This is a genomic window from Arthrobacter sp. 001422645 (genome assembly GCF_059816125.1).
Map to the genome: position 1 here is coordinate 1 of NZ_JCBANT010000006.1, position 115,343 is coordinate 115,343.

Annotated in this window: 100 protein-coding genes and 1 pseudogene (1 of these 101 running past the window's edge); 71 read left to right on the top strand and 30 right to left on the bottom strand. The window is 67.4% G+C overall.

Annotated features, from left to right (window positions below; all coding sequences use genetic code 11):
- A pseudogene (locus AC6EUH_RS08195) lies at window positions 1-352 on the top strand (HNH endonuclease signature motif containing protein); the annotation flags it as partial.
- Window positions 353-530: 178 nt separating this feature from the next.
- Window positions 531-1,877 (top strand): MFS transporter, encoded by a 1,347-nt coding sequence (locus AC6EUH_RS08200; protein ID WP_499738324.1) that lies wholly within the window; start codon window positions 531-533, stop codon window positions 1,875-1,877.
- 94 nt (window positions 1,878-1,971) lie between these two features.
- Here the strand turns inward: AC6EUH_RS08200 and AC6EUH_RS08205 are convergent, their stop codons facing one another.
- Complete coding sequence (locus AC6EUH_RS08205; protein ID WP_499738325.1) at window positions 1,972-2,619, bottom strand: acVLRF1 family peptidyl-tRNA hydrolase; 648 nt, start codon at window positions 2,617-2,619, stop codon at window positions 1,972-1,974.
- Window positions 2,620-2,679: 60 nt separating this feature from the next.
- Between AC6EUH_RS08205 and AC6EUH_RS08210 the strand changes: the two genes are divergently transcribed.
- From AC6EUH_RS08210 to nusB, 15 genes are all read left to right on the top strand, one after another.
- Complete coding sequence (locus tag AC6EUH_RS08210) at window positions 2,680-4,110, top strand: replication-associated recombination protein A (RefSeq protein WP_056429613.1); 1,431 nt, start codon at window positions 2,680-2,682, stop codon at window positions 4,108-4,110.
- 248 nt (window positions 4,111-4,358) lie between these two features.
- Entirely contained in the window at window positions 4,359-4,757 is a 399-nt protein-coding gene (locus AC6EUH_RS08215; protein WP_056429611.1) for a cupin domain-containing protein, read from the top strand.
- 275 nt (window positions 4,758-5,032) lie between these two features.
- Entirely contained in the window at window positions 5,033-5,659 is a 627-nt protein-coding gene (gene rpsD, locus AC6EUH_RS08220) for a 30S ribosomal protein S4 (protein ID WP_024364981.1), read from the top strand.
- A gap of 145 nt (window positions 5,660-5,804) precedes the next feature.
- Window positions 5,805-6,179 (top strand): DUF948 domain-containing protein, encoded by a 375-nt coding sequence (locus AC6EUH_RS08225; RefSeq protein WP_056429609.1) that lies wholly within the window; start codon window positions 5,805-5,807, stop codon window positions 6,177-6,179.
- A gap of 20 nt (window positions 6,180-6,199) precedes the next feature.
- Window positions 6,200-6,466 (top strand): DUF6167 family protein, encoded by a 267-nt coding sequence (locus tag AC6EUH_RS08230; protein ID WP_235500200.1) that lies wholly within the window; start codon window positions 6,200-6,202, stop codon window positions 6,464-6,466.
- Window positions 6,467-6,644: 178 nt separating this feature from the next.
- A complete protein-coding gene (alaS, locus tag AC6EUH_RS08235) occupies window positions 6,645-9,323 on the top strand; it encodes an alanine--tRNA ligase (RefSeq protein WP_499738326.1) in 2,679 nt (892 codons plus the stop codon).
- Window positions 9,324-9,333: 10 nt separating this feature from the next.
- Window positions 9,334-9,945, top strand: a complete 612-nt coding sequence (gene ruvX / locus AC6EUH_RS08240) for a Holliday junction resolvase RuvX (RefSeq protein WP_499738327.1) — start codon at window positions 9,334-9,336, stop codon at window positions 9,943-9,945.
- Window positions 9,929-11,659: an endolytic transglycosylase MltG gene (gene mltG / locus AC6EUH_RS08245; protein WP_499738328.1), complete on the top strand. Its 1,731-nt coding sequence runs from the start codon at window positions 9,929-9,931 to the stop codon at window positions 11,657-11,659. Before ruvX ends, mltG begins: the two co-directional genes overlap by 17 nt.
- Entirely contained in the window at window positions 11,656-12,579 is a 924-nt protein-coding gene (locus tag AC6EUH_RS08250; protein WP_056429601.1) for a shikimate dehydrogenase, read from the top strand. Before mltG ends, AC6EUH_RS08250 begins: the two co-directional genes overlap by 4 nt.
- Before the next feature lie 26 nt (window positions 12,580-12,605).
- Window positions 12,606-13,805 (top strand): chorismate synthase, encoded by a 1,200-nt coding sequence (gene aroC, locus AC6EUH_RS08255; RefSeq protein WP_499738329.1) that lies wholly within the window; start codon window positions 12,606-12,608, stop codon window positions 13,803-13,805.
- A 20-nt stretch (window positions 13,806-13,825) separates the two neighbouring features.
- Complete coding sequence (locus tag AC6EUH_RS08260) at window positions 13,826-14,428, top strand: shikimate kinase (protein ID WP_499738330.1); 603 nt, start codon at window positions 13,826-13,828, stop codon at window positions 14,426-14,428.
- Window positions 14,425-15,516: a 3-dehydroquinate synthase gene (aroB, locus tag AC6EUH_RS08265; protein WP_056429597.1), complete on the top strand. Its 1,092-nt coding sequence runs from the start codon at window positions 14,425-14,427 to the stop codon at window positions 15,514-15,516. The genes AC6EUH_RS08260 and aroB overlap by 4 nt, the downstream gene beginning before the upstream one ends.
- Window positions 15,516-16,034, top strand: a complete 519-nt coding sequence (locus AC6EUH_RS08270; RefSeq protein ID WP_056429595.1) for a tetratricopeptide repeat protein — start codon at window positions 15,516-15,518, stop codon at window positions 16,032-16,034. Before aroB ends, AC6EUH_RS08270 begins: the two co-directional genes overlap by 1 nt.
- Before the next feature lie 180 nt (window positions 16,035-16,214).
- Window positions 16,215-16,778, top strand: coding sequence for an elongation factor P (gene efp / locus AC6EUH_RS08275; RefSeq protein ID WP_056429593.1), 564 nt, complete (start codon window positions 16,215-16,217; stop codon window positions 16,776-16,778).
- A complete protein-coding gene (gene nusB, locus AC6EUH_RS08280) occupies window positions 16,778-17,188 on the top strand; it encodes a transcription antitermination factor NusB (protein ID WP_056429591.1) in 411 nt (136 codons plus the stop codon). Before efp ends, nusB begins: the two co-directional genes overlap by 1 nt.
- A gap of 60 nt (window positions 17,189-17,248) precedes the next feature.
- On the opposite strand, the gene AC6EUH_RS08285 is transcribed toward nusB, so the two are convergent.
- Window positions 17,249-18,514, bottom strand: coding sequence for a PrsW family intramembrane metalloprotease (locus tag AC6EUH_RS08285; protein WP_499738331.1), 1,266 nt, complete (start codon window positions 18,512-18,514; stop codon window positions 17,249-17,251).
- 136 nt (window positions 18,515-18,650) lie between these two features.
- Between AC6EUH_RS08285 and pyrR the strand changes: the two genes are divergently transcribed.
- The 13 genes from pyrR (at window position 18,651) to AC6EUH_RS08350 (ending at window position 34,184) form a co-directional block, all read left to right on the top strand.
- Window positions 18,651-19,250 (top strand): bifunctional pyr operon transcriptional regulator/uracil phosphoribosyltransferase PyrR, encoded by a 600-nt coding sequence (gene pyrR, locus AC6EUH_RS08290; protein WP_056429587.1) that lies wholly within the window; start codon window positions 18,651-18,653, stop codon window positions 19,248-19,250.
- Window positions 19,247-20,290, top strand: a complete 1,044-nt coding sequence (locus tag AC6EUH_RS08295; protein WP_499738332.1) for an aspartate carbamoyltransferase catalytic subunit — start codon at window positions 19,247-19,249, stop codon at window positions 20,288-20,290. The genes pyrR and AC6EUH_RS08295 overlap by 4 nt, the downstream gene beginning before the upstream one ends.
- Window positions 20,290-21,675, top strand: a complete 1,386-nt coding sequence (locus AC6EUH_RS08300; protein WP_499738333.1) for a dihydroorotase — start codon at window positions 20,290-20,292, stop codon at window positions 21,673-21,675. Before AC6EUH_RS08295 ends, AC6EUH_RS08300 begins: the two co-directional genes overlap by 1 nt.
- Window positions 21,675-22,193: a PH-like domain-containing protein gene (locus AC6EUH_RS08305; RefSeq protein ID WP_499738334.1), complete on the top strand. Its 519-nt coding sequence runs from the start codon at window positions 21,675-21,677 to the stop codon at window positions 22,191-22,193. The genes AC6EUH_RS08300 and AC6EUH_RS08305 overlap by 1 nt, the downstream gene beginning before the upstream one ends.
- Window positions 22,174-23,424 carry a glutamine-hydrolyzing carbamoyl-phosphate synthase small subunit gene (gene carA / locus AC6EUH_RS08310; RefSeq protein WP_056429580.1) on the top strand — a complete coding sequence of 417 codons (1,251 nt, stop codon included), beginning with the start codon at window positions 22,174-22,176 and terminating at the stop codon, window positions 23,422-23,424. Before AC6EUH_RS08305 ends, carA begins: the two co-directional genes overlap by 20 nt.
- A complete protein-coding gene (carB, locus tag AC6EUH_RS08315; protein ID WP_499738335.1) occupies window positions 23,424-26,789 on the top strand; it encodes a carbamoyl-phosphate synthase large subunit in 3,366 nt (1,121 codons plus the stop codon). Before carA ends, carB begins: the two co-directional genes overlap by 1 nt.
- Entirely contained in the window at window positions 26,782-27,648 is an 867-nt protein-coding gene (gene pyrF / locus AC6EUH_RS08320) for an orotidine-5'-phosphate decarboxylase (RefSeq protein ID WP_056429577.1), read from the top strand. The genes carB and pyrF overlap by 8 nt, the downstream gene beginning before the upstream one ends.
- Before the next feature lie 308 nt (window positions 27,649-27,956).
- Window positions 27,957-28,292, top strand: coding sequence for an integration host factor, actinobacterial type (gene mihF, locus AC6EUH_RS08325; RefSeq protein ID WP_056429575.1), 336 nt, complete (start codon window positions 27,957-27,959; stop codon window positions 28,290-28,292).
- Between the two features lie 24 nt (window positions 28,293-28,316).
- Window positions 28,317-28,889 (top strand): guanylate kinase, encoded by a 573-nt coding sequence (gene gmk / locus AC6EUH_RS08330; protein WP_056429573.1) that lies wholly within the window; start codon window positions 28,317-28,319, stop codon window positions 28,887-28,889.
- Between the two features lie 39 nt (window positions 28,890-28,928).
- Window positions 28,929-29,189 (top strand): DNA-directed RNA polymerase subunit omega, encoded by a 261-nt coding sequence (gene rpoZ, locus AC6EUH_RS08335; RefSeq protein WP_011692102.1) that lies wholly within the window; start codon window positions 28,929-28,931, stop codon window positions 29,187-29,189.
- A 25-nt stretch (window positions 29,190-29,214) separates the two neighbouring features.
- Window positions 29,215-30,501, top strand: a complete 1,287-nt coding sequence (locus AC6EUH_RS08340) for a bifunctional phosphopantothenoylcysteine decarboxylase/phosphopantothenate synthase (RefSeq protein WP_499738336.1) — start codon at window positions 29,215-29,217, stop codon at window positions 30,499-30,501.
- Between the two features lie 78 nt (window positions 30,502-30,579).
- Entirely contained in the window at window positions 30,580-31,815 is a 1,236-nt protein-coding gene (gene metK, locus AC6EUH_RS08345; RefSeq protein WP_056429569.1) for a methionine adenosyltransferase, read from the top strand.
- 206 nt (window positions 31,816-32,021) lie between these two features.
- Window positions 32,022-34,184, top strand: coding sequence for a primosomal protein N' family DNA-binding protein (locus AC6EUH_RS08350; RefSeq protein WP_499738337.1), 2,163 nt, complete (start codon window positions 32,022-32,024; stop codon window positions 34,182-34,184).
- Window positions 34,185-34,199: 15 nt separating this feature from the next.
- On the opposite strand, the gene AC6EUH_RS08355 is transcribed toward AC6EUH_RS08350, so the two are convergent.
- The 4 genes from AC6EUH_RS08355 to AC6EUH_RS08370 form a co-directional block, all read right to left on the bottom strand.
- Complete coding sequence (locus tag AC6EUH_RS08355; RefSeq protein WP_499738338.1) at window positions 34,200-35,309, bottom strand: glycosyltransferase family 4 protein; 1,110 nt, start codon at window positions 35,307-35,309, stop codon at window positions 34,200-34,202.
- A complete protein-coding gene (locus AC6EUH_RS08360; RefSeq protein WP_499738339.1) occupies window positions 35,306-36,235 on the bottom strand; it encodes an alpha/beta fold hydrolase in 930 nt (309 codons plus the stop codon). The genes AC6EUH_RS08355 and AC6EUH_RS08360 overlap by 4 nt, the downstream gene beginning before the upstream one ends.
- 10 nt (window positions 36,236-36,245) lie before the next feature.
- Window positions 36,246-37,124, bottom strand: a complete 879-nt coding sequence (locus tag AC6EUH_RS08365) for an aldo/keto reductase (RefSeq protein WP_499738340.1) — start codon at window positions 37,122-37,124, stop codon at window positions 36,246-36,248.
- Between the two features lie 140 nt (window positions 37,125-37,264).
- Window positions 37,265-38,227: a sugar-binding transcriptional regulator gene (locus tag AC6EUH_RS08370; RefSeq protein WP_056429560.1), complete on the bottom strand. Its 963-nt coding sequence runs from the start codon at window positions 38,225-38,227 to the stop codon at window positions 37,265-37,267.
- 125 nt (window positions 38,228-38,352) lie between these two features.
- On the opposite strand from AC6EUH_RS08370, the gene AC6EUH_RS08375 reads away from it, so the two are divergent.
- The 8 genes from AC6EUH_RS08375 (at window position 38,353) to holA (ending at window position 50,670) form a co-directional block, all read left to right on the top strand.
- Window positions 38,353-40,137 (top strand): glycerol-3-phosphate dehydrogenase/oxidase, encoded by a 1,785-nt coding sequence (locus AC6EUH_RS08375; RefSeq protein ID WP_499738341.1) that lies wholly within the window; start codon window positions 38,353-38,355, stop codon window positions 40,135-40,137.
- A 159-nt stretch (window positions 40,138-40,296) separates the two neighbouring features.
- On the top strand, window positions 40,297-41,046 hold the full coding sequence (locus tag AC6EUH_RS08380) for an MIP/aquaporin family protein (protein WP_056429557.1): 750 nt from the start codon (window positions 40,297-40,299) through the stop codon (window positions 41,044-41,046).
- Window positions 41,047-41,097: 51 nt separating this feature from the next.
- A complete protein-coding gene (gene glpK, locus AC6EUH_RS08385) occupies window positions 41,098-42,612 on the top strand; it encodes a glycerol kinase GlpK (protein WP_499738342.1) in 1,515 nt (504 codons plus the stop codon).
- A 381-nt stretch (window positions 42,613-42,993) separates the two neighbouring features.
- A complete protein-coding gene (leuS, locus tag AC6EUH_RS08390) occupies window positions 42,994-45,534 on the top strand; it encodes a leucine--tRNA ligase (protein WP_499738343.1) in 2,541 nt (846 codons plus the stop codon).
- An 83-nt stretch (window positions 45,535-45,617) separates the two neighbouring features.
- Entirely contained in the window at window positions 45,618-46,658 is a 1,041-nt protein-coding gene (locus AC6EUH_RS08395; RefSeq protein ID WP_499738344.1) for a DegV family protein, read from the top strand.
- Between the two features lie 263 nt (window positions 46,659-46,921).
- A complete protein-coding gene (locus AC6EUH_RS08400; protein WP_499738345.1) occupies window positions 46,922-47,716 on the top strand; it encodes a ComEA family DNA-binding protein in 795 nt (264 codons plus the stop codon).
- A 12-nt stretch (window positions 47,717-47,728) separates the two neighbouring features.
- The gene (locus tag AC6EUH_RS08405; protein WP_499738346.1) at window positions 47,729-49,723 is read left to right on the top strand and encodes a ComEC/Rec2 family competence protein; all 1,995 of its coding nucleotides are present in this window, start codon (window positions 47,729-47,731) and stop codon (window positions 49,721-49,723) included.
- Window positions 49,657-50,670, top strand: a complete 1,014-nt coding sequence (gene holA / locus AC6EUH_RS08410; RefSeq protein ID WP_056429546.1) for a DNA polymerase III subunit delta — start codon at window positions 49,657-49,659, stop codon at window positions 50,668-50,670. Before AC6EUH_RS08405 ends, holA begins: the two co-directional genes overlap by 67 nt.
- 172 nt (window positions 50,671-50,842) lie before the next feature.
- Here the strand turns inward: holA and rpsT are convergent, their stop codons facing one another.
- Complete coding sequence (gene rpsT / locus AC6EUH_RS08415; RefSeq protein WP_024365662.1) at window positions 50,843-51,103, bottom strand: 30S ribosomal protein S20; 261 nt, start codon at window positions 51,101-51,103, stop codon at window positions 50,843-50,845.
- 175 nt (window positions 51,104-51,278) lie between these two features.
- On the bottom strand, window positions 51,279-51,872 hold the full coding sequence (locus AC6EUH_RS08420; RefSeq protein ID WP_056429544.1) for a type II toxin-antitoxin system PemK/MazF family toxin: 594 nt from the start codon (window positions 51,870-51,872) through the stop codon (window positions 51,279-51,281).
- A 330-nt stretch (window positions 51,873-52,202) separates the two neighbouring features.
- Between AC6EUH_RS08420 and lepA the strand changes: the two genes are divergently transcribed.
- A complete protein-coding gene (gene lepA / locus AC6EUH_RS08425) occupies window positions 52,203-54,056 on the top strand; it encodes a translation elongation factor 4 (RefSeq protein WP_082492676.1) in 1,854 nt (617 codons plus the stop codon).
- 42 nt (window positions 54,057-54,098) lie between these two features.
- A complete protein-coding gene (gene hemW / locus AC6EUH_RS08430) occupies window positions 54,099-55,337 on the top strand; it encodes a radical SAM family heme chaperone HemW (protein WP_499738347.1) in 1,239 nt (412 codons plus the stop codon).
- Between the two features lie 136 nt (window positions 55,338-55,473).
- Here hemW and AC6EUH_RS08435 read toward each other — a convergent pair whose 3' ends face one another.
- Both AC6EUH_RS08435 and AC6EUH_RS08440 read right to left on the bottom strand, forming a co-directional pair.
- Complete coding sequence (locus AC6EUH_RS08435) at window positions 55,474-55,893, bottom strand: DUF4870 domain-containing protein (protein WP_024368069.1); 420 nt, start codon at window positions 55,891-55,893, stop codon at window positions 55,474-55,476.
- A 141-nt stretch (window positions 55,894-56,034) separates the two neighbouring features.
- Complete coding sequence (locus AC6EUH_RS08440; RefSeq protein WP_499738348.1) at window positions 56,035-56,883, bottom strand: DUF3097 family protein; 849 nt, start codon at window positions 56,881-56,883, stop codon at window positions 56,035-56,037.
- Between the two features lie 231 nt (window positions 56,884-57,114).
- Here AC6EUH_RS08440 and hrcA point away from each other — a divergent pair, with 231 nt between their 5' ends.
- The 3 genes from hrcA (at window position 57,115) to AC6EUH_RS08455 (ending at window position 60,153) form a co-directional block, all read left to right on the top strand.
- Window positions 57,115-58,128 (top strand): heat-inducible transcriptional repressor HrcA, encoded by a 1,014-nt coding sequence (gene hrcA, locus AC6EUH_RS08445; RefSeq protein ID WP_056429535.1) that lies wholly within the window; start codon window positions 57,115-57,117, stop codon window positions 58,126-58,128.
- A gap of 100 nt (window positions 58,129-58,228) precedes the next feature.
- Window positions 58,229-59,356 carry a molecular chaperone DnaJ gene (dnaJ, locus tag AC6EUH_RS08450; protein WP_056429533.1) on the top strand — a complete coding sequence of 376 codons (1,128 nt, stop codon included), beginning with the start codon at window positions 58,229-58,231 and terminating at the stop codon, window positions 59,354-59,356.
- A gap of 2 nt (window positions 59,357-59,358) precedes the next feature.
- Window positions 59,359-60,153: a 16S rRNA (uracil(1498)-N(3))-methyltransferase gene (locus AC6EUH_RS08455; protein ID WP_056429531.1), complete on the top strand. Its 795-nt coding sequence runs from the start codon at window positions 59,359-59,361 to the stop codon at window positions 60,151-60,153.
- Window positions 60,154-60,321: 168 nt separating this feature from the next.
- Here AC6EUH_RS08455 and AC6EUH_RS08460 read toward each other — a convergent pair whose 3' ends face one another.
- Window positions 60,322-61,215: a GerMN domain-containing protein gene (locus tag AC6EUH_RS08460; protein ID WP_499738349.1), complete on the bottom strand. Its 894-nt coding sequence runs from the start codon at window positions 61,213-61,215 to the stop codon at window positions 60,322-60,324.
- Between the two features lie 470 nt (window positions 61,216-61,685).
- On the opposite strand from AC6EUH_RS08460, the gene AC6EUH_RS08465 reads away from it, so the two are divergent.
- The 5 genes from AC6EUH_RS08465 to AC6EUH_RS08485 all read left to right on the top strand — a co-directional run bounded on the left by AC6EUH_RS08465 (window position 61,686) and on the right by AC6EUH_RS08485 (window position 67,221).
- The gene (locus AC6EUH_RS08465) at window positions 61,686-62,774 is read left to right on the top strand and encodes a PhoH family protein (protein WP_056429527.1); all 1,089 of its coding nucleotides are present in this window, start codon (window positions 61,686-61,688) and stop codon (window positions 62,772-62,774) included.
- Entirely contained in the window at window positions 62,771-63,244 is a 474-nt protein-coding gene (gene ybeY / locus AC6EUH_RS08470; protein ID WP_499738350.1) for an rRNA maturation RNase YbeY, read from the top strand. Before AC6EUH_RS08465 ends, ybeY begins: the two co-directional genes overlap by 4 nt.
- Window positions 63,241-64,572, top strand: a complete 1,332-nt coding sequence (locus AC6EUH_RS08475) for a hemolysin family protein (protein ID WP_499738351.1) — start codon at window positions 63,241-63,243, stop codon at window positions 64,570-64,572. Before ybeY ends, AC6EUH_RS08475 begins: the two co-directional genes overlap by 4 nt.
- The gene (gene era / locus AC6EUH_RS08480) at window positions 64,556-65,515 is read left to right on the top strand and encodes a GTPase Era (protein ID WP_056429521.1); all 960 of its coding nucleotides are present in this window, start codon (window positions 64,556-64,558) and stop codon (window positions 65,513-65,515) included. Before AC6EUH_RS08475 ends, era begins: the two co-directional genes overlap by 17 nt.
- 116 nt (window positions 65,516-65,631) lie before the next feature.
- Entirely contained in the window at window positions 65,632-67,221 is a 1,590-nt protein-coding gene (locus AC6EUH_RS08485; RefSeq protein WP_499738352.1) for an LCP family protein, read from the top strand.
- Window positions 67,222-67,355: 134 nt separating this feature from the next.
- On the opposite strand, the gene AC6EUH_RS08490 is transcribed toward AC6EUH_RS08485, so the two are convergent.
- Entirely contained in the window at window positions 67,356-69,308 is a 1,953-nt protein-coding gene (locus AC6EUH_RS08490) for a M13 family metallopeptidase (RefSeq protein WP_499738353.1), read from the bottom strand.
- Between the two features lie 252 nt (window positions 69,309-69,560).
- Here AC6EUH_RS08490 and leuA point away from each other — a divergent pair, with 252 nt between their 5' ends.
- From leuA to AC6EUH_RS08505, 3 genes are all read left to right on the top strand, one after another.
- Window positions 69,561-71,300 (top strand): 2-isopropylmalate synthase, encoded by a 1,740-nt coding sequence (gene leuA / locus AC6EUH_RS08495; RefSeq protein ID WP_499738354.1) that lies wholly within the window; start codon window positions 69,561-69,563, stop codon window positions 71,298-71,300.
- A gap of 105 nt (window positions 71,301-71,405) precedes the next feature.
- Window positions 71,406-72,161: a DNA repair protein RecO gene (gene recO, locus AC6EUH_RS08500; RefSeq protein WP_056429513.1), complete on the top strand. Its 756-nt coding sequence runs from the start codon at window positions 71,406-71,408 to the stop codon at window positions 72,159-72,161.
- Window positions 72,162-72,193: 32 nt separating this feature from the next.
- Complete coding sequence (locus AC6EUH_RS08505; RefSeq protein WP_056429511.1) at window positions 72,194-73,021, top strand: isoprenyl transferase; 828 nt, start codon at window positions 72,194-72,196, stop codon at window positions 73,019-73,021.
- A gap of 48 nt (window positions 73,022-73,069) precedes the next feature.
- Here the strand turns inward: AC6EUH_RS08505 and AC6EUH_RS08510 are convergent, their stop codons facing one another.
- Window positions 73,070-74,092, bottom strand: coding sequence for an alpha/beta hydrolase (locus AC6EUH_RS08510; RefSeq protein ID WP_056429509.1), 1,023 nt, complete (start codon window positions 74,090-74,092; stop codon window positions 73,070-73,072).
- A gap of 67 nt (window positions 74,093-74,159) precedes the next feature.
- Here AC6EUH_RS08510 and AC6EUH_RS08515 point away from each other — a divergent pair, with 67 nt between their 5' ends.
- Window positions 74,160-75,233: a quinone-dependent dihydroorotate dehydrogenase gene (locus AC6EUH_RS08515; protein ID WP_056429507.1), complete on the top strand. Its 1,074-nt coding sequence runs from the start codon at window positions 74,160-74,162 to the stop codon at window positions 75,231-75,233.
- 195 nt (window positions 75,234-75,428) lie between these two features.
- Here the strand turns inward: AC6EUH_RS08515 and AC6EUH_RS08520 are convergent, their stop codons facing one another.
- On the bottom strand, window positions 75,429-76,028 hold the full coding sequence (locus AC6EUH_RS08520) for a DUF3043 domain-containing protein (RefSeq protein WP_144670404.1): 600 nt from the start codon (window positions 76,026-76,028) through the stop codon (window positions 75,429-75,431).
- A 113-nt stretch (window positions 76,029-76,141) separates the two neighbouring features.
- Between AC6EUH_RS08520 and AC6EUH_RS08525 the strand changes: the two genes are divergently transcribed.
- The 5 genes from AC6EUH_RS08525 to AC6EUH_RS08545 all read left to right on the top strand — a co-directional run bounded on the left by AC6EUH_RS08525 (window position 76,142) and on the right by AC6EUH_RS08545 (window position 81,339).
- On the top strand, window positions 76,142-77,572 hold the full coding sequence (locus tag AC6EUH_RS08525) for a dipeptidase (RefSeq protein WP_499738355.1): 1,431 nt from the start codon (window positions 76,142-76,144) through the stop codon (window positions 77,570-77,572).
- Between the two features lie 171 nt (window positions 77,573-77,743).
- A complete protein-coding gene (locus AC6EUH_RS08530; RefSeq protein ID WP_056429503.1) occupies window positions 77,744-78,133 on the top strand; it encodes a HesB/IscA family protein in 390 nt (129 codons plus the stop codon).
- 200 nt (window positions 78,134-78,333) lie between these two features.
- A complete protein-coding gene (ctaC, locus tag AC6EUH_RS08535) occupies window positions 78,334-79,206 on the top strand; it encodes an aa3-type cytochrome oxidase subunit II (RefSeq protein WP_056429502.1) in 873 nt (290 codons plus the stop codon).
- Window positions 79,207-79,216: 10 nt separating this feature from the next.
- Window positions 79,217-80,938: an aa3-type cytochrome oxidase subunit I gene (ctaD, locus tag AC6EUH_RS08540; protein ID WP_056429500.1), complete on the top strand. Its 1,722-nt coding sequence runs from the start codon at window positions 79,217-79,219 to the stop codon at window positions 80,936-80,938.
- On the top strand, window positions 80,938-81,339 hold the full coding sequence (locus tag AC6EUH_RS08545; RefSeq protein WP_056429499.1) for a cytochrome c oxidase subunit 4: 402 nt from the start codon (window positions 80,938-80,940) through the stop codon (window positions 81,337-81,339). The genes ctaD and AC6EUH_RS08545 overlap by 1 nt, the downstream gene beginning before the upstream one ends.
- Window positions 81,340-81,446: 107 nt before the next feature.
- Here the strand turns inward: AC6EUH_RS08545 and AC6EUH_RS08550 are convergent, their stop codons facing one another.
- Window positions 81,447-81,740 (bottom strand): HPr family phosphocarrier protein, encoded by a 294-nt coding sequence (locus AC6EUH_RS08550; protein WP_499738356.1) that lies wholly within the window; start codon window positions 81,738-81,740, stop codon window positions 81,447-81,449.
- Window positions 81,741-81,927: 187 nt separating this feature from the next.
- Between AC6EUH_RS08550 and AC6EUH_RS08555 the strand changes: the two genes are divergently transcribed.
- The gene (locus AC6EUH_RS08555) at window positions 81,928-82,695 is read left to right on the top strand and encodes a GntR family transcriptional regulator (protein ID WP_056429497.1); all 768 of its coding nucleotides are present in this window, start codon (window positions 81,928-81,930) and stop codon (window positions 82,693-82,695) included.
- A 762-nt stretch (window positions 82,696-83,457) separates the two neighbouring features.
- Here AC6EUH_RS08555 and qcrB read toward each other — a convergent pair.
- From qcrB to ctaE, 4 genes are all read right to left on the bottom strand, one after another.
- On the bottom strand, window positions 83,458-85,137 hold the full coding sequence (gene qcrB, locus AC6EUH_RS08560) for a cytochrome bc1 complex cytochrome b subunit (protein WP_499738357.1): 1,680 nt from the start codon (window positions 85,135-85,137) through the stop codon (window positions 83,458-83,460).
- Window positions 85,115-86,185 (bottom strand): cytochrome bc1 complex Rieske iron-sulfur subunit, encoded by a 1,071-nt coding sequence (gene qcrA, locus AC6EUH_RS08565; protein ID WP_499738358.1) that lies wholly within the window; start codon window positions 86,183-86,185, stop codon window positions 85,115-85,117. The genes qcrB and qcrA overlap by 23 nt, the downstream gene beginning before the upstream one ends.
- Before the next feature lie 101 nt (window positions 86,186-86,286).
- Window positions 86,287-87,072: a cytochrome bc1 complex diheme cytochrome c subunit gene (qcrC, locus tag AC6EUH_RS08570; RefSeq protein ID WP_056429491.1), complete on the bottom strand. Its 786-nt coding sequence runs from the start codon at window positions 87,070-87,072 to the stop codon at window positions 86,287-86,289.
- 86 nt (window positions 87,073-87,158) lie between these two features.
- A complete protein-coding gene (gene ctaE / locus AC6EUH_RS08575) occupies window positions 87,159-87,833 on the bottom strand; it encodes an aa3-type cytochrome oxidase subunit III (protein ID WP_442853893.1) in 675 nt (224 codons plus the stop codon).
- Window positions 87,834-87,945: 112 nt separating this feature from the next.
- On the opposite strand from ctaE, the gene trpD reads away from it, so the two are divergent.
- A complete protein-coding gene (gene trpD, locus AC6EUH_RS08580) occupies window positions 87,946-89,004 on the top strand; it encodes an anthranilate phosphoribosyltransferase (protein WP_056429487.1) in 1,059 nt (352 codons plus the stop codon).
- A gap of 107 nt (window positions 89,005-89,111) precedes the next feature.
- On the opposite strand, the gene AC6EUH_RS08585 is transcribed toward trpD, so the two are convergent.
- Both AC6EUH_RS08585 and AC6EUH_RS08590 read right to left on the bottom strand, forming a co-directional pair.
- A complete protein-coding gene (locus tag AC6EUH_RS08585; RefSeq protein ID WP_144670379.1) occupies window positions 89,112-89,393 on the bottom strand; it encodes an Lrp/AsnC family transcriptional regulator in 282 nt (93 codons plus the stop codon).
- A 99-nt stretch (window positions 89,394-89,492) separates the two neighbouring features.
- Entirely contained in the window at window positions 89,493-89,933 is a 441-nt protein-coding gene (locus AC6EUH_RS08590; RefSeq protein WP_499738359.1) for a DUF3054 domain-containing protein, read from the bottom strand.
- Between the two features lie 131 nt (window positions 89,934-90,064).
- Here AC6EUH_RS08590 and AC6EUH_RS08595 point away from each other — a divergent pair, with 131 nt between their 5' ends.
- Complete coding sequence (locus AC6EUH_RS08595; protein ID WP_499738360.1) at window positions 90,065-90,541, top strand: VOC family protein; 477 nt, start codon at window positions 90,065-90,067, stop codon at window positions 90,539-90,541.
- A gap of 155 nt (window positions 90,542-90,696) precedes the next feature.
- Window positions 90,697-92,877, top strand: a complete 2,181-nt coding sequence (locus tag AC6EUH_RS08600) for an elongation factor G-like protein EF-G2 (protein ID WP_499738361.1) — start codon at window positions 90,697-90,699, stop codon at window positions 92,875-92,877.
- 5 nt (window positions 92,878-92,882) lie between these two features.
- Here AC6EUH_RS08600 and AC6EUH_RS08605 read toward each other — a convergent pair whose 3' ends face one another.
- Window positions 92,883-94,880 carry a glycosyltransferase family 2 protein gene (locus AC6EUH_RS08605; protein ID WP_499738362.1) on the bottom strand — a complete coding sequence of 666 codons (1,998 nt, stop codon included), beginning with the start codon at window positions 94,878-94,880 and terminating at the stop codon, window positions 92,883-92,885.
- 327 nt (window positions 94,881-95,207) lie between these two features.
- On the opposite strand from AC6EUH_RS08605, the gene AC6EUH_RS08610 reads away from it, so the two are divergent.
- Window positions 95,208-95,645: a DUF5956 family protein gene (locus AC6EUH_RS08610; protein WP_499738363.1), complete on the top strand. Its 438-nt coding sequence runs from the start codon at window positions 95,208-95,210 to the stop codon at window positions 95,643-95,645.
- A gap of 15 nt (window positions 95,646-95,660) precedes the next feature.
- Here AC6EUH_RS08610 and AC6EUH_RS08615 read toward each other — a convergent pair whose 3' ends face one another.
- The 3 genes from AC6EUH_RS08615 to AC6EUH_RS08625 form a co-directional block, all read right to left on the bottom strand.
- Window positions 95,661-96,746, bottom strand: coding sequence for a DUF8462 domain-containing protein (locus tag AC6EUH_RS08615; protein ID WP_499738364.1), 1,086 nt, complete (start codon window positions 96,744-96,746; stop codon window positions 95,661-95,663).
- A 62-nt stretch (window positions 96,747-96,808) separates the two neighbouring features.
- Window positions 96,809-98,635 (bottom strand): hypothetical protein, encoded by a 1,827-nt coding sequence (locus tag AC6EUH_RS08620; RefSeq protein ID WP_499738365.1) that lies wholly within the window; start codon window positions 98,633-98,635, stop codon window positions 96,809-96,811.
- A 185-nt stretch (window positions 98,636-98,820) separates the two neighbouring features.
- The gene (locus AC6EUH_RS08625) at window positions 98,821-99,249 is read right to left on the bottom strand and encodes a hypothetical protein (RefSeq protein WP_499738366.1); all 429 of its coding nucleotides are present in this window, start codon (window positions 99,247-99,249) and stop codon (window positions 98,821-98,823) included.
- 544 nt (window positions 99,250-99,793) lie between these two features.
- Between AC6EUH_RS08625 and AC6EUH_RS08630 the strand changes: the two genes are divergently transcribed.
- The 3 genes from AC6EUH_RS08630 to AC6EUH_RS08640 are packed head-to-tail and all read left to right on the top strand — an operon-like array spanning window position 99,794 to window position 102,851.
- Window positions 99,794-101,020, top strand: coding sequence for a type III polyketide synthase (locus AC6EUH_RS08630; RefSeq protein WP_499738367.1), 1,227 nt, complete (start codon window positions 99,794-99,796; stop codon window positions 101,018-101,020).
- Window positions 101,021-101,026: 6 nt separating this feature from the next.
- Window positions 101,027-101,725 (top strand): class I SAM-dependent methyltransferase, encoded by a 699-nt coding sequence (locus tag AC6EUH_RS08635; RefSeq protein ID WP_499738368.1) that lies wholly within the window; start codon window positions 101,027-101,029, stop codon window positions 101,723-101,725.
- Complete coding sequence (locus tag AC6EUH_RS08640) at window positions 101,718-102,851, top strand: FAD-dependent oxidoreductase (protein ID WP_499738369.1); 1,134 nt, start codon at window positions 101,718-101,720, stop codon at window positions 102,849-102,851. The genes AC6EUH_RS08635 and AC6EUH_RS08640 overlap by 8 nt, the downstream gene beginning before the upstream one ends.
- Window positions 102,852-102,947: 96 nt before the next feature.
- Here the strand turns inward: AC6EUH_RS08640 and AC6EUH_RS08645 are convergent, their stop codons facing one another.
- On the bottom strand, window positions 102,948-103,352 hold the full coding sequence (locus AC6EUH_RS08645) for a nuclear transport factor 2 family protein (RefSeq protein WP_499738370.1): 405 nt from the start codon (window positions 103,350-103,352) through the stop codon (window positions 102,948-102,950).
- 71 nt (window positions 103,353-103,423) lie between these two features.
- On the opposite strand from AC6EUH_RS08645, the gene AC6EUH_RS08650 reads away from it, so the two are divergent.
- Both AC6EUH_RS08650 and AC6EUH_RS08655 read left to right on the top strand, forming a co-directional pair.
- The gene (locus tag AC6EUH_RS08650) at window positions 103,424-104,407 is read left to right on the top strand and encodes a hypothetical protein (RefSeq protein ID WP_499738371.1); all 984 of its coding nucleotides are present in this window, start codon (window positions 103,424-103,426) and stop codon (window positions 104,405-104,407) included.
- Window positions 104,408-104,416: 9 nt separating this feature from the next.
- Window positions 104,417-105,079 carry a peptide deformylase gene (locus tag AC6EUH_RS08655; protein WP_499738372.1) on the top strand — a complete coding sequence of 221 codons (663 nt, stop codon included), beginning with the start codon at window positions 104,417-104,419 and terminating at the stop codon, window positions 105,077-105,079.
- Window positions 105,080-105,137: 58 nt separating this feature from the next.
- Here the strand turns inward: AC6EUH_RS08655 and AC6EUH_RS08660 are convergent, their stop codons facing one another.
- Complete coding sequence (locus AC6EUH_RS08660; protein WP_499738373.1) at window positions 105,138-107,228, bottom strand: prolyl oligopeptidase family serine peptidase; 2,091 nt, start codon at window positions 107,226-107,228, stop codon at window positions 105,138-105,140.
- A 145-nt stretch (window positions 107,229-107,373) separates the two neighbouring features.
- Between AC6EUH_RS08660 and AC6EUH_RS08665 the strand changes: the two genes are divergently transcribed.
- The 4 genes from AC6EUH_RS08665 (at window position 107,374) to AC6EUH_RS08680 (ending at window position 110,632) form a co-directional block, all read left to right on the top strand.
- Window positions 107,374-108,249, top strand: coding sequence for a methyltransferase domain-containing protein (locus AC6EUH_RS08665; protein WP_499738374.1), 876 nt, complete (start codon window positions 107,374-107,376; stop codon window positions 108,247-108,249).
- Window positions 108,250-108,394: 145 nt separating this feature from the next.
- A complete protein-coding gene (locus AC6EUH_RS08670) occupies window positions 108,395-108,856 on the top strand; it encodes an NfeD family protein (protein WP_499738375.1) in 462 nt (153 codons plus the stop codon).
- Window positions 108,857-108,953: 97 nt separating this feature from the next.
- On the top strand, window positions 108,954-109,967 hold the full coding sequence (locus tag AC6EUH_RS08675) for an SPFH domain-containing protein (RefSeq protein WP_499738376.1): 1,014 nt from the start codon (window positions 108,954-108,956) through the stop codon (window positions 109,965-109,967).
- Window positions 109,968-110,284: 317 nt separating this feature from the next.
- Window positions 110,285-110,632, top strand: a complete 348-nt coding sequence (locus tag AC6EUH_RS08680) for an RNA polymerase-binding protein RbpA (protein WP_056429445.1) — start codon at window positions 110,285-110,287, stop codon at window positions 110,630-110,632.
- A gap of 86 nt (window positions 110,633-110,718) precedes the next feature.
- On the opposite strand, the gene AC6EUH_RS08685 is transcribed toward AC6EUH_RS08680, so the two are convergent.
- The 3 genes from AC6EUH_RS08685 to AC6EUH_RS08695 all read right to left on the bottom strand — a co-directional run.
- Window positions 110,719-111,498: a polyprenol monophosphomannose synthase gene (locus AC6EUH_RS08685; protein ID WP_499738377.1), complete on the bottom strand. Its 780-nt coding sequence runs from the start codon at window positions 111,496-111,498 to the stop codon at window positions 110,719-110,721.
- A 440-nt stretch (window positions 111,499-111,938) separates the two neighbouring features.
- Window positions 111,939-113,597, bottom strand: coding sequence for an amidohydrolase (locus AC6EUH_RS08690; RefSeq protein ID WP_499738378.1), 1,659 nt, complete (start codon window positions 113,595-113,597; stop codon window positions 111,939-111,941).
- Between the two features lie 87 nt (window positions 113,598-113,684).
- On the bottom strand, window positions 113,685-115,343 hold the 3' portion of the coding sequence (locus AC6EUH_RS08695) for a DEAD/DEAH box helicase (RefSeq protein ID WP_499738379.1). It continues 1,251 nt past the right edge of the window; only the last 1,659 of its 2,910 coding nucleotides appear in the window; its start codon lies off the right edge, out of view — the gene reads right to left on this strand; its stop codon occupies window positions 113,685-113,687.

A 115,343-nucleotide genomic window follows, 5' to 3' on the forward strand; every position in this document is an offset into this window, starting at 1 on the left:
CACCGGCATCTCGAACCTGGGACAGCCCTGCCGCAAACACCACCGCCTCAAACACGGATCCGCCTGGACCCCCACCAAGGCCAGCAAGGACAACCCGCCGGGATGGATCTCACCATCCGGCCGGACCTACCCCAGCGAACACCAGGACTGGGAACCACCCCACCGGCCAAACCAGGGCATTCCCCCCGACCCCGGCTGCGACCACGACCTGGAACTACCACAGGACCCGTTCCCGGAGTGGCACGTGTTCGCGGCCGCACATCCAATACCCGCTGCAGATACGGACGCTCGGGGCTGGCCAGAGGACCGTGGCGAGCCCGTTCCGGAATTTCCTCTGCTTCAAGGTGTCTGAGTGACTCGTCGCCGGACCGTGGACGACGTCGAAGACCTGGACAACTTCACTCGTTCCCCGGAACTGTGTCAGGATTCCGAATCCGAACGGGGGTGGACATAACGATGACGTCGATTAGGCCAAACGGTCCGTTTGACGGCGTCAGTAAGCTGCAAGGCACCGGATGTTTGGAGGATAAATGGACGCCCCCGTCAATGGCTCGCCGCTAGCGGGTTCGAAGCTTCGGCGCTACCGGCGATTCGTTCGGTTCTGGCTTGCCTCGACGGTGTCCGATTTCGGCACCTACATCACCACCTTGGCCCTGTCGGTTCTGATATTGGTGACGATGAACGGAACACCGTTGGACCAGGGCCTGGTCAATGCTGCCCGGTGGACCCCATATCTCCTTTTCGGGCTCGTTGCCGGAGTCTGGATTGACCGGTTCCCCCGACGTACGGTACTCATCGGCGGAGACGTCGGCCGTGGCCTGATCCTCGCGGGCGTGTGCGTGACGGCGCTGACAGGCGCTATCTCGGTTCCGGCGTTGACGATCCTGATGTTCGCTTTCGGCACCCTGGCTCTGACCAGTGACGCCGCGTATCAGAGCTTCCTCCCGCAACTGGTCCCCAGGTCCCTGCTGACTCAGGCGAACGCCCGACTCCAGCAAAGCGATACCGTGGCCCAGACCACGGGAAGCGCCGTAGCCGGTGGTCTTGTGGCACTGGTATCCGCCCCTGTGGCCCTTCTTGTGGATGCCGTCTCGTATTTTTTCTCGGCAGCCATTCTCCTGACCCTGGGACGGCCATCCGGCCCGCCGGCAGTTCGCAGCAAGCAAAAACTTCATCGAAAGATCGGGGAGGGTCTGCGCTGGGTCTATGGCCATTCCCATCTGGCGCCCTTGGCATGGAGTACCCACATCTGGTTCATCGGTTCCGCCATCCTCGGGACTGTCTTGCCGACGGTGATCCTGAATGACATGCGTTTGGGTGCCGTGGGGCTGGGTTTGGTGATGGGGTGTTCCGGAATCGGGGCCGTCGTCGGCACCACCATGTCCACTCGGCTGGGGCACCGATGGGGTACGGGCAACGCCGTGGTTGCGGCGCGGCTGGCCCAGCCCCTGGCTATCGCCTTGGTGGCGCTGGCGCCCCTCGCCGCCGGTGGCGCACACACTGGAGAGACCTACGGTTCTCCGCTGGACTGGCCGGGAGAGTTGTGGGCTGCGTTTGCTCTGGCTGGCTTCGGTCAACTGCTCTTCGGCCTGGCCATGGGAGTCGAAGGGCCCCTGGAAATGGGCTACCAGCAGGCTGTGACGCCGGACAGGCTCATTGCCCGCATGAGTGCCACCAGGCGTTCGGTGAACCGAGGAATGATCGTCATCGGAGCCCCTTTGGGCGGCGTCATAGCCATCGCCGCGGGCACTGCGACGGCGCTCTGGGCAGCCGTTGCCTTCCTCCTGCTATCCGCCGCGGTGCTTCTCTTCTCCCGGTTCAGAGGCGCGCGGATTGAAGACCAGCAACTATGCGACGACGAAGCACTCGTCCCCTGACCGAGCGGTCCAGGGCTCGCAGTCCTCGCGCATTGCCCCCTGATCGAGAGCTTGCCGAACAGGTCGAGGAGAAGCTTTAGTCCCGCAGCCGCCCCTACGACGGCGGATCCGTCACCAGGATCCGCACCGCGCACAGGTCCGCGGCGGCCTTCTTCAGCACGGTGGCGCGCGGGTCCGGGACGTCCAGGAACGCCAGCCGCGGGCGGGCGGCGTACTGCTTCAGGACCGGCTCGGCGAGGACCTGTTCGGCCAGCGTCCGGTCGCCGCCTGGCGCCACGTACTCGATGAGGTGATCCGCGAAAATCCGGGCGGCATGCTCGGCGACGGCCTCCACCAGCGCGTCGGCCTGGTTGGCCCGGCGCCGGGCAAAGCGCTGCTGGGACCAGCCGCCCGCAGCCGTCCGGGACTGGACATGCCGCGTGCCGGTCTTGGACGCCAGCACGGCGCCGCCGCTGACCACGGCCACCGAGTAGCCGCCGCGGCGGACCAGCACCGCCCCGATGCCCCGCGGCTGGGACGCCAGGGAGGCCATGCGGGCCACCGCGTCGCCGCCGCGTCCGGGACGCCCGTCCGCCGGCCACGGCGCCTGCAGCAGGGCCACAGCCCCATCCGCGGCACGGAGCTGCAGCCCGCCGTCGAGCTCCTCCTCGCTGAGCCCGCCGTGGCTCGCCGCGAAGCGCTCCACCCACCCCGGCAGCCGGGCGCCGGAGACGAACGCCACACGGGTGCTGGGGGTTGTCATGGCGCGGGTCTCCGTTATGAGGGTGTCTGGGCGGGCGGGAACTAGAAGTAGCCTATCTATGTGGATGATCTCTTTGGCGCAGGGCGGGACAGCGGCGCCGCAATCGAGGATGACGGCGACGCCGAGGAGTCGGGCGAGAGCCGCAGAGTCTCCCCGCGCAGCCCGCTCGCCGTCAGGATGCGGCCGCGGACGCTCGATGACGTGGTGGGCCAGCAGCACCTCCTCGGCCAGGGCTCGCCGCTGCGCCAACTCGCCGCCGGTACCGACGCCACCGGCCCCGCGGGCCCCAGTTCACTGATTCTCTGGGGGCCCCCCGGAACCGGCAAAACCACGCTCGCGCACGTCATCGCCAAGGGTCCGGGGCGGAAGTTCGTCGAGCTCTCCGCCATCACCGCCGGCGTCAAGGACGTCCGGCGCGTCATGGACGAGGCCCTCACCGCCCGGGACCTCTTCAAGACCACCACCGTGCTGTTCCTGGACGAGATCCACCGCTTCAACAAGGCCCAGCAGGACGCCCTGCTGCCCGGCGTCGAGAACCGCTGGGTGGTCCTGGTCGCGGCGACCACCGAAAACCCGTCCTTCTCCGTCGTCTCCCCGCTGCTCTCGCGGTCTCTCTTGCTGACCCTCAAACCGCTCACGGACGCCGACGTCGAGGGCCTGCTCCTGCGGGCCGCGACGGACGCGCGCGGGCTCGGCGGCAAGGTGGAACTCAGCGACGACGCCCTGGCGCACCTCGTCCGGCTCTCCGGCGGCGACGCCCGCCGTGCGCTGACCGCTCTCGAGGCGGCCGCCGGCGTCGCGTTCGGGGACGCGGACGACGCCGACGGGACCGGTGACAGCGGAGCCGCGGCTCCGGTGAAGATCGACCTCAAGCACACGGAACGCGCCCTCGACGTCGCATCCGTGCGCTATGACCGCGCAGGCGACCAGCACTACGACGTCGCCAGCGCCTTCATCAAATCCATCCGAGGCTCGGACGTCGACGCCGCCCTGCACTACCTCGCCCGGATGCTCGAGGCGGGGGAGGACCCGCGGTTCGTGGCCCGGCGCATTGTCATCTCCGCGGCCGAGGACGTCGGCATGGCGGATCCGACGGCGCTGCAGACCGCCGTCGCCGCCGCCCAGGCCGTCCAGCTAATCGGCATGCCCGAAGGCCGCATCATCCTGGCCGAGGCCGTGGTCCATCTCGCCACCGCACCCAAGTCCAACGCCGCCTACATGGGAATCAACCAGGCGATCGCCGATGTCCGCGCCGGCCTCGGCAACGGCATCCCCGCCCACCTGCGCGATGCCCACTACCCGGGTTCCAAGCAGCTGGGCCACGGGCAGGGCTACAAATACGCCCACGACGCACCGCACTCGGTGGCCACCCAGCAGTACCCGCCGGACGACCTCGTGGGCCGCAACTACTACGAGCCGACCGCCAACGGCGCCGAGCGGGACATCGCCACCCGGCTGGACCGGCTGCGCAGGATCATCCGGGGAAAGTGACCGGCGTCCCCGGAAACTGCCCGTTGACTTCCGGACCCAGAGGTCTAACGTTGACTTAAATCAGCAAAGACCTGCTGAACGTGCGTGCTTGGGCCGTGAACGGACTAATTAATGGACCGTGATCCGGCCAAGGAAAATGCAGCACATCTCGCCGGCACATCGCTTCCCGGACACCAGGCAGGCGGCCGGCACTTCAGTAGCCTGGCTCCCTGCGAGGCTTCACCACCAGCTTCAAGGTCGTGTCTCACATGCCCGTAAATTTCGTCACAGCCCTGGCCGTTAAGTCCTTTGATCTGCCGGACAAGAAGCGGTGCCCGGACAACGCCGAATTCGACCTTGTCACCGTCAACGACTTCTCGGTGGCCCGCCTGATCCTCGGCCCCGGCTGGCGATGGTCCGAGTCCATCAGACCCTTGGAGGGGACCGAACTCTGCGAGCACCACCACCTCGGGTTCTGCATCGCGGGGGTCATGGAGGTGGAATCGTCCGGAGGGGTGCGCACCACGATCCGCGCCAACGATACCTACGCAATTCCGCCCGGCCATGACGAGTGGGTTGCGGGAAGTGACCCGTTCGTGGCGGTGGAATTCCTGGGTGCGGCCTCCTTCGGCCGGCGCAGCGGCCGGGGCGTGCACGCCAGGATCTGACAGGAGGCTTGCGCTGACAAGCGGCGCTGACAGGCGGGCCTGATAGACGGACCTGAGGGGCGGCCGGCGCTGGCAGCGGCCTACAACATGGTAAGGTTGTTCGTTGTCTGGCAAGGCACAGACGCACAATCCACCCGATTCCAGCATTGCACGCTGTTGCGATGTCCAGCGGATGGGTTTGCCCTGGGCCCAGTAGCAAAAGGCAGCGGTTGGCCGATGCTCTCCATCGTGGAGGCCAGTAACACTGACACACCGCAGATATTGGAAGGACACAAGTGGCTAACAACACTCGTGCTCGCCGTACCGCACGCCTTTCGCGTGCACTCGGCATCGCTCTGACCCCCAAGGCCGCCAAGTACATGGAGCGCCGCCCGTACGGCCCCGGTGAGCATGGCCGTGCCCGCAAGAAGCAGGACTCCGACTACGCCGTACGTCTGCGCGAAAAGCAGCGTCTGCGCGCCCAGTACGGCATCCGCGAAGCCCAGATGACCCGTGCCTTCGAAGAAGCACGCCGCACCAAGGGCCTGACTGGTGAAAACCTGATCGAACTGCTCGAAATGCGTCTCGACGCCCTCGTGCTGCGTGCCGGCTTCGCCCGCACCATCGCCCAGGCCCGCCAGCTGGTTGTCCACCGCCACATCCTGGTCGACGGCATCCGCGTTGACCGCCCGTCTTTCCGCGTCTCTGAGGGCCAGCTGGTCCACGTTCACAGCCGCAGCGAGTCCATGCCTCCGTTCCAGGTTGCAGCAGCCGGCGCTCACCGCGACGTCCTGCCGATGGTTCCGGCATACCTGGACGTCAAGCTTGACGCCCTGCAGGCACGCCTGGTCCGTCGCCCCAAGCGCTCCGAGGTCCCCGTGACCTGCGAAGAGCAGCTCGTCGTGGAATTCTACGCACGCTAGATCCAGCGCGACACCTTACAAAGAAGCCCGTGGCACGCGCCACGGGCTTCTTTGTATGTAAGGTACTTGGGGGAGTTCTGCGGTTGCCGGCTGAGTCAGCCGGAGACGCCCGCAGATACACGACGCAACAAGGAGATGAACGACTATGACTGGTGGCGATATTGCCGGCCTGATCGCGGCCGGAGTGTTTGCACTGCTGGTCCTGCTGCTTGCCGTACCGATTCTGAAGCTCGGGGGAGTGTTCGACGAAGTGCGGACGTCCATCCGGTCGATCAGCGACGGCGCCACTCCGCTCATGGATGAAGTCACCGCCACCGTCACCACCACCAACGAGCAGCTGAAGAAGGTCGACGGGATCGCGAACAACGTCTCCGATGCGTCCGCCAACATCTCGGCACTGTCCTCGCTCATGGCCGCCACCGTTGGTTCGCCGCTGATCAAGGTCGCGTCCTTCAGCTACGGCGTCCGCTCGGCCTTCTCCGCCCGCAAAAAGCCCGCCACCGGCCGCCGCAGCCGCTAATCCCCGCTGGAGAACCTGACATGAACAGAATCATCTGGATGGGAATCGGCGTCGCCATCGGCGTCATCGCCTTCCGCAAAATCACCGAAGCCCAGTCCAACCTGGGCCCCGAGGGCCTCAACCGGGCCGTGGGCCGGCTCGCCGATGGACTGTACGATTTCGCCGACGCCGTCCGCGACGGCATGAACGAGCGCGAGACGGAACTCCGGAGTGCGCTCGGCATCGACGCGGGCCTGGAGAAGGCCGTCAGCAAGAGCACCGCCGGCAAGGATGCAGTCCGGCGCTAGCCGGGAGAGAATGAGACAAACGGTGGCACCCGCATTCGGGGCCGCCGGCACGGCCACTGGCCGGGACCAGACCGTTCCGCGGACCGCACGCGTGAACCCCAACGCAGTGAACTAAACACAGTGAACAAAAAACACAGTGAACATAAACAGTGAATATTGAAGGGTAAGTAATCAGCTCATGAAGTCGCAGGAGATCACCAAGCGCTGGATCGACTTTTTTGTCAGTAAGGGCCACACGGCGGTTCCCTCCGCCTCCCTGGTCTCCAGCGACCCTTCCCTGCTGTTCACAGTGGCCGGCATGGTCCCGTTCATCCCTTACTTGACCGCCCGGGAGGAAGCGCCGTACAAGCGCGCCACGAGCGTGCAGAAGTGCATCCGCACCGGCGACATCGAGGAAGTCGGCAAGACGGCCCGCCACGGCACCTTCTTCCAGATGTGCGGCAACTTCTCCTTCGGAGACTACTTCAAGGAAGACGCCATCAAGTTCGCCTGGGAACTGCTCACCACAAGCGTTGACGACGGCGGCTACGGACTGCCGCCGGAGCGCCTCTGGGTGACGGTCTACGAAGAGGATGACGAGGCCGAGCAGCTCTGGCTCAAGAACACGGGCATGCCCGCCGAACGGATCCAGCGGATGGGCAAGGCGGACAACTACTGGTCCACCGGCCAGCCCGGCCCGGCCGGCCCCTGCTCCGAGATCTACTACGACCGCGGCCCGTCCTACGGCGTCGAGGGAGGTCCCATCGCGGACGAGAACCGCTACGTGGAAATCTGGAACCTCGTGTTCATGCAGTACCAGATCGACAACGTGCGCTCCAAGGTGGACTTCGACATCACCGGCGAACTGCCCAAGAAGAACATTGACACCGGCCTCGGCATGGAACGCCTCGCGATGATCCTTCAGGACGTCGAGAACATGTACGAAACGGACCAGGTCCGCCCCGTCATTGACAAGGCAGCGGCGCTCTCCGGCCGGGAATACACGTCCGCCGAGTCCGCCGAGGACCCGCACCACACCGACGACGTCCGGATGCGCGTCGTCGCCGACCACATTCGTTCCTCGCTCATGCTGATCGCCGACGGCGTCACCCCCTCCAACGAAGGCCGCGGCTACGTGCTGCGCCGCCTGATCCGCCGCGCCGTACGCTCCATGCGCCTGCTCGGCGTCGAAAAGGCCTGCCTCCCGGAACTCCTGCCCGCCTCCCGCGACGCCATGAAGGGCGTCTACCCGATCGTGGAGACGGACTTCGACCGGATCAGCCGGATCGCCTACGCCGAGGAGAAGGCGTTCCTGCGTACCATCGCTTCGGGCACCGCCCGCCTTGAGGACGCCGTCAAGGACTCCAAGGCCGCCGGCCAGCCGCTCTCCGGAGCCGACGCCTTCGCCCTGCACGACACTTACGGCTTCCCGATCGACCTCACCCTCGAAATGGCGGAGGAAGCCGGGCTCAAGGTGGACGAGCCCGAATTCCGCAAGCTCATGCTGGAACAGCGCCAGCGCGCCCAGGCCGACGCCAAGGGCAAGAAGGGCTCCCACGCCGACCTCAGCGCCTTCCAAGAGCTGCTTTCCGCCGGCGAGACCGTCTTCACCGGCTACACCGAACTCACCGGCGAATCCAAGGTCCGCGGCATCCTGACCGGCGGCCGCAAGGTCTCCCAGGCCTCCACGGGCGAGGAAATCGAGCTGGTCCTGGCCGAGACGCCGTTCTACGCCGAAGCCGGCGGCCAGGCTGCCGACACCGGACTGATCACCGGCGACGGCTTCGTCGTCGAGGTCCTGGACGTCCAGCGCCCCGTCAAGGGCCTGAGCGTGCACAAGGCAATCGTCCGGGAGGGCGAAATCGGTGCCGACTCCCTCGTGCAGGCGGCCGTCGACCGGGAACGCCGGCACGCCGCCGAGCAGGCCCACACCGGCACGCACATCGTGCACGCTGCCCTGCACCAGATCCTCGGCCCGGAAGCGCTGCAGCGCGGCTCCTTCAACAAGGCCGGCTACCTGCGCTTCGACTTCGCGTGGGGTGAGGGCCTGAGCCCGGCCACACGCTCTGAGATCGAGGAAGTCTCCAATATCGCCATCCGCAACAACCACCGGGTGGAGACCAAGGTCATGGGCCTTGCCGAGGCCAAGGCCCTGGGCGCCATGGCACTGTTCGGTGAAAACTACGGCAACGAGGTCCGCGTCGTGGAGATCGACGGCGCCTGGTCCCGTGAGCTGTGCGGCGGCACGCACGTCGAGAACACCTCGCTGATCGGCAGCCTGTCCCTGCTTGGGGAACAGTCCGTCGGATCGGGAAACCGCCGCGTCGAGGCCTTCGTCGGCATGGACGCTTTCCGGCACCTCGCCGCCGAGCGTGCCCTCGTGACCGAGCTCACCGAGATGCTCAAGGTTCCCTCCGGGCTCCTCGCGGACCGGATTGCCACCACGCTGACCAAGCTCAAGACGGCCGAAAAGGAACTGGAGCGCCTGCGCAAGGAGCAGCTCACGGCAGCTGCAGCACAGCTCGTTGGCACTGCCAAAGACGCCGCCGGGGTCAAGGTCATCGCGCACGACGCCGGCCAGGTCAGTGGCGCCGATGACCTGCGCGGCCTGGCCCTGGACCTGCGGACCCGCCTCGGCTCCGAGCCGGCCGCCGTCGCGGTCGCCGGGGTCAGCAATGACCGCCCGGTCATCCTGATCGCCACGAACGAGGCCGCCCGCGCGGCCGGCGTCAAAGCAGGTGCACTGGTGCGCCTCGCCGCCGGAATCCTCGGCGGCGGCGGTGGCGGCAAGGACGACGTCGCCCAGGGCGGCGGCACCGACGCCACGAAGGTCGGCGCGGCCCTCGCCGCCGTCGTGGACGCCATTACCCGGCGCTAACGGACGAGCCATGAACGAAGCTGCTGTGCCCGGCGACTATCCCCGGGGCGTGAAACTCGGGGTAGACGTCGGCACCGTCAGGGTGGGCGTGGCGATCTGTGATCGCGACGGCATCCTGGCCACCCCGCTGCGCACCCTGGAGCGGAACGCGAAGAAGAACACCGACGTGCGGATCCTTGCCGCCCTGGCCGTCGAACTGGGGGTGGTGGAGATCTTCGTTGGCCTTCCGCGGACGATGAAGGGCGAGGAACACGCTTCGGCGCGGATGGCCTCGGACTACGCAGTGCTACTGGCGGGTAAACTGGGGGAGCAAGGTTCCGAGGTGCCGGTTCGGCTGGTTGATGAGCGGCTGAGCACCGTGACGGCCCACCGGAACCTGCACGAAGCTGGCATGAGCAGCCGCAATCACCGTAAGGTAGTTGATCAGGTTGCGGCCGCAGGTATCCTGCAGCATGCAATCGATATGCAAAAGGCCAGGGGGACGGAGGTCGGAAGCCGCGTATACGCGGAGTCCGCGCCGGGGCCAACCGGGGATGGCGCTCAGGCCACTCCGGCACCAGACACGCATTCTGCACAACGCATTCTGCCCAAAATGGAAGGCTACAGTGAGCCCGGTCAATAGTGACGACCCCTCCGGTGATGCTTTCGGCGGCGCCGGCCGACCGCTGACGCGCAAAGAAATCAGGGCCCAGGAGAAGTCCCAGGCGACCCAGGGTCACGATGTTATCCCGCCGCAGGCTTTCCAGACGGGCGAGGACGCCCCGCCGGCCGCGCCAGCCGCCGACGCCGGGCGCGGCACCGCCCCCGCCACTGAAGCCGCGTTCCGGCCGGAGCCGATCGAGCCCGCTGACGCACCTGATCTGCCTCCCGCAGCGCCCACCGTGCACGAAGAGCCTGTGCACGAAGAGCCCGAGCATGAAGAGCCGGTGTTTCAAGAAGCTGAGCACGCGCCCGTGCACGAGGAGCCCCGCACCTACGCGCCGGTCCCCGAAGCGCCCGTGCCTGCAGAACCAGTGCATGAAGAACCCCGATTTGAAGAACCCGTCCACGAGTACGCCGGCGCAGCTGCCCGTGAGGACACCGCGCCCCACGACGGCGACATCCCGGCCGGCCACGACGCCCGGCACGACGCCGATTTCCACGCCGTCCACCCTGCCGACGAGGCCCAGTATGGCTATCACCCGGCGGACGGCCACGCTGCTGAATATCACCACGAGGACGACGGCCAGGTTGCGATGGCCGGAGGTGCCCCCATCCGCACGTCCAAAGGCCCGTCCAAAAAGGTCCGGCGTCGGCGCCGCTTTCTTGCGCTGTTGCTGACCCTGTCGGTCTTCGTGGTGGCGGTCGCCGTCGGCGCGCAGTTCCTGAAGCCCCTCCTCGGCGGTGACAAGCTGGAGGATTACCCCGGCCCCGGAACCGGCGAGGTGGTCATCACCGTGCCGGAGGGCGCCGGGCCGAGGTCCGTGGCCACCCAGCTCGAGGATAAGAATGTTGTGGCGAACGCCGACACCTTCCTCCGGGATTTCGTGGCTTCCGGAGGGGCCCTGGCCCCCGGCGAATTCAGCATGCGCAACGAAATGAAGAATTCCGACGCCGTGGACGTGCTGCTGAACAAGGGCCAGGACAAGGTCATGTACGTTGCGCTAAGCGCCGGGCTCCGGGTCGGCGAATCGCTCCAAGCCATCTCCGAGGGCACCGGCGTCCCGGTCGCCGAACTCGAGGCGCTCAATGAATCGCCTGCACAGTTCGGGGTACCGGCCAAGGCCAAGAACCTCGAAGGTTTCCTCGCCCCCGGCGAATACCGGTTCCCGCTCGGCACGCCGGCCAAGGACGTGCTGCAGAAGCTGGTGACCACCACCCTGGACGAGCTCAAGGCCCAGGGCGTCAAGGACCCCGCGAAGCAGTACGACGTGGTCACGGTGGCCAGCATCGTCCAGGCCGAGGGCGGCCAGGCCGAGTACGGCGACGTGGCGGGCGCGATCTACAACCGCCTCAAGCCGAGCAACACTGAGACGAACGGGCTGATCCAGTCCGACGCCACGGTAACCTACGGGCTTGGCATCAAGAGCTTCCACATTGACGAGGAGCAGAAGGCCGACAAGTCCAACCCGTACAACACCTACGCCAATCAGGGATTGCCGGTGGGGCCGATCGGCTCGCCGGGCAAGACGGCCATCGACGCGGCGGCCAAGCCCAAGAAGAACGCATACCTCTACTGGGTGACCATCAACCTGGACACCAAGGAGACCTTGTTCTCCAAGACCCTGGCGGAACACAACGTCTATGTCGCGAAGTACAACGCGTGGTGTGAGGCCAACCCCGGACGCTGCGTATGACGCTCCGGGCCGCCGTGCTCGGGCACCCGATCAGCCACTCGAAGTCCCCGGCGCTGCACCGGGCCGCCTACGCCCACCTGGGCGTGGAACTGGGCTACGAGGCAGTTGACGTGACCGAGGAAGCGCTGCCGGCGTTCATGGCACGGGTCCGTGAGGACCTCCGGCAGGGGCAAGGCTGGCGCGGGCTGTCGGTCACCATGCCGCTGAAATCCGGTATGGTCCGCGAAGTGGACGAGGTCCGCGGCGTAGCCCGCGACCTTGGCGTGGTGAACACCGTCGCGTTTGAGGCCCCGCAGGCGGGGGAGGATCCGGGGACCACCCGCCTGGTCGGCTACAACACCGACGTGGCAGGAATCGTCAACGCGCTGCGCCACGCCGGCGCGGCGTCAGCACCCTCCGCCGTCGTCCTGGGCGGCGGCGGGACCGCCGCGGCCGCCGTCGCCGCCCTGAAGGAACTGGGCGCGCCCTACGCCGAAATCTACGTCCGCGATGTCAGCCGCGCCGCAGAGGCCAAGACGGCCGCTGCCGCCGTCGGCCTGGCCATCCGGGTACTCCCGCTCAGCGGGGCAGCCGCCGCCCTGGCCGGGGCCGACGTCGTGATTTCCACCCTGCCGCCCCGGGCCGCGGACCCGCTCGCGGATGAGCTGGCGGGACTGCTCGCACAGCGCGCCGGCGTGTCGTCCGCTCAAACGGCCCCGGCCCGGCCCGGTGTGCTGCTGGACGTCGCCTACGATCCCTGGCCCAGCCAGATCGCCGCAGCCTGGCAGGAAGCGGGCGGCACCGTGGTCCCCGGGCTGGAGATGCTCATCTACCAGGCCGTGGAACAGGTCCGCCACTTCAGCGGCCTGGGTGAGGCAATGCCGGCCGACGTCATAGATGTGATGTGTGACGCAGTCGGGGCGCCCCGGCGGGTGTTCTAACCGCCTTACATGGCAGGATGGATTTTATGTTGCGTTGGTTGACTGCCGGAGAATCCCATGGCCCGGCCCTGGTCGGAATTATTGAAGGCGTGCCCGCCGGTGTTGAGCTCACCAGCGCCCAGATTGCCGATTCGCTGGCCCGCCGCCGGCTCGGCTACGGCCGCGGCGCGCGGATGAAGTTCGAGCAGGACGTGGTTACGATCCTCGGCGGCGTCCGCCACGGCATCACCCAGGGCGGCCCCGTCGCCATCCAGGTCGGCAACACCGAATGGCCCAAGTGGGAGCAGATCATGTCTGCCGATCCCGTGGACCCGGAAATCCTCGCCGACCAGGCCCGCAACGCCCCCCTGACCCGCCCCCGGCCCGGCCACGCGGACTTCACCGGTATGCAGAAGTACGGCTTTGACGAGGCCCGCCCCGTGCTGGAGCGTGCCAGCGCCCGCGAAACAGCCACACGCGTGGCCCTCGGCACGGTCGCCTCCGCCTTCCTCAAGCAGCTCGGCATCGAGCTCGTCTCCCACACCGTCTCGATCGCCAGCACCGCGGTCCCGGAAGGCCGCCCGCTGCCGGTCCCGTCCAACATCCTGGCCCTCGACGCCGATCCGCTGCGCTGCTTCGACCGGGAAACCTCCGACGCCATGGTCGCCGAGGTGGACGTCGCGCACAAGGAAGGCGAAACCCTGGGCGGTGTGGTCGAGGTCCTCGCCTACGGGCTTCCGCCGGGACTCGGCAGCTACGTGCACTGGGACCGCCGCCTCGATTCACGGCTGGCGGCCGCGCTGATGGGTATCCAGGCCATCAAGGGCGTCGAAGTGGGCGACGGCTTCCTCACCGCGTCCCGCCGCGGCTCCGCCGCCCATGACGAGATCGTCAAGGACGCCGACGGCAGGATTATCCGAACGTCCAACCGCGCCGGCGGCATCGAAGGCGGCATGAGTATCGGCGACGTGCTCCGCGTCCGCGCCGCAATGAAACCGATCGCCACCGTGCCCCGCGCACTCAAGACCGTTGATGTCAGTACAGGAGAAGCCGCCAAGGCCCACCACCAGCGCTCCGATGTCTGCGCGGTCCCCGCCGCCGGAGTGGTCGCCGAGGCCATGGTGGCGCTGGTCCTGGCCGAGGCCGTGACGGAAAAGTTCGGCGGCGATTCCGTGCAGGAAACCGCCCGCAACATCAAGGGTTATCTGGACAACATTCCGGCGTCCCTGGACTCGATCGGCCAGTAGTGCCGGCCGACACTCCGGCAGTGCCGGCCAAGGACACTGCCCGACCCATTGCGCTGACCCGGCCGATTGCGCTGATCGGGCCGATGGCGGTGGGCAAATCGGCCATCGGGCAGCAGCTGGCTCACCAGCTGGGGGGCCCTTTCGTGGACACCGACGTGGTGGTTGTTTCGAACCACGGCTCCATCGCGGAGATCTTCGCCAGCCGGGGCGAGCACGCCTTCCGCGAGCTTGAGGCCCGGGCCGTCGCGCGGGCTGTTGAAGACGCGCAGGGCTCAAATACGGTAATCTCGCTGGGCGGCGGCGCTGTTCTGGACTCCGGCACCCAGCAACTGCTTCAGCGCTGCACGGTGGTCTATCTGGAATGTGATGCGGACACGGTGGCGGAACGCATCGCCAGGAATTCGGGCCGGCCGTTGCTGGCCGGAGACGCCATGGAACGATGGAAGACACTGTTCGCCACCCGGCGGCCGGTCTACGAACGGCTCGCCGACCTCGTGCTGGACGTGCGGACCGGATCAGTACCGGATCTCGCCCACCGGCTTGTAGATGCGCTGCGCGGGTACACCGCGGGGACAACCCCGGCCGTACCCGAACCAGCGGGGACAAAGGAAGTTAAAAAGTGATCACCGAATCAACCGTCATCAAAGTCACCGGGCAGACGCCCGGTGAGAATTACGACGTCGTTGTGGGCCGCGGCCTGCTGGCCAGCCTCCCCGGGCTGCTGGGGGAGCGGGTCAAGCGTGTCCTGGTCATTCACCCCCGAGCACTGCGCCTCACCGGCGACACCGTCAGGGAGGAGCTGGCCGCTGCAGGCTACACGGCGCTTACCGCCGAGATCCCCGACGCCGAAGAAGGCAAGCACATCGAGGTGGCCTCCTTCTGCTGGCAGGTGCTGGGCCAGAATGATTTCACCCGTTCGGACGCTGTAGTCGCCGTCGGCGGCGGCGCCGTGACCGACCTCGCCGGCTTCGTCGCCGCCACCTGGCTGCGCGGCGTCAAGGTCATCCACATGCCCACGAGTCTGCTCGGGATGGTGGATGCCGCAGTCGGCGGCAAGACCGGCATCAACACCGCCGAGGGCAAGAACCTCGTCGGGGCCTTCCACCCGCCGGCCGGTGTCCTCGTGGACCTCGACACCCTGGACACCCTGCCCAAAAACGAAATGATCTCCGGCATGGCGGAGGTCATCAAGTGCGGCTTTATCGCCGATCCGGCCATCCTCGAACTGATCGAAAAGGATCCGGCCGCCGTCTCCGATCCCCGCTCGGACGCTGTCCGCGAACTCATCGAACGCGCCATCACAGTCAAGGCCAGGGTGGTGTCCGAGGACCTCAAGGAAACCGGCCAGCGGGAGATCCTCAACTACGGCCACACCCTGGGCCACGCGATCGAACTCGCCGAGCGCTACTCCTGGCGCCACGGCGCCGCCGTCGCCGTCGGCATGATGTTCGCCGCAGAACTGGCACGCAGCGTCGGCCGCCTCAGCGACGCCGACGCCGACCGGCACCGGACCATCCTAGAAAGCCTCGGGCTTCCCATCACCTACCGGCGCGACCGCTGGCAGGCCCTCCTCGACGGCATGCGCCGGGACAAGAAATCGCGCGGGGACCTGCTGCGCTTCGTTGTGCTCGACGGCGTGGGCCGCCCCGGCATCCTCGACGTCCCGGACACCTCGCTGCTGTTCGCCGCGTACCAGGAGATCGCCTCCTGATGGCCTTTGTCCCAGGCGGCACCAGCGACTGGCCGGATGCAGGCTTCCCGGGGATCAAGATCAACCCGGACAGCCTGGTACCCCAGATCGTCAACGAGGAGACCTGCGCCGCGGCGCTGGCAGACTCGACCGACCCCGGCGACCTGATCCTCGTCCGCCTCGTCGAAGGACACCCCGCCGAGGCCGCCGAACTGCTCGCCGAGGCCCGGTACAACGATCCCTCCTCGCTGCGCCTGCGCATATTCGAAGCAGACGTCCTGCGGGTATCCAACCGCCTGGACCGGGCGGTTGAACTGTTCCGCCAACTGCTGGCGGAGACCCACGGCACACCGGACGAGGCCGCCGTCCGCCAGCACCTCGGCCGTGCCTACTTCGCCAGCGGAAACATCGCCGCCGCCGTCGAGTCCTTCGCCAAGGCACTCGACCTCAGGGTTGCCGGCTCCGCCGACGCGGCACTGATCTACGCCTCCACCGTGGCGCTGCAGCGCGCGCGGGACGTGCTGGATCTCGCCTCCTGAAGCCGGGCCGCCCGAGGGGCGTTGGTGGCTCCGGACCGGTGCGTCCGGCAGCCGGGGCGCAAACCCGGTAGAATGGTTTTTGGATTTTTGATAAATACGCGCTGGCAGCCATTCGGCCTGCTTGCCTGGCATAACCGGCTGGCAGACCTAGGCAGCTAGAAACGAAACCAAGAGGATACAGTGGCAACCACTAACGACATCAAGAACGGAACCGTCCTTAAGCTTGAGGGCCAGCTCTGGAACATCATCGAGTTCCAGCACGTCAAGCCCGGCAAGGGAGGCGCGTTCGTGCGCACCAAGATGCGCAACGTGATGTCCGGCAAGGTGGTCGACAAGACCTTCAACGCCGGACTCAAGATCGAGACCGCAACGGTTGACCGCCGCGACTACCAGTACCTGTACCAGGACGGCGCGGACTTCGTGTTCATGGACACCACCGACTTCGACCAGCTCACCGTTCCGGGTGCAACCGTCGGCGACGCCACCAACTTCATGCTCGAAAACCAGATGGTCAACATCGCCATCCACGAGGGCAACCCCCTCTACATCGAGCTCCCCCCGAGCGTTGTGCTCGAAATCACCTACACGGAGCCGGGCCTGCAGGGCGACCGCTCCTCGGCCGGCACCAAGCCCGCCACGCTTGAAACCGGCTACGAGATCCAGGTGCCGCTGTTCGTCGAGAACAACACCAAGGTCAAGGTCGACACCCGCGACGGCAGCTACCTCGGCCGGGTCAACGACTAGTGAGTGCACGCGGTAAGGCCCGTAACCGGGCCCTGGATGTTCTCTTCGAGGCGGAACAGCGTTCCGTCTCGGCGTTCGATGTACTGAAGTCCCGCCGCGAGCAGACGGACCAGATCGTCAACCCATACACCCTCGAAATCGTGGAGGGCGTCGTCTCCCACCAGGTGGCGATCGACGAGTTCCTGGAAACCTACTCGCAGGGCTGGACGCTGGAGCGGATGCCGTCCGTGGACCGCATCATTCTGCGGATCGGCACCTGGGAACTGCTCTACAACGACGACGTCCCCGACGGCGTTGCCGTTAGCGAGGCCGTGGCGCTTGCCAAGACCCTCTCAACGGACGAGTCGCCGCAGTTCATCAACGGCCTGCTGGGCCGCCTGCAGCAGCTGAAGCCTTCGCTGCTCGCCTGACCTGCCACATTCCGATAAACCCCGCCCGGGTCATCCTGGGCGGGGTTCTTTCGTTTCCTGTCAGCCGACGACGGCGGACCGGAGGGCGGCGATCCCGGCAAGCTGGTCCCGCTCATCGAGCTGGTGCACCGGCACGTCCCGGCCGCTGAGGATCCGCTGCCGGGTGAACGCGAGCTGGGTGGCGGCATGGAGGAAGGCCTTCATCTGCGGGCCCCGGCCGATGGAGTCGGCCCAGCGCAGAGCCGAGCGTCGGCCTGCGCTGGTGGCCAGCATGTCCACCTCGGCGGCGGTGAACCAGCCCGCCGCCGCATACTCTTTGAGCCGCTGGCGGGTGAGCCGGCGCTCCGCGACCCGCAGCAGCACGATCACCAGGACCGCCAGCAGGAAGATTGGCACCTGCACCATGATGTACTGGGCCAGGAAGTCCGTACCCATGCTGTTCCATGCGCTGTGCAGCAGCATCGCGGGGATCAGGCCGACGAAGAACGCCAGCACGGACAGCCCGTTGTGCCAGCGGCGCGCGGCGAGGCCCATGATCAGCCCGGTGGTGCCCGTGAAGATGGCGTGCGCGAACGGTGACATCACGCCGCGGAGGAAGAACACCACCGCCAGCTCCGTGCCGGGGTCGCTGGACTCGGCGATCGCTCGGCCGAAGTAGAGGATGTTCTCGGTGAACGCGAAGCCGGCCGCGATGGTGAACGCGAACACCACCCCGTCCACCGGCCCGTCGAAGTGTTTCCGGGCGAAGAGCAGGAGCAACAGCAGCCCCAGCGACTTGGCGAATTCCTCCACCACCGGGGCTTGGACCGTGACGGCGAACGTTGTATAGTCCAGCCCCGAGGCAGGCCCCGCCACGAGCGAGAAGTAGGGCTGGAGGAGCATGGTCACGGCAATTGAGACAACGGCTCCCCAGACGAACGCGAACAGCAGCAGCGGCCGCGGCTCGGGTTCCCAGCGGTCGATGAAGCGCACCGTCAGCAGCACTGTCCCCAAGGGGATGAGCGAGGCGATGAAACCGATGACGAATCCGGGGATTCCGGTGCTGCCCAGGAGGAAGGGGAGGACCAGGAAGAGGCTGAGGAACGCAAGGAGTCCCCCGGCCAGCACCAGCCCCGACGCCCCCGCCGAACTGCGGCCGCGGCGGACCGCAGGAGGGCCCGGCGGAAGGACCGGCGGGAACCGGCCCGTGTCGTTGGGCGGCGCCTGCCGGTAGTACTCCGGGTGGACATGCCCCAGCCACGAAGGGTTGGCCTGCTGCGGCAGCGGCCGCTGGCCGGGGGAGTAGCCGAGGTGATCCTGTCCCGGCCGCGGCTCGTTCGTCGTCATGGACTCGAGCCTATGTCCGTGTGAGCTTAAACGCATGCCGGCGCCGCCGGGACGCTCTCCCCGCTGTGGTAATTTGAGAGGGCAAACAATCCTTTTTTAATTCCGTCCCGTGAGGCGGGGAAAGGGGAGACGAGCGTTGACTTCTGTTCCAGAAGCACCGGTTCCAGCCAAGGTTGTACTCACCCGAGTGGTACTCAGCCAGGCGGACATCGACCGTGCACTCACTCGTATCGCCCATGAGATCCTCGAGTCCAATAAAGGCTCCCAGGACCTGGTCCTGCTGGGCATCCCGCGCAGGGGCTACCCCCTCGCCGTCCGGCTCGCCGCCAAAATTGCCGCCGCCGATCCCACCGTGGACCCCGCCGCGATCGTCGGCCAGCTGGATGTGACCATGTTCCGCGACGATCTCTCGCACCAGGCCATGCGCCCGCCGTACCCCACCCAGCTGCCGCGCACCGGCATCGACAACAAAGTCGTGGTGCTGATCGATGACGTCCTGTATTCGGGCCGGACCATCCGGGCCGCCTTGGACGCCATCATCGACCTGGGCCGGCCGCGCATCGTCCGCCTCGCGGTGCTGATCGACCGCGGCCACCGGGAACTGCCCATCCGCGCCGACCACGTCGGCAAGAACCTCCCCACATCCTCCGCCGAGAAAGTCCGGGTCCGGCTCGCTGAAACCGACGCGGTGGACGGCGTGCCCGTCAATGAAGTGGTCATTGAGGCCACCGCATGAGGCACTTGCTCTCCACGGAAGACCTGAGCCTGTCCAACGCCGTCCGCATCCTCGACACCGCCGAGGAAATGGCGGCCGTGGGAGAGCGTGAGGTCAAGAAACTACCCACGCTGCGCGGCCGCACGGTGGTCAACCTGTTCTTCGAGGACTCCACACGCACCCGGATCTCCTTCGAGGCCGCCGCTAAACGGCTCTCCGCCGACGTCATCAACTTCGCGGCGAAGGGCTCCTCGGTCTCCAAGGGCGAATCCCTGAAAGACACGGCCCAGACGCTCTCCGCGATGGGGGCCGACGCCGTTGTCATCCGGCACTGGGCCTCCGGCGCCCCGCACCGGCTCGCCGCCACGGACTGGATCGACGCCGCCGTCATCAACGCCGGCGACGGCACCCACGAACACCCCACCCAGGCGCTGCTGGATGCCTTCACGATGCGCCGGCACTGGTCGAAGCTGGCCGGCACCCCGTCCGCCGGCGCGGACCTCACGGGGATGCGGGTCGCGATCGCCGGGGACGTGCTGCACTCCCGGGTGGCCCGCTCCAACGTCTGGCTGCTGCGCACCCTCGGTGCCGAAGTCACCCTGGTCGCCCCGCCGACGCTGCTGCCGATCGGCGTCGAAAAGTGGCCGTGCACTGTCAGCTACGACCTCGACGAGACCCTTGCCAAGGGCGTCGACGCGATGATGATGCTGCGCGTCCAGGGCGAACGGATGAACGCCTCCTTCTTCCCGACCACGCGTGAATACTCTCGCCGCTGGGGCTTCGATGACAACAGGCTCCGTGCCCTGGACGGCCTGGGCCTGAAAGACACGATCATCATGCACCCGGGACCGATGAACCGCGGCCTGGAGATCTCGTCCGCCGCGGCTGATTCGCCGCGCTCCACGGTGCTGGCACAGGTCCGCAACGGTGTGTCCATCCGGATGGCGGCCCTCTACCTGCTGCTCTCCGGCGATACCCGCGAACCGGCGGGCCACGCCGACAACACCCGATTCCACACCGCAGAGAACACCTCCGCCCATGCCCCCAAGGAGAGCCACTAATGGCATCACAGCAACAGGACGCAGGCACCGGCGCCTACCTGATCCGCGGCGCCGCCATCCTCGGCGGGGCCCCCGAGGACCTTTTGATCCGCGACGGGATCATCGCTGAACGCGGGCAGAACCTGTCCGCCGACGGCGCAACAGTCATTGAGGCCGCCGGGCTCGTCGCCCTGCCCGGCATGGTGGACATCCACACCCACCTGCGTGAACCCGGCCGCGAAGACGCCGAAACGGTCGAGACCGGCACCCGCGCCGCGGCTCTGGGCGGCTACACGGCCGTGCACGCGATGGCCAACAGCACCCCGGTCGCGGACACCGCCGGCGTCGTCGAACAGGTCCTCACCCTGGGCCGCACCGCCGGCTGGGTGGACGTCCGCCCGGTGGGCGCCGTCACCGTCGGCCTGGCGGGGGAGCAGCTGGCCGAACTCGGTGCCATGGCGGACTCCCGCGCCCACGTGCGGGTGTTCTCCGACGACGGCATCTGCGTCCACGACCCCGTGCTCATGCGCCGCGCGCTGGAATACGTCAAGGCGTTCGACGGCGTGGTGGCCCAGCACGCGCAGGAACCCCGGCTCACCGCCGGCGCGCAGATGAACGAAGGCGAAGTCTCTGCCGTCCTCGGCCTCACCGGCTGGCCCGCCGTCGCCGAGGAAAGCATTATCGCCCGCGATGTGCTGCTCGCCCAGCACGTCGGCTCGCGGCTGCACGTCTGCCACGTCTCCACCGCAGGATCCGTGGAGATCATCCGCTGGGCCAAATCCCGCGGCGTCAACGTCACGGCCGAGGTCACCCCGCACCACCTCTGGCTCACGGACGAACTCGCCCGCAGCTACGATCCCGTCTACAAGGTCAACCCGCCGCTGCGCACCGACGCCGATGTGCAGGCCCTGCGCGCCGCGCTGGCTGACGGCACGATCGACGTCGTCGGCACCGACCACGCCCCGCACCCCAGCGAACACAAGGAATGTGAGTGGGCCCAGGCCGCCATGGGCATGACCGGGCTGGAAACTGCACTGTCCGTAGTGCAGCACACCATGATCGAAACCGGTCTGATGGGCTGGGCCGACTTTGCCCGGGTCACCTCCACCGCCCCGGCCGCGATTGGCCGGTTGGAGGACCAGGGCCGCCCGCTCGAGGCCGGCGAACCCGCCAACGTCACACTCGTGGACCCGGCTGCGCGCTGGACCGTGGACCCTTCTAAGATGGCAACCATGGGACGCAACTCTCCGTTTGCCGGCCGGGAACTGCCCGGCAAGGTGGTGGCCACGTTCTTCAAGGGCCACCCCACCGTCCTCGACGGCAAACTCAACACCCCGTACCGCTGGCTCCCCGAGGCACCGGATCCCGCCAGGAACACCGGCACCGCAGCGGCGGGCCGCAACTGATGGTCAAGGAACTCTCTTTGATCTTCACGCTGGTCCTGATCGGCGTCGCACTGGCCCTGATCTGGTTCGGCTGGCGGAACCGGCTGCGCCGCCAGTCCGACGTCGACCCCCTGCCCGCGATCCCCGCGGAACTGGGCACCGCCGTGGCAGTCGCCGACGGGCAGTACGTCGCCTCCACCACTGCCGGTGACTGGCTGGACCGCATCGCCGTCCACAACCTGGGCATCCGGACCAACGCCGAGCTCAGCGTGCACCCCGAGGGCGTGCTTTTCGACCGCGCCGGCGCCGGCCCGGTCTTTATCCCGACCGCCAGCCTCACCGGCGTGCGGCAGGAAAGCGGCATGGCCGGCAAATTCGTCGAAAAAGACGGACTGCTGGTGGTCAGCTGGATGCTCGGCAGCCGTGAACTGGATTCCGGCTTCCGCACCCGCCACGCCGACGACAAAACCACCCTCCTCAACGCCCTGCAAGATTTGATCCCCGCGGCCCCTCAGGCCAATGCCGATAGTGGAAAGTAACAACGTGACGGACCCCAACCAAATGACATCTTCCGCAGCAGCCTCCACCCCGGCGGCCCTCGTCCTCGAGGACGGCCGGATCTTCCGCGGGACCAGCTATGGCGCCACCGGAACCGCCCTCGGCGAAGCCGTGTTCGCGACCGGCATGACCGGCTACCAGGAAACCATCACGGACCCCTCCTACGCCCGGCAGCTGGTGGTCCAGACCGCCCCGCACATCGGCAACACCGGAGTCAACAAGGACGACGCCGAGTCCCGGCGGATCTGGGTGGCCGGCTACATTGTCCGCGACGCCGCCCGACGGCCCTCGAACTGGCGCTCCGAACGTCCCCTGGACGACGAGCTGCTGGAACAGGGAATCGTCGGCATCCAGGGCGTGGACACCCGCGCCATCACCCGGCACCTGCGCGAACACAAGACTATGCGCGCCGGCATCTTCTCCGGCGACGCGGTCCGCGCCACGGACAAGGAACTCGTGGACACCGTCCTGGCGAGTGCCCCGATGGAAGGCTCACGCCTGGCCGAGGAAGTCAGTGTGGACGAGGCCTACACCGTGGAACCCAAGGACTGGGGCTGGGACGGCGAGCCGCGCTTCAGCATCGCCGCCATCGACTTGGGCATCAAGCGGATGACCCCCATCCGGTTCGCCGAGCGCGGCGTCCGCGTGCACGTCCTGCCGGCCACCGCCACGCTGGCCGATGTGCAGGCGGTCAATCCCGATGGCTTCTTTATGTCCAACGGCCCGGGCGACCCCGCCACCGCCGACAACCAGGTCAAGCTGCTCCGCTCCGTCCTGGACGAGAAAATCCCGTACTTCGGGATCTGCTTCGGCAACCAGATCCTGGGTCGCGCCCTGGGCTTCGGCACCTACAAGCTGCGCTACGGCCACCGGGGCATCAACCAGCCGGTGATGGACCGCCGCACCGGCAAGGTGGAGATCACCTCCCAGAACCACGGCTTCGCCGTCGACGCCCCGCTCGACGGCGCCACGCAGGCTCCCGAGGAGCGCTTCGGCCGCGTCGAGGTCAGCCATGTGAGCCTCAACGACGACGTCGTCGAGGGCTTGTCCTGCCTCGACATCCCGGCCTTCTCGGTCCAGTACCACCCCGAGGCCGCCTCCGGGCCGCACGACGCCGCCTACCTCTTCGACCGCTTCATCGAGCTGATGGCGGACACTGCTTCTTCAAAGACAAAGACTGCCACCGAATCCAAGACTGAGGACAAGAAGTAATGCCCAAGAGAACTGACCTTAAGAGCGTCCTGGTCATCGGGTCCGGTCCGATCGTGATCGGCCAGGCCGCCGAATTCGACTACTCCGGCACCCAGGCACTGCGCGTCCTCAAGGAGGAGGGCCTCCGCGTCATCCTCGTCAACTCCAACCCGGCCACCATCATGACCGACCCGGAGTTCGCGGACGCCACCTACATCGAGCCGATCACCCCCGAGGTGGTCGAGAAGATCATCGCCAAGGAACGCCCGGACGCGGTCCTGCCCACCCTCGGCGGCCAGACCGCGCTGAACACCGCGATTGCGCTGGACAAGAACGGCGTGCTGGAGAAGTACAACGTCGAACTGATCGGCGCCAACATCGCCGCGATCGAGCTCGGCGAGGACCGCGAAAAGTTCAAGGGCGTTGTGGAGCGCTGCGGCGCGGAATCGGCCCGCAGCCACATCATCCACACCATCGATGAGGCCCTCGCCGCCGCCGAGGACCTCGGCTACCCGATGGTGGTCCGGCCCTCCTTCACCATGGGCGGCCTCGGCTCCGGCCTCGCCTACGACGAGAACGACCTCCGCCGGATCGTCGGCCAGGGACTGCAGTACAGCCCCACCAGCGAAGTGCTGCTCGAAGAGAGCATCCTCGGCTGGAAGGAATACGAGCTCGAGATGATGCGCGACAAAAACGACAACGTCGTGGTGGTCTGCTCCATCGAGAACTTCGACCCGGTGGGCGTGCACACCGGCGACTCGATCACCGTCGCCCCGGCCCTGACCCTGACGGACCGCGAATACCAGCGCCTGCGCGACATCTCCATCGCCGTCATCCGCGAAGTCGGCGTCGACACCGGCGGCTGCAACATCCAGTTCGCCGTCGAACCCGACACGGGACGCGTCGTCGTGATCGAAATGAACCCGCGCGTTTCCCGCTCCTCCGCGCTGGCGTCCAAGGCCACGGGCTTCGCGATCGCCAAGATCGCCACGAAGCTTTCCCTCGGCTACACCCTGGATGAGATCCCGAACGACATCACCCAGAAGACCCCGGCGTCCTTCGAGCCCACCCTGGACTACGTCGTGGTGAAAGTCCCGCGCTTCGCCTTCGAGAAGTTCCCGGCGGCGGACCCCACGCTCACCACCACCATGAAGTCGGTGGGCGAGGCCATGGCCATGGGCCGCAACTTCACCGAGGCCCTGCAGAAGGCCCTGCGGTCCCTCGAGCAGAAGGGCTCCCAGCTCGACTTCAGCCACGTCCCGGAATGGGAAGTCGCGGAGCTGATCGAGAAGTCCAAGCGGCCCACCACGGACCGCCTGCACCAGGTCCAGCGGGCCCTGCTGGGCGGCGCCACCGTGGAGCAGCTCTTCGAAGCGACCAAGATCGACCCCTGGTACCTGGACCAGCTCCAGCTGCTGAATGAAATCTCGGTCGAAATCCGCAAGGCCTCCGCCCTGACCCCGGAGATGTTGACCCGCGCCAAGCGCCACGGCTTCTCCGACGAGCAGATCGGCGCCCTGACGCACAACTCCGAGGACGTCGTCCGCGGCGTCCGGCAGGCCCTCGGCATCCGCCCGGTGTACAAGACCGTGGACACGTGCGCCGCCGAATTCGCCGCATACACGCCGTACCACTACTCGTCCTACGACGAGGAGGACGAGGTGGCGCTGCACGCCAAACCGTCCATCATCATCCTCGGTTCCGGCCCCAACCGGATCGGCCAGGGCATCGAGTTCGACTACTCCTGCGTGCACGCCTCGATGGCACTGCGCAAGGCCGGCTACGAGACCGTGATGGTCAACTGCAACCCCGAGACCGTCTCCACCGACTACGACGTCTCCACCCGGCTGTACTTCGAACCGCTCACGCTGGAGGACGTGCTCGAGGTCATCGCGGCCGAGGAGCGCACCGGCGGCGTGATGGGCGTCTTCGTCCAGCTCGGCGGCCAGACCCCGCTCAAGCTGGCCCAGCAGCTCGCCGACGCCGGCGTGCCAATCCTCGGCACCTCCCCGGAAGCGATCGACCTCGCCGAGCACCGCGGTGCCTTCTCGCGGGTCCTCGACAAGGCCGGGCTCATCTCGCCGAAGAACGGCACCGCCGTGTCCTTCGACGACGCCAAGAAGATCGCCGACGAAATCGGCTACCCGGTGCTGGTCCGGCCGTCCTACGTGCTCGGCGGCCGCGGCATGGAGATCGTCTATGACGAGCCCAACCTTTCCCGCTACATCGCCAACGCCACGGAGATCACCCCGGACCACCCGGTGCTGATCGACCGCTTCCTCGAGGACGCCGTCGAAATCGACGTCGACGCCCTCTACGACGGCACCGAAATGTACCTCGGCGGCATCATGGAGCACATCGAAGAGGCCGGCATCCACTCCGGCGACTCCGCCTGTGTGCTGCCGCCCATCACCCTGGGCAACAACGTGCTGGAGCGCGTCCGTACCGCCACGCTGGCGATCGCCGAGGGCGTCGGTGTCCGCGGCCTCATCAACATCCAGTTCGCCCTGGCCTCCGACGTCCTCTACGTCCTGGAAGCCAACCCGCGGGCCTCCCGCACCGTGCCGTTCGTCTCCAAGGCGACCGGTGTGCAGATGGCGAAGGCTGCCGCCCTGATCGGCACCGGCGTCACCATCAACCAGCTCCGCACGGCGTACAAGATGCTCCCGGAAACCGGAGACGGCTCCACCCTGCCGCTGGATGCCCCGGTCTCGGTCAAGGAAGCCGTGCTGCCGTTCAGCCGCTTCCGCACCCCCGAGGGCAAGGTGGTCGACTCCCTGCTCGGACCGGAAATGCGCTCCACGGGCGAGGTCATGGGCATCGACAAGCACTTCGACACCGCGTTCGCCAAGAGCCAGGCCGCCGCCAATAACGCGCTGCCCACCGAAGGCAAGATCTTTGTCTCCGTGGCCAACCGGGACAAGCGCTCGGTCATCATGGGCGTCAAGCGGCTCTCGGACCTGGGCTTCGAGATCGTCTCCACCGGCGGGACCGCCGATGTGCTGCGCCGCAACGGTATCCAGGCCACTCCGGTCCGGAAGGTCGCGGAAGGTTCCAGCGCCGAAGGGGAGGGCACCATCGCCGATCTCGTCGTCGCCGGTGAGATCGACATGGTCTTCAACACCCCCTCGGGCGGCGAAGCCCGCAGCGACGGCTACGAACTGCGCGCCGCCGCGACCTCCATCGGCATTCCGTGCATCACAACGGTGGCCGAGTTCAACGCCGCCGTCCAGGCCATCGAGGCGCTGCGCACCTACGAATGGTCGGTCACGAGCCTTCAGGAGCACGCTGCGGCACTGTTTGCCTCGCAAGCGCAGCAGAACGCAGGCCGGCAGACCGCGGCCCAGCAGAACACAGGCACGAACGCGGTTACGCAGAATGCCTGAGGCCGTAACCGCGGACACGGCCGGCCGGGAGTCTTTCGGCTCCCGGCTGGGCCGGGCCATGGCGGACCGCGGTCCGTTGTGCGTCGGAATCGACCCGCACCCGGCGCTGCTTCACAGCTGGGGGCTGAACGACGACGTCGCCGGCCTGGAACGCTTCTCACTCACCGCGCTGGAGGCGGTGGCGTCGCTCGCTGCCGCGGTCAAACCCCAGGTGGCGCTGTATGAACGGCACGGCTCGGCAGGTATGGCCGTGCTGGAACGAGTCCTCGCCGCGGCTGCGGAAGCCTCGGTCCTGACCATTGCCGACGCCAAGCGCGGCGACATCGGCTCCACCATGGCCGCTTACGCCGACGCCTGGCTGCGGGACGGTTCCGCCCTGGCGGCCGACTCGGTCACGCTGAGCCCGTACCTGGGCTTCGAATCGCTCCGGCCGGCCCTGGACCTCGCGGCGCAGACCGGGCGCGGCGTCTTCGTCCTGGCGCTGACGTCCAATCCGGAGGGAGCCTCCGTCCAGCACGTTGGCGGCGCGGATTCCGTGGCCCGCCGGATCGTCCGGGCGGCAGCTGCGGAGAACGAAAGGTATGCGGGGGCGCTGGGCTCAACCGGCCTCGTTGTTGGCGCAACCGTCGGCTCCGCGCTCACCGACCTGGACCTGGACCTCGCAGCCGTGCGCGGCCCGATCCTGGCCCCTGGCCTCGGCGCGCAGGGCGCAACGGCTGCGGACCTGCGCCACACCTTCGGCAGCGCGTACGGCCAGGTGCTCGGGACCTCCAGCCGGGACATTCTCGGCGCCGGCCCGCGGATCCAGGGCCTGAGCGACGCCGCGCAGCGGACCCTCGAGGAGCTGCGCTCGGCCTAAGGGCATCTGTCCGGGCTCGATCGTCGCGTGCCGCAGCCACCCATTGGACGCAAGTGGCCGCTAAGATCTCCGTCTTAGCGGCCAATTGTGGCCAATGGCGGCGTTGGGGCTGGGGGCCGGGCCGACGCCGGGAGTGCTCCGTATGGCCAGACCTTTGGACAAGCTGGAGCCGGGCCATTCGTCCATTGATTTCTTCGGTATCCAGACGGTAGGTTCAGGACAAGTCCGCGGTACCGGCCGGGGCGATGTCAGGCCCCGTCCGGCCGGGCCGTTTGTGCGGTCCGTCTGACAATGCAGGGAGGCATTCAATGAGTTTGCGACCCCTCACTCCGCAGGAGCGTGCCGACGCCTTGAACAAGGCCGCCGCCGCCAGAACCACCCGGGCCGACGCCAAGGACCGCTTGAAATCCGGGAAGCTGAGCATCGCGGAATTGCTCAAGGCAGGGGAGAGCGACGACGCGATCGCCCGTATGAGGATTGTCGAACTGCTGGAGGCGCTGCCTGGAATCGGTCGGGTGCGTGCCGCGGCGATCATGGACCAGCTGGGGATTGCCGCATCACGCCGGGTCCGGGGCCTGGGAATTCACCAGCGCCGCGCGCTGGTAGATTTTATAGACGACAAACAGCCCGGTCCGCCGCGCTGACTCCAAACCCGCCCAAAGGAATATGTGAGCAACAAACCGGGACTGACAGTCCTCGCCGGCCCGACGGCTGTTGGTAAAGGCACCGTGTCCACCTACATCCGGGACAACTATCCCGGCGTCTGGCTTTCCGTCTCGGCGACCACCCGCCCGGCGCGCCCGGGCGAGATCGACGGCGTCCACTACTTTTTCAAGTCGGCCGAGGAATTCGACGCCCTGGTCGAGAACGGCGAACTCCTGGAGTGGGCCGTGGTCCACGGCCGCAACCGCTACGGCACGCTCCGCAGCACCGTCGACGCCGCGATCGCCGACGGCCGGTCGGTGCTCCTGGAGATCGACCTGCAGGGTGCGCGGCAGGTCAAGAAAGCCGTCCCGGATGCCCAATTCGTGTTCCTGGCGCCGCCCACCTGGGACGAAATGGTCCGCCGCCTGGTGGGCCGCGGCACGGAAACAGCGGAAGAACAGCAGCAGAGGCTGGAAACCGCTAAACTAGAACTTGCCGCTGAACCGGAGTTTGACCACACTGTCATCAATGATGACGTTCGTCGGGCAGCGGACGAGCTTGTTTCACTCATGGGGCTGACCCCGAACCCACGCTAGGCGCCGGGACGTATCGGCCCGTTAGAATTTGGAGAATTCGTGTCCACGAACCTTGAAGGCATCATCAACCCGCCGATCGACGAGCTGCTGAAGGCTGCCGACTCGAAGTACGGACTGGTGATTTTCGGCGCCAAGCGCGCACGTCAGATCAACGCCTACTACGCCCAGTTGCACGAGGGCCTGTTCGAGTACGTCGGCCCGCTGGTCGACACCAAGCTGAACGAGAAGTCGCTCTCCATCGCGTTGCGCGAAATCAACGAAGGCAAGCTCGTTTCCACGCCGATCGAACCTGCAGAGTAATTCCGCAGACGCAGACGGAGGTCACGTGCGCATAGTCCTCGGAGTCGGGGGAGGGATAGCCGCCTACAAGGTGGCGTCGCTCCTCCGGCTTTTTACTGAAGCCGGCCATGACGTCACCGTCATCCCCACGGAGGCCGCGACCCGCTTCGTTGGCGTCGCCACGTGGGAAGCGCTGTCCGGGCATCCGGTCAGCAACAGCGTCTTCGACGACGTGCACACCGTCAACCACGTCCGCCTCGGCCACGAAGCCGAGCTGATCGTGGTGGCCCCTGCCACAGCCGACCTGCTGGCGCGCGCCGCCACCGGCCAGGCCAACGACCTCCTGAGCAACACCCTGCTGATGGCCGGCGACTGCCCGGTGCTGATGGCCCCGGCCATGCACACCGAAATGTGGCAGCACCCGGCAACCCAGGCCAACGTCGAGACTCTCCGCAGCAGGGGCGTCACCGTGCTGGAGCCCGCCTCCGGCCGGCTGACCGGATCCGACTCCGGACCGGGCCGGCTGCCCGAACCCGAGGCCATTTTCGAAGCTGCCCTCGCCCTCGCCGGTGCGCCGACGGTGCCCAACTCACCGGACGTTCCGGCGCCCGACGCCGCACCCTCCTCGCCGGCGCCCGGCCGTCCGCTGGCCGGGCTCACCGTCACGATCAGCGCCGGCGGCACACGCGAGCCACTGGACCCCGTCCGGTTCCTCGGAAACCGCTCCTCCGGCAAGCAGGGCGTGGCGCTGGCCGCCGCCGCCCGCGACGCCGGTGCCAGGGTCCGGCTGCTGGCCGCCCACATGGACGTTCCGCCGCCGGCCGGCGTCGACGTGATCAGGGTGGAGACCGCCCTGGAACTCCGCAAAGCCGCCCTGCACGCCGCCGCCGATTCCGACGTCATCATCATGGCCGCCGCCGTCGCGGACTTTCGCCCGGCGGATGTCGCCGGCACGAAGATCAAGAAGCGCGACGACGTCGCCGATCCCGTCATCACGCTGGTCCGGAACCCGGACATCCTGCGCGAACTCGTCGAGGTCCGGGACGCGGCCTCCCGCACCCAGCTGATCGTGGGCTTCGCGGCCGAGACCGGCGACGCCGACGGCGACGTCCTGGACTATGCCGCCGCCAAGCTGCGCCGCAAGGCGTGCGATCTGCTGGTGGTCAACCATGTGGGTCTGGACAAGGTCTTCGGCGAGGACACGAACTCCGTAGTCATCCTTTCCCGCACCGGCTCCGAACCCCAAGAGGCGTCGGGTTCCAAATCCGACGTTGCGGCTGCCGTGATCGACCGCATCAGCGCCGAGCTGAGCCGGGTTGTCCCGCCGGCCTGAGCCTGGCGTAAGCAACGTCTCCTTAGCACGGGGACACACGCCGCCGGACGTCCGTTTTCCAACCAGTAAGGTAGTTGAGTGACTTTACCGCTGCACATCCCCGACTTCCACGGGTCCACGCCCGCCTCGCTCCGGCTGTTCACGTCCGAGTCGGTGACCGAAGGACATCCCGACAAGATCTGTGACCAGATCAGCGATGCCATCCTCGACGCGCTGCTGGCCAAGGACCCCGAGTCCCGGGTCGCCGTGGAGACGCTGGCCACCACCGGGCTGGTCCACGTCGCCGGCGAGGTCACCACGGACGCCTACGTCGAAATCCCGCAGATCGTCCGGGAGACCATCCTGGGCATCGGGTACGACTCCTCGGCCAACGGCTTCGACGGCGCCCGCTGCGGTGTGTCCGTCTCCATCGGTCAGCAGTCCAACGACATCGCGGGAGGCGTCTTCAACTCGCTCGAAGCCCGCGAAGGGCGCCAGGAGGACGACTACGACCTCCAGGGCGCCGGCGACCAAGGCCTCATGTTCGGCTACGCCAGCGACGAGACCCCCTCCTACATGCCGGTCCCGATCTGGCTTGCGCACCGGCTCTCCGAGCGGCTGACCGAAGTCCGCAAGAACGGCGAGCTCGCCTACCTGCGCCCCGACGGCAAAACCCAGGTCACCGTAGGCTACGACGGCGACCGGCCTGTCTCGGTCGAGACCGTCGTGATTTCCAGCCAGCACGCCGAGGGTGCCAGCCTGGACCAGCTCCGCGCCGACCTCGCCGCCCACGTGGTGGACCCGGTCATGGCGCTGTCCAACCTCGACATCTCGCGGACCAGGAACATCCTGAACCCGGCCGGCGCCTTCGTCATCGGCGGCCCGGTGGGCGACGCCGGCCTCACCGGCCGCAAGATCATCGTTGACACGTACGGCGGCATGGCCCGGCACGGCGGCGGCGCCTTCTCGGGCAAGGATCCGTCCAAGGTGGACCGCTCGGCGGCGTATGCGATGCGCTGGGTGGCCAAGAACGTTGTGGCGGCAGGCCTCGCGAAGCGCGCGGAAATCCAGATCGCCTACGCGATCGGCCAGGCCCGCCCGGTGGGAACCTACGTCGAGACCTTCGGTACCGAGACCGTGGATCCGGCCAGGATCAGCGCCGCGATCGCCGAGATCTTCGACCTGCGCCCGCGGGCGATCATCGATGCCCTCGACCTCAAGCGTCCGATCTACGCCAAGACCGCGGCACACGGCCACTTCGGCCGCGAGGACCCCGACTTCACGTGGGAGCGCCTCGACCGCGTGGACGAGCTGAAGGCCTTCTTCAACGCCTGAGGCGTCCGCCGGCGCCAGCTCGAAACCTCGAAACAAGGTCACTGTCCTGAATTGCCACGCTGTTGAATAGTCGCGGTGGTGACTTAGTGTCACTGCCCTGTGATGTGCTGTAGCCAGGCCGCCGGTAACGGCGGCCTGGCTCTTCTTTGTTGAGCCGGCCACCACGTGACCGGCGCTGAACTGTTGCTGAAGGGAGGACCCGGGCGATGAGCCAGTTCCATGGCGCCGCGGCGTCGGACGAGCCTCTGCAGCTTTCGCTGCTCCACGGCTTTCCCTCCACCGCGGCCGCAGCAACCGGCCCCGCCCTGGCTGCCCGGCTCCCGGTGGCCCGGGTGCGGCTGGAATCCTCCCTCCCACACCTTGACCGGCCCTTCGACTACAGCGTGCCCGCCACGCTGGATACGGCTGCTCAGCCCGGTGTCCGGGTGAAGGTGAAGTTCAACGGCCAGGAACTTGCCGGATACCTCATGGACCGGGTGGCGGAGTCCGATGCCGGCCACCCCCTCGTGCCACTGCACAAGGTGGTCTCTCCCGTTCCCGTGCTGGTGCCTGCCGTCGCCGAACTCGCCGCACGTGTGGCAGCGCGGTATGCCGGCAGCGTCAGCGACGTGCTGCGTGTGGCCGTGCCGCCGCGGATGGCGAAACTCGAGAAGGACCTTGCGCCTGAGGGTGTCCTGGATCCGGCTCTCTTCGCTGATGACGCCGCCGGGGCCGGAGCGTCCATCCCCGCCGGCCTGGAATCCTCCGGCTGGGCCTCCTACCGCAACGGCCCGGCCTTCCTGCAGCACCTTAATGCAGGTGAGTCGCCGCGGGCCGTGCTCAGCGCGCTCCAGGGTTTCGGGGCCGGAGGCTGGCCGCGGCTGATCGCCGAGGCCGTGGCCGCCGTCCGCCTGTCCGGCCGCGGCGCCGTCGTCGTCGTGCCCGACTACCGGGACCTGGACCGGGTGGAAGCGGCCCTCCTGCAGCTCCTGCCTGCCGGGGACATCGCCCGGCTCACCGCCGACGACGGCCAGACACCGCGCTACCGCAGCTTCCTGCGAATCCTCAGCGGCGCAGCCGGGGTGGCTGTCGGCACCCGGTCCGCCGCGTACGCGCCCGTCCATCATCTCGGTCTTGTGGTCTGCTGGGACGACGGCGACGATCTGCACATCGAGCAGCGCTCACCGTATGCCCACTCCCGCGAAGTCCTGCTGCTGCGCGCCGAACAGGAGGGCGCAGCGTGCCTGCTCGCCGGGCACACCCGGAGCACCGAGGCGCAGCGCCTCGTCGAGGCAGGCTGGGCGCGTCCCGTGGAGGCGGACCGCTCCGTGGTCCGCCGGAACGTTCCGCGGGTACTGAACACCGCTGACAGCTACGAACTCGAACATGATCCGCTGGCCAGGATCGCCCGGCTGCCGGGCGCCGCCTGGCGTGCCGCGAAGGACGGTCTGGAACGCGGCCCGGTCCTGGTCCAGGTGGCGCGGGCGGGCTACGCGCCGTCGCTTGCCTGCGAGAACTGCCGTGAACCGGCGCGTTGCCCTGCCTGCAGCGGGCCACTCGCCATCGCCGGGGCCACCGGGAGCTCCGCCGTGCCGCAGTGCCGCTGGTGTTCGACGCCGGCCGCCGCTTGGCGCTGCACCACGTGCAACGGGGTCCGGCTCCGGCGCGGCGCCACGGGGGCCCTGCGCACGGCCGAGGAGCTGGGCCGCGCCTTCCCGGGCAAGCCGGTGATCACCTCGTCCGGGGACCGGGTGCTGGCCACGGTTCCTGACTCGAAGGCCTTGGTGGTGGCCACCGTCGGCGCGGAACCGGTCGCGGCCGGCGGCTACGCGGCGGCGCTGCTGCTCGACGGCGATTCGCTGTTGCGCCGCGAAAACCTGCGGGCGGGGGAGGACGCCGTCCGGCGGTGGTTCAACGCGGCCGCCCTGGTCCGCCCCGCGGGCGACGGCGGCCTGGTGGTCATCACCGCGGACGACGCTAGCGGCGTGGGCGCCCTGCTGCGCTGGGACCCTGCCGGCTACGCCCAGCGGGAACTGTCGCTGCGCCAGGAGCTCCAGCTGCCCCCGTCCGTCCGGGTCGCGTCCATTACCGGCGGCCGAACCGCCGTCGGGCATTTCAGCCAGGCCGTTGAGCAGCAGCTGGCTGCGCAGGGCATCGTGTTGCGCACAGCTGGCCCGGCCCCCCTCGTGCTGGCCGCTGCCCCCGGCCAGGCAGGAACCCAAGGGAAAGCAGCGGGTACCGCCGAGGAGGACGTCCGGACGCTGCTGTTCATCCCCTACGGCCAGGCCGCGCACGTCACGAAGGTGCTGCGGGCGGTCAAGGTCGCCGCGGCCGCCAAACGCACCGACGACCCCGTGCAGCTGCGGCTCGACGGTGTGGACGTGCTCTAAGGGTCCGCGGGCCGGCTACTTCCGGCCCTGTCCCTTCGCCTTACCCGCGCGGCGTGCGCGCAGCGCCACGGCCTCGTCCGCGACGGCCAGCAGCCGGCGGGCGGACTCATCCCAGCTGAAGTCCGCGGCGCGCTCCACCGAGCGGCGGGAACGGGCCTTCCACAGGTCCGGGTCCTCCAGCGTCCGGACCGCCGCAGCGAACTCCGTTGGCGAATCCGGATGGACGTAGCTGACGGCGTCGGCGCCCACCTCGCGGAAGATCGGAATGTCGCTGGCGATCACCGGGGTGCCGTGGGACATGGCTTCCACGAGGGGCAGGCCGTAACCCTCCGCTTTGGACAGGCTGATCAGGGCCGTGGTGCGTCCCAGCATGGCCTCGTACTCGGCGTCGGTCACGCCGTTGTGGAAGACGATGTCCGCGCCCGCCGGCGCCAGGGCTTCGAGTTCCGCCCGGCGCTCCGGGGTGATCCGGCTGAGCAGGTGCAGGCTCATGTCGGGGAGTTCCGCCATGCCACGGACCATGGTCTCCACGTTTTTGTACGGCATGAACGAGCCCATGTAGAGCAGCGTCTTGTCCGCTCCCGCCCCGGGGTCCCGCGTCGTGTGGCCGTGCTGCGGGGCGTTGCCCACGATCCGGACCGGACGCCGGGTGAGCCGGTACTTCGAGATCAGGGCGGCGGTGGTGGAGCTGATGGTGGCGACGACGTCGGCCCGGTTCAGCAGGAGTCGCTGCGGCCAGAACGCCTTGTGGTACAGCCGCCAGAGGACCCGGACCGGGGCCGGCAGGAAGCCGGGAGGGGCCGGGTGCTCGTAGTAGATCAGGTCGTGCAGGGTCAGCACCAGGGCGTACTTGCGTCCCCAGCTGCCCATGGTCTGCATGGGGCACACCACCACATCGGCGCCGAGTTTGTTGACCTTCCCGGCGATGAACAGCTCGGCCGGTGACAGCGGGCTGTTGACCAGCGTGTAGGGCACGTCCGGCAGCATGGCGAGCTGGCGGACATCGCTGATCAGCATGGAGACGTCGGCGATTTTGGCCGTGGCAGCAATCAGGCTGGCGCCGTAGCGGCTGATGCCGTCATGGTGGTCCAGCCGGGTGAAACGGGCATCGATAAGGATTTTCACGCGGAGTGGTCCTTCAGGAAGCGTCGGATGAAGCCCGCGGCGGGTTCCGGGGTCTCGTAGTGGATCAGGTGGCCCACGCCCGGGATGACGTCAAGGTGCGCGTCCGGCAGCAGGGCCAGCAGCGTGTGCTGGTCCGGCAGCGTCGCGATCTCGTCCTTTTCCCCGGCGATCAGCAAAACGGGAAGGGTGAGGCTGCGGGCGACGTCGGCGACGTTTCCGCCGACGGAGGCCTTGAATGCCTCCAGCAGGCTCTCCCGGTCCGCGAACACGGAGAAGTATGCGCTGTGCTGGGCATGCACGAAACGACGCAGCTGCTTGTCTTTGGTCTTCGCCATCGTCTCGCTCATGACCCGGACGATCAGCTGGCTGCGCAGCAGGCCGTGTCCCAGCCGGCGGGGGAGACGTGCCGCGGCCTCGTAGTACAGGACGGCGAGTTTGGTCATGAGACCCTTGGGCCCCTCGAGGGCCGGAGCAGCGATCGGGTTGACCAGGATCAGCTCCGAGACGGTTCCGGGGTGGGCTGCCACGAAGTAGCTGGCGACAATCGAGCCGAAGGAATGCCCCAACAGGACGGTGTCCGGGCCCAGGCCTAACGCCGCCATGAAGTCCGAAACGAACCGGACGTAGCTCTCGACGCTGTGTTCGGCGCCCGGGAAGGCGGCCGAACGGCCGAAGCCGGGCAGGTCCGGCATGATGAGCCGCATCTCCGGGAGCTGGTCGGCCACCCGGAGCAGGCCGTGGTGGTCGCCGCGGAAGCCGTGGATGACCAGGATGGTCCGCGTCTCCGGGGTCACGCGGAGCGGCTCATAGCTCCAATAGGCCACCCTGGCGCCGCCGAGGACCACCTCGGCGGCGCGGGTGCGGGCCTCCAGCCCGTCGCTGAACAGGGGAGTGCCGGGGGAGGGCTCGGTGGCCACGTTGTCCATTCGATGGATCCTAATTGACTGAGTCCGGGTGGGAGCCGGTGCGGAAGCCACGTTCCAAACCGGCCAGGGCCTGCATGGCGGCGTCGTCGAGGCTGAAGCCGAAGACATCCAGGTTCTCGCCGATCCGGTCGTGGGAGCTCGCTTTGGGGATGGCGACATTGCCGAGCTGGACATGCCAGCGGAGGATGATCTGCGCCGCGGTCCTGCCATGCGCGGCCGCGAGGTCCAGCACCACTGGATCCTGGAGGACCTGTCCGCGGCCGAGCGGGCTCCACGCCTCGGTGGTGATCCCGAGGTTACGGTGCAGGGTGCGCAGCTCCTCCCGCTGGAGCCACGGGTGCAGTTCGATCTGGTTGACGGCCGGGATCACCTCGGCGGTCTGGAGCAGGCGGTCCAGGTGGGCCGGCTGGAAATTCGAGACTCCGATGGCCCGGGCCTTGCCCTCCCGGTACAGCGTCTCCATCGCGCGGTAGCTCGCGGAATACAGCCCGCGCTCCGCACAGGGCCAGTGGATCAGATACAGGTCCACGTATTCCAGGCCGAGGTTGGCCATGGACGTGTCGAAGGCGCGCAGGGTGGCGTCATAACCCTGGTCGTCGTTCCAGAGCTTGGTGGTGACGAAGAGGTCCTCGCGTGAGAGCGCGGGGGAAGCCTCACCGGAACCGCCGCGGGCGTCGTCGTGGGTTGAGAAGCCGGACAGCGAACCGATACCGCGGCCAACGCCCGTCTCGTTGCCGTACATGGCGGCAGTGTCGAAATGTCGGTAGCCGGCCTCCAGCGCCATGGACACGAGTCCGGCGGCGTCTCCGGGGGGCACCTTGTAGAGTCCGAACCCCAACTGGTCGATCAGGACACCATTGTTGAGGCTAAGCCGGGGCGAGGGTTTCATAACCTCGACTTTACCGACTCCGCCGCCGCGGCTCCCCACGGCAGGCCGGATCAGGCCAGTCCGGATCAGGCCAGTCCGGATCAGGCCAGTCCGGTCCACGCCAATCGGGTTCACGCCAATCGGGTTCACGCCAGTCGGGTTCACGCCAGGCCGTCGAAGCTGACAAGCCGCCGGGCGCTGGCCTCGTCGAGGATCAGGTCGGTGGCGAGTCCCGCGGCGAGGGCGCCGCGGAGGCCGTTGAACTTGGAGGCGCCCGACACCACGCAGATCCTCCGGCGCACCTGGCGAAGCTGCGCGAGGTCGGGGCCGGTGGAGCGTTCGTTCAGGGTGATGCCGTCCGAGGAACCATCGGCGCGGAAGAACACCGTCGCCACATCGCCCACGACGTCGGAGTTGGCCAGGATGTTCAGGTCATCCTCATCGAGGTAACCGCCGGCGTACACGTGGCTGGGGTAGTCGGCGTCGACCGATCCCACACCAAAAATCGCAATGCTCATGCGGGCCTGAAGCTCAAGGATCCGTTGCACACTGCGCTCATTCCACATGGCCTTCTTGGTCGCGGCGTGGTCGAAGAACGCCGGTACCGGGAACTGTTCCACCCGTGCGCCGTAAGCGCTGCCAAAGCGCCGCATGATGTCGGAGGCGTAGGTGATGCCAGTGGTTTGCATGTTGCCCGCGCCGTTGAGCTGGACGATCACGCTGTCATGGGTGATCTTCCGGGTCAGGTGCCGGCTGACGGCGCTGAGGGTGGAACCCCACGCGACGCCGATGATGGCGTTGGAATCCACCAGCGGGCCGATGGTGCGTGCTGCCTGCATGGCCACGCGGTCCAGTGTTTCCGCCTCATTCAGCGTGTCCACGACCGGAACAACGTGCACATCCACCTTATATTCGGCGCGGATCATGCTCGCCAGCTCGGGGCCGGTGTCCAGCGGACTTCGGATCTGGATCTGCACCAGCCCCGATTCCCGGGCCGAGGACAGCAGCCGCGAAACGGTGGACCGGGACGTCCGGAGCTCCCGCGCGATGGCGTCCATGGTCAGGTCCTGCAGGTAATACAACTGGGCCGCGCGGAGGGCGTCAGAGTGGCGTGAGGGTGTCATCCCATTTCCGTTCTGCACGTTTGTGCATAGTGCTTGACTCCATTTTCCATTACTCCAAAGAATAGTGTTGAACGGCGCCGCGCCAAGGGGCGCGCCGCACAGGACGAACCCCAAAGGAGTAGTTCTTGGGACAGAAGGATTTAGCCCGCAACCAGGCATCGGCCGGCGAGCGAGCATCGGTGCAGAAGCTGCGGACGCGGCCCCACGCCCAGGTGCTGATCATCGGCGGCGGCATCAACGGGGTGGGCACGTTCCGGGACCTGGCCCTGCAGGGTGTGGATGTCGCCCTCGTGGAGCGCGGCGACTACTGCCAGGGAGCCAGCGGAGCCTCCTCGCACATGATCCACGGTGGCATCCGGTACCTCGAGAACGGTGAGTTCCGCCTCGTCCAGGAGTCGGTCGTCGAACGCAACCGGCTGCTGCGTATCGCCCCCCACTACGTCAAGCCGCTGCAGACCACCATCCCCATCTTCAGCACGTTCTCCGGAGTCCTCGCCGCTCCGCTGCGTTTCCTGACCCACAAGCAGCAGGGCGCGCCCAAGGAACGCGGGGCGTTCTTGATCAAAGTGGGGCTGAGCCTGTACGACTTCTTCTCCCGCGACGGCGGCACCGTGCCGCGGCACCAGTTCCGCGGCCGCAAACGTGCCCTGGCCGAACTGCCGCGGCTGCACCCAGGGATCAAGTACACCGCCACGTACTTTGACGCCTCCGTCCACAACCCGGAGCGGCTGACCCTCGACGTGCTGCAGGACGGCGAGAAGGCCGGCGCTTCAGGCGCGAGTGACGCGCGGGCCAGCAACTACCTCTCCCTCGTCTCCGTCAAGAACGGTGCCGGCGACCAGGGCACCGGGAGCACCGTGAAACTCCGGGACGAGCTCACCGGTGAAGTCTTCGACTTCTCCGCGGACGTCATCGTCAACACCACCGGCGCCTGGGTCGACCTGACCAACGAGGCGATGGGCTCGGCGTCGGCCTTCATGGGCGGCACCAAAGGTTCGCACATCGTGCTGGACCACCCGGAACTGCTGGCCGCCTGCAACGGCCGCGAGATCTTCTTCGAACACACCGACGGCAGGATCGTACTGATCTACCCGATGGGGGACCGGGTCCTGGTGGGCACCACCGACGTCGACGCCGACATGGCAGAGGACGCGGTGTGCACTGAATCGGAAATCGACTACTTCTTCGACCTCATCGGCCACGTCTTCCCGGATATCACCGTGGACCGGGACCAGATCGTCTACACCTTCTCCGGGGTCCGCCCGCTGCCCAAGCACGACGCCACCCAGCCGGGCTTCGTCAGCCGTGACTACCGGATCGAGCGCCGCGCCGGTGCCGGGCAGGGTGGCGGCGCCGCCGCCGTGCTCAGCCTCGTCGGCGGGAAATGGACCACTTTCCGGGCCCTCGCCGAACACCTGAGCAACGACGTCCTCGCCGAACTCGGCATGCCGCGGAAGGTCTCGACGGCGAAACTCGCCATCGGCGGCGGCGCCGGCTTCCCGGACAGCGAGGACGGCGTGCAGCGCTGGATCAAGGCCCACATGGCCGCCGGACGCGACGCGGACCGCACCGCCGGGCTCCTGACCCGCTACGGCACCCGGGCCGGGGACGTCATCAGCTTCCTCGACGCCGCCCCGGACCGGCTCCTGCACTCGACCCGGGAACTGAGCGTCCGCGAGCTGGAGTTCATGGCCCGGAACGAGCAGATCGGGCACCTCGTCGACGTCCTGATCCGCCGCACGTCCCTCGCCTTCAGGGGACTGGTGACCGGCGAGCTCCTGAACGAGGTTGCCGAGATCCTCGGCGGCCCGCTGGGCTGGGACGCGGCAACGCGGACCTCCGAGATCACCCACGCTCAGGAGGTGCTCAAGCGATTCCACGGCGTCCAGGTCCACAGCCTGGTCTCCTGAAAGACCTCGGCGGCCGGACGGGGGACGTCCGGCCGCAAGGACTGTGTGGTTCCTCTGGGGGAACCGGCACAGTTGCCGGCCGGCGGCGCCAACGCGGCGCCGGCCCAACAGCCCTTCAAACTCGCGAGGGGCTGACAACAGAAAATAGAGGAGTCAAAGATGTCTCTTGGAATAGTTTTCCTGTCCGAAGTATTCGGTACCGCGATGCTGACCCTGCTGGGTTGCGGCGTTGTGGCAAACGTTGCACTCAAAGGCACCAAGGGCAACAACGGCGGGTTCCTGATGGTCACCTGGGGATGGGGCATCGCCGTCTTCTCCGGCGTCTACGTCGCCGCGATGTCCGGGGCCCACCTGAACCCCGCCGTTACCTTCGGCCTGCTGCTCAACGGCAAGACGGAGTACGCCCCCGGCGTCCCCGTCGACGCCGTCTCCACCCTCACCTACTTCGGCGGGGAACTGCTCGGTGCCTTCCTCGGTGCCGTGGTGATGTACCTGGCCTACAAGCAGCACTTCGACGCCGAGCCGGAACCCGCCAGCCAGCTGGCGGTCTTCTCGACAGGTCCGGCCATCCGCTCCACCCCGTGGAACCTGATCACGGAGATCATCGGCACCTTTGTCCTCGTCTTCGTCATCCTGACCTTTGGTGGGACACCCTCGGGACTTGGCCCGCTCGCAGTGGCACTGCTCGTTGTTGGTATCGGCGTCTCCCTCGGTGGTCCCACCGGCTACGCCATCAACCCTGCCCGTGACCTCGGCCCGCGCATCGCCCACGCCCTGCTGCCCATGAAGGGCAAGGGTTCCTCGGACTGGGGCTACTCCTGGATTCCCGTCGTCGGACCGCTGGTCGGTGGTGGCCTTGCCGGTCTCGTGGCAGCAGTCGTGCCGATCATCGCCACCGCAGCTGCCTAACCCACCTTCTACGCACTCATTCAACAGCCAGCCCAAGACAAGGACGTCAACATGAACCAGTACGTAATCGCTATCGACCAGGGCACCACCAGCACGCGGGCCATCGTGTTCGACCACAGCGGCAGCATCGTTTCGTCGGGCCAGATGGAGCACGAGCAGATCTTCCCGCAGGCAGGCTGGGTGGAACACGATCCCGCCGAGATCTGGAACAACACCCGTGAGGTCATCGCAGCCGCCCTGTCGAAGGCGAACCTGACCCGGCACGACATCGCGGCGGTCGGCATCACCAACCAGCGCGAAACCGCGGTGGTCTGGGACAAGACCACCGGCAAGCCCATCTACAACGCGATCGTCTGGCAGGACACCCGCACCCAGCCGATCGTGGACGAGCTGGCCAAGGACGGGGGGCCGGAGCGCTTCAAGCAGAAGGTCGGCCTGCCGCTGGCCACCTACTTCTCCGGTACCAAGATCAAGTGGATCCTGGACAACGTCGAGGGCGCCCGCGCCAAGGCCGAGGCCGGGGACCTGGTGTTCGGCAACACCGACTGCTGGGTGCTGTGGAACCTGACCGGCGGGACCGACGGCGGCGTCCACGTCACGGATGTCACCAACGCCTCGCGGACCATGTTCATGGACCTCGACACGCTGTCCTGGGACCAGGAGATTATGGACGCGTTCGGTGTTCCGGCCTCCATGATGCCGGCCATCAAGTCCTCCTCCGAGGTGTACGGCACGGTCCACACGTCCCAGCTGCTGCGTGAGGTTCCGGTCGCCGGCATCCTGGGCGACCAGCAGGCGGCGACGTTCGGCCAGGCCGCGTTCGAGGCGGGCGAAGCCAAGAACACCTACGGCACGGGCTGCTTCCTCATCTTCAACACCGGCGAGGAAATCGTCCACTCCAAGAACGGGCTGCTGACGACTGTTGGCTACAAGCTCGGCGACGCCGCTCCGCACTATGCCCTGGAAGGCGCCATCGCCGTCACGGGTTCGCTCGTGCAGTGGCTGCGTGACAACCTCGGCATGATCAGCAGCGCCCCCGAAGTGGAGACGCTGGCGGCCTCGGTCGAGGACAACGGCGGCGTGTACATTGTGCCCGCGTTCTCCGGCTTGTTCGCTCCCTACTGGCGTTCCGACGCCCGCGGTGCGATCGTTGGCCTGACCCGCTTCGTGAACAAGAACCACATCGCCCGCGCGGCGCTGGAGGCTACCGCCTTCCAGACCCGCGAGGTGCTCGACGCCGTCAACGCGGACTCAGGGGTGCCCCTGACCGAACTCAAGGTCGACGGCGGCATGGTGGCCAACGATGCGCTGATGCAGTTCCAGGCGGACATCCTCGGCGTTCCGGTGATCCGGCCCAAGGTGGTGGAGACCACCGCGCTGGGTGCCGCCTACGCCGCCGGGCTGGCCGTCGGCTTCTGGAAGGACCTGGGCGAGTGTTCCGCCAACTGGGCCGAGGACAAGCGCTGGGAACCGACCATGGAACAGGCCGAGCGCGAGCGCCAGATGCGCCTGTGGAAGAAGGCCGTCACCAAGTCCATGGACTGGGTCGACGAGGACGTGAAGTAGCCCGACGAGACGATGCCTTCACTGTTAAGGGGGCCCGCCCGCTTCGCGGACGCCCGAAGCCGCTCCCGGGCCCCCTTAACAGCTCGGCATATCCCCGCCGCCCGATTCAGCCGCTCGTGCCGACTTACCTGTCGTCAGTGGGCGGTGCGCTAAAGTAGTCCTATGCGTGCGATCCTCCTGCTTAGCTAGCCGCCCGGCATCCCGACGAGAACTCGGATTGCCGTGCGGCAGCCCCTCCGTGTCGAGGGGCTTTTGTGTGTCTGGACCCGTTGGGCGGACGGCAGGGGAGCGGGCAGGGCGGGACAGCAGCCTTGGCCCGGGAGATTTATTGGCACAAGACTTGACGGTACATAAGGCTTGACAGAACAGAAGAGGCCAGCAGTGAGCGTTCAGCCGGAGACAGAGACCGGAACAGCAGCAGCCGCAGCGGAAGCACCCGAGGAAGGTGCCTACAGCTTTGCGGCGATGGAAGCCAAGTGGCCGCAGGTCTGGGAAGACCTCAAGGTCTTCACGCCCGTCGATGACGGGTCGAAGGAGCGGCGGTACGTGCTGGACATGTTCCCGTACCCCTCCGGTGATCTCCACATGGGCCACGCCGAAGCGTTCGCGATGGGCGACGTCGTCGCGCGGTACCTGCGCCAGCAGGGCTACGACGTGCTGCACCCGATCGGCTGGGATTCCTTCGGGCTGCCCGCCGAGAACGCGGCCATCAAGCGCAATGCGCACCCCAGCGAGTGGACCTACGCCAACATCGACACCCAGGCGGCCTCGTTCAAGCGCTACGCCATCTCTGCCGACTGGTCCCGCCGGATCCACACCTCCGATCCGGAGTACTACCGCTGGACACAGTGGCTCTTCAAGCGCTTCTACGAGCGCGGACTGGCCTACCGCAAGAACTCCCCGGTCAACTGGTGCCCCAACGACCAGACCGTGCTGGCCAACGAACAGGTGGTCAACGGCGCCTGTGAGCGCTGCGGCACCCCCGTCACCAAGAAGTCGCTGAACCAGTGGTACTTCAAAATCACCGACTACGCCGACCGGCTGCTCGATGACATGGACGAGCTGCGCGGCCACTGGCCCGAGCGCGTCCTGGCGATGCAGAAGAACTGGATCGGACGCTCCGAAGGCGCGCACGTCAACTTCGTGATCGAGGCCGACAGCGGCAAGCCCGCCAAGGACGTCACGGTGTTCACCACCCGCCCGGACACCCTGTACGGCGCGACGTTCTTCGTCGTCGCCGCGGACGCGCCGCTCGCCGTCGAACTGGTCACCGAAGAGCACGCCGCTGCCCTGGACGCGTACCGCGAACAGGTCAAGGCGCTCACCGAAATCGAACGCCAGTCCACCGAGCGGGAGAAGACCGGCGTCTTCACGGGCCGGTACGCCACCAATCCGCTCAACGGGGAGAAGCTGCCCGTCTGGGCCGCCGACTACGTGCTGGCCGACTACGGCACCGGCGCCATCATGGCCGTCCCGGCACACGACCAGCGCGACCTCGACTTCGCCCGCACCTTCGACCTGCCGGTCCGCGCCGTGCTGGACACCGGCGAGGAAGACCCCGCGGTCAGCGGCACCGCAACCTCGGGCGAGGGCACCCTGATCAACTCCGGCGCCCTGGACGGACTGCCCAAGGCCGACGCCATCCCGGCCGCCATCGAGATCCTGCAGCAGCAGGGCACGGGCGAGAAATTCGTGAACTTCCGCCTGCGCGACTGGCTGCTCAGCCGGCAGCGCTTCTGGGGCACCCCCATCCCGATCATCCACTGCCCCTCCTGCGGCGACGTCCCGGTCCCGGACGAGCAGCTGCCCGTCACCCTGCCGGCGGATCTCCGCGGCGAGGACCTGTCCCCGAAAGGCACGTCGCCGCTGGCCGCCGTCGAAAGCTGGGTCAACGTCGAGTGCCCCAACTGCCACGGCCCGGCTAAGCGGGACACGGACACCATGGACACGTTTGTGGATTCCTCCTGGTACTTCCTGCGCTTCGTCTCACCGCAGTTCACCGACGGCCCGTTTGATCCGGAGAAGATCAACGACTGGATGCCGGTGGGGCAGTACGTCGGCGGCGTGGAGCACGCCATCCTGCACCTGCTCTACGCCCGGTTCTTCACCAAGGTCATCCACGACCTCGGCATGATCGACGCCGACGAGCCCTTCAGCGCGCTGCTGAACCAGGGCCAGGTGCTCAATGGCGGCAAGGCCATGAGCAAGTCCCTGGGCAACGGCGTGGACCTCGGCGAGCAGCTGGACAAGTTCGGCGTCGACGCCGTGCGCCTCACCATGATCTTCGCCTCCCCGCCGGAGGACGACGTCGACTGGGCCGACGTGTCGCCGTCGGGCTCCGCGAAATTCCTGGCCCGCGCCTGGCGCCTCGGCCAGGACGTCACCAGCGAACCCGGCGTCGACTTTGCCACCGGCGACCGGGACCTGCGCACCGTCACCCACCGCACGATCGCCGACGCGGAAGCGCTGCTGGACCACAACAAGTTCAACGTTGTGGTGGCCAAGCTCATGGAACTGGTCAACGCCACGCGCAAGACGATCGACCGAGCCGACGCAGCCAGCGGCGCCGGCGGCGCTGACCCGGCCGTCCGCGAGGCCGTCGAAACTGTCGCGGTCATCCTGAGCCTCTTCGCGCCGTACACGGCCGAGGACCTCTGGAACGTACTGGGACACCCTGCCTCCGTGGCCAACGCCGGCTGGCCGACGCACGACGAGGCCCTCCTGGTGCAGGACACGGTCACCGCCGTCGTTCAGGTCCAGGGCAAGGTGCGGGACCGCCTGGACGTCTCGCCGGAGATCGGCGACGACGAGCTGCGCGAACTCGCTCTGGCCTCGGACAACGTCCAGCGCGCCCTCGACGGCCGGGGGATCCGCACGGTGATCGTGCGGGCGCCTAAACTGGTCAACATCGTCCCGGCCTAGCCGGGACCCGGCTGCCGGTTCCGGCCGGCGGCCGGCCACCATCGCGTGCCCTGACAGCAAGCGCAGACAGCAGGAGGTGCTTCGTGCCCCACCGCGACCCCGCAGGGTGGCCGTGGCTGAAGGAGCGCCTCAGCGGGTTCCGTCAGGCCGCACGGCCATTCGTCGTCCGCGAAGCGGTGCCGGCCGCCGTCGTCGTGCGGACGGCCGTGGTCACGGACTCTGCTGCGGCACTCCCGTCTGACTGGGTCCGGGGCTTGGCTGTCGACGGGCGCCTGACGGTCATCCCGATGCCCGTCATGGTCGGAACCGACATCTATGGCGAGGGTGAGGACGACATCGCCGATACGATCGCCGTGGCCCTGGCGAGCGGCAAACCCGTCAAGACGTCGCGCCCGTCGCCCGGGCAGTTCGAACAGGCCTACCGTACGGCGCAGCGGCACGGCTATGAGTCCGTGGTGTCGGTCCACATATCAGGGGAACTGTCCGGAACGGCGGATTCGGCCCGCCTCGCCGCGGCCCGGGTGGATTTCCCGGTGGAAGTTGTGGACTCGCGCACCGTCGGCATGGCGCAGGGGATGGGTGTGCAGGCCGCCGTCGCCGCCGCGGCGGACGGCAGGACCGCGGCGGACGTGCGGGACTTCACTGAGCAACGGCTGGCCCGCACCAAGGTCTACTTTTATGTGCCGAGCCTCGAGCAGCTGCGGCGGGGCGGACGGATCGGCGCCGCGGCCTCGCTCTGGGGGACCATGCTCTCCATCAAACCCATCCTCGCGGTGGAAGACGGCAAGGTGGTTCCGCTCGAGAAGGTGAGGTCGGCGGCGAAGGCCATCGCCCGGCTCAAGGAGATCGTGGTGGCCGACGCCGCCGCCCGTCCCGAGGGGCAGGCCCGGCTTGCCGTCCACCATTTCGGCAACCCGGCCGAGGCCGAACACCTCGCGGCGCAGCTGGCCGACGCCGTCCCCGGCTGCGCTCCCGTGCAGATCAGCGCCCTTCCGGCCGTACTGGCTGCCCACGCCGGCCTCGGCGTTCTGGCCGTGATCGTGGGGGAGGACAGCGCCCCGCTTCCCGGAGATGCCGGAGTTGCCAACGCTCCCGCCGTTCCGGAAACCCCCGCCTGCCCCTAGCCCGCCGGTCCCATGCCCGGCGGTCCCTTGCCCGGCGCCTCGCCCCCCGGCCCCTGGCGCCTCCCGAGGTATCCACATAGGCGCCGGTACCCCTGATGTGTGCGCCCCATGCTTCGTACGATGGGCACATGCCGCGCCACCATCCGGGAGTTCCGCCCAGTGCTGATCGGGCCAGTGCTGATCGGGCCAGTGCTGATCGGGCCAGTGCTGTTCGGCCCAGTGCTGATCGGGCCATTGTTGATCGGGGCAGCGCCGGCAGCAGGTTGTCTGCGGCCGTTGGCTCCGGGTCCGGGCTGCTCGACGCGACGCCGTTTGTTTCCCCTGCCACGAGCCGCGGCGACCCGTCTCCGCACGATCCGCCGGCACCCAGCCGAATCAGGTGGCGCACCGGCCGGCGCGCCGCTGCCCTGCTGTGCCTGTTGGCCTTGGCGCTCCTGGGCTGGTTCTGGTGGCAGACGGCCAACGGCGCAGCGGAAGTAGCCCCGCTAAGCTCCATGAGCGCCGAGGCCACCGACGTGCAGGCGCCGGAACCTGAAAGCGAATCCATGGCCGGCACGGACGAATCTCCCGGCAAAGCCGAGGGGGAGACTCCCGGAAACGTCATCGTGCACGTGGCCGGTGCGGTTCGGCGTGCCGGAATTGTGGAGTTGCCGCGGGGGAGCCGCCTGCACGAGGCCATCGAAGCGGCGGGCGGCAGTGCCCCGGATGCGGACTCCGACCAGCTCAACCTCGCGGCTGTCCTCGAAGACGGGCAGAAGGTCCTGGTACCGCGGAAAGGCGAAACCCTGCCGTCCGGGGCTGCCCCCGCGGGTGGCACGGGCGGCGGGGGCGGTCCGGTGGGCCCTGACGGATCTTCTGCCGCGGAAGGAAAGATCAACATCAACACTGCCGGCGTGGAGCAACTGGCAACCCTGCCGCGCGTAGGTCCGGTGCTCGCGCAGCGGATCGTCGAGTGGCGGGGTCAGCACGGGAAGTTCCAGCGGGTCGAGGAGCTGGATGCCGTGGACGGGGTCGGACCCAAGATGCTCGCGGCGCTGCTGCCCCTGGTCCGGGTCTGAGGAGAAGGACAGATGAAACGGCACAGCCGCTGGCAACGGTACATCGACGCCGCCGTCAGCCGGACCCCCGGGACCGTCGCGCCACCGGGCGGAGGCCAGCCCCGGCGCAGGCCACGGCACGACGCCGGCCGGTACGGCCGCTGGTTATGGCTTCGTCACTGGCTTGCGACCTTCGCACTCCTGGAGCGGGCAACCCCGGCCCGGGAGGAAAAGCTCCGCAGGATGGATGTGCGCCTGGTCCCCTCGGCATTGCTGGTGTGGGCCGCGGCGGCTGCGGGGCATTACCTGCACCCCGCGCCGCTGGCGACGCTGTGCCTGGCCCTGGTGGTAGCCGCCTCGGGACTGTTGCTGCTCCGGGGTCCGCCCGGCGGAGGGCCGGATTGCAGGGGTGGCAGGGCTGACGGCAGGGCTGGCGGCGCGTACATCCCCTTTACGGGCACTGTCCGGCGCAATTTCCCGGCGACCATGGCTGTGGCCCTGCTCCTCGGCGCGGCGGCGGGCGGCCACGCCGCGGTGGACACGTCCCGCCGGCACGACGGTGCCGTGGCCGGATACGTCGCTGCGCAGGCCGACGTCGCCGTGGAAGTGGAGATAGCCGGTGCGCCCCGGCGGCTCAGAACGGTGGGCCGTTCCGGGCTCGCGGACCGCTGGGCAGTGCCGGCGAACCTGATCGAAATGCACGTTGACAGGCGCCGCGTCCGCGCGCAGGCCACCCTGCTCGTTATGGGCGGCGCCGGCTGGGACCAGGCTGCCCCCGGGCAGCGGCTCCGCACCACCGGAAAGCTCTCGACTCCCGAGCCGGGCCAGGCTGAAGCGGCCATCCTCTCGGCAAGTTCCGCGCCGCTGATGCTCTCGGTGGCAGGGCCCTCGCAAACGGGCCCGGCCGCGCTCCGTCAGGATTTCACGGCAGCCGCCGGACACTTCGACGGGGACGCCCGCGGCCTCCTGCCTGGCATGGTCACCGGCGACACCAGCTCCCTCGATGCCGAGTTGGACGCTGCCATGAAGACGGTCGGAATGACCCACCTGACCGCCGTCAGCGGCGCCAACTGCAGCCTCATCCTGGGCGTCCTCCTTGTCGCCGCGCGCAGTCTGCGGTTCAGGCGGGCGCTTACGGCGGTCCTCTGCCTGGCGGGGCTGGGCCTTTTCGTTCTGATGGTCGGCCCGGACGCCAGTGTTCTCCGGGCAGCCGTGATGGGCGCCATCGGTCTGGTGGCACTGGCCGGCGGCCGTCCCGGACGGGGTTTGAGCTTCCTGTGCCTCGCCGTGATCGGGCTGGTGCTGGCACAACCGGAGCTGTCCACCAGCTTCGGATTCCTGCTGTCCGTCCTCGCTACCCTCGGCATCGTGGTGACGGGCCGGCCGATCATGACCTGGTTCCCGGCAGCCGTGCCGCGCTGGATCGCCGCAGGGATAGCGGTGCCGCTGTCCGCGCAGGCTTTCTGCGGCCCCGCGATTGTCCTGCTGCAGCCTCAGTTCTCCGCGTACGCGCTGCCCGCCAACATGGCCGCGGCCGTCCTCGTTGCCCCGGTCACCCTGCTGGGGACCGCCGCCGTGCCGTTGGTGCCGCTGGTCCCGGCCCTCGCCGCCGCACCGTTGGGCATCGCGGCGGCCTTCGCCACCGGCGTGGGAGCAATCGCGCGCTTCTTCGCCGGACTGCCCGGCGCCGTCCTGCCGTGGCCGGATGGTGCATTCGGCGCCGCCACGATGTCCCTCTTCTCCGCCTGCACACTCGCCGCCTGGTGGTTGCTCTTCCACCCGGCCCGCACGGCCGCTCTGGCACTGGCGGCGCATGGGCGGGTGGTGGTGTGGCTCAACGGCAGATTGCACCGCCGCGCCAGCCCCTCGGCGGCGCCGGCCGGGGCCGCGTCCGGCTTGGTGCACCGCCCGGGCCGTGGCAGGCTTAGAGTCTGCAAACAATCTTCCGGGAGGAAACCTCAGTGGCTGCTGCCCAGACCCCACGCGCCCGGTCCGCCGCGTCGAACACCGCCACCTGGCGCGACGTGACCCCGGCCGCCGTTGTGCTGGTCGGCGGACCGGAAGACTATCTGGGTTCCCGGGCCATGGACCGCGTCCGTTCGCAGGTTCGCGCCGCAGCTCCCGACGTCGAAGTCACGCGGCTCAACGCTGGCAACTATGAGCCAGGCTCCCTGGCCATGAACGTCAGCCCCTCCCTCTTCGGCGAGCAGAAGCTCATTGAGGTGGAAGGTCTGGAGGCTATGAACGACGCCTTCCTGGCCGACGGACTCAAGTACCTCAAGCAACCCGAACCTGACGCTGTGCTGGTCCTCCGCCACAGCGGCGGCGTGCGCGGCAAGAAACTGCTCGACGCCGTCAAGGCCGGCGGGTGGCCGGTGGTGGACTGCCAGCCCCTGAAGAAGGACGCGGACAAGATCGCCTTCGTGACCTCCGAGTTCAAGGCCGCATCCCGGCGCATCGATCCCGACGCCGTGCACGCCCTGGTCAACGCCGTCGGCGCCCACCTGGCCGAGCTGGCTGCCGCCTGCAGCCAGCTGATCGCCGACGCCTCCACCGGGGTGGATTCCGCCATGGTGGACAGGTACTACGGAGGCCGGGTGGAAGCCACCGCCTTCAAGGTGGCCGATGCCGCGATGGCCGGCAACGCCCCGCTGGCGCTCTCCACCCTCCGCCATGCCCTCGACACCGGGGCGGATCCGGTGCCGCTGGTGGCCGCCCTGGCTTCGAAGCTGCGCACGCTCGCGAAAGTTGCCGGGGCCCAGGGTTCCTCGGCACAGATTGCCAAGCAGCTGGGCATGCAGCCCTGGCTTGTCGAGCAGGCGCAACGTGAAGTGCGGCGCTGGACTCCGGAAGGCCTCGTCCGCTCCATCCAGGTGACCGCCGAGGCTGATGCCCAGGTCAAGGGCCTGTCCCGGGACCCGGTCTACGCCGTCGAACACGCCGTGACGGTGATTGCGACGTCCGTGCGCCGCTGACGCGGTGCGTGCAGCCCGGGTCCGCGATTGGTGGGGGGACGGGTTCCGCAAATGAATCTGCAAGCGTTCCGCGCGTAGCGGATGCTGCGCCAAACAACGTGGGCTTTAACTGGAAGTGGCCGGCACCCCAGGGGTGCCGGCCACAATCATCAGTTCGAGTGAACTGGAAGCCTTAGAGCGCGTTGACCTTCTTGGAGATGGCCGACTTGCGGTTTGCAGCGTTGTTCTTGTGGAGAACGCCCTTGCTGACAGCCTTGTCCAGCTTGCGGCTGGCGGAAAGCAGTGCGGCAGCCGCAGCATCCTTGTCGGTGGACTCAACGGCGGTGTTGACGGCGCGGATGGCCGTCTTCAGCTCGGACTTGACTGCGTTGTTGCGCAGGCGTGCCTTCTCGTTGGTGAGGATGCGCTTCTTCTGGGACTTGATATTAGCCACGTGTGAACTCTCTTTTTCAATGCGGAAAATGGTCTAGAGGGCTTTCAGATTGGCCATTGACTGAGCGGCGTGGGGATACCTATGGCGACCAACCATCTGTGGCCGTCGACCTGCACGGACACACAGCTATCAATAGTAGCAGAGACGGCGGCAGCGTGACGATTGTGCGGGCCGGTCAGCGCCAGCCGTGGCGGGACTTCAGGACGGCGGCGATGGCGCTGAAGCGGCCGGCGTCGAGGATGGCGCCCTCGCGCCGGACGTCCCGCGGGTCGATCTGAAGGATGCGGTCCAGTTTGGCCTCGCTGGGGCGCCACTGCCGGTCCCAGGGACCAGTCCCGATGTCCACGTAGTCGTCCGCCCGGCGCGCGTCGCCGTCGTGGTCCTTGCTGGTGAGCATCAGGCCAAGCAGATAGCGGCCGCTGGTGCCCACCAGCAGCACCGGACGGTCCTTGCCCCGAGAGTGGTCCTCCTCATACGGGACCCAGGTCCAGACCACCTCGCCCGGTTCGGGGCGGCCGTTGGGGGAGGGGGCGTAGCTGATCTTCGCCGTTCCGCGGAAGTCTCCAGGGTACGTGCCGGTCAAGCCGACGACGGCGCCGCGCCCGGCGCCCGGGCGCCCGCCGGTCTTCGTGCCCGACCGTCCGGGCTGGGCTTTCGTGCGCGACGGTCCGGCCTTGCCGGAGCCGCCGGGGGCGGTGCCGCTGCGCCCTTCCAGAAAGCGCAACGTGCTGCGGACTGCATTGCCGATCGAGCGTAAGTTCCATGCCATGGGAAAACCCTACCGCCAGCCGCCGTCCGGCAGCTGGCGGTAGGGCCGGCCCCGCGGGGGCGAACACAGCGCGCGGTCACAGCGGCGGACGCAGGCGCGAAAACAGGGCACGAAAACAGGGCGCAAAGATAGGGAGGCAGCATGCGGCACCAACCCAGGACAGGAACCCGGGGCTCGAGGAGGGTCCGCAACGGAATCGGGGGATGCACTCCCTCGGGTCCGGACGTGGGAGACTATAGGAACGATAATTGCGGCACGTCGCAGGATGGGAAAGCAGCATCCCCGCGATCCGTGCAACGCCACCAGTAATGCCAACAGTAAGGACCCTGCGTGTCTCCCATGGCCCGCACCGCCCCGGTGCCCGCCGCAACAGATCCGGCCATCATCCGGAACTTCTGCATCATTGCGCACATTGACCACGGCAAATCCACACTGGCCGACCGGATGCTCCAGTACACCGGCGTCGTCCAGTCCCGTGACATGAAGGCCCAGTACCTGGACCGCATGGACATTGAGCGCGAACGCGGCATCACCATTAAGTCCCAGGCAGTCCGTATGCCTTGGGAGCTCGACGGCACCAGCTACGCGCTGAACATGATCGACACGCCCGGCCACGTTGACTTCACGTACGAGGTCTCACGCTCGCTCGCGGCCTGCGAAGGCGCGGTGCTGCTGGTGGACGCGGCCCAGGGCATTGAGGCGCAGACCCTCGCCAACCTCTACCTGGCGATGGAAAATAACCTCACGATCATCCCGGTCCTGAACAAAATTGACCTCCCGGCAGCCCAGCCCGAGAAGTACGCGGCGGAACTCGCCAGCCTGATCGGCGGCGACCCCGAGGACGTGCTCCGCGTCTCCGGCAAGACCGGCATGGGCGTCGAGGCCCTGCTGGACAAGATCGTCCGCGATCTGCCCGCCCCCGTGGGCGACCCGAACGCGCCCGCCCGCGCCATGATCTTCGACTCCGTGTACGACACGTACCGCGGCGTGGTCACCTACGTCCGCGTGGTGGACGGCATGCTGCACCCCCGCGAACGCATCCAGATGATGTCTACCCGCGCCACGCATGAACTCCTCGAGATTGGTGTCAGCTCCCCGGAGCCCACCCCCTCCAAGGGCCTCGGCGTCGGCGAAGTGGGCTACCTCATCACCGGGGTGAAGGACGTCCGGCTGTCCAAGGTGGGCGACACCGTCACCAACCTGGCCAAGCCGGCCACCGCATCCCTCCCCGGCTACGCCGATGCCAAACCGATGGTCTTCTCCGGCCTGTATCCACTGGACGGCACGGACTATCCGGTGCTCCGCGACGCGTTGGAGAAGCTGATGCTCAACGACGCCGCGCTTGTCTACGAGCCTGAGACGTCCGCCGCGCTGGGCTTCGGCTTCCGCGTGGGTTTCCTGGGCCTCCTCCACCTGGAGATCACCCGTGAGCGGCTGGAACGCGAATACAAGCTGGACCTGATCTCCACCGCCCCCAACGTGGAATACGAGGTGACGCTGGAGGACAAGAAGGTCGTCCACGTCACCAACCCCAGCGAGTACCCCACCGGCAAGATCGCCGAAGTCCGCGAGCCGATGGTCTCCGCCACCATCCTGGCGCCGAACGAGTTTGTCGGCGCCATCATGGAGCTGTGCCAGAGCCGGCGCGGCGTGATGGGCGGCATGGACTACCTCTCCGAGGACCGGGTGGAGATCCGGTACCGCCTTCCGCTGGCCGAAATCGTCTTCGACTTCTTCGACATCCTCAAGTCCAAGACCCGTGGCTACGGCTCGCTGGACTGGAAAGCCGACGGCGAGCAGGTGGCCGACCTCGTGAAGGTGGACATCATGCTCCAGGGCGAGCAGGTGGATGCGTTCTCCGCGATCACGCACCGCGACAAGGCGTACGCCTACGGCGTGATGATGACGGGCAAGCTGCGCGAGCTCATCCCGCGGCAGCAGTTCGAGGTGCCCATCCAGGCCGCCATCGGCTCGAGGATCATCGCCCGTGAAAGCATCCGCGCCATCCGCAAGGACGTCCTCGCCAAGTGCTACGGCGGTGACATCACCCGAAAGCGCAAACTGCTGGAAAAGCAGAAGGAAGGCAAGAAGCGCATGAAGATGGTGGGCCGCGTCGAGGTCCCGCAGGAAGCCTTCATCGCTGCCCTCACCACGGACGAGTCCAAGGACAAGGCCAAGAAGTAGCGGTGCTCCTGATGACTGTCCCCACCCAGACAGGACCGGACCATGCCTAGCGCCCTTCCGCTGGGCGACCCGGCGCCGTCGGACGGGCTGCTGCCCGGGCAGGCGCTGGAAGGCGCCGCGGCCCGGGCCTTCGGGCTGTACGTGCACATCCCGTTCTGCGCCGTGCGCTGCGGCTACTGCGACTTCAACACCTACACCGCCACGGAGCTCGGCGGCGGGGCGTCCCAGGACGCCTACGCCGGCACCGCCGTCGCGGAGGTCGACTTCGCGGCCACCGTCCTGAAGAACAGCGGCCTGCCGGCACGCCCGCTCAGCACCGTCTTCTTCGGCGGCGGCACCCCCACGCTGCTCCCGGCCGGCGACCTGGCACGCATCCTCACCGCCGCCATCGCGGCCTGGGGCCTTGCACCCGGCGCCGAGGTCACCACCGAAGCGAACCCGGACTCGGTTACGCCCGAATCCCTGCAGCTGCTGGCCGACGCCGGTTTCACCCGGGTGTCCTTTGGCATGCAGTCCGCGGTGCCGCACGTCCTGAAGGTCCTCGACCGCACCCACACCCCCAGCCGGGTGCCCCAGGCGGTCCGGTGGGCCCGGGAGGCCGGCCTCGCCGTCAGCCTGGACCTCATCTACGGAACGCCGGGGGAGTCACTGGCCGACTGGCGCTACTCCCTGGAGACGGCCCTGTCCTACGCTCCTGACCACATCAGCGCCTACGCGCTGATCGTCGAGGACGGCACCAAGCTGGCCGCGCAGATCCGCCGCGGCGAAGTCCCGGAAATCGACGACGACGACCATGCGGCCAAGTACGAACTGGCCGACGAACTCATCTCGGCCGCGGGGCTGTCCTGGTATGAGGTCAGCAACTGGTCCCGCACCCCGGAGCAGGCCTGCCGGCACAATCTCGCGTATTGGCGCGGCGACGACTGGTGGGGGATCGGCCCTGGCGCGCACTCCCACGTGGGTGGCGTGCGCTGGTGGAACGTCAAGCACCCCACTGCCTATGCCAACCGCCTGGGGTCCGGACTCTCGCCTGCCGCCGGCCGGGAGACCCTCGATTCGCAGACCCGCAGCGTGGAGCGCGTCATGCTGGAGGCCCGCCTGAACTCCGGGCTGGAGATCACCAGCCTGGGCGGACTGGGTGACACCGGGCGGCACGCCGTGGCCGGTCTCATTGCCGACGGCCTGATAGACCCCGCAGCGGCCTTCCGCGGAAGCCTCGTGCTGACGCTCAAGGGCCGGCTCCTCGCCGACGCTGTGGTCCGCAGGATCCTGCCGGACTAGTAGTCCGCAGGGCCCTGCCCGATGACACCAAAAAGCCGGCCGCTGCCCGTTGGGGACAGCGGCCGGCTTTTTCGGTTTCGGACCGGGTGCCGGGTTCCGCGTGCGTGGGAACTCGAAGGTACGAAAGTGCAGTCTGCTATTTGATCCAGCGGAGGTTGAACTCGTACCGGTGCGGCTGGCCGCGGTTGACATGGATACCGGCCGCAACCGAGAAGCACGTCACGGCGATCCAGATGACCGTGGCCAGGACGGCGAAGATGTTGCCCACCACCGGCACAAACACCAGCAGGTTGCACAGCACGGCCGCGATGGTGGGCGGCAGCGTGAAGTTCAGGGCTTCCTTGGACTCCTGCGCCGTGAACGGGCCCCGGTCCTTGAAGATCAGGTAGATCAGGAGCGAGGGGACGCAGCCCAGGATGCCGCCGAAGTGCGCCAACGTTGCCCACTGGCGGTCCTCGTTTGCCGTCAGCGGCAGTGCATTTGCGGGAACGCCATGGTACGGGGGCTGGCCATGGCCGGCCTGGTTGCCAGTGTGTTCACGTGCGTCATCTGCCACGGTGTTGTCCTTCGGATTGCGGTGGAGCGTTGGTGCCTGGAGGTGCCAGGGCTGCGCCGGGAGCGAAGCCGCCGTTCCAAGAATACTTGCTCCGGCGCCGAATGAGGATCGCCAGGCAGCCAAAGCGCCCGGTCAGCCCCCTCAGGGCACGGTGAGGAAGTCGATGACCTCCTCCACCCTGCCCAGCAGGGACGGTTCCAGATCGGCGTAGCTGCGGACCGCGCCCAGGAGTTTTTGCCAGCCCAGCCCGACGTCCTCCTTGGTGCTGTGCGGCCAGCCGAAAGCCATGAGGATGCCGGTCTTCCAATCCACACCCCGGGGAATCACCGGCCACTTCTCGATCCCCAGGACGGCCGGCCGGATTGCCTGCCAGACGTCCACATAGGGGTGGCCGACAATCAGCACGTTTCCGGCCGCACCGGGGGACGCCATCACGGCGTCGGCGATCCGGGATTCCTTGGAATCGGGAACCAGATGGTCCACCAGGACACCGAGCCGGCGCCCGGGGCCGGGCCGGAAAGCAGCCACGGCTCCGGCGAGGTCGTCAATGCCGTGCAGGGGCTCTACGACGATGCCTTCCACCCGGAGATCGTCACCCCAGACCTTTTCGACGAGTTCGGCGTCGTGCTTGCCTTCCACCCAGATCCGGCTGGCCTTAGCCACCTGGGCGCGCTGGCCCGCCACGCGGACGGAGCCGGAGGCTGTTCTCGTGCCCGCGGCGCCCGCGGCGGCCCGGGGCGCCGGCGGCATCAGCCGGATCGGCTGTCCCCCCAGCAGGAAGCCGAACCCGAGGCGGAAGGACCGTGACTTGCCGCGGCGGTCCTCCAAGGCGACGACGTGCATCCCGCCGGACTTCTCGACGCGGGTAACGGCGCCCACCCAGCCGGACTGCACATCTTCGAGGACCATGCCGCGCTCCACGGGCACCTCGGGAAGCTGGATCTTGGCGGGGGCGGACAGGTCCTGGGGCCCCCAGTTCTGGTACGACATCGGTTCCACACTGCTTTGCGCTCGGTTTGCTACGGCGGGCTGTGCCCGAAAACACCAGCCCCAGGATGAACGCCTGGAGCGAATCCAATGCTAACAACGCGGCGACTCATATTAGACTGGTTAGCACTTAGGCATGTCGAGTGCTAACCAACATGTCGCGAACCAGCACAGCATGCGGTGCGGCCAGGGAACGGCGGCACCGGATGCGGGACAGTCGATTGGAGGTGGAGCGTGAGCGAACCACGCAAACTCGAAGTGCTGCGCGCCATCGTGGAGGACTACGTCCATTCACGGGAACCCGTCGGCTCCAAAGCCCTCGTGGAACGGCATCACCTGGGCGTGTCCAGTGCCACGATCCGCAACGACATGGCGGCACTGGAGGATGAGGGCCTCATCACGGCGCCGCACACGAGCGCCGGACGGATCCCCACCGACAAGGGCTACCGGCTCTTCGTGGACCAGATTTCGGCGGTCAAGCCGCTCTCGCCGGCCGAACGACGAGCCATCCAGGCCCTGCTGGAAGGATCCGATGACCTCGACGACGTTCTGGACCGGACCGTCCGGCTGCTCGCCCAGCTGACCAACCAGGTCGCCGTGGTGCAGTACCCGCATCTCAGCCGGGCCAAAGTGCGCCACATCGAATTCGTCCTGCTGGCACCGCGCAAGGTGCTCGCGGTGCTGATCGCGGACACCGGCAAGGTGGAACAGCGGGTCATTGACGTGGGACAGGATCTTCCGGAGGACGCCCTGGCCGAACTCCGCACGCGCTTCCTCGGCTCGCTCTCCGGGACACCGCTGAACGTCCTGCCGCAGTCGCTGCTGTCCGTGGTTGCCAGCTGCCCGCCCGCCCGGCGCAGCGCGGCCCAGGCATTGGCCCGCGGCTTGGAGGCGCTGGCGACGAGCAGCCGCGAGGAACGTATGGTCATGGCCGGGACCGCGAACCTGGCCCGCTCCAATGTGGACTTCCCGCTGAGCATCGGCCCGGTGCTGGAAGCCCTGGAGGAGCAGGTGGTGATGCTCAGGCTCCTCAGTGACATGGCCGCGGACCCGCGCGGGGTGACGGTCAGCATCGGCCGGGAAAACCCGTACGTGGGGCTCGCTGAGGCCTCGGTGGTGGCCACCGGCTACGGGCCGGACGCCACGGCGAAGGTCGGAGTGCTGGGCCCCACCCGGATGGACTACCCCACCACCATGGCCGCCGTCCGGGCGGTGGCCCGCTACCTTTCACGGATCCTCGGCCCCTGACGGGCCGCATTCCATGGCCCGTTCCGACGGGCCGGCACCAGACTTCTTGCCCAAACCGGCAGTACCCCACCGGCAGTACAAAAAGGAAGAGATACAAACTTTGAGCAGCCATTACGACGTTCTTGGAGTCTCCCGCGAAGCTACGGGCGAAGAGATCAAGAAGGCCTACCGCAAGCTGGCGCGGACCCTCCACCCCGATGTCAATCCCGGGGACGACGCCTCGGACCGGTTCAAAGCCGTCACACACGCCTACGAGGTTCTGTCCGATCCGCAGAAGCGCCGGATCTACGACACCACCGGCAACGAGAACGGCACCGACAACGGCTTCGGCGGCGGCAGCTACTCGGGCCAGGGCTTCGCGTTCCAGGACATCTTCGAGACGTTCTTCGGCGCCGGCGGCCAGGCCGGACCCGCCTCACGGGTCCGCCGCGGCCAGGACGCCCTGATCAGCGTGCGGATCGAGCTCCGCGACGCTGTCTTCGGGGTCAACAAGAAACTCGAAGTCGACACCGCCGTCACGTGCCCCACCTGTGAGGGCTCATGCTGCCGTGAAGGCAGCCACCCCGAGCGGTGCGACATCTGCGGCGGCAGCGGCCAGGTCCAGCGCGCCGTCCGCTCCATCCTGGGTCAGGTCATGACCGCGGCTCCCTGCGGCTCCTGCGAGGGTTTCGGCACCGTCATCAAGGATCCGTGCAACGAATGCGCCGGCCAGGGCCGCATCCGCAGCCGGCGTTCCCTGACGGTCAAGGTTCCCGCCGGCGTCGCCACGGGCACCCGCATCCAGCTCTCCGGCCAGGGCGAGGCCGGCCCCGCCGGCGGCCCCGCCGGCGACCTCTACGTGGAGATCCGGGTCAACAACGACGCCACGTACGTGCGCGACGGTGACGACCTGCACGCCAGCCTCAACATCCCCATGACGGCGGCGGCGCTGGGCACTGAACTTACGCTCGACACGTTCGACGGCCAGCAGGAGATCGACGTCAAGGCCGGAACCCAGTCCGGTGAGGTCATCACCCTCCGCGGACTCGGCGTCACGCACCTCCGCGGCTACGGCCGCGGCGACCTCAAAGTCCACCTGCAGGTGGACACCCCCGCCAAGCTCGACGCCGCCCAGGAAGACCTGCTCCGCCAGCTCGCGAAGCTGCGCGGTGAGCAGTTCACCGAGGGAAAGCTCGCGGCCAGCGGCGGGGTCTTCGCCAAGCTTCGGGACCGCCTCGGTAACCTGTAGCGGTGAGCAACCCCGTATTTTTCACTGCCCCCGGCAGCTTGGACGGGCTGGTCCCCGGTTCCGTCTTCGTACTCGACGGCCCTGAGGCCCGCCACGCGGTCACAGTGAAGCGCTTAGGCGTGGGGGAAGCCGTGGACATCGCCGACGGCGCCGGCAAGCGCCTGACCGGCGCCGTCGCCGCCGTCGCCCCGAACCAGCTGACGGTCACGTGCTCCGAACTCTCCGACGAGCCGCAGCCAGCGGTGCGGCTGGTCCTGGTCCAGGCCCTCGCGAAGGGCGACCGGGACGAGCTCGCGGCCGAGACGGCCACCGAACTGGGAATCGATGCGGTTGTGCCGTGGCAGGCGGAACGGTCGATTGTCCGCTGGAAGGCCGAGCGCGCGGCGAAGGCCCACGCCAAGTGGCAGTCCGTCGTCACGGCGGCGGCGAAACAGGCCCGCCGTGCATGGATCCCGGAAGTCCGCTCCGCCGTCGACGGCGCCGGGCTGCAGGCGGCGGTGGCAGCCGCGGACCTCGCCGTCATTCTTCACGAGGACGCCGTGCGTCCGCTGCGGCAGGTCCTGGAGACCTGGCAGGCCGGCTTCGCCGTTGCGGTCACAGCCGGGGAGGACTCAGCCGGGGAGGGCCGCGAGGTGCTGCTGATCGTGGGTCCCGAGGGCGGCATCAGTCCGCGGGAGGTGACTCGGCTGTGCGATGCCGGCGCCGTGACAGCCCTGCTGGGGCACCATGTCCTGCGCTCGTCCACTGCCGGTCCCGCGGCCACGGTACTGGCCAGCGACATCCTGGGCCGCTGGTAGCCCTGGTTTAGCGGGCTGTCCTGCATAACACGTGATCGACTGCTCCCCACCGGTACCCTCGCCCCGCAAGCCCGGCCAGGGAACCCTGCAGGCGTGGGCCCAAACCGCCGTTCTGAGCCGCCAAACCGCCGTTCCGGAGCAGTGGATGGTGAGGTGGGCGGGGGTGCGCTATTGGACCGTGAAACCGCGGGTGTCGACGTTCAGGTCCTTGGCGGGATTGCCCTCCTCAACCTGTGACACCCGGACCTCGTAGTTGCCCGGTCCCAGGTTCACCGACAGGTTGAAGGCCCCCGATTTCCCGGCTTCGGCCGAGGCCGTGACGGTCCCGTTCACGTAGCTGGTCTTAATGCTTCCGTCGATCCGCAGAACCTCCCACCGGAGCACGCCGCCCGGAGAGGTGCTGCGGCCGTTGACCTTGACCGCGCCGTCCTCCACCGAGGTCCCTTCCTGGGGATCAATGATCCACACCGGGGCGACCATCCCGACGCTGCGTGAGGTCGGCGCGCCGAGGCGGACGTGGTTGAAGGCAACATAGTCGGTATGGCCGTCCACCAGCACCACTACCTGGATCTGCTGGCCGGTGTCGATCAGCCCGGCGCTGGCAGCGGCTGCCGTCGCCGTGTAGACGAGCTGCTGCACAGCGCGCTCGGCCATGGCAGGATCCACATTGCTGTTGAACGCATCGGCGGACATGTCCACCGTGATGACATTCTTGCCCGAGATGGAGCTCGCCAGCATTTTGGGGTTCTGCCAGGGGGTAAAGAAGTCCGGGTCGAGCGGCTTCTCCGACATCATGACCCGGAGCGCGCCGGTGACCGGGTTGTCTTCCTCCGGGACGTCGCGGAATTCGCGGTAGAGGAACGTGTCGTCGTTGCTCCTGCCGATCCAGTACACGGGCGCCTTGTTCGATGCCTGTGTGGTTTCCAGCGGCGCACTGGTGGTCGCCGCCGACGCCTCGGCCGACATGACCTGCGGGGAAGTGTTCGCGTCCGTTACACCGGGCTGGGGAGTGGCTACGCAGCCGGAGAGTGCCAGCGCCGCGGGCAACACGAGGAGCAGCATGCGCTGGCCTATCCGCCTGCCTGCTGTTCCCTGTCCCGTCCCGTAATGCCTGATTTCCGCTGCCCTTGTCTGCTCGGCGTTTGCTTTCGTGTCTGCCCGGTGTCCCGGCCGCCAGTTTGTCCGGCGTGCCGGGTTGTCCGGTGGTCCGCCAAAAATGCCGTGGCGGTGGCCGATTTCCAGCATGGCATACGGCGATGCCGCGAAACCGGGGATCGCGGCGTCGGGCCGGAACTGCAACGGGAACGATATGAGGCCGATACGAAGTTGATACCTAAATCCGGGAACGGCACAGATATCCCGGCCAGGTCTACGCCCGACGGGCCGTCAGCCCGGAGGCGTCCGCAGCCGGTCACTGGCGTAAGATAAGAGAATCCGCTGACACCCGGAACCAGGCGGCGAGCACCGCCGGGCCGGATCAGGCGACAGACCATTTCCTACTGGAGGGGACCAGAGGCCCGCGGGCCAGCACCATGACTGAAGCAGCGAACGGCAAGGCCCGGATCAGCGCCGGAGAGCGCGCCGCAGGTGAATTTCCCCACTCCCTACCAGGGCTGCGGACGGAGGTAGTCCTGTTCGACAGCTCCGATCAGATGGTCCAGTCCCTCGGCAGTCATGACGAAGCCCTCCGCTTCATCGAGATCCAGTTCCCGGCCGTCGACTTCCACGTCCGGGGCAACGAGCTCGCCATCAGCGGGCCGGCCGCCGACGTGCCGCGCATCATGCGACTGTTCAACGAGGTCCGCGGGCTGGTCGCCCGGGGCACGGTCATCACGCCCGCCGTCCTGCAGCAGCTCGTATCGATGCTCCGGACCCAGTCCCTGCAGAACCCGGTCGAGGTGCTCACGCACAACATCCTCTCGAGCCGCGGCAAGACGATCCGGCCGAAGACACTGAACCAGAAAAATTACGTCGACGCGATCGACGCCAACACGGTGATCTTCGGCATCGGCCCGGCCGGTACCGGCAAAACGTACTTGGCGATGGCCAAGGCCGTCCAGGCCCTGCAGCAAAAGGAAGTCACGCGCATCATCCTGACCCGTCCCGCCGTCGAAGCGGGGGAGCGGCTGGGGTTCCTGCCGGGCACGCTCAGCGACAAAATCGACCCGTACCTGCGGCCGCTGTACGACGCCCTGCACGAAATGATGGACCCCGAGTCCATCCCACGGCTGATCGCTGCCGGCACCATCGAAGTCGCCCCGCTGGCCTACATGCGCGGACGCACGCTCAATGACGCCTTCATCATCCTGGACGAGGCACAGAACACCACGCCGGAACAGATGAAGATGTTCCTGACCCGGCTTGGCTTCGGCTCCAAGATGGTGGTCACCGGTGACGTCACGCAGGTGGACCTGCCCTTCGGAACCCGGTCCGGCCTCCGGATCGTGGAAGAGATCCTGGAAGGCATCGAGGACGTCAACTTCACCGTCCTGGACGCTTCCGACGTCGTCCGGCACCGCCTGGTGGGTGACATCGTCAACGCCTACGGCGTCTGGGACGAGATTCAGAGGAACCGGGTCAAGCATTCCGTGGCCCGGGAGAAGCGGGGGGAACACGCATGAGCATCGAGGTCAACAACGAGTCTGGCGTCACGGTCGACGAGGCCGAGCTGGTGCACTTGTCCCGGTTCATTTTCGAACGCCTCTTCATCCACCCGCAGGCCGAGCTGTCCATCCTCCTCGTGGATGAGCCGGCCATGGAGAAGCTGCACATCGAACTGATGGACGAGCCGGGCTCCACCGATGTGCTTTCGGTGCCCATGGATGAGCTGACGCCGGGCACCCCGGACAAGCCCGCCCCCCAGGGCATGCTCGGTGACATCGCCATCTGCCCGCAGGTGGCGGAGGTCCAGGCGATGAACGCCGGCCACTCCACCCAGGACGAAATGCTGCTCCTCACGACCCACGGCATCCTGCACCTGCTCGGCTTCGACCACGCAGAGCCCGAGGAAAAAGAAGAAATGTTTGGCCTCCAGCGTGAACTGCTCTCTGCCTTCACCGGCAAGGACGCCCCGTCAGAGACGATTCAGTGACGCCACTGATCCTCGCTGGCATGGCGCTGGTTTTCCTGAGTTTTGCCGCGTTCCTGACCGCGGCTGAGTCTGCTTTCAACTACCTTTCCCGGCACGACGCCGAAGCGGCGATCCTGAACAGCCGCGGTACCGCGCTGAAGCGCATCATGGCCCAACCCGTGGCGCACATGCGTGCCCTGCGCTTCTGGCGGATCTGGTTCGACATGGCCTCCGCCGTCGCCGTCACGGTGCTGCTGACCAGCGTGTTCGACAACATCTGGCTCTCCGGTCTGATCGCCACCGGTGTCATGGCGCTGCTGGGGTTCGTGATCGTGGGCGTGTCCCCCCGGCAGCTCGGCCGGGTCCACTCGGCCGGCCTGGTCCGCTTCAGCGCACCCCTGATCCGCTGGCTGTGCTGGGTGCTGGGCCCGATCCCCGGCTGGCTTGTCACGCTGGGCAGCGCCGTGGCCCCCGGGGCGCCCGCGGACAATGAGGCCTTCTTCAGCGAAGAGGAATTCCGCGAACTCGTGGACCGCGCCACGGAGTCCGACGTGATCGAGGACAACGAGGCCGAGCTGATCCAGTCCGTCTTCGACTTCGGCGACACCCTGGTCCGTTCCGTGATGGTGCCGCGCACCGACATCCTCAGCATCGACTCCGGCTCCAGCCTGCACCGGGCCATGTCGCTCTTCCTGCGTTCAGGCTATTCCCGGATCCCGGTCATCGGCGAGAACACGGACCAGATCCTCGGCATCGTCTACCTCAAGGACGTGGCCGCGGTCATCCATAACCTCGGCCCCGGCGAGGAGCCCCCGGTCGTTGACGAACTGGCCCGCGAGGTCCGCTACGTACCGGACTCCAAACCTGTGAGTGAGCTGCTGCGCGAACTGCAGAAGGAATCGACGCACGTCGCGATCGTCATCGACGAGTACGGCGGCACCGCCGGACTGGTCACCCTCGAGGACCTCATCGAGGAAATCGTCGGCGAGATCGTGGACGAGTACGACACCGAAAGCGCGGAAGCGGTGGAGCTCGGCGACGGAAGCTACCGTGTGAGCGCGCGGATGAGCATCGATGACCTCGGCGAACTCTTCGACCTGGAGCTCGACGACGACGAGGTGGACACCGTGGGCGGCCTGCTCGCCAAGGCCCTCGGGCGGGTGCCGATCGTCGGCAGCACCGTTGTGGTCCACGGGGTCTCCCTCCGGGCCGACCGCCTTGAGGGCCGGCGGAACCGCGTCAGCCACATCATTGCGGCCGCCGTACCAAAAGAAGAAACTGACCTTGAAGACCTTCTCGACGAGGCCGCACCAATCCAACAGGGAGTCTCACGTGAGCAAGCAGAATAAGTCCGACGGCGCCGCGGCCCATGGCGGCTACCGCGCCGGTTTCGCCGTGCTGGTGGGGCGTCCCAACGCGGGCAAGTCGACCCTCACCAACGCCCTGGTGGGGCAGAAGGTCGCCATCACCTCGGCCAAGCCGCAGACCACGCGCCACACCATCCGCGGCATTGTGCACCGGGACGACGCCCAGCTGATCCTGGTGGACACCCCGGGCCTGCACCGCCCGCGCACCCTGCTGGGGAAGCGGCTCAACGAGCTCGTCGCCGACACCCTCGCGGAGGTCGACGCGATCGGGTTCTGCCTCCCGGCCAACGAGAAGATCGGCCCCGGCGACAAGTTCATCGCCGCCCAGCTCGCCGCCCTCGGCAACAAACCCGTCGTCGCGATCGTGACGAAGACCGACACGGTGGACCGGCAGGCCCTCACCGAGCAGCTGCTCGCCGTGGCGGCCCTTGGCCGCGAAGTCCTCGGCGAGGACGGCTGGAAGGACATCGTCCCGGTTTCCGCGACCGACGGCTTCCAGGTGGGCACCCTCACCGATGTCCTGATCGGCCACATGCCGCCGTCGCCGCCGCTGTATCCGGACGGACACCTGACGGACGAACCGGAAGCCGTGATGATCGCTGAACTCATCCGCGAGGCCGCCCTCGAGGGCGTCCGCGACGAACTGCCGCACTCCCTGGCCGTCGTCGTCGATGAAATCGTTCCGCGTGAAGGCCGCCCGGAAGACCGGCCGTTCCTGGATGTCCGGGTCAACCTGTACGTGGAGCGCCCTTCGCAGAAGGCCATCATCATCGGCAAGGGCGGCGCCCGGCTCCGCGAGGTCGGCACCAACGCGCGTAAAGGGATCGAGGCGCTGCTGGGCGCCCGGATCTACCTCGACCTCCACGTGAAAGTCGCCAAGGACTGGCAGCGCGACCCGAAGCAGCTCGTGAAGCTCGGCTTCTAAGCGCCCGTACCCGTCATCTGCGGCGTCCACGCCGCTCCCATGGAGCCCGCCACCGGGGATTTCCCAGAATCGGACTCTAAAATAGGCGAACCCCGTTCGTGAAGGAAGGCTCAACCGTGTCTCGACCCCGTGATGACCGTGCAGACGGAACCGGAAACCCGGTTCGGTCAGGTTCTGCCGCCCGGCACACGGATGATCCCGCCGTCGGACCGGCACGGCACCTGGGTTCGACCCGCGGCATGCCCGGCTGGCTGAAAATCGGGACGGGCATTATCTCCATTCTTCTGGTCGGCGTTCTGGCCTTTGGCGCCTACTGGGCGTTCCGGTTGCAGGGCAACATCAGCAAGGCTGCGCTGGGCGCCGGGAGCGACAAGACCGAGGCCGCGGTGAACGATTCGAACGACCGGATGCAGATCCTGATTCTCGGCTCGGACTCCCGCGACGGCAAGAACTCGCAGTACGGCACCTCCGACGACGCCACGGGCTACGGGCATTCGGACGTGATGATGTTGATGGACATCTCCGCCGACAACAAGCGCGTCAGCGTGGTCAGCTTCCCCCGCGACCTGCTTGTGGACACCCCCAAATGCACCGACCAGAAAACCAAGAAGCAATTCCCGGCGCAGCAGGACGTGATGATCAACGCGGCCATGACCGAGGCGGGCATCGGCTGTGCCGTCGACACGGTCAACAAACTCACAGGCCTCGAAATCGACCACTTCATGATGGCCGACTTCAACGCCGTCAAGGAACTCTCGAAAACTGTGGGCGGTGTGGAGGTCTGCATCAGCGACGCCGTCTACGACCCTGACTCCAGGCTGCGGCTCCCCAAGGGCACCTCCAAGGTCCAGGGCGAGCAGGCGCTGGCGTTCCTGCGCGCGCGGCATGCGTTTGCCGACGGCGGGGACCTCGGCAGGATCAAGGCGCAGCAGGGGTTCCTGTCCTCCCTGACCCGGAAGATGAAGAGTGACGGCACGCTGTCCAACCCCGTCAAGATGCTGGAGATCGCCGACGTCGTCACCAAGAACCTCACGATTGACGAGGGCCTGGCATCCATCCCCACCCTGCTGACGGTCGGGAACCGGCTGAAGAACATCGACGTCGGCAAGGTCGCGTTCGTCGCGGTACCGACGGTGCCGGCGGTCAGCGACCCGAACCGCCTGCAGGTGGCCGAGCCCGCGGCCTCCCAGCTCTTCGCCGCGATGCGCAAGGACATTGACCTCACGGACCCGACGGCGCCACCCAGCCCCTCTGCGTCCGCGAGCCCGGCGGCGAGTGCCAGCGCCGCGCCGACGCCCAGCGAGACGGCCCCCGCGTACGACAAGTCGCTGCAGCCTGTCACGGTGGCGAACGGCTCCGGCACGCCGGCGCGGGCCCAGGAGATCGTGAAGGTCCTCACCGGCATCGGATTCACCCAGATCAGCCAGTTCGCCGCCGCGCCCGTAGCGGCCACCGCGGTCTACTACGGTGAAGGCTTCGCCGAGGTGGCCGCCGACATCGCCTCCGAGCTGGGGATCCCGGCGAAGCAGGTGCTGCCGGCCGGCGTCGTCGGCGTCCAGGTCTACGTGGGCAGCGACCCGGCGGGCGGCACCAAGGGCGGCACCCCGGGCGCCGAAGCCCCGGTGGAACTGCCCGATGACATCGTCAACCAGACCGCCGGCGATGTTGTATGCCAGCAGGCCAACCCGACGCTCATCACCCGCTGACAGGTCGTTCCGGACATAGCTCCAAAAACAGCAAGCAGCAACGGGCCGGCCCCGGGGTATTCCCCGGGGACGGCCCGTTTTGTTGGATTATTTGTTGCACTGCATATTGCCTGGCCAGTTGCCTGGCAGGCTCCCTACCAGATGCTGACGCGCTCGGTCACGGGCATCCACATGCCGTCCTGCTCCGCCGTCCCGAAGGACTCATGGAAGGCATCAAGGTTCTTGGCGATCTGGTTGGTGCGGAACTCGTTGGGCGAGTGCGGATCGGTGGCCAGCCGGCGGATGGCCTCCTCGGTCCGCATGACCTGCCGCCAGCCGGCGGCCCATGATGCGAAGAACCGCTGCACCCCGGTCAGGCCGTCCAGGACGGCCGGCTCCTGACCGTCGAGGCTGATCAGGTAGGCCTTGTACGCGATCGTCAGGCCGCCGAGGTCGCCGATATTCTCGCCCAGGGTCAGTTTGCCGTTGACGTTGTGCCCCGGCGCTGCGGTGGGGGAGAGCGCCTCGAACTGGGCCACCAGCTTGGAGGTCAGCGCCTCGAAGGCGGTGCGGTCATCCTCCGTCCACCAGTTGCGCAGCAGGCCGCTGCCGTCGTACTGCGAGCCCTGGTCGTCGAACCCGTGGCCGATCTCGTGGCCGATGACCGCGCCGATGCCGCCGTAGTTGACGGCGTCGTCGGCGTCGGCGGTGAAGAACGGCGGCTGCAGGATGGCGGCCGGGAACACGATCTCGTTGAGCAGCGGGTGGTAGTACGCATTCACCGTCTGCGGGGTCATCAGCCACTTGTCCCGGTCCACGGGTTTGCCCACTTCATCAAGGTGCCGGTCGACGTCGGCGCTGTGCGCGCGCTCCACATTGCCCAGGAGATCGGACGGGTCGATCTCCACCGCTGAGTAGTCGATCCACTTGTCGGGGTAGCCGATCTTGGCCCGGAACGAATCAAGCTTCTTGAGCGCCTCGTGCTTGGTTTCCTCGCCCATCCAGGCAAGACCGGTGATGGATTCGCGGTAGGCCTCGATCAGGTTCGCCACCAGCGACTCCATGCGTGCCTTGTGGGTTTCCGGGAAGTGCCGGGCAACAAAGATCTGGCCGACCGCCTCGCCGAGCGCGGCCTCGACGACGGCGACCCCGCGCTTCCAGCGGTCCTTGTTGCGCGGTGTGCCGCTGAGCGTGGTGCCGTAGAAGGCGAAGTTGGCCTCCACGAACGCGGCGGACAGGTACGGTGCGGCGGCGCTGATGACGCGCATGGCCAGCCATTCCTGCCAGACGGACAGCGGCTCCGACTCCAGCAGCGACGCCGCCCCGGCGAAGAAGTCCGGGGTGCTCACGATCAGTTCCGCACGCTTCTCCGGCGCGATTCCGGCGGCGTCGAACCAGGTGGTCAGGAGCGGGAAGAGCTCCGTGGCCTCGTCCGCGGTCCGCAGGTTGTAGGTCTTCTGGGGGTCGCGCAGCGTGACTTTGTCCCAGTGGTGGCCGGCCAGCGCGGTCTCCAGCGCCACTACCCGTCCGGCTGCGTCCTCCGGACCGGTGACCCCGGCGAGCCCGAAGACGGTCTTCACATGGTCCTGGTAGGCCTGGACCGTCGGCGCGAACTTCTCGTCGCGGTAGTACGACTCATCCGGCAGGCCCAAGCCTCCCTGGCCGGTGTACAGAAGGATCCGGTCCGGGTTTCCGGCGTCGGGCGCAGGGTAGATGTAAAAGAGGCCGCCCACATCAGCGCGGAACAGCCGCCCGGCCAGGGCCACCAGATCGGCGGCCGATTCCGTGGCGAAGACCTCGGCGAGCCGGGACCGGATCGGGTCCAGCCCCTTGGCCTCCACACCGGCCTCGTCCAGGAAGCTGTTGTACAGGTCCCCAATCTTCCGCTCGATCCCGGTGGACTCCGCTCCGCGGGCCGCCGCGTCTTCAATGATCTCTTTCACGGCGAGTTCCGAGCCGTCCCGCAGCGCCGTGAACGTCCCCTCCAGGGGGCGGTCGTCCGGAATCTCGGTGCTCTTGAGCCAGGTGCCGTTGACATGCTGGTACAGGTCATCCTGCGGCCGGACACTGGAGTCGATGTTGGACAGGGCGATCCCCGAAAGTGGCACAGATGCTCCTTTGAGAGGCAGTCCGGCACCGCCTTGGCAGGGGAGACCGGTCTGCATGGTGGACGTTACGGAGGTATGGCTCCTTCATCTTACGCACCCGTGTTACTGTGAAAACGTGCGCGCAGAACTGCTTCTCCTTAGCTGCCGCGGCGAGGCCTCAGACGCGATCTAGCGCAAGGCCCACCCTCGCTGCGGAGTTTGTGTTGCCCGGCCACCCTTTCACCAAGAACCACAGAAAAGGCCCCGATTGTAATGCGAAACGCACAGAAGCCCTCAGGAATGCCCGTCCACCGCTACGTTCCGTTCCAGGACATCATCACGGTGGAGCTGCCGGACCGCACCTGGCCGGACAAAGTCATCACCAAGGCCCCGCGCTGGTGCGCCGTGGACCTCCGTGACGGCAACCAGGCCCTGATCGACCCCATGAGCCCCGCCCGCAAGCTGAAGATGTTCCAGCTGCTGGTCCGGATGGGCTACAAGGAAATCGAAGTGGGGTTCCCCTCGGCCTCGCAGACGGACTTCGACTTCGTCCGGCAGCTGATCGAGGGCAACCACATCCCGGACGACGTCACCATCCAGGTCCTGACCCAGGCCCGCGAGCACCTGATCGAGCGGACCTACGAGTCCCTCGTCGGCGCCAAGCAGGCAATCGTCCACCTGTACAACTCGACGTCGGTCCTGCAGCGCAGGGTCGTCTTCAACCAGGACGAGGACGGAATCCTGGACATCGCCCTGCAGGGCGCGCGGCTGTGCAAGAAGTACGAGGAGACCCTGCAGGACACCCACATCACCTACGAGTACTCCCCGGAATCCTTCACCGGGACCGAGCTGGAGTACGCCGTCCGGGTCTGCAACGCCATCGCCGACGTGTTCGAGGCCTCCGCCGACAGCCAGGTCATCATCAACCTGCCGGCCACCGTGGAAATGGCCACCCCCAACGTCTATGCCGACTCCATCGAGTGGATGAGCCGGAACCTGCACCCGCGGGAGGGCATCATCCTGTCCCTCCACCCGCACAATGACCGCGGCACCGGCGTCGCCGCCGCCGAACTGGGCTACCTCGCCGGCGCGGACCGGATCGAGGGCTGCCTCTTCGGCAACGGCGAACGGACCGGCAACGTGGACCTGGTGACCCTGGGCCTGAACATGTTCGTCCAGGGCATCGACCCGATGATCGACTTCTCCGACATCGACGAGGTCCGCCGCACCGTGGAGTACTGCAACCAGCTGCCGGTGGCCGAGCGCGCACCCTACGGCGGGGACCTTGTCTTCACCGCTTTCTCCGGCTCGCACCAAGACGCCATCAAGAAGGGCCTGGAGGCCCTGGAGAAAGACGCGGCAGCCGCCGGCAAGGACGTCGCCGACTACCCCTGGCAGGTCCCGTACCTGCCGGTCGACCCGAAGGACCTCGGCCGCAGCTACGAGGCGGTCATCCGGGTCAACTCCCAGTCGGGCAAGGGCGGCGTCGCGTACCTGCTGAAGAACGAGCACAACCTGGACCTGCCGCGCCGGGCCCAGATCGAGTTCTCCGGCGTCATCCAGAAGCAGACCGACACCGTGGGCGGCGAAGTCAGCGGAGCCCAGCTCTGGCAGGTCTTCCAGGATGAATACCTGCCCTCCGGTTCGGCCGACGAGCAGTGGGGACGCTACGCCCTGGGCCCGTTCGGCACCGAAACGGACGAGGACGGGTCCATGACGCTGCACGCCACGCTCAAGATCGACGGCAGCCAGGTCCAGCGCACCGGCACCGGCAACGGCCCGATCGCCGCCCTGCTGAGCATCCTGCGCGAGGACGGCGTCGACGTCCGCGTACTGGACTACAGCGAGCACGCCCTGTCCGAAGGCGGCAGCGCCCTCGCCGCGGCCTATGTCGAGTGCGCGGTGGGGGAACGTGTCCTGTGGGGCGTCGGGATTGACGCCAACACCAGCACGTCCTCGCTCAAGGCCGTCATTTCAGCCGTCAACCGGGCCATCCGGGACGCCCGGGCCTAGGCTGCCGGCCGCCGCGCCGCCGGTCCGTCCGGCGGCGCGGCGCGCCTGAAAAGCGGCGGGTCCCCAGAATGCAGTGTTTCCTTCAAGGCGGTGCGAAGATTAACCGTGGCCCAACCCTCCTCCTTTGCCTCCCGCGCCTACCGTGACGACGGTGTGGTGCTGCGTACCCACAAACTGGGCGAAGCGGACCGCATCATCACCATCCTGACCAAGCACCACGGCCAGGTCCGCGCGGTGGCCAAGGGCGTGCGCCGCACCAGCAGCCGCTTCGGCGCCCGGCTCGAACCTTTTATGGTCGTGGACCTCCAGCTGATATCCGGCCGCACCCTGGACATTGTCACGCAGGCCGACGCGAAGGGCGCCTACGGCAGCAATATCGCCGCGGATTACGGCAGCTACACGGTCGCTGCGGCGATGACCGAAACGGCGGAGAAGCTGACCGACGTCGACGGCGAAGCGGGCACCGCCCAATACAACCTCCTCGTCGGCGCCCTCGCCTCGCTGAGCCGGGGCGACCACACCCCCGAACTCATCCTCGACTCCTACTTGCTGCGTGCCCTCGCCACCGGCGGCTGGGCACCGAGTTTCACCGACTGTGCCCGCTGCGGGGCCGGCGGGCCCCACACTGCGTTTTCGGCGCCGCTCGGCGGCATGGTGTGCGCGGACTGCCGCCCGCCCGGATCGCCCGCACCCGCCGCGGAAACGGTCCTGCTGCTTGGCGCGCTGCTGACGGGGGACTGGGCGACGGCGGACGCGTCAGTTCCTGCGCACCGGCGCGAGGCGGCCGGCCTGGTGGCCAGCTATCTGCAGTGGCACCTCGAACGAGTGCTCAAGTCCCTCAAACATGTGGAGCGAACCTAACTGTGGCACCGGGAAAGAACTAGGGAAAAACTGTGGCATTGGGTAAAAAGAAGAATCCGGTCCGGCAGCGGAGCACCCCCGTGGTGAGCCCGTACCCGCACCCCTCCGGAGCCGTCCCTCCGGCCATCCCGGCGGAGTTCATTCCGCGGCACGTCGCGATCGTCATGGACGGCAACGGCCGCTGGGCAAACCAGCGCGGCCTGCCCCGGATCGAGGGCCACAAAGCGGGGGAGCCCGCCCTGCTGGACGTGATGGCCGGTGCGATTGAACTCGGCATCGAGCATGTGAGTGTCTACGCCTTCTCCACGGAAAACTGGCGCCGTTCGCCCGAGGAGGTCCGCTTCCTGATGGGATTTAACAAGGACGTGCTGCGTCGGCAGCGCAACCAGCTGGATGAGTGGGGTGTGCGGATCCGCTGGTCCGGCCGGCGGCCCCGGCTCTGGGGCTCCGTGATCCGGGAACTGGAGGAGGCCGAGGACTTCACCCGCGGCAACAGCACCTGCACGTTGAACATGTGTGTTAACTACGGAGGGCGCGCCGAGATCGCCGATGCCGTCTCCGCGATCGCGGAGGAAGTTGCCGCCGGCCGGCTGAAACCGGGCGCCATCACGGAGAAGACCATCCAGAAGTACCTGGACGAGCCGGACCTGCCCGACGTCGACTTGTTCCTGCGCAGTTCCGGCGAGCAGCGGCTCTCCAATTTCATGCTGTGGCAGTCCGCCTACGCCGAATTCGTCTTTATGGACACACTGTGGCCCGACGTGGACCGGCGCACGCTGTGGGACGCGGTTGAGGTGTACGCGCAGCGGGACCGCCGCTACGGCGGGGCAGTGGACGCGGCCCCCGCAGGCCCGGCCTGACACCAGGGTGCTGACCCTGTAGGCCGCCGGGGGAGCGCGCCCCGCGGATCAGGCGGTGCCGCCGTCGTCCAGGACGTAGGCGCGGAGCCAGCGGGCCAGCCGGGCGTAGGCGTCGGCGCGGACGCGCGGGGCGGACAAAAACACGTCGTGCAGAGCGCCGTCGATCCGCTCCAGGGTGACGGTCCGGCCCAGGCTGAGGGCACGCAGGGCGATTGTGTTGACGTCCAGGACGGCATCGGTGCGCCGCATGGATTCCTTCCAGAACATCCCGTTGGCACTGGCCCCGGAAATCAGAACCAGGATGGGAACATCGATGTCCAATCCGCGCGCCACCCGCGACTGCCCGGTGAGGACCGCACTCAGCCAGCCTGCCCGGACGGGAAACGCGCGGGGCGGGCGGTAGTTGTCATCCAGGGTCCACTCGCCCTCCGCGGCGCTGCTGATGCTGCGCCAGTAGAACCCTCGTTCGGGGAGCCGGATGACGGCTTCCGGCCAGAACCGCGCCAGTGGTTCCACCATGGTCCGCGCCGCACGGCGCACGGCCGGACTGCCGTGCATCTCCAGCCACGGGCTGTCGAGGATCAGCTGCGAGATAACGCCGGGATGCCGGCTGGCCCACAGCGCGGCAATCAGCCCGCCGGTCGAATGTCCCATCAGCGCGACCCTCGGCGGTGCTTCGGCCTCGGGGTGCAGCGCGGCGATGATGCCGATCGCCGCGGTGATCTCGGCGTCGTAGTCGTCCAGGTCAGCCACATAGCCGCCGTGCGTGCCGGCGTGCAGGCTCCGCCCGTGGTTGTGCATGTCGAGGGCGAAGAACGCGAAGCCCTGGCGGGTCCAGAAGTCGGCGAGCTCCTCGTTGAAGAAGTAGTCGCTCCAGCCGTGCAGGAACAGCACGGCGCGGGGCCGGCGCCCGGCAGGGCCAGCTTCCGCGCGGACAACGGCGGCGGTGCCCCCCTCGGCACCGGGAACCCTGCGGACCAGCGTGGCGGTGCGTTCGACGCCGTCGGGCCCGGTTGCCGGGAAGGTGCAGGCTTCGAAGTCGTCGCCCAGGATATCGGGTACCCATTCCATTGCTTCATGCTAGCGCCCGGCAGCGGGCGGGTTTGGTCTGGGCCGCCGGAACGGGAAAACTAGAGCCATGCGCGTATATCCGACCTTCTTCCGGCTGGCCTTCTCATGGATGGACGCCGAACGCGCCCATAAGATCGGGTTCAGGGCTATCCGGCTCGTCCACTCCTGCGGGGCCGGGCGGGTGCTGCAACGGTTCACCGCCCCAGCGGCGTCGCTCCAGACCCGGGCGTTCGGCCTCACGTTCCCGTCACCGTTCGGTCTGGCGGCCGGATTCGATAAGGAGGGCCACGGAATCGAGGCGCTCACCGAGCTGGGCTTCGGCCATGTGGAGGTCGGCACGATCACCGGACAGGCCCAGCCCGGCAACCCGGCCCCGCGGCTCTTCCGCCTGGTCCAGGACCGGGCGGTGATCAACCGGATGGGGTTCAACAATGACGGGGCCGCCGCCGTGGCGCCCCGCCTGAAGTCCGCCCGCGCCGCCCTGCAGCGCCGCCACCCCGGTGTCCGCCCGGTGATCGGCGTCAACATCGGCAAGAGCAAGGTGGTGGAGCTGGACGACGCGGTTGCGGACTACCTCATCAGCGCCCGCAGCCTGGCGCCCGCCGCGGACTACCTGGTGGTCAACGTCAGTTCCCCGAACACCCCCGGCCTGCGGCTGCTCCAGGACGTTGATTCGCTCCGCCCGCTGCTGACGGCCGTGGGGGAGGCGGCGGACAAGGCCTCCGGACGCCACATTCCGCTGCTGGTCAAGATCGCCCCGGACCTCAGCGATGAGGACATCGACGACGTCGCGCGCCTGGCACTGGACCTGAACCTGGACGGAATCATCGCCACCAACACCACCGTCGCCCGCACCGGCCTGTCGTCCGCCCCGGACAAGGTGGCGGACTGCGGCGCCGGCGGACTCTCCGGTGCCCCGCTGAAGCAGCGGTCGCTGGAAGTGCTCGCCCGGTTGAAGGCGGCAACGGGCGGCAAGCTGACCCTGGTCTCGGTGGGCGGCGTCGAAACCGCGCAGGACGTCCAGCAACGGCTCGACGCCGGCGCCACCCTCGTGCAGGGGTACACGGCGTTCCTCTACGAAGGTCCCTTCTGGGCTGCCCACATTAACCGGCAACTCGCGAAGCACCCATCCCGGCGCTGAAGCAGGCGCCGGGAGAGCGCTGAACCCGGCGGCGCCCCGCGTGCCCGCGGACAGGTGCCGCAATCACATCGGGACGACGAAGCCCCCGGCAGTCCTACGGCGGTTTCTAGGGGTCGTTGCAACTCCCAAAAGTCTGGGTGTTGCAACGACCGCTAGAACTCGCCCTACTGCCGGGGGCTCTTTGTTGATCGGGGATCAGGCGGGGTATTCGCCGCGCTTGACGAGGGGCTTGGGAAGGCGCAGGCGGCGGAACTGCAGCGAGCGCATGGAACCGTACCAGACGGTGCCGCGCTCCACGTCGCCGAACTTCTCCGTCAGGCGCTTCCGGAGTTTGCGGGAGAGGATGAAGACGTCGACGAAGACGGCCAGGAACATCACCCAGAACCCGCCCAGGACGTAGATCATCTGCTCGCTGGAGGCCGGGACGAGCAGGGAGACCACCACGAAGATCAGGGCGCCGAACATCAGGTATTCGCCGAGGCTGAAGCGGGCGTCCACATAGTCACGGGCGAAGCGCTTCTGCGGACCCTTGTCCCGGAGCGGCAGGAACTTCTCGTCTCCGGTGTCCAGGGCGGCCCGCATCTTCAACCGCTGCTCCTGGACCGCTGCACGCTCTGCGGCCTTGGAGGCCTTGCGGTCCTCCGGCACGAGCGGCCGCTTGCGGGCCGCCACCTGCGCGCTGCGCTTGGGCGTGGGCGCGCCCTTGCCGAGGGCGGTGTCCCGGGCTGCTGCCCCGGCCGCCTGCTGGTCAACTATGTCCTGCGCCGATGGCGCTTCTTTTTTACGTCCAAACACCCCTACAGAATACCCCGCGGACACCGGCGCGAGACCCAGCCCACACAGGGTATGACGCGCCGCGGCAGTGTTGAGGGTTTAGGGTGATCCACGGCACGGGTAGTGTTCTGGCCATGACCTCATCACCCGCGGGGAACCCGCAAACCGCAACCGCCCTGGCCGGAAACGTCGACACCGAGGCGCTCCGTCAGGCCGTCACCGAATCCTTCGACACCACCATCGCCCAGTTGAAGGAGCTCGTCGCCATCCCGGGCATCGCCTGGCCCAGCTTCGACCCCGCCCCGCTCAATGCCAGCGCCGACGCCGTCGCCGGGCTGGTGCGCGCCAGCGGGTTCGACGACGTCCGGATCCTGCGCTGCGACAAGGAGGACGGGACTCCCGGCGGCCCCGCCGTAGTCGCCCGCCGTCCCGCCGCCGACGGCAAGCCGACGATCCTGCTCTACGCGCACCACGATGTGCAGCCCACCGGCGACCTGACGCTGTGGGAGACGGAGCCGTTCACCGCCGTCGAACGCGACGGGCGGCTTTACGGCCGCGGTGCCGCCGACGACAAGGCCGGGATCCTGGCCCACATCGCCGCCTACGCGGCAGTGACCCGCGTCCTCGGCGACGATCTTGGCTTGGGCGTGACGTTCTTCTTCGAGGGTGAGGAGGAAGCCGGCTCCCCGACCTTCCGCACCTTCCTGGAAACCCACCGGGAGCTGCTGCGCGCCGATGTGATCGTCGTTGCCGACTCCAGCAACTGGAAAGTCGGCATCCCCGCGCTCACCACCAGCCTCCGCGGACTGGTCGACGGCACCATCGAGGTTAAGGTCCTGGACCACGCCGTCCACTCCGGAATGTTCGGCGGCCCCGTGCTGGACGCGCCCACCCTCCTGTCCCGTCTCATCGCCACCCTGCACGACGACGAGGGCAACGTCGCGATCGCCGGGCTGGTCAGCCGGGACGACGCCACCGTGGACCTCTCGGAGGAGGAATACCGCGCGGATGCCTCCGTGCTCGACGGCGTCCGGCTCGCGGGCACCGGCACGATCGCCTCGCGGATGTGGACCAAGCCGGCGCTGTCGATCATCGGCTTCGATGCCCCCGCCGTCGACGTCGCCTCCAACACCCTCCTGCCCCGGGCGCGGGCCAAGTTCAGCATGCGGCTCGCCCCCGGGCAGGATCCGGCCGAGGCCATGGAGGCGGTCCGCCGACATGTGGAAGCCAACGCTCCGTTCGGCGCCCACGTGGTCTTCACTCCGGGGGAGAGCGGCAACGCCTTCCTCACGGACACGTCCTCCCGGGCTGCCGGCGTCGCGATGTGGGCGCTCGGCGAGGCATGGGGCGTCCCAGCGGTGGAAACCGGTATTGGCGGCTCCATCCCGTTCATCGCGGACCTGACCGAGCTCTATCCGGATGTTCAGATCCTGGTCACCGGCGTCGAGGATCCCGATTCCCGGGCGCACAGCGCGAACGAATCCCTCCACCTCGGGGATTTCCGGAACGCCATCGTCGCTGAAGCTCTGATGCTCGCCCGGCTGAATGAGGACGGACTGGCCTGACCGGGCGGGCCGGCCGCGTTCCCGGGGAACATCCAGCCCGCAGGGACGGTTACGTCAGAAGTTAGAGCTACACGGCTGATCGACGTAGCATGTAGCTATAGCCCGTACCGAATAAGTAGGGGCGGGTGCCGCCTTGGCGGTGCCGCAACCACCGTCGTTAGAAGGTAGGCCATGAGCACTACAACCAATGAAAACAGCGCCGACACCACCGCCACGGCGGGCGAGGAACTGGCCACGCACGAAGTCCAGCTGACCGACGTCGCGGCAGGCAAGGTCCGCAGCCTGCTGGAGCAGGAAGGCCGCACCGACCTGCGCCTCCGCGTGGCTGTGCAGCCCGGCGGTTGCTCCGGCCTGATTTACCAGCTCTACTTCGACGAAAGGCTCCTCGACGGAGACGCCGTGCGGGACTACGACGGTGTTGAAGTTGTCGTCGACAAAATGAGCGTCCCCTACCTCAGCGGTGCCAGCATCGACTTCGAGGACACCATCTCCAAGCAGGGCTTTACGATCGACAATCCCAACGCCGGCGGCTCCTGCGCGTGCGGTGATTCCTTCCACTAAGGCCGGGCAAACTGCCCGGCCTTAGTGCCGCCGGATCCATAACGAGCGGACCCGGCAAAAAGGTCCCGACGCACGGCGCGGACATGTGGGCGAAAACTCGCGGGGAGCGGTAAGCTCTACACCGAGTAGTAAAACTTTTCGTGTGCCCTGACCGCCATTTTGCGGGCCGGGGCGACAGCAACAAGTAGGAAGGGCCGTCTGTGAGTTCGCAGAACCGAACCGGCAGCCGACGCAAACAGATCACTACGATCACTGGCTTGGCACTCGCCGGCGCGTTGGCTTTGACTGGATGTTCACCAGAGGTACAGAAAGGGTGGCTGCCCACGGAACGTGGCACCACCAACCACACTGACCGCATCATGGACCTCTGGGTCAACTCATGGATTGCCGCGCTGATTGTCGGTGTCATTACCTGGGGCCTGTTGATCTGGTGCATGGTCGCCTACCGGCGCCGCAAAGGCACCGTCGGATTCCCCCGGCAGAACAGCTTCAACCTGCCCCTCGAGGTCTTCTACCTGACGATCCCTCTGTTCATGGTCCTGGTGTTCTTCTATTTCACCGACCGCGACCAGCAGGCGATCGACAACCGCGCCGAGCCTGCCGACGTCGTCGTTGACGTCCGCGGCAAGCAGTGGGCCTGGGACTTCAACTACAAAAAGGGCGACGTGATCCGCGAGGATGTCCACGAAGCCGGCGTCCAGGCGCACCTAACCGGTGAGGCAGTGGACAAGGAGAAGCTCCCCACCCTGTACCTCCCGGTCAACAAATCGGTGGACGTCGAGCTGAACGCCCGCGACGTCATCCACTCCTTCTGGGTCCCCGCCTTCCTGCAGAAGCGCGACATGATCCCCGGAAAGACCAACTACATCAGGTTCACCCCCACCAAGGAGGGAACCTACGACGGCAAGTGCGCCGAACTCTGTGGCGAATACCACTCCGAAATGCTGTTCCGCGTAAAGGTCGTTTCCGACGCCGAATTCCAGGCGCACCTGGAAAAGCTGCGCCAGGACGGCAACACCGGTCTCCTCGGCGAAGAGTACGACCGCAACCCGGCCCCGACCGAATCCAAGTAAGGGGAGCGACGTGGCAACTACCTATTCACAGCCCACCGGGACCCTCGAGGCTCCCGTAGTACCGAAGTCCAAGGGACGCATTGTCGTCAACTGGATCACCTCCACCGACCACAAGACCATCGGGTACATGTACCTGATCGCGTCCTTCGTGTTCTTCTGCTTCGGCGGCGTCATGGCGCTGCTGATCCGCGCCGAGCTGTTTGAGCCCGGCATGCAGATCCTGCAGACCAAAGAGCAGTACAACCAGCTCTTCACCATGCACGGCACAGTCATGCTGCTGATGTTCGCGACGCCGCTCTTTGCCGGGTTCGCCAACGTCATCATGCCGCTCCAGATCGGTGCACCCGACGTCGCCTTCCCGCGACTGAACGCACTGGCGTTCTGGTTCTTCCTCTTCGGCTCCACCATCGCCGTGTCCGGCTTCGTCACCCCGCAGGGTGCGGCATCGTTCGGCTGGTTCGCCTACGCGCCGCTGTCCAACACGACCTTCAGCCCGGGCGTGGGCGGTGACCTCTGGGTCTTCGGCCTGGCGCTCTCCGGCTTCGGCACCATCCTTGGTGCGGTCAACTTCATCACCACGATCATCTGCATGCGTGCCCCGGGCATGACCATGTGGCGCATGCCGATCTTCACCTGGAACATCCTGGTGACGGCAATCCTGGTCCTGATGGCGTTCCCGCCGCTGGCCGCGGCCCTCTTCGCCCTCGGCGCGGACCGGCGCTTCGGCGCCCACATCTTCGACCCTGAGAACGGCGGCGCCGTCCTCTGGCAGCACCTCTTCTGGTTCTTCGGACACCCCGAGGTCTACATCATCGCCCTGCCGTTCTTCGGCATCGTCTCGGAGATCTTCCCGGTCTTCAGCCGCAAGCCGATCTTCGGTTACAAGGGCCTCGTCTACGCAACCATCTCCATCGCCGCCCTGTCCGTGACCGTGTGGGCGCACCACATGTACGTCACCGGCTCGGTACTGCTGCCGTTCTTCTCCTTCATGACGATGCTGATCGCCGTCCCGACCGGTGTGAAGTTCTTCAACTGGATCGGCACCATGTGGCGGGGTTCCATCACGTTTGAAACCCCCATGCTGTGGAGCATCGGCTTCCTGGCGACGTTCCTCTTCGGCGGCCTGACCGGCATCATCCTGGCTTCCCCGCCGCTGGACTTCCACGTCTCGGACTCCTACTTCGTGGTGGCGCACTTCCACTACGTCGTCTTCGGCACCGTGGTGTTCGCGATGTTCGCCGGCTTCTACTTCTGGTGGCCGAAGTGGACCGGCAAGATGCTCAACGAACGCCTCGGCAAGATCCACTTCTGGATGCTCTTCCTCGGCTTCCACGGCACGTTCCTCATCCAGCACTGGCTGGGCGTCGAGGGCATGCCCCGCCGGTACGCGGATTACATGCCCCAGGACAACTTCACCTGGATGAACCAGTTCTCCACCTACGCCTCGTTCCTGCTGGGCGCCTCGCTGATCCCGTTCTTCTGGAACGTCTACGTCACCTGGCGCAGCAACGAGAAGGTTGAGGTGGATGACCCGTGGGGCTTCGGCGCCTCGCTCGAATGGGCCACTTCCTGCCCGCCGCCGCGTCACAACTTCACCTCGCTGCCGCGGATCCGTTCGGAGCGTCCTGCCTTGGACCTGCACCACCCCGAACTCTCCCAGACATACACCGTGGATTCTCCTGCCCCGGCCGCAGAAGCCCTCGGTAACGCCGACCAGAAGGACAACCCCTAGTGAAGATCGAATCAAGGATTTTTGGACTCGGAGTTTTCTTCTTCGTGCCGGTCGCTCTCATCTACGGCTTCCTGACCAACTGGTCCGAGTGGGTCGGCATCCTCGGCGTGCTGCTGGTCGGCGGCCTCGCCGGCATGATCGGCGCCTACCTCGCCTTCACCGGCAAGCGCGTCGGGATGCGTCCCGAGGACCGCAGTGACGCCGAGATCCACGAGGGCGCCGGCGAGCAGGGCCACTTCAGCCCCTGGAGCTGGTGGCCGCTCGTCCTGGGCCTGGCCAGCGCCACTGGATTCCTCGGACTGGCCATTGGCTTCTGGATTGTCTACATCGCCGCCGGCCTCGCGCTGGTCGCCCTTGTCGGCTGGGTCTACGAGTACAGCCGCGGGGACCACGCGCACTAACGTCCCTTAGGACACAAACCGAGTCAACTACGACGGCGGGCCCCACCTTTCCGGTGGGGCCCGCCGTCGTTGTTTGTCTGTGCCCCTTGAAGGGGCCTGTGAGCCGCTCAGCGGCTCCGGGCAGACTCCAGCAGGGCACAGAGCCCATCGAGGGCTTTCTCGACGTCGTCCGGGCTGTAGCGGGCCGGGACGGCGTTGGGGGAGACGGCTAGCTCCACGGTGCAGCCGCAGTGGAAGTCCTCGGTCATGACTTCCAGCAGGGAGCGGGCATCCACGCCGGGCCGGCCGTCCTTGCTGATCGTGACGGGCAGGCCGGTCTCATGGACAGCGCGGACAAACAGCGCTGCGGGCCGTGCATGCAGTCCGATGGACGCCTTGACGATTGCGTTCCGAACGGGCAACGGGACTCCCTTATCTCTTACGGTGTCATTGGTGCCGGGGGGATACCGGCGCATTCCAGCCTAGCTGCGGGCCTGCTTCCGGGCGAACGGCGACGCGGGTGGTCTAGACCTGTGCGCCGCGTGGCTTAACCTTGAAGCATGAAGATTTCCGGAAGGCCGCACAGTGGCGGCCTCTGACGCAGCGCGCATGGCCGGCGAAATAGACCGGCAAAACGGGACGCCCATTTACATCCAGTTGAGGGAAATCATCAGGGCCCACATTGTGAGCGCCTGCCCGCCGGGTTCCGCGCTGCCCTCGGAGCGGGACCTCGCCGAACGGTTCGGGCTGGCCCGGATGACTGTACGTCAGGCCATTGACGCCCTGGTGGGGGAGGAGGTCATCGAGCGTGTGGTGGGACTCGGCACCTTCGTGCGGAAGCCCAAACTGGATCTCCAGGTCAAGCTGACCTCGTACAGCGAGGAAATGCAGCGCCGCGGCATGGTTCCCGCCGCGAAAGTCCTCAGTTTCGAGCAGATCGGTGCCAGCGCATTCCTGGCCCGGGAACTGCAGTTGGAGGAGGGGACGCCCCTGGTGCGGTTCCGCCGCCTCCTGCTCGCGGACAACGAACCCATGAGCGTCGACGAGAACTTTATCCCCGCCCACCGGGTACCCGGACTGCTCGACGGCGAACCGCCAACCTCGCTGTACAACGTCCTGAGCGAACGCTTCGGCCTGGTGATGGAGTGGGGCGAGGACATGATCGAGGCAACGGCTGCTTCCCCGTCGACCGCCCGACTGCTCAATGTTGAAGTCGGGTCGCCTCTCCTGAAGATCCAGCGCCACGCCTTCGTGGCGCGGGCCATGGTGGACTACTCGGTGTCCTACTACCGGGCGGACCGGTACAAACTCTGGGTGCCCCTGCAGCGGCCAGGTGTCCGCCCCACGCGGAACTACGCTTCGGGGTACCGCTCGTAGCCCGAACGCTGGGCCAGCCGATCAACCCACGGATGCACCACATTCGGAGCCCGCTGCTAGGCACGTGCTTTGCAGGGGCCACTCGGCGACGTCGCGTGAAATGTGCGATGGTGAACCCCAAACACTGCATTCCGGGGGCGAGGGGCGAATGACACGGAAAACGGTCATGTTTCTGACCTGCGTGATTCTTTCCGTTGCGTGGTACTTAGCGGTAGGCGCGTTTGATCGGCTCCTCATCTCTCGCGATCATCAGACGATTTCGCAATACTGCTATACCGAGCATCTGCCTGCCGGCACGGTGCATAGCCACGAGGAATTCATTTTCCCGCCCACAGGCACTTACGATTTTGCTCCCCTCGGGGTGGAGTGCATTTTCGCTACGGCCGACGGAACGACGACTGACTCCTTTTACGTTAGGTACTACCCGATGGTTCTTGCGTGCATCCCTGGGATCGCAACCTTGATGTGGGGCGCACGAATCGCCTGGATCCACCTGCACCCAGGGGACAAAATCCCACAGAACAGCAGCCGGACGTAGCTCTCCCTTGGCCAGTGTGTGTGGTCATTCGTGTCGTTAGACTCGGCGCGCTTGAAGGGTACGCCGCTACCGCTCTTTCCCATAGTGTGCCGTGATGATGCGTGCACTAGGTCTGCCGCGGGGTGCCGCCGCCCTGGGCTCTCACCAGACGGGCATTCCCATCGGGGGACGCAGAAAGGCCCGGTCCTGGTGGACCGGGCCTTCCTGGTGTTCACCGCGGCCTGTTAGTGGCTGAGCGTCTTCTGCGACTCACCAGACTCGATGGCCTCGTGCTCGCCGTGGTGGCCGTGGGCCGCCGCGAGCTCTGCGGGAGTAGCCGGGGCAACCCGGTCCTCGAAGAACCACTTGGAGAAGAGCGCGCGGCGCTTCTCCTTCTTGTCGACGACGCCGTGCGCGTTCGGCTCCGCGGGAAGCGGAGACGGCGACTCGAAGCCGACAAGCTTGTAGCGCTTGTACTCGTCCAGCGGCGCGTGGACCTCGATGAACTCGCCATGCGGCAGGCGCACGATGCGGCCGGTTTCGCGGCCGTGCAGGGCAATCTCGCGGTCCTTGCGCTGCAGGGCCAGGGCGACGCGCTTCGTGACAATGAAGGCGATGACCGGGCCGACGAAGAACAGTGCCCGCAGCCAGTAGGTCACATCGTTCAGCGACACGTGGAAGTGCGTAGCGATGAGGTCCGAGCCGGCAGCTGCCCACATCACGCAGTACCAGACAAAGCCGGCCATGCCGATGGCGGTACGCGTGGGAGCGTTGCGGGGGCGGTCCAGGACGTGGTGTTCGCGGTTGTCCTTGGTGATCCAGCGTTCGATCCACGGGTAGGTGAACAGCACGGTGAAGATGATCCCTGCAGGCACCAGGGCCGGGAGCAGCACATTGAAGGTGAAGACCTGGCCGAACCAGACCTGCTCGACACTCCAGTTGCCGATCGTGCCCGGCATGAGGCGCAGGGCGCCATCGACGAAGCCGATGTACCAGTCAGGCTGCGTACCCGCCGAAACGGGGGAGGGGTCGTACGGGCCGTAGTTCCAGATCGGGTTGATGGTGAAGAACCCGGCCATGAGGGCGACGACACCGAACACGATGAAGAAGAAGCCGCCGGCCTTGGCGGCGTACACCGGGCCGAGGGGGTAGCCGACGACGTTGCCGTCGTTGCGGCCCGGGCCGGGGTACTGGGTGTGCTTGTGCACCACCACCATAAAGAGGTGCAGCACGATCATCAGGAGGATGAGTGCCGGAACCAGCAGGATGTGGAGCATGTATAGGCGGCCGATGATGACCGTTCCGGGGAATTCTCCGCCGAAGAGGAAGAACGAGATGTACGTTCCGACCACCGGAATGGACTTGATCACGCCGTCGATGATGCGCAGGCCGTTGCCGGAGAGCAGGTCATCGGGGAGGGAGTAACCGGTGAAGCCGGCTGCCATCGAGAGGATGAGCAGCACGCCGCCCACCACCCAGTTCATTTCGCGGGGCTTGCGGAACGCGCCGGTGAAGAACACGCGCAGCATGTGCACGGACACGGATGCTACAAACAGCAGTGCGGACCAGTGGTGGACCTGGCGCATGAACAGGCCGCCGCGGACGTCGAAGGAGATGTCCAGGGAGGAGCTGTAAGCCACTGACATTTCGACGTTCTTCAGCGGTGTGTAGGAACCCTGGTAATGGGTCTCCGCCATGGACGGATCAAAGAAGAAGGTCAGGAAGGTGCCCGACAGCAGCAGGATGACGAAGGAGTACAGGGCGACTTCGCCGAACATGAAGGACCAGTGGTCCGGGAAAACCTTGCGGCCGAATTCACGCAGGATGCCTGATCCGCCGACGCGCTCGTCAACAAAGTTCGTGATGCGGCCGCCCTTGGTCTTGGCGACGAAGGTGGGGGCACTAGGCGTTGATGTTGCGCTCATGCTGCTCACGCTCCCAATAGCTAGGTCCAACAGGTTCATGGAAGTCGCTGGTGGCGACCAGGTAGCCCTCGGCGTCAACCGCGATTGGCAGCTGGGGGAGAGGCCGGCTGGCCGGTCCAAAGATAACCTTGCATTCCTGCGTGAGGTCGAAGGTTGACTGGTGGCACGGGCACAGCAGGTGGTGGGTCTGCTGCTCGTAGAGGGCAACAGGGCAACCAACATGGGTGCAGATCTTGGAGTAGGCGACGATTCCGTTGTAACCCCAGTCCTCACGTCCCGGGGACGGATTGAGGGACTCCGGGTTCAGGCGCATAAGCAGAACGACGGCCTTGGCCTTCTCGTTCAACTTGCCTTCCTCCAGCTCGTTCAGGCCCTCGGGGATGACGTGGAACGCCGAACCGATGGTTACGTCGGCTGCCTTGATGGGCGTGCCGTCAGGATCACGGGTGAGCCGCTTGAGCTTGCCATCCTGGGGTGCCCACATGGTGTGCGCCAGGGCGTCGTCGGGACGCGGACCCAGGTCACCGAAGACGGCGAGGGCCGGCAGGGGAGCCAGCGCCACGGCGCCCAGGAGGGTGTTGCGGATCAGCGGGCGGCGCTTGATGCCGGTTTCCTCGACGATGTCGTCGACGATCCGGACAGCGGCCTGGCGGTCATCCTCCGTGCGGATGGCATGACGCTCTTCCGAGACTTCGTGGTCCGGCATCAGGGCCTTCGCCCAGTGCACAATTCCGGTGCCGATACCCAGCATGGCAAACGCGGTGCCAATACCCAGCAGCGCGTTCTGCAGCCGGATGGTGGCGATCGTGCTGTCATCTCCCAGATCAATGGCGAAGTACGCCACCAGGAAGATCAGGGTGCCAACGACCGAGGTCCCGAAAAGAAGGGCTACCTGCCGTTCTGCTCGCTTTGCGGCCTTCGGGTCCGTGTCAGCCAGGCGCAAACGATGCGGGGGAATTCCAGGATCCTGGAACTTCTCCACCTCATTCTGACCAGCCGTAGCTACGGTGCCCGAGTGGTTCGGACTGCCGTCACTATGGTTGCCCATAATTCGCCTCATCCCTCTCTCGTCTCGGCGAGTGCCGAGTTAGCTTTCAATTCAGACTGCTGACGGGTCAGCAGAAAATTCTTACAGGTGCAACAGGTGGGCTAGGACGTCCGGGACGTCAGCCAAATGGTGAAGGCGATGATGACGCCGAGGCCGGCGATCCAGACAAACAGACCTTCAGAAACCGGACCCAGGGAGCCCAGATCCGCGCCGCCGGGTGAACCGTTGGCCTCGATCTGCTTCAGGAAGGTAATGATGTCGCGCTTGCCCTCGGGGGAGAGGTTGGCGTCATTGAACACCGGCATGTTCTGCGGGCCGGTGACCATCGCTTCGTAGATGTGCTTGCTGGACACACCGCTCAGCGCCGGAGCGAATTTGCCACGGGTCAGCGCACCGCCGGCAGCGGCGGCGTTGTGGCACATGGCGCAGTTCACACGGAACAGCTCGCCGCCCTTGGCGGCGTCCCCCTGACCATCGAGGACATTTGCTTCGGGAATCGACGGGCCGGGCCCGAGCGAAGCTACGTAGGCGGCCAGCTGGTGGGTCTGCTCATCGTTGAACTGAACAGGCTTCTTGGGGGCCTGCGGGCCGTTCATCTGCATGGGCATGCGGCCGGTGCCGACCTGGAAGTCGACGGCGGCAGCGCCGACGCCTACCAGGGAGGGGCCGTCCTGCGTACCGCTGGCGCCCATGCCGTGGCAGGTGGCGCAGTTGGACTCAAAGAGCTTGCCGCCTTCCTCTGCGTCGTTGGCGCTGAAGGTAGTGGTGGCTTTGGCCTGGTTCACGGTGGTGGCAACGGCGTACAGCCCACCAGTGACCAGGAGGCCCATCAGCAGCAGTGCAATTGCTGCCAGTGGGTGACGTCGCTTCTGCGAGAGTGCCTTCACGTGGTGGTTCCTTTATTCGATCCTGCGTGGGCTCCGGGAGCCGCTTCTTGAAATTCTGCCTCTTGTAGAAAAAGAGTCAAGTCTTGCTACTTGAGGACGTAGATGACCAGGAAGAGGCCGATCCAGACGACGTCGACGAAGTGCCAGTAGTACGAGGTGACGATCGCGGAGGTTGCTTCGAAGTGGCCGAACTTCTTCGCCGCGAAGGACCGGCCCATGATGAGGAGGAAGGCAACCAAGCCGCCGATGACGTGCAGGCCGTGGAAGCCCGTGGTGATGTAGAACGCCGAACCGTAGGCGTTGGAGGAGAGCGAGACATGCTCGGAAACGAGCATGGCGTACTCAGTCGCCTGGCCGGCCACGAAGAAGGCACCCATGATGAAAGTCAGGGTGAACCATTCGTTCATTCCCCAGCGGGTGAAGCTGAGGGGCCCGCCGCTTCGACGCGGCTGAAGCCGCTCAGCGGCGAAGACGCCCATCTGGCAAGTAAAGGAACTTGCCACGAGGACGATCGTGTTGACGAGCGCAAAGGGGAAGTTGAGCTTGGCTGTCTCTTCGGCCCACATCAGTCCGGAAGTCGAACGGAGTGTGAAGTACATGGCGAAGAGACCGGCGAAGAACATCAACTCACTGGACAGCCAGACTACGGTTCCAACAGAAACCATGTTCGGGCGATTCAGCGTCGGGTGCGCCGGGGTACTGGGGGCATGGGTCGCAGATGTCACATAGACATTATGTCTATAAAACTCCGTCCTGCCCAACGCAAACCGCCTTTTGGGGGGACTTTTTCTACAAAGACGCGAATTCGCGCGGAAAAGTTCCCGGACCCGTTCACATTGGTCTTTGCAGTACGCACCTCGATAGCATCGGAACGTGACTTCTCAGGCATCTGCACAGGCGGCAGGCAACACCTGGCCGCGGCTCATCAACGCCCTCATTAACGGCACGGATCTCACCGCCGGAAACACCGAGTGGGCGATGAACTCGATCATGTCCGGAGAGGCCACGCCCGCGCAGGTCGCCGGATTCCTCGTGGCACTCCGGTCCAAGGGCGAGACCGTCGACGAGCTGGTCGGCCTGGTTGAGGCGATGATCGCCAACGCAAGTCCCATTGAGATCGCCGGGCAGAAGCTGGACATCGTCGGCACCGGCGGGGACCAGCAGAACACCGTCAACATTTCGACCATGGCAGCGCTGATCGCGGCCGGCGCGGGCGCCAAGGTGGTAAAGCACGGCAACCGTGCAGCGTCCTCCACCTCCGGTTCCGCGGATGTCCTGGAGGCCCTGGGCGTCCGGCTGGACCTGCCGATCCCTCGGGTCGCCCTCAATGCGGAGGAAGCGGGCATCACGTTCTGCTTCGCCCAGGTGTTCCACCCCTCGATGCGGCATGCCGCCGTCGCCCGCCGTGAACTCGGCGTGCCCACGGCCTTCAACTTCCTGGGACCCATGATTAACCCGGCCCACGTTCAGGCCTCGGCGGTGGGCGTCGCCAACGAGCGGATGGCCCCGCTGGTGGCGGGCGTGCTGGCCAAGCGCGGCAGCCGCGGACTCGTGTTCCGCGGGGATGACGGACTGGATGAACTGACCACTACCGGCCCGTCCCGGGTGTGGGAAATCCGGAACGGCGCGGTAAGTGAAGAGACGTTCGATCCGGGTGATCTGGGAATTCGACGGGCAACCCTTGAGGAACTGCGCGGCGGGGACGCCGCAGCCAATGCCGCCGTCGTGCGTTCCGTTCTTGCCGGCGGCCGCGGTCCGGCGCGGGATGCCGCCCTGCTGAACGCCGCGGCCGGGCTCGTGGCCTTCGATCTGGACGCCGTCGGGCCGTTCGGCGAGCGGATGGCCGCGGCGTTGAAGCGTGCGGATGAGTCCATCGAATCTGGTGCGGCCGCAGCCGTCCTGGACCGCTGGGTCGCGCTGTCGCGCAGTTGACCTGCGCACCAGCTGGCCTGCGCACCAGTTGACCAGCACTCCGCTTGAACCGTCTGCGGGACTTAGCCGGGCGGGGCGCTCCCGGCGTCGGCCCCGCCTGCGTGGCCTTACTGTTCGAAGCCGAGGGCGAACGCCGCGTCCAGGTCGTGCTGGGAATAGGCGCGGAACGCGATCTGCGTGGTGGTGTGGACAACGCCGGGGACCTTGGAGAGCTTGTCCGCGATCGCGTCCGCCAAATCCTCGTGCTTCGGGACCCGGGCGATCGCAATGAGATCCCACTCGCCGGTGACGGAGTACACCTCGCTAATGCCCTGGATGGCGGAGATCTCTTCCGCGGTCTCCGGGATGCGGGAAGCGTCTGTCTTAATCAGGACGAAAGCGGTGACCACGTGTGAACCTTTCCGGATCTGTTGCGCCGTTGCCGGCCGGTGACGGGCCCCTGACGGTAGTCCCCGGGGCCCCGGCCATGTCCTTGCAAGCCTAGTCCATCAGGCCCTGCCGCGGCGTGTGTTTCGCCGCCGGATGGCCGAGGCCAGGAGGCGGTATCCGAGCAGGAACAGCCCCAGGCTGAGCAGCGCCACGATCACGAACGGCAGCACCACCGTCTGCCCGGTGACGGCCCGCAGGAGCATACCGACAGTGACCGCGCCGAGCCAGACGCCGACGCCGGCCGGCCAGAGGGCCAGCGGCGACCGCCAGATCCGCATGGCCAGCCAGGACACCGCCGCACCGGCCAGGAACGGCCAGGCGGTGGCCAGCACGCCGGTGACGACGTCCCCGCGCTGATGGGCGTCACGGCCGATGGCCGCGAAAAGGAGGATCAGTGCCGCGTCCGCGCATGCGGCCAGTACGGCTGTCCGCCTCGCTCCCGATGCCGGGGCCGGTCCGGTAGTGGCGGGGCGGGGGAGCGGTGGCGTTGAAGAAGGCATGTTCCAAGCCTATCCGGGTGCGGCGCCGGGAGCCGTTGTGTCAGATAGTTCCCGCGACTAGGCTCGGCCCACAACCCCGCACTGCCCGGGAGGCACCGTCCGGGTCCGGGCCGAACGAAAGAGGATGCGCTGTGGCCGAAAAGATCACCACCTGCCTGTGGTTCGACAACCAGGCGGAGGAAGCTGCCGGGTTCTACGTCTCCATCTTCGACGGCGGGAAGGTGACCGACGTGTCCCGATACGGCGAGGGCGGTCCCGGACCGGCTGGCCAGGCGATCACCGTGCGCTTCGAAATCGAGGGGCGGACCTTCACGGCCTTGAACGGGGGACCGGCCTTCACCTTCAACGAGTCAATCTCCTTCGTCATCGACTGTTCGTCCCAGGCGGAAGTGGACCGCTACTGGACTGCGCTGGGCGAGGGCGGCACCGAAAGCCAGTGCGGTTGGCTCAAAGACAGGTACGGGGTTTCGTGGCAGGTGGTCCCCTCTGTGCTGGGCGAGCTGATCGGCGGTCCGGATCCGGCGGGTGCACAACGCGCCATGCAGGCCATGCTGGGCATGCAGAAGCTGGACATCGCGGTCTTGCAGAAGGCCTACGACGGAAGCTGACCCCGGGGCCGGACGCGGAATGCCGTGACGTTGCAGGGGAGTTGGCTTTTGCATCTTGCCGACAGATCGCCGCAGGGTGTCCAATCCATATAGGCGGCCCCGCGCCGCGCCATGGCCTGCGGGCGGCGGGCCGACAGATGCATCAGGAGGTTCCCATGCCTGCCAAAGACGCGAAGGCTCCGGCGAAGGCCGCCGCCCGGGGCACTTCTGAACTGCGGCGCGCCGACGCCACCGATGCCCAGCCGCCCGAAGAGCCGGAGCAGATCCGGAACGTGGCGCTGGTGGGCCACTCCGGAGCAGGCAAGACGATGCTGGCAGAAGCGCTGCTGGCCGCAACCGGTGCCATCTCGCGGAAGGGGTCGATCACCGAAGGCACCACGGTCGGCGACTCGGAGCCGGCCGCGATCCACCAGCAACGCTCCGTCGCCCTCTCCGTGGTGCCCGTGACGGCCGGCGGCATCAAAGTGAACCTCCTCGACACCCCGGGCTACCCGGACTTTGTCGGGGAACTGCGGGCCGGGTTGCGGGCGGCGGACGCAGCGTTATTCGTTGTCTCGGCCGTGGACGGCATTGACGCTGCCACAACGGCCCTCTGGGGAGAGTGCCAGCGCCTCGGGGTGCCGCGGGCTGTGGTGATCAGCCGGCTGGATCATCCCCGGGCCGACTTCGACGCCGCGCTCGAAAGATGCCAGCGGGCCTTCGGGGACACGGTGGTGCCGCTCTACCTTCCGGTCAGCAAAGGGACGGACGTTACCGGCCTGTTGGGCCTGCTTTCGGGCACCGTTTCGGAGCAGTCGCCGGATGATGCGCCGCCCGAGTTCCGGAACACGGACGACGTCGAGCGCGTCGCCTCGGAAGCGGCCCGGGGAGCCCTGATTGAAGGGATCATCGCCGAAAGCGAGGACGAGTCGCTGATGGAGCGGTACCTTGACGGCGAGGAAATCCCGCCCGAGGTCCTGGTCAGCGACTTGGAGACGGCTGTTGCCCGGGGTTCCTTCCATCCCGTGATCGCCACGTCCGCCGAGACCGGCGTCGGCCTGGCCGAACTGCTGGAGGTGGTGACGCGGGCCTTCCCCGCGCCCACCGAACGGCCCCGTCCCGCAGTGTCCCACCTTGACGGGACGCCGGCCGCGACACCGGACTGCGACCCCGCCGCTCCGCTGCTCGGCGAAGTGGTGCGCACCACCACCGATCCTTTCCTGGGCCGCGTCTGCCTGGTCCGGCTCTTTGCCGGCACGCTGCGGGAGGACTCGGCGGTCCACGTGGCCGGGCGCGGCCTGGCGGACCGGGGCCACGTCGATCACGACAGCGATGAGCGGGTCTCCCACCTGTATTCGCCGCTGGGATCCAGCCTGCGGCCTGTGCCGTTCAGCGTCGCCGGGGATATCTGCGCCCTGACGAAGCTGGGGCCGGCCGAGACAGGGGACACGGTTTCGGCCAAGGAATTTCCGCTGCTGATCCAACCGTGGGAGATGCCGGAGCCGCTGCTGCCCGTTGCCGTTGAAGCGGCCTCCCACGGTGATGAGGATGCCCTGGCGCGCAGCCTGGGCAAGGTGGCTGCGGGGGACCCGGCGCTCCGGGTGGAACGGAACGCCGAGACGCACCAGCTGGTCCTCTGGTGCATGGGGGAGGCGCACGCGGACGTGGTCCTGGGAAGGTTGCGCGAGCAGGGCGTCAACCTGCGGACCGTCGACATTGTGACCCCGCTGCGGGAGACCTTTGCCGCTCCGGCCGCAGGCCACGGACGGCACGTGAAGCAGTCGGGCGGCCACGGCCAGTACGCCGTCTGCGACATCGAGGTGGAGCCGCTGGAACGGGGGGCCGGCTTTGAATTCGTGGACAAAACCGTGGGCGGGGTGATTCCGGGCCCCTTTGTCGCCTCGGTGGAGAAGGGCGTGCGGGCGCAGATGCAGAAGGGCGTGTCCGCGGGTTTCCCGGTGGTGGACATCCGGGTGACCCTGCTCGGCGGCAAGGCGCACAGTGTGGATTCGTCTGACGCGGCCTTTCAGGCTGCCGGTGCGCTGGCCTTGCGGGAAGCCGCCGCGGCCGGACGGATTCAACTGCTGGAACCCGTCTCGGCGGCGACGATCGCCGTTGCCGATGAGCACGTCGGCGCGGTGATGAGCGATCTGTCCTCGCGCCGGGCGCGGCTGACCGGAACGACGTCGACCGGGGGAGAGCTGACCGAAATCAGCGCCGAAGTGCCGGACCAGGAACTGGTGCGGTACGCCGTCGAGCTGCGCGCACTGACGTCGGGAAGCGGCCGGTTCCGCCGGAGCTACCTGCGCCACGAACCCGTGCCGCCGGCTGCCGCACGAGCGGCTGCGAAGGACTGAGCAGGTCAGCGGCCACGGAGGGACGCCGCTGCGGGGACTCCAGCCGGGAAGTCCGGCAGGGCACCGGCGGGAGTGTGGAAGATCCACATCGACAGTACCCGGTAGACGTCCCAGTCCCCGTCGGCCGCGCGCAGCGACGCCACCTGGGAACCGTCCGCCTCGTCCGTGACCCTGATGACCTCCAGGCGGACCGTCGGTGCGCCCGGCAGGCGGAGCGGGACAAAGCCCGACGGCGGCAGCGTGCCCTGCGGGAAGCGCACGGCAGCTCCACCTACGGAAACGTCGAGAAGGTCGCCCCGGACGCCGTCGCTCTCCACGGGAGCATCCACCTCAAAGCGGTAGGCGTTGCGGCGCGACGTGGCGAATTCCGCTGCGCGGATTCGCCGGGTGCCAAGGACCAGCACAACGCCGGCGAGAACCAGCCACGCACCGGAAGCGACCGTGGAGCCCGGCGAGGTGCGCCAGGGCACCAGGCCGGCAAGCCCGGCCGCAGCATAGAGGATCACGAGGCTGATCAGCACCACCATCACGAGCAGGATGCGCGGTGTCCGGCCGCGGAGGCGGACGTCCGCGGCGCCCTTGGGCGTGACTTCAAAGTGAAGAATGTTTCGGGTGATCAGCCACCACAGGCACGCCAGGCCCACCGGAACGCGGAAGATGCGCAGTGCGAAGGCGGTTGGCCAGTGAATCTCATGGCGCATCAGCCGTTTGGAACCCCCCAGCCGGATGGTGAACATGGCAATGAAGACGCCGGTAAACAGGAGGGGGCCCGCCGTGGACGTCTGGGCGCCGGAGAGCATTACCAGCACTGGAATGAGGAAGGCGACCAGGGTGGCGATGCCTTCGAGCCACCAGAGTGTTCCGTTGAGGTACTCGTGGTAGTTCCGCCAGGACATCCAGCTCTTCGCCGCCCACAGCTTTTCGTGGACCAGGATCTGCATGGCCCCCATTCCCCAGCGCCGCCGCTGCAGGAGGTACTGGTCCGGGGTGGCCGGGGCCAGCCCGACAGCGAGGGTCTGGTGGTGGTAGACGGTTTTCCAGCCGCGCCGGATGAGTTTGAGCGTGGTGTGCATGTCCTCGGTGATGGTCTCGGTTGCCACTCCGCCGACCTCCCGGAGGGCGCTGATCCGCAACAGCGACGTCGATCCGCACCAGAACGGGCCCGCGCCCGGCACGTTGCGCGAGGGCATCATGACGTTGAAGAACATGCCCTGTTCGCCCGTGATGCCGTCGTCGTCGAACGCGCCTCCGTTGTAAAAGGACTGCGGACCCTGGATCAGGGCCACCTCGTCGTCAGCGAACCAGCCCAGCGTGGCGGTCAGGAACGTCGGCAGCGGCACATGGTCGCAGTCCAGAACGGCAATAATGTCAATCCCCGGGGCGCCGGCGGCCTCTTCCGCCGCCATCAGGTCGAGGGCATGGTTCATGTTGCCGGCCTTGGCGTGATCGTGGACGTCGCGCCGGACATAGCGGGCACCGTAGGCGGCGCACATCTCCTCCACCCACGGCCGGTCGCCGTCGTCGAGAACCCACGTCTCGTGCTCCGGGGCGAGTTCGCAGGCCGCGGCGACCGTGGGTGTCAGCACCTCGATCGGTTCGTTGTACGTCGGGATCAGGACCGCGACACGCATCCCGTGCGGTGCCTCGTCCACCGGCGCCGGCGGGCGGCTGTCGATATTCCAGACTGCCCATGCCTTCAGAACCAAGCCAGTCAGCGGCAGCGCTTCGAAGGTCAGCAGGATCCACGCGATGGTGAGGTTCCATTCGCCGGAGGGCAGGGTGAAGAGCACGCGCCAGACGAGGTAGAGAATCAGGGCCGCGATGGCGGCGAGGGCGCCCACGTGTGCCCAGCGGCGGGAGCGTGGGGCCTCGAGTCCGGGAGTCCCCAGCCTGGCCGCCCAGCCGGCAATACCGGCTTTGGACAGGGCTTTGGCCTCCAGCGGGACGGCTGGCGAAACGGCGGACAGTTCATGTGGGCGTAGCCGCACGTCGTCGCGAGACACGTGATCTCCTGAGATAGATTGTTGCCCCCAACGGGCCCAGCGTATCAACGCGTGGGGCGGAAGTAATCTCGTGGGGCAGAAGCTGCGCTAAAGCTTCGCCTTTCTGTTCGCTCCAGGGGGACCGGGTCTCTCGGGGCCACGGCTCAGGCGTCGGAAAGGCCCGTCCCGGCTGGGGTGGTGCGCCGTCGGCTCACCGGCAATGATGATTGCAGTGCCCGGCAGTTCAGCGCTTGTCTGGGCGATGTGGCAGGTTCAACAGGGAGGCGAAGCCCCCATGCGGACAGCCTTGGGTGCACATGCGCGGACGGCCGGAGGAAGGAGTAGCCAGTGTGGAGCGAGGTTCAGGAGGGCGGGCCCTCAACATCCTGGGTGGAGCTGCCCGAAAACGGCTGGGGAGCGCTCATGGGGTGGGCAGCCGGCCGGGACAACCTGCGCCGCTCTCCGTCCTCGGACGTGGGCAGAACGGTCACGGGCTACATCGAGGACGCTCACGGGCGGACACCTTTCGTGGAGCCGTTTACGGCTGCCGACCGGGAAAGCATCGATGATGACATCGACATGTATCTGAGGGACGCGGGCGTCCCTCCGCGTCCGAGGGGGTTTGTTTGGATGATCCGCGTTCCGCACGGACATATGTCGCCCGAGGCCTTTCTGGCAGACGTTGACGGCGCAATCCTTCGTGCCTCAGATGACTCTGTCACGCATCCAATGCAGCTGTTGCCGGTTTTCGCCGACGTTCTCCGCGACATCTACGCCCGGGGCTAGCTGCCCCCTGCACGATCAGCTTCGGAGGTACTGGCGCAGGCCGGGAATGGCGAAGTCAACCTTTCCGTAACCGGCTGACTCGATGAGGCCCGCGGCGATGAGCCTGTTGCGGTACTTCGAGACCACATTGGGTTTGGACCCGATGGCCTGCCCGATCTGGGCGGCGGTCGATGCGCCGTCCTGCTCGGCCATGGCGTCCAGGAATGCACGGTCCTTCTCAGAGATGTCCGACAACGCGGACTCCACGACAACCAGCGTGTTGCGTCGTTGAGAGGCGGTGACTGCCATCTGGACATTGTCCTCGTTGAGGGTCCAACCCGCCTTGTCGGCTTCCATCCACAGGTAGTAGCCGACAAGTTGAATGAGGAAGGGGTAGCCCTCAGTAGCTTCCGCGGCCCCAGTGATGTGGGCGGGGGAGACGTCGATGCCGTTCCGACTGAAAAGCTCCCGGTATGACGCAGTGACTTCGGTGATGGCCGCCTCGTGAAGGTTTATCCTGTCGGCCCGGCGGAGGAAAGTCGCGACGCCTTCGTTGAGCAGATCCGACACGGCGGAGGGGAGTCCGGCGAAGATCAGGCCGATGGGCAGCCCTTGACGGATGAAGTGTTGCACGTCGGAGGCCAGCTGGGAGATTTCCGCGCGGTCGACGGCGTGGATCTCGTCAATGGTGATGACCAGGCCTGTACCTTTTGCCTGCAGCAGGCCCAGCAGCTCCTCTCCGGTCCGACGCCAGTCGGGAACGCGCTCCTGGGGGAGTTGGGTGGTCAACCCGAACCCTGCGGCGGAGAAGGCGGTGACCTTCCGGGCAGGCGGGCCGTCACCGAGCTCGTCGAGCAGGCGGAGCATGTCATCGCCGATCTTGGCAAGGAACCCGGGATTGGCCGTCCGGGAGATGACTGCCCAGCCATGATTCCTGGCGATTTCTTCCGCGGCGCTCAACATGACGGTCTTGCCGATGCCTCGGGCCCCGGTGATGATGGTGAGAAGTCCCGGAGCGCCCGAGCCCTGGCGGAGGCCGTACTCGAATTCGTCCAACAGCCCGGCGCGCCCGATCAGGTCCGGCGGCGTGGCACCGGCCGTCGGTTTGAAGGGGTTTTGCACGGGGCCTCCTGGGTGAATCCGGGTGAAACCGGTGAAACTGGTGAAACTCCAGTCAGCCTACATCAAACAGTGGTGGGCCCTGGCACCCAGCGGAGGGCGGAGGCGCGGGGCGAGCTCAGGTAGTTTGTCTTCCTGTAGGTCGCTACGACGTGGACGAACCGGTCCCGGTCGTAGCGGGTGAGCCGGTAGCTCGGGCCCGTGGCACCGGCGATCGGCCTCCCGTCCCGGAACCACTGCCAGGTCACGGAGGTCGCTGCGGGGGTCGACAGGGTCACCGAGGCTCGAAGGAGCTGGCCGGCGGTGTATGTGCCCCGTACGACAGGAGCGGGAAGTTTGGTGAAGACCGCAAGGGGCTTGATGGCCCGCGAGACCACGCTGAGGTCAACGGTGTTTGCCCGCTTGAACGTGACCTTGAAGGTGATCTGGCGCCACTGGTCGGCCGCCGTCAGCCGGTACGACGTGCCCCGGGCGCCGATGATCGGTTTCCCGTCCCGGTACCACTGGTAAAGCGCTGTCGACGGCGAGGGCGAGGTGTAGCTGGTCCGGGCGCTCACGACGTACCCGACGACGGTGGAGCCCACGATCCAGGCGGGGCCGCTGGTGAAGTAGCCCGGTGGGAGGACCGCGGCGGAGGCGGGGCTGGAAGCCTGGATGTACCCGTTCCTGCCGTAGAAGACCCGGACCGTGATTTTGTGTCCGCCGTCGTCCCGGGTGAGCCGGTACGTCGGGTCCGTCGAATGCTCAGTGAGGCGCTGTCCGTCGCGGTACCAGACGTACTGCACGCTCTCCGCGGCGGGGGTCGGGGCGGTGCCGGGCACCGCTGTCAGCAGTTGGCCCGCCATCGCCGTGCCCTTGATGGTGGGTGTCGGCGCTGCCGTAAACCGTCCATAGACCCGCACGGCGTGGTTGAAGGAGCTTGCCTTGGATTGTCCGACGTAGCCGGCAGCGACCGGTGTGACGGTGACCCTGATGTCCCGGCCGATGTCTTCGGGGCGCACGGTATAGGTGGGGGCTGTTGCCCCGGTGATGGCGTAGGCCCAGGTGGAGGAGGTCCCGGAGGAGTAACCCCACTGGTAGGTGTAGGTCATGCCGGCCGGGGCCGGCTCCTGTGTGGCCGGGGCGGACGCCTTCAGCACAGTCCCGGGAAACGCGGGGGCCGCGCCGGTGGCGTAGGTAATGACGGGCTCGGCAGCGAGGTTCAGGTAGCCGCGGATGGCGGTTCCGAACGCGACGTTGTCTTCGACTGTACGGTATCCCGGGGACGCGAATGCCACGGTGGCTGTAATGGCCGAGCCGAGGTCTGCTTCCGCGACGGTGTATTGCCCCGCGGTGGCGCCGGGGATTGGCTGCCCGTTGCGGAACCAGGTGAAACTGGTTCCCGCCGGAGACTGTAGCGCGGGCCAGCCGGTTGCACTGGTGGCCACGCTGATTGTCTTGCCCATGTGGGGCTCGCCCGCGCCGTCTGCATAACGGTCCAGGTAACCGAGGACGGGATCGCTCTCCGCCGAGGTGAGCACAATGGGTTCCTGGCCGTCGAAGGTGACCGTGACGCGGACAGAGATTCTGGCGCCGAAGTCTTCCGGCTGGGGGCGGAAGACGGAGTACGGCCCGTAATAGGGATCGGGAATGACGTGGCCGTCGCGCAAGTATTCGTACCGCTGCCCGCCAGCCGGTGCTGCAGGGGAAAACTGTGCCCTCAAAGACCCGAAGACTATGGGGTCGCCGTCAAGCGTCACCGTCGTGGCGGCGGCGGCGGTTTCCGATCGGGTGACCGGTTCGTTGGCGATAGCAGCGGGCGCCGGTGGGACAAAGACGGACAGGACTGCGACGGCGCACAGCGCGGCCAGGGCGCGGCGCAGGCGTCCGGGCAGGGCAGAAGATGGACTCACGAAAGATTCCCCCAAATCAGCGTCGGCTGGGAAGCAGCCACACGAATTACCGCTGACAATATCCGAGAGAAACGTGCGCCACCAGCATTTCCGGCCCGGCAGTTCGGGGGACTGCCTCCATCTCGCACGAGGGGGAGCCGGGGGGTGAGCTGACCGCGGCGCCTCGGGACTGCTCCGGGAGTCGCCTACTCGGTGGCCGCGGCTCCGCGGTAGTGCCCCCTGCAGTCTTTCGCCGCGAGGGTGAGGGCCGCGGCCATGCCGAGCACGGCTACGGCCATCGGCACGAAATCGTCATCGTGGATGATGGCGAACGCTCCCTCTGGAATAGCGGGTGCGATTGTCATGACGGCCAGCAGCCAGCGCAGTGTGACTCCGCGGCGCCGCATTTCACCTGGGCGCAGGGCTTCGGCGACGGACGCGCGGAGAGCGGCGTCTGCCGGGGCGCCTCCGCCGATGATGATGGCCGCCCCGGTAACGGCGAAGACCGAGCCCAGGAGGTACTGGCCGAGCGGGAGTGATGCCACCATCCCGATCAGGCCGACGAGCGCCCCGGAGGCCACGAGTAGTTGGGCGCGTTTGACGGCGACGGGCGTTCGCGTGGCGGCGGCGGTCATGTGGTTCCGTTCTGTGGGGGTGTGATGACGGATGGTTCGCGCCCCGGGCCAGGTGTGCCGGGGCAGGAAATTATTGTGACAGTACGCGTGGAGTTAGGCTTTGTCACTGCGCCGCCATGGCCCACTTCAGAGTCGCCCGCGATGTGATCTCTCTCTCGCCATATCGCCTCGTGGGCCAGAACCAGTTCAACGGCGAGGTCGGCCAGGTCGAAGAATCCCTGCAGTGCGGCCGGGGCGAAGGGCCGCCTGGTGGGTGCCTGTTCGTTGTTCTGGGCCTTCCCGGCCGGTTGAATTCGGTGGTGATCTGGGCGGGGGAGCGGTTGAACTCATCGGCGTCACCGACGGTCCATCACCGAGTGCTTATCCCAGGGTCCCATTCTGCAGATTCGGCAACTCACAATCCACTACTTTACATAATGTTGATTATCGGCGTTCAAATACCAACCCCGAGAGGGCTTCCAGATCGTTATCTAACAACAAGGCCTGCCGGCATTTGCGTGGCCGGATCCATTGTCTTCTGCGCCGACCTCACTGAGAATGAACCATGACGGTCTACCTGAGGTCCCTGGAAACTGCTGTCCCGCCAACTGTCCTGGTCCAAACCGAAGCCCGGGATGTTTTTGCGGCCCAGCCGGGCCTCACCAGGCTGGGCACACGATTGGTCGGCACGTGCTTTGACTCTGCCGCCATTGATACCCGCTACACGGCCGTTGCCGAACTGACCAAGGATCACCGGGCGGAGAATCCGCGGTTTTTCGACGCCGGCACGGGGCTGCTGCTCAGTCCCAGCACCAAGGTGCGCAATGACATCTTCGCCACCGAAGCCACCAAGCTCTTTATTGAGGCCGCCCAGAAGGCCCTGGATGCCAGCCCCGGAATCACTTTACTTGACATAACTCACCTCGTCACGGTCTCCTGTACCGGGTTTTTCAACCCCGGACCGGACTACAAAATCGTCCGGGCCCTCGGCCTGAACCCCGCGGTGCAGCGCTACCACCTGGGCTTTATGGGCTGTTATGCGGCGTTCCCTGCACTGCGGGCAGCCAAATCGTTCTGCGAGGCGGATCCTAACGCCGTCGTGCTGGTGGTCTGCGCCGAACTCTGCTCCCTGCACGTCCGGACCTCGAACGATCCGGACACCATCATGGGCTCAGCACTTTTTGCCGACGGCGCGGCAGCGGCCATCGTGACTGCCCGTGAGGACCCGGACCAGCCTGCTCTGCTGCGACTGGACCACTTCGAGACGGTCCTGACACCGGTCGGTGAGGAATCCATGGCGTGGAACATCGGCGACGAAGGCTTCGAGATGGTCCTGGGCAACTACGTCCCGCACATCATCGACGACCACATCATCGGCGCCCTCGAACCGCTCCTGTCCCGGGAAAGCACCCTGCTGGGACTCCCCTACCGCGACATCCGGCACTGGGCCATCCACCCCGGCGGGCGCAGCATCCTGGACAAGGTGCAGTCCAGGCTGGACCTGACCGATGAGCAGCTGGTCCCGGCCCGGGAAACCCTGCGCAACTACGGAAACATGAGCAGCGCCACCGTGCTGTTCGTGCTCCGCCACATCCTCGACCAGCCGCCGCTTGACACTGCCGACGGTGACGGCGGGGAACGGATCTGCTCCATGGCGTTCGGCCCCGGACTCACTGTGGAAACCGCGCTGTTCACCAAACTCACCAGCCCGGCCCGCGACGAGGCGACACAATCGGCCCGGGACGCGGCCACACCCTCCCCCTCGCCCCAGCCGGAATCGGCACTGGCCTGAGAGCCGGTGGCACTGCTGCGGGAACGTGCGTCCCACGCCGTCGAGGAAATGGACCTGCCCGGCTGCGACCCGGACAAGCTGGACCGCACCTATGCCCAGTTTGCCCTGATCAACCGGGCCGTCTCCGGCTGGCGCGGCATCTACGTCAGCCAGCTCAGGCCCCGCCTCCGCCAGGGCGCGCCGGCCACCCTGCTGGACATCGGCTGCGGGGGCGGCGACGTGCCGGTGATGCTCTCCCGCTGGGCGGCCCGGGACCGGCTCCCGCTGGAGGTCACAGCGATCGATCCCGATCCGCGCGCCAGCCGCTTCGCCGCGGAACGGCACCAGGGCTCGGGCGTGAGCTTCCGGCAGGCGACGGCGGCCGACCTGGCCGGCGAGGGCCAGAGCTTTGACCTGGTGGTGTCCAACCATGTGCTCCACCACCTGGCGGAGGACGAGCTTCCGGTGTTCCTGGCCGAATCGGCGGGGCTCTGCCACGGTAGGGTCATCCACAACGACCTCCGGCGCAGCCCGGCCGCCTACGCCCTCTTCTTCGCCGGCGCCCTGCCCTTCAGGGGCTCCTACATCAGGCAGGACGGTCTCACCTCCATCCGCCGCAGTTACACCGACGCCGAGCTCCAGGCCGCCGCTCCTCCGGGCTGGAAGGTCTTCCGGCGCGCCCCGTTCCGCAACCTGCTGACCCTCGACAAGGCCGCCCGTGGTTGATGTCCTGGTGATCGGCGGCGGGCCGGTGGGGCTGTTCATGGCAGCGCTGCTGCTCCAACAGGGTGTGAGTGTCCGGATCCTGGAACAGCGGACCGACGCCGAACCGCACTCCCGGGCGATCGGCATCCACCCCCCGTCGCTGGACGCGCTCCAAGGGATCGGCGTGTCGCCCGCCCTCGTGGGCGAGGGGGTCCCTATCAGGCGCGGCCTCGCCGTCGGCGGTGGCAGGACGCTCGCGGAGATGTCCTTTGCGGGCGTCTCCGACAGTTTTCCGTTTGTCCTGTCCCTGCCGCAGGCCCGGACGGCGGCCATCCTGGAAGACCGTGTCCGGCAGCTTGACCCCTCGGCCCTGCACCGTGGTGTCCGCGTCACGAAACTGAACGACGACGGCTGCCAGATCACCGTGGACGCCATGGCGGGAGGCGGGGAGGTCCGGTACGCGGCGGCCTTCGCCGTTGCCGCCGACGGAGTCCGCTCCACCATCCGCCCGCAACTCGGCGTTCCGGTCCGCGCGAAGGACTATCCGGACCGCTACCTGATGGGAGACTTCGCCGACACCACCGGGTACGGTCCCGACGCGGCCCTCTTCCTCGAATCCGAGGGGATCGTGGAGTCCTTTCCGCTGCCGGGGAACTTACGCCGCTGGGTGCTCCGCCTCGCCGCGTCAGGCACTGGCGGAGACGCCCGCTGGCTCGGACAACAGATCCGGGAACGGACCGGGATCGACGTCGACCACGCGAGCAACAGCATGCTGAGCAGCTTCGGCGTCCGCTCGCGGCTGGCCGGCCGGATGATCACCGGGCGCACGGTCCTGATCGGGGACGCTGCCCACGAGATCAGCCCCATCGGAGGCCAGGGCATGAACCTGGGCTGGCTCGACGCCGCCGCCCTGGCCCCGGTGGTGCTCGCGTCGCTGCACGGGGCGCACGTGGGGACGGCACTCCGGACCTTCGAACGCGGCCGCAGGGCTGCGGCCGCCCGGGCTGCCCGGCAATCCGAAATCAACATGGCGCTGGGGCGGCCCCTGCCGGCCGGACCATGGTCGGTACGGAACCGGGCGCTAGCGGCGGCGGCTTCGGTACACGCCGTCAACGGATTTGTGGCCCGCCGCTTCACCATGCGATAAACAGCCCTGCGATAACGCCCCACGCAGTGACAGACCCACGCAGTGACAGGCCCACGCAGTGACAGGCCCACTCACTGACGGGCCCGGGCCCGTCGGCTAGGCAGGCGTGAAGTAGCAGTCGTAGCTGTCCTGGCTTACGACCCGCCCGTCCACGACCTCAAAGACGGACGCGATCCGGGCGCGGATGATCTCTCCGGCGTCCCAGTGCGGCAGGTCCATCAGCACGGTGGCCGTCCACTCGGCTTCCACCACCACACGTGGGCCTTCACACGTCGTGCGCCGCACGGCGAAGCGCTGCCCCGAGATCACGTCATGGGCCGCAGCCGCCCCAGCGAGGGCCTCGTCGCGGTTACGCGTCGCTCCGGCCGGGGCCAGCAGGTGGGGCGCCTCGCGCAGGATGTAGTCCGCGGCCAGGAAGGGGGCGATGTCCTTCGCCCCGCCGCCGTTTTCAAGAGCATGCAACAGGCCGAGGACACATTCCAAGGGGGTTGGTGGCGTCATTGCTCGAGACTAACCGAAAACGCCCGCCCGGTGCCGGACACGCGGCCCCGCGCCGGGAATACACTGACCCCATGGGCTGTGACCCCCAACGCCGAGTCCCCCCGCTCCGACGTCCGGCCGGCGGAACCGGATTCTTCCGGTCGTTCAGCGCTGCGGCTGCCGCGGTGGCCATCGCCGCGACGGTGTCCTGCAGCGCGGGCATGTCCGTTCCCAGCGAACCTCCCACGGCGCCCACGGCAGCGGCCGGTTCGCCGGGAACAGACGTGCCGGTCACCGCCGAGATCAACCAGCTGCGCGACAACTACAGCCGCCGGATCATCGCCATCCAGCTGACAAACACCACCGCCCGCCCCGTGACCGTGCTCGGCGCACGTGCATCCAGCCCGCTGTTCTCCGGCACCATCGAATGGCCGGCGACACCCGGGGGGATCGAACTTCCCCCCGGCCAGACGAAGATCCTGCCTGCACCATTGAGCTCCCCCGACTGCGGACCTCCCCGGACCGGATCGAACGAGGGAGCCACAGTGGCGCTGCAGCTGGCCGAAGCCAAGACAACCGGGCCCGCAGCGACGGTGCCCGCCACCGATCCCTATGGCGTGCTGAGCCGGAACAACGCGGAAATATGCCTCGCCCTGGCGGTCTCCGCCGTCGCCGGGATCCGGCTGGAACCGGAACTGGAAGTCTCGGCCGACGGACAACATGCCGTGCTCGGACTCGCCATCACCCCGCGGAGCACCCCTGGTTCCCCACTTCCCGGTCCATCGGGAGCCCTGATCCTCCACCGGATCGACGGGACCACCCTGATTGACGAAGATCCGGTTGCGCCCTGGCCGCGCTCCGTCGCGGTCCACGCCGGCGGGGCCATCCAGCACTTCCGGCTGGGGATCCGGCCCGCACGCTGCGATCCCCACGCCATAGCGGACGACAAGGTGGGCACCCTGCTGCCGCTCAGGGTGTCCGCCGGCGGACGCGACGGTGTGGTGAAGATCGACGCCGGTGCGATGCTGCGCGGACGCATCCACGACTTTGTTTCAACGGCTTGCGGACGCCAGTAGTCTGTTGGCATGTCTCCTGACGCCAAGCCGACTGACTACAGCGCCGCCCAAATCCATGAAACCGTCCAGCAGGTCCTGACCGCCGGGGTGCTCCCCACCATTGTCCAGGCGGGACATCCGGTGCTCCGGCAGCTCGCAGCGCCCTTCACCGGCCAGCTGAACGACGCCGAACTCGGCCAGCTGCTCGACCTCATGCGCAGCGTCATGCACAAGGCACCCGGCGTCGGGCTGGCGGCACCACAGCTCGGCATTCCGTTGCAGATCGCGGTCCTGGAGGACCAGTTCGAAGTCGATCCCGAGGTCGCCGCCGTCCGCGGACGGGAGCCGCTGCCGTTCTTCGCTATGCTCAACCCTTCCTTCGCGCCGCTGGGCGGTTCCGCGGTGGCGTTCTACGAAGGATGCCTGTCCCTGAACGGACTGCAGGCCGCCGTAGTCCGGCCCGAAGCGGTGCGGCTCGACTTCACCGCCCCGGACGGAAGTGCCCAGCAGCGGGAGTTCAGAGGCTGGCAGGCGCGGATTGTCCAGCACGAAACAGACCACCTGCACGGCATCCTGTACCTGGACCGGGCCGAGCTGCGGTCCATCAGCAGCAATGCCGAGTACTCCGCACGCTGGTCCCAGCCCGATATCAGCCTCGCCCGGCAGGAACTCGGGTTCCTGCCGGGCGCCTGATCCGCCGGATGGTCCCGGGCAGGTGCCGCCCGCCGCGCCGTCTGCGCTGCGTGTCGGCTCAGGGCCGGGCCACAGGCGACGGGTTTTCCGCCGTCGGAAGGTAACGGGCCCACCACTGCAGGATGTGGTCGAAGCGCTGCTTGCGGTGGTGCGGCGTCCCGGAGCGGGAGAGTTCGTGGTTCTCCCCCGGGAAGACCAGGAACGCGGCCTCCACGCCCAGCTGTTTGAGCGCGGTGAAATACCGCTGGCCCTGCTCCACCGGGCACCGGAGGTCCTCTTCGCTGTGGATGACCAGGGCCGGTGTGCGGACCTGTTCCACCCGGGCCATCGGGCTTTGCGCGGCCATCTGCTCGGCGGTTCGGCCGGTGTATTCCGCGCCGAAGAACCAGCCAATGTCGGAGGAACCGGTGAAGCTCACGGGATCCAGGAAGCCGCGTTCCACGATGGCGGCCTTGAAGCGGTGGTCGTGGCTGATGGTCCAGGCGGTGAGGTAGCCGCCGTAGGAGCCTCCCATAATGCCGAGCGAACCCTCGTCGAGGTCCTCGAATTTGCCGAGCGCCCCGTCGAGGAAGGCCAGGGCGTCCTGCATGTCAAGGGTGCCCATTTTCTCCTTGATGGCCCGCCCGTGCGCCTGGCCGTAGCCGGCCGAGCCCCGCGGGTTGCACATCAGGACGGCGTAGCCAGCCGCGGCATAGACCTGGGCTTCGTCGAACAGGGCCCCGGTGAACTGGGCAAACGGGCCGCCGTGGATGTTCAGCAGGACCGGGTGTGGTCCCTGGCCCGGCGGCCTCACCAGCCAGCCGTGGACGGGGTAGCCGTCGGAGGAGGGGAATGTCAGCTCGAGCGGCTCAACGATTCCGGCGTCCGAGCGGAGCTGTGCGGAGAAATCCGTCAGGACGCGGAGCTGCCCGCCGTCAAGCACCGCCACGTCCCCGGCAGTCGCCGCGTCGGCGAAACTGACCACGAGCGATCCGTCGCGGGCTGCGACGCCGGTGACGGCACGATCGCCTTGGATCAGCGCTTGGTGGTTCCCCGAGGCCCGGAACTCGTGCAGCTCCACCGTGCCACGGGCGTTGTTCAACAGCAGCGCGGAATCGGGCCCGCGCAGTTCGATCCTGCCGTTGCAGCTGAGGTCCATGGTCTCGACGTCGCTGAGGCGTGTGGCGTCCCCGCCGCCGGACGGCATCACGTAGAGCGCCGTGTTGCGCGCCACGAAGTCCTGGCCCGATTCGCCGATGTCCTGGGCGAGGAAGAAGATCCACTGCCCGTCCTCCGACTGGCGGACGGCGTGGACGGACTGCCGGCCCGTGTTGGCCGGGGCGACGGCCTCGGGCTCCGCTCCCCCGACGCCCTCGCCGACCGTGATGCGGTAGATGCCGGTGGCGAGATCGGCATCGCTGCCTTCATGCAGGGCGGCCGTGAAGTAGATGGTTTGTCCGTCGGCGCCGAAGGATGCGCCGTTGTGGTCGGTGGCGGCGGTGGTCAGCTGCTGCGCGACCGGTAGCAGCCCGGCGGCTTTGTCGGCGGTTCCGACGGCGGTGCCGCGGCCGGGTGTTCCTGCGGCGGCGGCCTTCAACGCGCGGCCCTTGGGTGCCACCTTGGGTTCGGCCCCGGGATCCGGAACCTCCACGAGGAACAGCTGAACCGGTTTGTCCGCGGTGTACCCCACGCCGTTCATCCGGTACTGGTAATCAGTGACCAGCCGGGCGTCCTCGCCGCCGGCGGAGATCCCGTCGGTGCTGCCGTAGCGGCCTTCGTCCGGCACCCGGGCGCCGTAGACGATGCGCCGGGAATCGGGGGACCATGCGAAGGCCGACACGCCCAGCGGCGCGTCGGTGACTGGCTGCGGCTCGCCGCCGTCGGCCTCCACGATGTGAAGCTGGGGTTTGCCGCCGTCGGCGGCCCGCAGGAACGCCAGCACGCGGCCGTCCGGCGAGAAGTCCGGGGCGGTGTCGCGGAATCCGCGGGTCAGGCGGCGCGGGGCGCGGCCGGGGTTCGGTGGGGAGTCCAGCGGCACCGTCCACAACTGGCCGACGTAAGCGTCGGCGTCGAAGTCGGGCCGCAGCACCGACACAACGGCGCGGCCGCCGTCCGGATGCACGGCGGGGGCGGAGACGGACTTGAGCAGCGGCAGATGTTCGGATTTCACGTGAGCGAGCCTAGCCGCAGTTTTCCCGGTAGTGAAATAGCTCACGTCGGCGGGTCCGGACCCGTGGCGGCGCGGCCGCGGGAAGCCGCAGGTCAGCTCCGCTGTGACGGCCCGGCCAAGACGCCACCGCCCTAGGATGGACAGTATGCCCGCCGAATCCGCCACGTCCTTGCTGTGCCCGGTCTGCCGTGACCCCCTGGGATTCAGCGACGCCGCCGGCCGTTCCCTTGCGTGCCCGGCCGGGCACAGCTTCGACGCGGCCAAGCAGGGATACTTCAACTTCCTCGTCGGCAAAGGCACCGTTTTCGAGGCGGACACCGCCGACATGGTGGCGGCACGCTTCGACTTCCTCTCCGCCGGCCACTACCGCCCCCTCGCCGATGCTGTGGCGGAACGGGCGGCGGCGGCCCTCGCCGGCAACGCTGCGCGAAGCCCGGGGACGGTCCTGGACGCCGGAACCGGGACCGGTCACTACCTCCGGGCCCTGCTGGACCGGCTGGCGCACGACGGGATACGCGCCGGGGCCATCGGCCTGGATATTTCAAAGTTCGCGCTCCGCCGGGCCGCCCGGCTGAACCCGGACGCTGTCAACGTCGTCGGAGATGTGTGGCAGCCGCTCCCGCTGGCCGATCACGCTGTCGATGTCATCACCGTCGTGTTTGCTCCGCGCAACGCCCCCGAGTTCGCCCGCGTGCTGCGCCCGGGCGGCAGGCTCGTCGTCGTGACGCCGCGGCAGGGCCACCTCGCGGAGGTGGCCGGACAGACCGGCATGCTCGGCATCGACCCGGCGAAGGACGAACGGCTGGCCGCCTCGCTCGAAGGACACTTCGCGGCGCTCTCCGCCGACCACTTGGACGTCCCCCTCTCGCTGTCCCCGGACGACGTCGCCCGGCTGGCCCTGATGGGTCCGGCCGGGCATCACCTGGACCGCGGAGCCCTGGCGTCCCTTGCGGCCGGGCTCCCCCCGCTCACGGCAGTGTCCGCCCGGTTCCGGATCAACGTTTTCGAGCCCCGCCACTGACGCCCGGCATACCCGGAGGTAACGACTTGGCCACGTTCTCCACCTGATTTCCGCTGCCCTCCGCTAGCGATGCCGTTCGGCTTAGTATGGAAAGACAGTTACCGAGGGTCTGCGCCTGCAGCCCCCGGGACGAAGGGGGAAAACGATGTTTGAATGGCTACCCGAAAACTGGTGGGCACTGTGGCTCACGGTCTTCCTCGTGTTTGCCGTGGTGGAAATGATCACCTTGGACCTGTTCTTCATCATGCTTGGCGGAGGAGCCCTCGCCGGGCTGGTCGCCTCCTTGGCCGGGGCCGACCTTGGCCTGCAGATCGTGGCTTTCTGCGTGGTTTCCCTGCTGATGATCGGGTTCGTGCGGCCCGTCGCCCTCAAACACCTCCACAAGGGTCCGGCCGACCGCCGGAGTAATGTCGAACGCCTGATCGGCGAATCGGCCCTGGTGATGGAGCCGGTCAGTGCCAGCGGAGGCCTGGTCAAGATCGGCGGCGACGTCTGGAGCGCCCGCTCGGAGACCGGAGTCCTGGCACCCGGCCAGCATGCGATTGTCAGCGCGATCGACGGCGCCACAGCGGTGGTCGCGCCGCAGCCGGAAACCGCTACTCAATAGCTTCCACAAGTATTCCGGCGGTCGACACCGGCGCCGGGCATGCGGCGGCACACCGCCGCACACCATAGCAAGACCAAATCTGGGGAATAGGTGATGTATGGATATCGCAGTCGCAATCGTGCTGCTGGTTCTCGTTGCGTTCGTAATAATCGTGCTGGTCCGGTCGGTGCGGATTGTCCCGCAGGCCCGGGCCGGCGTCGTCGAACGGCTGGGCAAGTACCAGCGCACGCTGAACCCCGGCCTCACGATCCTGATCCCGTTCGTGGACCGGTTGCTGCCGCTGCTTGACCTGCGTGAGCAGGTGGTCTCCTTCCCGCCGCAGCCCGTGATCACCGAGGACAACCTGGTCGTCTCGATCGACACGGTGGTCTACTTCCAGGTCACCGACGCGCGTGCGGCCACGTACGAAATCGCCAACTACATCCAGGCGGTGGAGCAGCTGACCACCACGACGCTGCGCAACGTCGTCGGCGGCCTGAACCTCGAAGAGGCCCTGACCTCGCGCGACCAGATCAACGGGCAGCTCCGCGGCGTACTGGACGAAGCAACCGGCCGCTGGGGAATCCGTGTCTCCAGGGTGGAGCTCAAGGCGATCGATCCGCCCCACTCCATCCAGGACTCCATGGAAAAGCAGATGCGCGCCGAACGGGACCGCCGCGCCGCCATCCTGACCGCGGAAGGCACCAAGCAGTCCGCCATCCTCACCGCCGAGGGCCAGCGCCAGTCATCGATCCTGAAAGCCGAGGGCGACGCGAAGGCGGCGATCCTCCGCGCCGACGGCGAGGCGCAAGCCATCCAGAAGGTGTTCGACGCCATCCACAAGGGCAACCCGGACCAGAAGCTCCTGGCCTACCAGTACCTGCAGACCCTCCCGAAAATCGCCGAGGGCTCGGCAAACAAGCTGTGGATCATTCCCAGCGAAGTCGGAGAAGCCCTCAAGGGCATCGGCAGTGCGCTGGGCGGCAGCAAGGACGGCCAGCCCAACGACAGCCTGTTCGGCCCGGACTCCGACGCCGCAGCGGAACCCGCGCCGGCCCGGGCGGCTTCGCCGGCACCGGCAGCAGGATCCGCCACCGGCGCCGCAGGCATCCCGGCCACACCGGAGGCCTAGGAGCCTGCAGAAACGGGGAGGCATCCGCATGGCGGGTGCCTCCCCGTTCTGCTGCCAGGAACGGCCGGCACCGGGGCGCAGGCTTTACCGGGGGTGTCCGTTACCCGTATAGTTGAGTATTTGTCCGGCTGGTTCACTCCGGCGGAACAATTTAGCTTTTCTAAGCGTTGAATCCTGTGACGACTTTTCACGTGCGGGTTCTGTGAAATCCGGTGATATCCGGTGATTCAGCGCAATGCAAACAGCAGTCCGGTGCGGCCTCGCGGCCCCCGGCGAACGCAGGGCATGACCCTGCGAACCGAATAGAGGGAGAAAAGATGAGCGATCGCAGCCTGCGGGGTATGCGCCTTGGCGCACAGAGCATGGAAACCGAATCCGGTGTCGAACCGGCTCCGCGCCAGCGTGTTGAGTACCGTTGCGAGGACGGCGAACAGGTGTTCGTGACCTTCTCTTCCGAAGCGGAAATCCCCCCGGTCTGGGTATCGAAGACAGGCAAGGAAGCCCTGCTCGTCGACGGCGAACGCCCCGTAAACCTCAACGAGAAGGCAGTCCGCACGCACTGGGACATGCTCTTGGAACGCCGCTCGTTGCCTGAACTCGAGCAGATCCTCGAGGACCGCCTCACGATCCTGCGCGAACGGCGCGGCGAACGCCGCTCAGCCTAGGCAGACCGCGCACCAGCCAAAAGGGCCGGGCCCGCACCGTCATGAGAGACGGCGCGGGCCCGGCCCTTGGTCTATGCCGGCAGCGCCTAGGCTTTGTTGCTGGAGGACTTGCCCGTGAGCCTGTCGGTGACCTTGCGGGGAAGTTTCCCCGTGAGCGTGTTCCAGCGCGCCGTCAGGCCCCACTTGGTCACATTGATCATGGCCTCGACCACAATATTCCCGCTCATCTTCGAGGCGCCCAGCTCACGCTCGACGAAGGTGATGGGGCGTTCGACGATTGTCAGCCCGAGCCTGGCGACGCGCCAGGCCAGGTCCACCTGGAAGCCGTACCCGACCGAGTCGACAGTGTCCAGGTTCAGTTTCTCCAGCGTGCTCCGGCGGAACGCACGGAAACCGCCGGTGACGTCCTTGATCTTCACGCCCAGCATGATCCGCGCGTAAGTGCTGCCCACCCGCGAGATCGCCTGCCGGTACAGCGGCCAGTTGACGACGCTGCCGCCCGGGACCCAGCGGGAGCCCATCGCGAGGTCGGCGCCCTGCTCCACGGCTTCGAGCAGCTGGGGAAGCTGCTCCGGCTGGTGCGAGCCGTCGGCGTCCATTTCGACAAGGACGTCGTATCCGGCGTCCAGGCCCCATTTGAACCCGGCGATGTAGGCTGCCCCGAGGCCGGCCTTGCCGGCGCGGTGCAGGACATGGACCTGGCTGTCCTCAGCGGCGAAGCGGTCCGCCAGCTGCCCGGTACCGTCAGGGCTGTTGTCGTCGACAACCAGGACGTCGGAGCCTGGCACGGCCGTGCGGAGGCGCCCGAGCGTCTTGGGCAACGATTCCAGCTCGTTGTAGGTCGGGATGATGGTGAGGACACGCACAGCGGGCCTTTCCTTGAAGGGAGCGGTCAAGCGCCGGGCGGTCTGCGGAGAGCGGACACACGGCGCAACTTTCCATTATAGGGAGTCGCCGGGCCCGCGCAGGCCGAAGCCGGTTTCCGGGGCAGGTCCACCCGCTTCGGGCCAGTACCGGCGGGACGCGAAACACGCCGCCGAACCGTTTTCTGCTGCGAAGTGGACCCGCCCCCTGGGAATACCCATGGCCACGACCAAGGAAGCTACCGCGCGGGCGGCAACCTGGAACTGACCGGGGGACGTCCGGAGGCTGCGGCCTGCACAACCCTCCGTTGCCCCTCAATGCTACGGGCACGCCCAGATCTGTCAACCGCTCTGTGACCTGCCGCTTCATCCATCGCCGCAGGTCAGGGGCGCATTGTGGCGGCTCAAGTTTCGGTGCCGGCCCATTGGTCCAGGGCCGGGCGTCAGCTCCGGAGCGAGCCGGCGGAGTACAATTCCAGGCCGTCCCTCACGGTCTGCAGGCAGACCGGTTCGGAGCCGGTGTCCAGCGCCGGCAGCAGCGGCGTCCGCGCGCGGGGATCCGTGCTCCAGGACTGGACCCTGCCGTCCGCCACCTGGACCATCAGTTCCTCGACCTCCCACACTGTGAAACTGGCCGGAGCGCCGGGTACCAGCTGGCCGGCCATCGGGTTCCGGTACCGGGCTGCCCGCCAGCCGGCCCGGGTGTGTCCGAGGAAGGCGGCGCGGGCGGAGATCTGCTCGGCAGGGTTGTTGTGCTGCAGACAGGCCCGCACACTGGCCCAGGGCCGCAACGGAGTAACCGGGCTGTCACTGCCGAAGCAGACCGGCACGCCGGCGGCGTAGAAGGAGGCAAAGGGGTTCATCCCGTGCCGCCGGAGTCCGAGACGCTGCCCGTAGAGACCGTCGTCTCCGCCCCAGGCTGCATCGAAGCCGGGCTGTGCGCTGACCGTCACGGAGTATTTGGCAAGCCGGCTGATGGATTCCGCATCGGCGAGTTCGACGTGTTCGAGGCGGTGGCCCGCGGCCCGGACTTTTTGTTCGCCGACTTCCGCGGCGGCCAGATCCAGTGCCTCCAGGGCGGCGTCGAGTCCTGCGTCCCCGATAACGTGGAACCCGGCCTGGACCCCCAGCAGCGAGCAGGCCGCGAGGTGGGCCGCCGCCTCGGCGGCGGAGAGGTACAGGTTGCCGCGCTCCCCCGGTGCATCGCTGTAGTCCGCGCGCAGCGCCGCGGTCCGCGACCCGATGGAGCCGTCAATGTTCAGGTCCCCGGCCAGCCCGAGCACCGGCACGCCCAGTCCGTCGAGGATGGACCGGGCATGCTCGGCCGAGTCGGCCAGCTGGCCCCAGTAGGGCAGGATCTCCGGAACGGCGTCCGGCCCGGCGTTCCATCCGGCGGCAAGCTGCAAGTCCTCGATGCTGCCGATGTGCGGGGCCGCCATTTCCGCCAGGGCCACGTAGCCGTTCGCGGCCGCCTCGGCGAGGGCCAGCTGCTGGTAGCCGCGGAGCGCCGCGGCGGGCAGCCTGCGTGCCTCCAGCCGGGCGGCCGTGTGCGCGGCGCGCTTGACCTGGCCGCCGGAGCCGGAGCCGTCCAGCCCGTCGAGGCCGGCGGCCGCCGCCAGCGTGGACGACACAAGCGCGGAGTGCACGTCAACGCGGGAGAGGTAGACGGTCCGCCCGCCGGCGGCGCGTTCGAGTTCTTCGCGGGAGGGCAGGGCGGGGTCCGCCCACTGCGTCTCATCCCAGCCATGGCCCAGTACAGCACTGTCCGCGCTGGACGCGGAGCCGGAGAAATCGGCGACGGCGTCGAGCAGTTCCCGGGCGGAGCGGACACCACCGAGCTGCAGCGAGTCCAGGGCGATGCCCGTTTCCGTGAGATGGACGTGGGAATCGACGAAACCGGGTGCCAGCAGGGCGCCGTGGAGGTCAATGACCTCCATGGCCGAATCTGCGATCGAGGTTGCTGCCTGCTCGGAGCCGACCCAGGCTACCGTGTCGCCGTCGACCAGCATCGCCGTCGCAAAGGGATCTGCGGCGGTGTAGACGGAACCGTTGCGGTACATCGTCAGCTTGCGCGGTGCGGGGGTGGCCGGTGACTCGGTCATGGGTCGGGGACTCCTTGATAACTGGCGGCCCGTGCGGGCCGGGCGTGTTCGACGACGTGGGGGCGGCCGGAGGAACGGCCGCGGTGGTCAGGCCACAGAGGAATACGCGACGACGCCGCGTTTGATGAGTTTGATCGCTTCCCCGCAGAGCCGCGCGACCCGCGGGTCCAGGGACGGGATTTTCGCCAGCTGGTCCAGCAGGTCGATGACCTGCTTCACCCAACGGACGAAGTCGCCTGCGGCCAGGTCCGTCCCGCTGAGGACGTCCTGCAGGTGCCTGCCCTTGGCCCACTTGAAAATCGGCCAGACCAGGCCCAGTTCGGGTTCCCCGGTCAAGGGGAGCTTGTTCGCTTCCTCGATGTCCTCCAGAGCGGACCATTCATGCACCACAACGTCGACGGCGGACTCCAGGGAGACGCTCGGCATCTTTGGCCGGAGCCCGCGCTCCTCGCGCTTGGCCTGGTAGACCAGGACGCTGGCCAGCGCGGCGACCTCGGCGGCGTCGAGGTCGTTGAAGGCGCCCAGCCGCAGGGACTGGGATATCAGCAGGTCCTTCTCGCCGTAGATTCGGCGCAGCCGCTGCCCGTCGGGACTGATGGTGAGCACACCGGCGTCGGAGGTTTCCAGGTAGCCGTAGCTGGACAACACGCCGCACACCCGGTCGAAGGTTTTGGCGATGGTGTTGGTGCGCCCCTGGATCTGGCGGACCAGGCCGTCGGTTTCCTGGCGGAGCTTCCAGTACCGCTCCGACCAGCGCGCGTGGTCCTCACGTTCGCTGCAGCCATGGCACGGGTGCGCGCGGAGCTCCCGGCGCAGTTCCGTGATTTTCCGCTCCTGGTCCGGGAGCGCCGCGGCGCGGCCGAAGTCGTCGTTCCGGCTCGGCGGGGCGGGCGGCCGGTTCTCCCGGAGGGCGTTGCGGACCGAGGACGCCAGGTCCCGCCGCGACTTGGGCACCTTGGCGTTGAAGGATTTCGGGATCCGGACCCTGGTGATCGGGGCCAGAGGGCCCTCGACGTCCTGCGTGCCGATCCGCCGCAGCTGGTTGTCCATGGTCATGACCGCGGGCCGCGGTTCGCGGGAGTGGTGGTCCGAGCTGAGGACCACGGCGAGCCCGGGCGCCCGCCCGGTGGGGACATCCACAACGTCGCCGGGGAGCAGCCGGCTCAGGGAGTCCTCGGTGACGGACTTCCGGGCCCGGGAACTGGTCTTGGAGGCGTTCTTCTCGGTGTCCGAGAGCGCCCGCCGGATCCGGGAGTACTCGGTGAAGTCGCCGAGGTGGCACGTCATGGCCTTGCTGAAGCCGGCCAGGGACTCCTCGCGGCTGCGCACCTGCTTCGCCAGCCCGACGACGGAGCGGTCGGCCTGGAACTGGGCGAAGGAGGATTCGAGGATCTCCCGGGCCCGGGGCCGGCCGAACTGTGCCAGCAGGTTGATGGACATGTTGTACGTGGGCCGGAAACTGGAATTGAGCGGGTAGGTGCGCCGCGAGGCGAGGCCGGCAACCGAGGCCGGATCCGTGCCGGGCTGCCACAGGACCACCGCGTGGCCCTCGACGTCGATCCCCCGCCGTCCGGCGCGGCCGGTCAGCTGGGTGTACTCCCCCGCAGTGATGTTGACGTGGGCCTCGCCGTTGAACTTATCGAGCTTCTCCAGCACGACGGAGCGCGCGGGCATGTTGACGCCGAGCGCCAGGGTCTCGGTCGCGAACACGGCCTTGACCAGCCCGTCCACGAAGAGTTTCTCGAC

Excerpts from the sequence above, each read along its gene's own strand:
- AC6EUH_RS08530 (WP_056429503.1), top strand. The coding sequence starts at position 77,744 with ATGAGCACTACAACCAATGAAAACAGCGCCGACACCACCGCCACGGCG.
- AC6EUH_RS08225 (WP_056429609.1), top strand. The coding sequence starts at position 5,805 with ATGACTGGTGGCGATATTGCCGGCCTGATCGCGGCCGGAGTGTTTGCA.
- AC6EUH_RS08525 (WP_499738355.1), top strand. The coding sequence starts at position 76,142 with ATGACCTCATCACCCGCGGGGAACCCGCAAACCGCAACCGCCCTGGCC.
- AC6EUH_RS08625 (WP_499738366.1), bottom strand. The coding sequence starts at position 99,249 with ATGACCGCCGCCGCCACGCGAACGCCCGTCGCCGTCAAACGCGCCCAA.
- AC6EUH_RS08465 (WP_056429527.1), top strand. The coding sequence starts at position 61,686 with ATGACTGAAGCAGCGAACGGCAAGGCCCGGATCAGCGCCGGAGAGCGC.
- AC6EUH_RS08600 (WP_499738361.1), top strand. The coding sequence starts at position 90,697 with ATGCCTGCCAAAGACGCGAAGGCTCCGGCGAAGGCCGCCGCCCGGGGC.
- AC6EUH_RS08380 (WP_056429557.1), top strand. The coding sequence starts at position 40,297 with ATGTCTCTTGGAATAGTTTTCCTGTCCGAAGTATTCGGTACCGCGATG.
- AC6EUH_RS08645 (WP_499738370.1), bottom strand. The coding sequence starts at position 103,352 with ATGACGCCACCAACCCCCTTGGAATGTGTCCTCGGCCTGTTGCATGCT.
- AC6EUH_RS08405 (WP_499738346.1), top strand. The coding sequence starts at position 47,729 with ATGAAACGGCACAGCCGCTGGCAACGGTACATCGACGCCGCCGTCAGC.
- AC6EUH_RS08205 (WP_499738325.1), bottom strand. The coding sequence starts at position 2,619 with ATGACAACCCCCAGCACCCGTGTGGCGTTCGTCTCCGGCGCCCGGCTG.
- AC6EUH_RS08360 (WP_499738339.1), bottom strand. The coding sequence starts at position 36,235 with ATGGACAACGTGGCCACCGAGCCCTCCCCCGGCACTCCCCTGTTCAGC.
- AC6EUH_RS08680 (WP_056429445.1), top strand. The coding sequence starts at position 110,285 with ATGAGCGATCGCAGCCTGCGGGGTATGCGCCTTGGCGCACAGAGCATG.
- AC6EUH_RS08305 (WP_499738334.1), top strand. The coding sequence starts at position 21,675 with ATGGTCAAGGAACTCTCTTTGATCTTCACGCTGGTCCTGATCGGCGTC.
- hemW (WP_499738347.1), top strand. The coding sequence starts at position 54,099 with ATGCCTAGCGCCCTTCCGCTGGGCGACCCGGCGCCGTCGGACGGGCTG.
- AC6EUH_RS08460 (WP_499738349.1), bottom strand. The coding sequence starts at position 61,215 with ATGCTGCTCCTCGTGTTGCCCGCGGCGCTGGCACTCTCCGGCTGCGTA.
- AC6EUH_RS08515 (WP_056429507.1), top strand. The coding sequence starts at position 74,160 with ATGCGCGTATATCCGACCTTCTTCCGGCTGGCCTTCTCATGGATGGAC.
- AC6EUH_RS08655 (WP_499738372.1), top strand. The coding sequence starts at position 104,417 with ATGTCTCCTGACGCCAAGCCGACTGACTACAGCGCCGCCCAAATCCAT.
- AC6EUH_RS08650 (WP_499738371.1), top strand. The coding sequence starts at position 103,424 with ATGGGCTGTGACCCCCAACGCCGAGTCCCCCCGCTCCGACGTCCGGCC.
- ruvX (WP_499738327.1), top strand. The coding sequence starts at position 9,334 with ATGAACGAAGCTGCTGTGCCCGGCGACTATCCCCGGGGCGTGAAACTC.
- AC6EUH_RS08630 (WP_499738367.1), top strand. The coding sequence starts at position 99,794 with ATGACGGTCTACCTGAGGTCCCTGGAAACTGCTGTCCCGCCAACTGTC.
- AC6EUH_RS08300 (WP_499738333.1), top strand. The coding sequence starts at position 20,290 with ATGGCATCACAGCAACAGGACGCAGGCACCGGCGCCTACCTGATCCGC.
- carA (WP_056429580.1), top strand. The coding sequence starts at position 22,174 with ATGCCGATAGTGGAAAGTAACAACGTGACGGACCCCAACCAAATGACA.
- AC6EUH_RS08270 (WP_056429595.1), top strand. The coding sequence starts at position 15,516 with ATGGCCTTTGTCCCAGGCGGCACCAGCGACTGGCCGGATGCAGGCTTC.
- glpK (WP_499738342.1), top strand. The coding sequence starts at position 41,098 with ATGAACCAGTACGTAATCGCTATCGACCAGGGCACCACCAGCACGCGG.
- AC6EUH_RS08690 (WP_499738378.1), bottom strand. The coding sequence starts at position 113,597 with ATGACCGAGTCACCGGCCACCCCCGCACCGCGCAAGCTGACGATGTAC.
- ybeY (WP_499738350.1), top strand. The coding sequence starts at position 62,771 with ATGAGCATCGAGGTCAACAACGAGTCTGGCGTCACGGTCGACGAGGCC.
- pyrF (WP_056429577.1), top strand. The coding sequence starts at position 26,782 with ATGCCTGAGGCCGTAACCGCGGACACGGCCGGCCGGGAGTCTTTCGGC.
- qcrA (WP_499738358.1), bottom strand. The coding sequence starts at position 86,185 with ATGGGCAACCATAGTGACGGCAGTCCGAACCACTCGGGCACCGTAGCT.
- aroC (WP_499738329.1), top strand. The coding sequence starts at position 12,606 with ATGTTGCGTTGGTTGACTGCCGGAGAATCCCATGGCCCGGCCCTGGTC.
- AC6EUH_RS08200 (WP_499738324.1), top strand. The coding sequence starts at position 531 with ATGGACGCCCCCGTCAATGGCTCGCCGCTAGCGGGTTCGAAGCTTCGG.
- AC6EUH_RS08440 (WP_499738348.1), bottom strand. The coding sequence starts at position 56,883 with ATGTCGTACCAGAACTGGGGGCCCCAGGACCTGTCCGCCCCCGCCAAG.
- AC6EUH_RS08510 (WP_056429509.1), bottom strand. The coding sequence starts at position 74,092 with ATGGAATGGGTACCCGATATCCTGGGCGACGACTTCGAAGCCTGCACC.
- AC6EUH_RS08555 (WP_056429497.1), top strand. The coding sequence starts at position 81,928 with ATGGCCGGCGAAATAGACCGGCAAAACGGGACGCCCATTTACATCCAG.
- AC6EUH_RS08250 (WP_056429601.1), top strand. The coding sequence starts at position 11,656 with ATGACGCTCCGGGCCGCCGTGCTCGGGCACCCGATCAGCCACTCGAAG.
- AC6EUH_RS08215 (WP_056429611.1), top strand. The coding sequence starts at position 4,359 with ATGCCCGTAAATTTCGTCACAGCCCTGGCCGTTAAGTCCTTTGATCTG.
- AC6EUH_RS08675 (WP_499738376.1), top strand. The coding sequence starts at position 108,954 with ATGGATATCGCAGTCGCAATCGTGCTGCTGGTTCTCGTTGCGTTCGTA.
- AC6EUH_RS08350 (WP_499738337.1), top strand. The coding sequence starts at position 32,022 with ATGAGCCAGTTCCATGGCGCCGCGGCGTCGGACGAGCCTCTGCAGCTT.
- AC6EUH_RS08670 (WP_499738375.1), top strand. The coding sequence starts at position 108,395 with ATGTTTGAATGGCTACCCGAAAACTGGTGGGCACTGTGGCTCACGGTC.
- AC6EUH_RS08420 (WP_056429544.1), bottom strand. The coding sequence starts at position 51,872 with ATGGCATGGAACTTACGCTCGATCGGCAATGCAGTCCGCAGCACGTTG.
- mihF (WP_056429575.1), top strand. The coding sequence starts at position 27,957 with ATGAGTTTGCGACCCCTCACTCCGCAGGAGCGTGCCGACGCCTTGAAC.
- alaS (WP_499738326.1), top strand. The coding sequence starts at position 6,645 with ATGAAGTCGCAGGAGATCACCAAGCGCTGGATCGACTTTTTTGTCAGT.
- AC6EUH_RS08665 (WP_499738374.1), top strand. The coding sequence starts at position 107,374 with ATGCCCGCCGAATCCGCCACGTCCTTGCTGTGCCCGGTCTGCCGTGAC.
- qcrB (WP_499738357.1), bottom strand. The coding sequence starts at position 85,137 with ATGAGCGCAACATCAACGCCTAGTGCCCCCACCTTCGTCGCCAAGACC.
- leuA (WP_499738354.1), top strand. The coding sequence starts at position 69,561 with ATGCGAAACGCACAGAAGCCCTCAGGAATGCCCGTCCACCGCTACGTT.
- AC6EUH_RS08230 (WP_235500200.1), top strand. The coding sequence starts at position 6,200 with ATGAACAGAATCATCTGGATGGGAATCGGCGTCGCCATCGGCGTCATC.
- AC6EUH_RS08365 (WP_499738340.1), bottom strand. The coding sequence starts at position 37,124 with ATGAAACCCTCGCCCCGGCTTAGCCTCAACAATGGTGTCCTGATCGAC.
- carB (WP_499738335.1), top strand. The coding sequence starts at position 23,424 with ATGCCCAAGAGAACTGACCTTAAGAGCGTCCTGGTCATCGGGTCCGGT.
- AC6EUH_RS08590 (WP_499738359.1), bottom strand. The coding sequence starts at position 89,933 with ATGCCTTCTTCAACGCCACCGCTCCCCCGCCCCGCCACTACCGGACCG.
- AC6EUH_RS08295 (WP_499738332.1), top strand. The coding sequence starts at position 19,247 with ATGAGGCACTTGCTCTCCACGGAAGACCTGAGCCTGTCCAACGCCGTC.
- AC6EUH_RS08285 (WP_499738331.1), bottom strand. The coding sequence starts at position 18,514 with ATGACGACGAACGAGCCGCGGCCGGGACAGGATCACCTCGGCTACTCC.
- AC6EUH_RS08370 (WP_056429560.1), bottom strand. The coding sequence starts at position 38,227 with ATGACACCCTCACGCCACTCTGACGCCCTCCGCGCGGCCCAGTTGTAT.